Below are 115,343 nucleotides of genomic sequence, written 5' to 3' on the forward strand. Positions count from 1 at the left end.
CCGGCAAGACCGCCCCTGACATGCCATCAGCCCACTACACTCCCGACGATGCCTCTGACCAGGCCAGATAGCGAACCGCTGCTGGAGTACTAGTAATCCAGCCGTAGATCGTGATCTCGATGGTGAGGGGCGCCGAGGCGACAGTCGGACAGCGTCGACCATCTGGCCGAGACCGCCCAAGCCGCCGGCTCCTTCTCCCTCTACCCGAGTTCACCGAGACGGAGGGCGTCCCTTATCTCGCTGAGCTTCGCGGTCGTCGCCGGGGTCTGCTCCTGCGCTTGTTCAGCGAGTCGGAGGGCATCGTCAATCTCGCTGAGCTTCGCCGAGGACAGGACGGCCGCCCGCTCTATCAGGTCGTCCCGTGACACAGTGGTCAGCCACGTGCAAGGGGTGAAGCCTGGACGCGGGAACGCGAGCCGCAGCACGCCTTCGAACGGCACTCCTTCACCGGCGCCCACCATCACTTCGATGCCCAGACCGCTGATGTCGACGCCCGCCGGAGCGACGACCTGCATCACCCGGATCCCGGACGCGTCGTCTCCCGAAAGCAGTACGACCAACCTCCGCTCGTCGAACTGGACCCACCAGACTTCGCCACGTTGCACAAGTCCTCCAGACACAGGACGGCAGACAGACGCTGCGGGAGCCTGACGCGCTGTGGAGACGGTTGCGGACACCGTTGATCATTGGTGTGTGAAGACTGAAGATCCCGCGGTGGCCGCAGGTCACAGCGTAGACCCTGCCCACTGGCAGGAGGCGTTCGAGGGCCTGATGAGCCGGAAGCGGGACGGTTCACGCGGGTCGAATCCCGGTGCCGGGCCCGGAAGTTGGTACTTGGCCTGCTGCCGGACCTGCCGCGCAAGAACTGCTGGACCATCGCCGAGTGGGCCGGGGACAGGACCCCGGACGGCATGCAGCACCTGCTCGGGCGGGCCAAGTGGGACGCCGGCCAGGTCCGCGCGCCACCGGCTACGTCCTAGCGGTGGCCTGCTCGCACGAAGTCACCACAGGCACCGGGAAGTTCCGCGCGGACACGCTGGTCAGGAAGGTGCCCAAGTGGGCCTGGCAGAAGCTGTCCGCAGGGGTCGGAGCCAAGGGCCACCGCTTCTACGACTGGGCCGTCACCGACCTCACCGACCCCCGGCCCGGGAGCCAGCAGTTGCTGATCCGCCGCAACCGCAGCACCGGCGAACTCGCCTACTACCGCTGCTACTCGCCGGCCGCAGTGCCGCTGACCACCCTGGTACGCGTCGCTGGATCAAGGTGGCGGGTCGGGGAGTTTTTCCAGTCCGGCAAGGGCTTGGCGGCCTCGGACGAGCACCAGGTCCGGCGCTACCCGTCCTGGCCCCGCTGGGTCACCCTGGTCCATGCTTGCGCACGCCTTCCTCGCCGTCGTCCGCGCGAACGAACACGCCCGTCATCCCTCACCCGACGAGCTGATACCGCTCACCTGCAACGAGATCCAACGACTGTTCATCACGAGCCGAGCGAGGCGGCGCTGCGTCGGGTCTCCGCAAGGTGGACGTCGATGTACCGGGCGAGCGTCAGCGCGTCCTGGGGGTTGCCGGCTTGGAAGGTGACGCGACGGAACAGGTCCACCCCGCTGAGCGCGACGCCCTCGCGGGCGAGGACGAAGAGGAGGGTGAGGAAGGCGGACCGTGCGTTTCCGTCGTCGAAGGGATGGAAGAAGCAGACGTCGAGACAAGCGCGTGCGGCGCGGGCCGTAAGGGGCAGAGGCCGCCCGCCGTCCGTTGTGCTCTCGGCGAGGCAGGCGTCGAGGCTGGCGCGGGTGTTCGGGCCGATGCCGTAGCGTTCCCGGCCCCTCTTGGCGAAGGCGGGCGAACTGCGGAACGCCGGTGGCTGCGGTGTGTGAAGGACGTGCTGCTGCCAACCGCGGAGCAGTTCGAAATCGAGCCGGGCACCGCGCGCCGCGTCGACCCGCAGCAGCTCCAGGGCAGCGAGCAGTCCCTCCGCGCGGTCGGGATCCACGGCACCGTCGAACAAGCGGATGTCCTCCTCCGCGCCGTCGCGCGAGGGGGTCACCGGCCCCTCCGCGCCGCCGTCCAGGACCTCCTGCCAGGGCACGGTCTCGCGCACCGCGAGCCAGCGCTCCAGGTGGTCCGGTACGGGCTCGGCGGACTGTGTACCGTCGTCCGGCCGCAGCGACCACGCAAGCCGCTCCGCGACGTTGTCGACCAGCACTGTGTCGGGGCCGGTCCAGCTCAGGAACCGCCCGCCGATCGCCTCGCCGACCAGTTCCTCCGCGACGTCGGGTGCGACGTGCCAGCGGCTCAGGAACCAGGTGAGAACTTGACGGCAGTGCCCGTGCCAGCCGCTACCGCACCCGGTGCGGTCGACCACCTGCAGGATCAGGTTCCGGGCGGCACGCTCCCACAGGATCCGCTGATCCTCGACGGCCGCCAGCTCCAGCGGGTACGCCTCGAACCATCCGGCCAGGGTCTCCAGCCACCCGCGCCACTCGCACAGCGCCGCGACGACACGGTCGAGAGTCTCGTCCGGGGTGGTGATCGAATCCCGCGGGCAGCACCAGTTTCCTACCGGCCCTCCGTCGAAGTCTCCCTCGTCGTGCGCCCAGCGCCAGCCCACGGTCCAGCGGCCGTAGCGTTGGACGAGAGCATGCGACATGGCGTTGGCCCAGAGCCTGCCCTCGCCCCCGCTCCAGGCACTCATCGCCGGGTCGGCGAAAGGGACGTCGGGGCGGCGTGGCACTCGGCGGGCCGGCCCGAGTGAGCGCACCACCTGCGACACAGACACATCGTCGAAGGGATGGCGGTCAGGATCCGCCTCGTCCCAGCTCAGATAGCCAGGGGCCAGCTCGGGAATCACCGCCCCAGCCTGCATGCCCACCGGACACTCGTTCAAGCGGATTACCGCGGGCACTGGTAGTCCCGGCTTCGCGGTGGCCACGAGGCCACCTTCCACGGAGGCCGCCGTCTCGTCATGTCGCGCGCGGCGGCCCGCCCGGTGGACGGGCCTGTGCACGTTGTCCCGGACGACGACGGGGGCGCGGGCGAGGGCGTTGAAGACGTCGTCGGTGAGCAGGTGCACGGATGGTCAGCGTGCCACGCGGTAGCGGAGGCGGACGACCCCCGAGCCGAAGGTGCGGGTCTCGATCAGTTCGAGATCCACCTGGCGTCCCTGCTGGGGGAAGAACGGGATGCCGCCGCCGAGCAGCACCGGGTAGACACGGACCCGGTACTCGTCGATCAGACCCGACGCGGCCGCCTCGGCGGCGAGGGTCGCGCCGCCGATCGCGATGTCCCCCTCCCCCGGCGCGGCTCGCAACCGCTCGATCTCCTCCGCCAGGCCGCCGGAGGCCAGGCGGGCATGGCCCCGTACCGACGACAGCGTGGTGGAGAACACCACCTTCGGAAGCGGCTTCCAGAGCGCGGCCCACTCGAGTTTGGAGTCGTCGAGTGACGGATCCTGGTCGGCGGTCTCCCAGTACAGCATCGTCTCGTACAGTCGTCGTCCCAGCAGGTGAACTCCGACATCTCGAATCTCGTCGATCCAGGAGCGAAAGACGTCCTCGTCGGGCGGCGCCCAGTCGAGACCGCCGTCCGGCCCGACGATGTAGCCGTCAAGTGAGACGTTCATCGAATAGGTCACGCTGCGCATCAGAAGTCCTCCTCGGTGACGGATTCGACAGTACGACCGCCGGACGCCGTGATCGAGTCGGTGAAGGCATCCGAGACCGTCGACGAGGACTCCGCCGCTCGGGTCCCCCCGGGGGGTCCGAAAGAGCCACCCGAGCGTGGATCCGGCGCGTGCGGGTTCGGCGGCGGCAACCCGGGCGGGCGTGTCATTCGGCCCTGATGTTGTCCATGTACACGACGCCCTTGGTCGCCGCGCCGTTTGAATGGCCGAGATACAGATTCAACGCCGTCACCTTGGCCAGACGAGCCGGGTCGAGCCCGGCTCCGGCGTGTGCGTCGTCCCCGGTAACGGGCACGAACTCACTGAAGGGCGTTCTGATCTCCTGGCCGTCTGTTCCGGCCAGCGGAAACCGGTACTGGAATGGGACGCCGTCAGCGACGATCTCGAACGCGCCGCCGTTTTCGGAACCGTCGCCCTGCAGCCACAGTGCCAGGGACGTGAAAGCGGACCAGTCCGCGACGAGCGGCTTGCCCATGCCGGTGTACTCGGAGCCGGTGAAGTCGTACGCGTAGGCCAGTCCATAGGAGCCCGAGGACTTGTGGTCGGGCGACAGGGTGACGGTGTGGGAGTTGATATGGGTGTACGTCTCGCTCAGGGCGGCGTCGTCGCCGGCGTATCCCTCGAAGTCGTCGACCCAGCCGGCAGGCAGCGCAGCCGCCTCGCCGAGGAGGATCACGGCCGAGTCGGTGAGCGTCTCGCCGTGCACCCGCGCGCTCACCGTGAGGGTCAGAGCGGTTGTTCCGCAAGGCGGGGTCGATCGACCAGTCGCCCGAGTAGAAGCCGTCGGCGTCGAGGCGTAGCGCTCTGGCGCGTCCGCCGTTCACGCAGTACTCGACCCGGCTCGCCCTCGCCCGCGTGACACGCACCCGGACGCGGATCTTGGAGGATGGCACGCGCTGTCGGTCCGTGGGCGTCACGAGATGCATGAGCGGAACGTTCCTGACCGCGGTGGTGCGGGCGGAGAACACCCCCCAGAGATCGGCGGCGAACAGGGTGTGGGGATCCTGGTGGAATGCGGCAAAGTCCGGCAGCAGGACGTGGCCCGGGTACGGCACATAGGCGCGCTTGGCGCCTCCGAAGTTGGCCCAGGTGAGCATGTAGGTCATCCGACGGGCCAGCGGGTCCGCCTTGACGGCCTGCAACAGCTGTGTGAACCACTGCGGGTTGCGGACCTCGGTGCCGCTCTCCCCGAACTCGGTGAAGGCCGGCACCTTGCCTCGCTCGTTCGCCAGCCGGACCACCATCGCGAGGTCCCGTACCAGACCGTCCAGCCACGCCCCCGGTCCGGCGGCTTCGTCGTAGGAGTCATAGCCGAGGATGTCGACGAAACGGTCGCCCGGGTAGGTCTTCAGGTAGCCGGTCAGGTCGCCTGCGAAACTCGAGTTGGGCGAGTAGGCGTAGAGCAGGTTGTGGACGCCCCTGGTGTCACGCAGGTATTCGACGGTGTAGCGGAACAGCTCGATGAACTCGCCCGACGTGGTGTGGCCCGCGCCCCACCAGAACCAGCCCCCGTTGTTCTCGTGGAAGGGGCGGAAGATGACCGGGATCGCGGTGCCGTCCGGGCGGCGCGCGCCCTTGACCGCCTTCGCGATGCGGTCGAGGAACGCTTTGAAGTCCGCGTGCTTCGCGCCTCCGGGAAGGATCCGGCCGACCACATGGCCCGTTGTGTCGTAGAAGTTCTTGCCGGTGACGAAGTTCGGCATGTGGGCCGTGAGGGTGTTGATACCGCCGCGTGCGTCCCCTTGCCGGATGCACCGGCTGAGTGCGGCGATGTTCTCGGCTTCGGATCCGCCCTGGACGCCGGGGCGTTCGTCGCCGTCGAGGATGAGGGTGTCCCAGCCGAAGACGGCGGGGTAGTCGCCCACCGCTGCCCTGGTGTCGGACGCCTTGCCGTCGGGAGTGGAGAAGGTGAAGCCGTAGGTGAGGTCGTGCTGGTGACCGAACAGGATGCCGTTGCCCTGCTGCCGCTTCAGGTACGCGAACAGCGCGCGGGTCGCGGGGGTTGCCTTGTCGTCGACGATCCGGACCGGCGCCGGCGCGCCGGTGGGCGCCGAGGGGGAGGTCGCCGCGGCGGCCAACGGTGTTCGAGCGCCGGCTGCCGCGGCGACCGTGGCACCGAGAAGAATGAAAGCGCGACGCTTCAGGGGAGAGCTGGGCATGTACGTCTCCTTTGACGTGACGATCTCTCGCAGGGCCCCCCGGGGTCGGCTGCACCGTCCCAGGAGGTGTGAGCCGGTCGGCCCCGTCGGCGGTGCCGCGTCATGGGGCGTGGCGGCGGTCGCCGTTGTCGTGTGTCGTGCCGGGGCGATGCCCAGGAGGTTTTGGACGGGCGGCCTGCCCGGTCGGCGGTCGTACAGTTGCCTGTTGCGGAGGGACCAGCCGTCTTTCACTCGCGCGTCCGCGCCCTCAGAGCTGTCCAACCGGACTGCCACCATGGGCTTCTCGGGCCGGAGGTCCGAGAAGCGGAGTGTCCGAGAAGAGGAGCGAGCGGTCAGTGAAGCCGGACGCCCGGCGTTCAGACCGTCGACGACCCCTTCCACACGCCGCCCGTCAGGCCGCCGTGTTGTTCATCGTGCGGTCCTGCCGGTCGTCTCAGGGCCGAGCTCGGCGTAATCGCTCGTGCCCTTCACGCGCCTCAGCGCTACGGCCTGCGATCCCTCACGGCTCCTGACCGTGGCGTCGCCGGATACGGCCTGCTTCACGGCCTCCTCGCGCTGCGCTTCCCATGTCGGGTCAGCGGGCCTGTCAGGTCGCGACGTGCTCGGCGTGATCCATCGGGTCGTACCCCACCTCGGCAGGAGCGTCCCCGGTCGTCGCTGCCCTGAACTTCCCATGGCATGTCGGTCACTTGTGGGGGTTCCTTCCCGTGACGGGGGCTGCGGAAAGAGGGTCCTGGTCGGGGACATCCGCAACGCACGACGCGTGCGTGTTTCAAGTGACGCTATTTGACTAGAGGTTGAGGAAAAAAGAAAGAGCCCGACTCCGTCTCGGTGTGGAGCCGCAGTGCGCGGTCGGATCCGTCCACTTGCTGACCTTCATGGTCTTGTTGTCGACGGGGGCCGCCGGCTCAGACAAGCCGGGGCAGACGGCTCGGTGAGCAAATTGGGCGCGACAAGCCAGAGGTGGTTCTGGCAGTCTGGGGGGTGAATCAGCCCGGGTGAAGTGAAGTCTTCGCGGGGCCGGCCCCGGCGGTCTTCCGCAAGCAAGGCACGGGGCGGCTGCACTCCCCCGGTCGGGACGCTCCCACATCACGTCGGATCACATCGCATGAGGATCCCCCTTTGACTCCGCATTCCCTGGCGTTCTACGTGGACGTCGTCACCGCCGGCACCGTCATCGGCGTGGGTCCCACGCATTCTCCCGACGACGTCGACGAGGTTCTTGGGACGGACTTCGCCCAGGTCGCCTCCGGCGACCGCAGCATGTGCCGCGACTACGGCCTCGCCGAGTTCTACTGGGAGCGCACCTCCCCGGGCCACCCTTGGTCCGGCCACCACTTCACCCTGCAGGTGCACCGGCTCGCGCACCGGGATCGCACCCTCGTCAACGACACGCTTCGTGCCCGGTACGGGCGATTCACTCCTCGGCTGCGGTTCGACAAGCTCCAACGTCTGCTGGCGCGACGCGGCGTCCCCCTGGTGGAAGTCCCCGAAATCCCGGCGAACGCACCGTACTTCCGTACCTTCTGGCAACCCGGATCCCGGGTGGCCGTCCGCGTCATAGGCACGTACGGCGAGTACAGCACCCCGGACAACCTGCGCGTCGGCGACGTGTACAGCATCCACTCGTCCATGACCGCAGAGGAAGTGGACTGGCGCAGGACAAAGGCCGGGTAGCACGGGCCGGGTACCACAGACCGGGTAGCCCAGGACCGGGTAGCACAGAGACGGGCCGGGGCTCGCCGGTTCGCCCCACCGCCGGTCGGCGATGCAGCTGGCGTGGCCCGGCTTCGCCCCTTCCGCGACGCCGGAGATCCGGTGTCCAGCGTGCAGCGCGGCGGGGGTGATCTTCCGGCGGGAGAACGCGGCGGCCGCCGCCCCGGAGGCCACCCGCGCCCGGCTCTGCGGAGCTACGCCCGTATGAACCCGTGGCTCCGCTCCACTTTCGCCACGTGCAGCGTGTAGCTCTGTACCACTCGGCTTGCCCGCGCTTCTGCGCCGCGCGGTGCTCGGCGTCGGACCGCCACTGCGTGAGGGCGTCGGCGTCGCGGAAGTACCCAACGGTGATGGACAGTCCACCAGGAGTGTGTGCCTGATCCATGCCCAGGAACCCTGGGACGTCCTTCACCAGGTCCTCCATGCGTGCCGCGGTCTCGCTGTAGCCGCCCTGCTCCTGGGTTCTCACCGCAGTGAAGACCGCCACGTAGTAAGGGGGTTCAAAGGCGGCAACCGGCATGACAGGTGCTTCGGAGTGATCGCTCATGGCGCCACACTAGGGCAGGGCACATGGAACGGCCCGGCATCTTTCCTGAACGGGATGCATAAGGGATTTAACTCTTGACCAAAGCCGTCCGAGCTGAGGCCGGCAGGCACCCGACGGCCGGCTCGGCCTGGCGTCCCAGGTCAGCCGGCCGTCAGCCCCGGCTCGAGCGTGGGCGAAACGGTAAGTCCCGCACCGGCTGGGGCGACCGCGCTGCCCGAAGGAGAGGCAGCCGGACCGGATGCCTCTCCCCCGGCAGCAGGGACCTGCCGGACGCCTGACGTCGACGCCCGCCAGGACAGGTTCACGGTGACTCCCCCGTTCAAGTCGCGCACTCACCGCGCCGACGAGCCGCGAAGCCTGAGCTTGGACATCACGCAACGCTTCGACAAGCCGCAGCACCGTGCTGCGCCGCATGGACACCGAGTGGGCGCCCAACAGCTCGAGCAGCGGCTGACCGCGCACGCGGCGCGATCCTGGCGCTCGCAGCCAGTGATCCAGTTACTCACCCGAGAGTTCTCAAAGAGGGGCCACGGGTCAAGAACGCAATCCCAGGGCGCTGTGCTCCACCACACCCGAGGGAAGGTCACTCCTTCCCGCAGCCCGAGCAGTCAGCTCCACAAGTGCGGGCCCGCAGGTCGGCGGCCGGCTCGCCGAGGACGATCGCGCTGATGACCAGCTCCATCATCAGGCGGTCGTACTCGTCGCCCGTGCTCCGATAGCGCTCCTTGTCGGCCTCCACCACCGCGGAGGCGATCCTCATCCCACCACCGGCCGCGGGAGCGAAAGACACTTCGTACACGCCGCGACCGGTCCAACTCCGGTGCATGAAGACGACATCGTCCTCGACGAAGACGTTCCACTTCTCGTCCATGTCCCTCGCCCGGTATCCGCGCCGGATGCGGTCCCAGTCCTCGCCCACCCAGACGCGATCGGGCAACTGGGACACCGGCCTCGGCACGTTGATCGGATGGAGGCGCCGGAACGACTCTCGAGTGAGCGGGGCATCGGAGGCATCGTCCGTCATGACGTGAGTCTACGAACGCGCCACTTCATCGGCACAGCTGATTACCTGCAGGAACAAGCGCACTCGCGGGCGCCGGGTCGGTCTGCTAAGTCGCCAGCCTTCCTCGGCTTCGCCTGCGGAGGCGAGGCGAAAAACGTGCTGCCACTCAACGCCCACCTCGGGGGACGGGGCGGGCGCGCCAAGGGGGCCTCGTGTCGGACGCGTTCGCCGAAGGCGTCCGGGTCGGTTGCTCCGCGGGATGCCGACCGAGGCGCGACTGCTGGGCGAATGCTCAGGTCACGGCTGGCTCGCAAGGTTTCCACAAGATCCGTGGGGCACTGTTCGCTGGGCAGCGCGGAACGCCACTGAGCGGGGCCGAGATGACGATGTGCTTCACACAGCGGGTCTCGGCCTGTCCGGCTCGGCGTCGGCGCCCCACCCGCACAGTCACCCAAAAAAGGAACCCATGTGAAGAAGCCCCGTATGGGCCGTGTGGTCGCGGCCTCTGCTGTGCTGATCAGCAGCGGCGCCATTGTCTTCGTCCCCGCGTCGGTGGCCTCGGCCACCGAGGACGACTGCGACGGCATTGCCGTCATCGGCCGCTTCAGGGCCGTCGAGTCCGGAGCCTCCTTCGACTTCCACGGCCGCCGCGTCGAGCTGCAGAACGAGTCGGCGCTCGACCGCTACAGCCGAGCGGAGATCAAGTCCGGCCGCAGGGCCGGCGACCGGCTGTGGGTCGACCGCAGCTACCGCTCGTTCCCCGACTTCAAGGGCATCGTCAGCGACCAGCAGGCGAAGAGCGAGGGCTGGAAGATGTGCGGCCCCTACACCGGCAGCCGCACACAGTCGGTCTTCAATTCCAACTACGCCGCACGCGCCTGTGCCGAGATCGACGGCACCACCAAGTGCGGCAAGTGGTACGTGGACTGACCTGTCCCGGCGGCGGGGCACCGAAGCGGTGAACCGCCGTGTGACCGCATCCTCCGAGGCCGCCGCCCGTCCCACGTGGACCGGCGGCGGCCTCGCAGGCCGTATCGGAACGGACCCCCGCCCCAGCCCGCCGCCCGCCATGCCCGGCGCATGCCTGCGGCACCACGAGCTGAACGCCGCGCCCGCAGCCCGTGGTTGGCATGTCCCGGTAATCGGCTAGCCTCTCGGTGATCTGCGGAGCGGAGCGGCTCCGCGTGTACCGCGGCGGGTCTCCCGCCGGAGGGGGAATCGATGAACGGACACCTGCGCGCGGGGCCCACCTGGTCGGGGCTGCTTCGGTCCCTGCTGGCTTCCGCGCTGCTCGCTCTCGGTCTGGCCGTCCTGCCGGCGGCGCCGGCGCACGCCGCGGGCGACTGCAGGGCGTACGAGGAGACCAGCGTCCAGGGGGCCCTCGCCGTGAAGGCGGCCTGCGACGAGGTCGCGGCCGGCACCATGTACTCGTGGGGAGGCGGCCACGGCCCCGTGCCCGGCAAGACGCACGGTACCCCGGTCGGCGGCGGTGACGAGGCATGGAACGACGGCAATGTCGTCGGCTTCGACTGCTCGGGGCTGACCCGCTGGGCGTGGTCGGTGGCCACGGGGCGGGACGTCCTCGGGCCCGGAACGACGTCCGATGTCTTCGACCGCTACTGGCCGGTCCGCTTCGGGGGCAGTGACGGCACGGCCCATCTCAAGCCCGGCGACGTGCTGTTCTGGAAGTCCAGCCGGTTGCTTGTGTGGATGAGCACCACGCACACCGCGATCTACCTCGGCAACGGAAAGATCGTGGAGGCGGCGGAGTCCCAGCACCCCCTCCAGGTCGCCGACTTCAGCTCACACGCCAGCAGTATCTTCGTCGGGGCGATCAGGCCGAGCGAGGGCTCGGACTCGGCCTCGCCGGACAACTCCGGCCTTCCCGGCCAGCTTTTCAGTACGTGGGGTGAGTGGGTCCGGGTGGGGAACGAGCCGCGCCGCGGATCAACACTGCAGCACACGTTCCCTGGCCCCACACAGGTGAAGATCTCCTGCCAGACGCGCGGCGAGTCGATCACGGCCGAGGGGATCACCAACGACCTGTGGTCGTACCTGCCCGGGTACGACGCCTGGATCACCAACATCTACGTGCGAGGGCCCGCCGCTCTGCCGGGAGTGCCCGACTGCCTGAGCGGGGGCCCGGTCACCGGGACCGGCGCCGACGGGCGCTTCACCACCTGGGGCGACGGGGTGAACGTGCGCTCACAGCCCACGCTCACCGCCGCCGTCCGGCAGACGATCGGCGGCGAGACGTCAGTGCGTGTCTCCTGCCAGCAGCACGGTGACGCCGTCAACGCGGAGGGCCTGGTCAACACGGTCTGGGCCTACCTGCCCGACTACGGCGGCTGGATCACCAACATCTACCTCAAGGGCCCTGCCGTGCTGCCGGGGGTTCCGGACTGCGCCGGCGGCGCGCTGGGCGGTGGCACCGCCGCGGCGGGCTGCACCGACGGTGGAGCCCCGAACGGCGCGGACGCCCGCTCGCCTCGCTCGGTGTCGATCGCGGGTCGGCTGATCGAACTGCGCTACAGCGACACCACCGAGTGCGCCTGGGGACGGATCACCGGCGGAACATCCGGCGACGAGGTGTGGGTCGACCGCAGCCTCACCGGCGGGCAGTCCTGGGACCAGCTCGGCTTCACCAGGATCACCAGCGGCTCGGACGTGTTCACCACCGAGTGGAACGACCACAACGTGGTGATGCGGGCCTGCGGCAGCCCCGGAGACAGCGACACGGTCGTCTGCACCGACTGGTTCTGACCCACCAGAAACAGACAACGGCGGCGGACCGCCGTCGCGGGGCCCGATAACCGGCCCCGGCCGCGGTCCGCCGCCGTTGCCCTCTGATCCATGCTGTTTCAGGCATAGATGATGCGCTGTCACCTGCTGACGACCCAAGCCAGCCCAGCCGGGGCGGTTCATGGTCCGGCATCGTCCCCATTGCCTCGATCCGGCTCTGGCGTCGCACAGGAGCCGCCGGCGAGGCCCCCTAGAGCATGCTGAGTGCCTGCATCGCGTCGCGTTCGATGCGCGAGAGCTCGTGGAGGATGGAGCCTGCCTGCACGAGGTTGCTCGCATCGCCGGACTCGCCTGCTGTCGCGATCAGCGCGGCCACCTGCGTCCAGAGGGCGGCAGCCTCCGCATACAGGCTGTGGCCGGTGCGCAGGTGACTGCTGTCGATCAACACGGCGCACTCGGCGAGGAAGTCCCGGTAGAGATTGCGGAACAGGGCGCCGCCGGTGCCGGCCCTCTCCATGAGGACGGCGGCCCGTGGCAGGTCCTCCTGCGGATTGCCGCTGCGCTGCAGCCACTTCGGCACTTGGTCGGCGGTCTTTGCGATGCCCCGGTGGCCCAGGTTCGCGATGGGCGGGTTCAGGAAGGCGTTGGCGCAGGTCCTGATCGCGGGGATGATCCGGTCCTGCGGTGGCGTCAGGTTGCTGGGCGCTGTGATGGTGAAGGAGCGGTGCTTGGCGGCCATGGGGCCGCGCTCGGCTCTGGCCCTGGCCAGGCCGGCGAGGCTGGTCGAGACGGCTCCGCCCTGCGGGCTGGTGTCCACCACGTAGGCGTCCTGTTCGTCGTAGCCGTACATGGCCACGACGTGCCCGCCGAAGTGCACCTTGGTGCTGAAGTAGTCCAAGTGGTAACTGTCGAGCTGAAGGCCGACCGGCCGGCCGGCGTCGATGGGTGCTGCCACGTTCTGCCATGCCTTGCGCGGGGAGGTGGTCTCCCCGACCAGCAGCTGAAGTCCGAGTACGGCAGTCAGGTTCCTGGTGAGCTCGAACGGTTTGACCCGGCCTCCCAGGAAGGGAAAGCCCATGCTCTTGCTGTCCCAGTAGATGAAGGACAGCCCCGATCCAAGCCCGAACAGCATGGGCTCGGACAGGTCGAGTCCCTCATGGCGCAGCAGCACACCCAGCGCCGTCGTCTCGCAGTGCTGCATACCGCGGGCATCAACGTCCTTCACCATGGTCATGCCACTGATTCTCCTCTCATGACCGTCCCTGCGAAGGCGGGGGCCAGTCGGCGCACCTGCCGCTGTCCTGCACCCCACGCCACGAGATCTGCTGGGCAGTGTCTAGGCTTCGCCCATGCTGACCAGCGAGGACGCATCGTATGAGGCAGTCAGGCGACTGACTGCCGGAGTCGCCCTGGACCAGTCGCTCGACGTGAGGGACCCGGACACCTGGATCGATCTTGATGTCAAGGTGCGCGAATTGGCCTGGCAGCGGCCGGAGTTGTTCCACTCCAACGCCTCGCCGTCCGGGCGGCGAATGGACTGGGGTCCGGATGCGTCGATGCCCACCGTGACTTGGCCCCACGCGCCCGGTGACGCCGAACTCGCTCTCGCCCTGTGCCACCGGGACGGCCGGATCCGCGAGGCCGCGCTGAGCCACAGCGAGGGGCGGCCCGCGCTGCTTGCGCTGGTTGTCATCCGCTGCGCGGACTGGGTGGAGCCGGTACGCGAACGAGCTCGTGCGCTCCTGACCGAGGCGCCCGCGCACCGGCTGACCGCGCACGCCACGCTGATCCTGCGGGTCGGCCGCCGCTCCCGTGGTGGCTTCGCCAAGGAGCTGCTCACCGGAGCGCTGCGCGCCGGGCCGGCCGCGCAAGCCGAGGCACTGCTCGACAGCGGCGACCCGGCGACAGCCCGCCTCGCGCACCGCGTCGCCGTCGAGCGGCGGCTGCTGCCCGCGGCGCGGCTGGCTCAGAGCGCCGCCCGCCACCGCGACGTCGTCGTGCAGGAATTGTGCGCCGACGCGGCCGTGGCCACCCTCGGCAAGGGCACCCTCGATGAGTTCACCGAGGTCGTGGTACCCCTGCTCGCATCTCGCCAGTCCCGGGTCAGGTCGGCCGGGGTGACCGCGCTGCGTCGGGCCGGGCGGCACGCCGACGCCGAGCCATACCTCACCGACCGCTCCGTCGTGGTGCGGGCGTGCGCCCGCTGGGTGCTGCGGCAAGGCGGCACCGACCCGGCCCCGCTGTACCGCGCGCTGTGCGCCGACCCCGCAGCCCGGCCCGCCGCCGCGGTGGGCCTCGGCGAGTGCGGGGTGCGCGAGGACGCCGACGTGGTGCGGACGCTGCTCGCGCACCCGGCCCCCCGGGTGCGCGCCTGCGCGGTGGCGGGACTGCGAGCGCTGGAGGCGGTGCGCGTCGACGACGTGCGCCCCCTTCTTGACGACCCGTCGGCGGCAGTGGTCCGGCAAGCCACCGCGGCTCTGCTGCCGTACGCCGAGCGTGTACCGCTCGAACTGCTGCGCCGGCTCATGGCCCAGGACCGTCCACGCCACCAGCGTGTCGCGGCGATCCGGCTGCTGCGGACGGCCGGGTGCATGCCCAGGTCTTTCTTTCCGACCATCTGATCGTTGATCGACGTGAGCGACGCGATCTCGTTCAAGTGCCGCACCGGAACGCCATGGACCTGATCGAGCGCTTCGGCTGGTGGGAAGGGGCACCGACAACCGGCCGCGGATGTGTGCCGCCGACGGCACTTGGAAGCGGACCTCACCGCACTTCAGGCCGAAACCCAGGACGTAGAGACCGCACCACGACAGCGGCACGAACACGAACCCACGTCGCGGCAGGGCAACTGCCCGGGAGATGCGTCTGCGTCTGCGTGGCCGTCCTCCGTGCGTCCGGGGGGCGGCCACGCAGACCTGGGCAGGACATGCGTCAACATGAACTACCAGGGATTCTTCCCTGTCTTGCTGCGGTTTGCGGCCAGTAGCACCTCAGGGATCCCGAGGACGGATCCAAGGGAGCGTGAAGCATCCCCCGTCTTCAGCCCTTGGGCAAGACGAAGATGAACACGGGTGAGCCGAACAGAGCTCTTCTCACCGCCGGCCGCACACACGGCCTCGGCAAGAGAGCCGGCGAGCAGGGCAGCTTGAGTCCCCGGGCACGAGAAGCGTCTGTACAGGTCGTGTTGGAACGCTGCTGAGCCAACACCGAGGACGTGCAGGGACGACCACTCTCACGGGCGGGTACGGGCGTCGTCGGCGTGGCATGCTGCTCTGCACCGACAGCGGAAGTCAGCGTCAACTGACGTCCGTTTCAGCGGTTTTGCGGCCAGTCACTCATTTCCTGCAGGTCGTCGTCCTTCCCCGGGGCGGCAGCCCGCCGGCCCCCCAGGGAGGTCCCCGCCATGTCAGAAAACGATCCGTCCCCGCCCGTGTCCGTTCCCGCTCCCGCTGCCGCAAGCGCGCGCCCCGGGCGTACCCCGCTCAACAGCGCACAGGTACTCGGGATCACTGTCTTCCCGCTGCTTGGCGCCGTGCTTGCCCTGACTGGCATGCCACTGCGCGATGTGCTGCTTCTGCTCGCCGGGTGCGGCGCGATCGGCGCAGCCACCATCACGGCGGCCGGCGGCGGACGGCTCCTGCTCGGCGCCCTCGCCGCCGCCCTGCGCGCAGCCGCAGACGCCAAGTAGACGGGCGGTGTGCGATGCGTGCAACCACTCCTGTCCCTGACCGGCTCGGCCCGCACCGCGCCCGGCTGGCAGATCGTCTGACCAGCCTGCGCCTGGCCTCCGGCCTCACTTTCACCGAACTGGCCGCTCGTACGGCCGAGTTCGGCGAGAGCTTCACGGTGTCGGCGGCCACCCTAAAACGGGCTGCCCGCTGCGTTCCGGTACCCAAGGAAGCCACCGTCACCGCCTACGTCCGCGCCTGCCGTGCCGGTTTCGACGCCGAAGTCAGGCTGCTCAGGCTGTGGCGGCGGGCCCGCGCCGAGGAACGCGGCGTCCTCTCCGTGCTTCGAGCGCCCTCGGTCGACAACATCCGCAGCCACGCCGACCTGACGGCGGCGCTCGCAGCCGCCTATGAGCGCGCCGGCGCGCCCCCCCTGCGCACTCTTCAGCAGCGAGCCGGCACCAACTCGGTGAACGGCGCCGCCGTACTGCCCATCAGTACCGCTTGGCGGATCGTCCACCGGCGCAGCCAGCCAGCCGACTGGCGACAGTGCGCAGCGTTCCTACGCGGCTGCGGCATCCCTCAGCGGCGCATGGAACAGTGGCAGCATGCCTGGGACCGCGCCACGGGCCCCGCTTGCCCAGTAGGGTGCGCGGCACACGAGTACAGCCGCTCGGCGCGCTCGCGCAGTTGGCTCCTCAATGAACTGATCAGTGGGCTCCGCGGCGAACGATCCCGCTGGCTCACCGAAGCCGGCTCCGCCGAGGTGCTGGTGTCGTGGCTCAACAACACCGTCGCCCTCGTGTCCTGCGCGGACGGCCGTCCGCTCTCATTCACTTCACCGCTCTCCCAGAAGGAGAGCGACGTGCTCAAGCACCGCTGGGCCGCGTCCCTGTCCCACCTGACGGCCTCGGAGCTCGACGCAGTCCTCGGCGCCGGACTTGCACGCCGCATCGAGGTCGAGGCCCGCCGCAGCAGCACGGCCCCCGTGACCAGGACCGATGTGGTGGCCGTGCACGAGGGCAAGTTCCTCTTCGCTCAGGTCGGGGCCCAAGACGTCCAGTCCGACTCAGGGCGTTCTGCAAGCGCCGAGGCGGCTTTGTCCGTCCTGCCACAAGAGATGGCCGGCCGGTCATTCGGACCGGGACGCCCCTCGCGGGAACTGGTGCCGGTGTAGCCGTTCAGCCGACAGACCACACTCATCCGGAGCCCGGCTCCACAAGCCCACCAACCCAACCCAACCCAACCCGCCGTCCGCTGTCCGCGACCCGACAGACCAGGCCCGCCCGGAGCCGTCCCGGTCCTGCGTGGGCTCGTTCCTGGGGGTTCAGGCCGTGTGCCGGCCGACGACTGTTCTTCCACCGGATCGGTGTCCGGCCAGTGCCACCGGCCTGTCCGGCCCTCACCCCTGGACGTCCCGGTCACAGCCCCTCTCCCGTGCCAAAGCAGCCAAATGTGCGGGAACAGGTATGCCGTCGGCCAGGGCAGGGTCAGGCTCCGGAGCACCCCAAGCCGAACGCAGCGGCACCACACCTGCCCACAGGCCGAGTGCGGCATCGGGCCCGTCCCCGTCCTCCGGGGGCCCGGAACGAAGCTTCACCGAGGCCTCTTCCAGCGACAGCGCGAGGAGGGTCGTGGCAGCCAGCTCTTTGCGGCTGGGCTGCCTCGCGTAGTCCCACTGGCCGGGCGCGATGTGCTCGGTCAGCACTCGTAGGCCAGTGAGCTTCTCCTGGGGATCGGTCACCGCACGCGGTACGCCGTAGATCATCGCGCTGCGGTAGTTGACACCGTGTTCGAACACCGACCTGGCCAGCACCAGGCCGTCGACATGAGTGACCGTCACACAGACGGCATCCTGAGGCGAGGCCACCATGCTCCGGCTGGCGACCGAGCCGTGCAGATACAGGGTGTTCCCGTCGACCCCGTAGACGGTCGGTACGACCATGGGGCTGCCGTCCACCACCACGCCGAGGTGACACACGAAACCCGCAGCCAGGACGGCGTCCAGATCCGCACGGTCGACACTGCCTTGCTCGCGCAGGCGGCGGTGACGGGTGCGGGGGGTGTCGGACAGGGCAGGGGCGGATGTCTGCTCCGTCATGGGTATCAATCCTTCGGTCGGCATGGTCGAGGACTTCCGACGACGAATCTCACCGAAGCAATCGATTCCGTCGGCACCCTTCCTGTGCACCAACCGTATCAACCGCCGGGCAGCAATATATCTACGGATTTCGTTGAATCTCAGATGGCAATCGAGCACCCGACCTGCGCTCATTGCCCGAGGCGAGGAGCCCCCGGTGGCTGCCGGAGCCTGCGTCCACGCTGCCGTCCCGCAGCCCCGCCGGCGCGACCTCGGTTGAGAGCGCCCCAGGGCGCACGGGCTGATGACAGAGGGTCAGATCGTTCTCATGAGAGGGACATCGACCTTGGCTGCATCAAGAGTCGGCCCGCGTGAAGCTGTCAGGCCACGGACGTCCTATGACAGTCAGTCCCGCCCTCGGGATCACTCCCGAGGGCGGGGCGCCTCTCAGCCGTACGCTGCCGTGTCCCACTCCCGACCCGGGGTGGTCCCCGACAGCCAGGACGGGTCGGCCAGGCGGATCTCCAGCACCGCGTACGGAACCCGGTCGGGGTCCTGCCACAGTGCGGCCCAGGCATCCATGAACGCGGCCTGCCAGGCGGTGGCGTCGGCCGGGTCGACGCCGCTTGCACGCAGTTCGGCCTCGACGGCCCGCCGAGCCGCGCCCTCGTCGAAGGGCATACGGCGCCGGTCGGTCACGGAGACCTGCGCGATCACCCGGTCCGCGTACGCGGCGAGGGCGACCGGGTCCCAGTACGCTCCCGGACCGGCTTCGCGGTCCAGCCGTTCGGGGTCGGTGTCGGCCAGCAGCCGCATCGCGAATGCGGCGGACGCGGACGGTTCCCCGGCGTCGGGGTGGATCGCCGACAGGGTCAGCTCGACGGTGTCGTCGCTCACGCGTGTGACACGCACCCGCCACAGACTCGCCAACGAAGGCTCCCTTCCTCGTGAGTGCCGCCGCCCTTCCTGTGCGGGCGGCCGCCCGTCAGGTGGTGATTCTGCCGGTGGCGATCAGGGTGGCCAGGGTGGCCAGCTGCGCATCGCTGTTGATGCGCTCGGCGAACGTTACGGCACCGCGCTGCTGGCCGCGGCCGCCCGGCCGGGTCGGCCGGAACGGCATCTGCGAGAACGTGTGGATCACGGACTCCGTGGCCCCCAGCGCACCCGCCTGGTCCACCAGGGCCCGGAACTCCCCGTTGCGCGCGCCACCCGCGCCGATCGACTGGAGGAAGACGACGTCGTCCGCGTTCCACCCGCGGTTCGCGGTGACCTGAATCAGATCCTGGAGAGTCATGGTGGCCGCGGTCAGCGCCTGGCCGAAGTAGGTCGGCTGAGGGTCCGTGAAGACGAACGGGGCCGCGGCGGCCAGGACCTGCCAGCCCCCGGCCGTGGGGTCGTACCGCTTGAAGTTGATCGTGAGAGACCGGACGAAGTACGGGGCGAACGACTGCTGGTACTGCGTGGTCTGGGGGTCGGCCGCCCCGTAGTTCACGTCGACGCCGAAGTAGACGTAGTGGCGCGCAGCGTTCGCCGCCAGGGCGGCGTTCGCGGCTGCCACGGTGTTCAGTTCCCTCTTCAGCATGCTCTCGACGCTGGCCTCGTACCGGCTGTTGTCGCGCTTGGACGCGGGCACCAGGTTGTTCTGCGTGCCGGGGCCGCCCGCCTGCATGTTGATGAGATGGAAACGGATCCAGAAGTTCGTAAGCCCGAGCTGGCGGATGTAGGTGTAGCCGGTGGGGTCGGCGGCCGGCGGCGAGCCGGTCAGCGAGCCGTCGCTGATCATCTCGATGGACGTCGTGCGGCCCGAGGAGTCCACGACCGGGTACATGAACGAGCTCTGCGGAGCGGCGTTCGTGTTGTAAGCGACGCGCTGGACCTGCCGGCGCCGGCCGGAACCCTCGCCCGTCCGCCCGTGTTCGGAAGCGTGCGCCGCTCCCACTCCGGCGTCGGCGCTCCGCTGCACGGGGGCGGGCCCCGACATCACCCGGACGGCGTTGGCCTCGGCGGCCCGTTCGAAGGAGTCGCCGGGGTCGCTGACCCGCAGTCCGTCGCCGGTGTCGGTGCCCGCGACCGGGCCGCTTCGCTGCTGGATCACATGGGTCAGCTCATGGGCCAGGGTGTGCTTGTCGCCCCCGCCCTCGCCGATGACCACGTGGCTGCCGGAGGTGTAGGCGCGGGCCCCGAGCTGGGCGGCCGACCGGCGGGCGGCGCTGTCGTCGTGCACACGTACGTCGCCGAAGTCGGCGTCGAGCCGGGCCTCCATCTCCTGCCTGAGCGGCGCGTCCAGCGGACGGCCCCCGCTGCGCAGCACCGTGTCGACCTCGGGGGCGCGTTGGACGGCCGTGCCGTCCGCGTGTCCGCAGCCCGGACCGTGTTCATGCCGTTCGTCGGCGACGAGTTGGGCCAGCGCCTGATTGCCCACCGTGCGCTGGAGGACGGCGAGGGCAGCCGGTGACAGCCCGCCGGTACGGCCCGAGGCCGCGGCGGTGTGCGCGGCGGCCGACCGGGCGGCCGCCGGACGCCGGTCCCGTCCCTGCTGCGGGCCCTGAGCCTGCGTGTCCTGCTCCCGCGCCCGCATCGCTGCTCTCCCTCGCCATCGGCCGTGCACAGTCCCCGCCACGCTTCCGTCCGCACGGCACGTACACCAGGGCTGTACGGGCAGACTTGGGGGCAGCGTGTTCCGTCCGGCGGGATGACGCGGCGCAGGAAAACGGGAGGGCTTGCGTGAAAGCGGGCTGTGCCGTCCCCGTGACGTCCGGGCGGTCTCCGGTCGGAACTGTCAAGGCGTACTGGCCTCATGACTCTTCCAGACCTGGACGATCCTTTCGCGGAAGTCGACCGGAGAAACGACTCCGCACATCACCCCAACGGCCTTGAGCAGCCAGGCGGGCTCGCCCTGCTGACCGTTGCCGCAACTCTCAGGCCAACTACAGTCCCTGACAGACGACTTGGACGGGGACTGCGTCGAGCACTGCCGAATGCCCACGGCTCCTCATGGACGGGCATCGGCACCGCCCTGGGAGTGAGTGGCCCGGCAAGCGGTCCAGCAGCGTTTCCACGCCCCGCACAAGCGCTACCGCCCCGAGATGATGACGGACGACCCGAACGGATCGCCTGGATCCCTGCTCCCGGAAGTCGATCGACATCGCGGAGGCGCGATCCCAGCGGGATGGGTCTGATCGCACCGCCTGCGAAGACCTGCCGATCGGGCTCGCGCAGGGCCGCGGAGTGACCGCCGCTGACCTGACCGGCGTCGGCTGCGACCTCGCACTCCTTGACGCGACACCAGCGGAACAAGGCCCAGCACAGCGCGGGTGAGCCACCCCTCGGATCCCTGCCCGGATCCCTTCGTTGGGCGGAACGCATCGGCTCCCCAGGGCAGGGTCCAGAATCGCGGCCTCGGCGACGCGTTCGACGATGCGTGGCCTTCGCCACAATTTACCCATTTATGAACAAGGGCATGTCTATAAGTAGATTCAAGGCCGATTGCGCACCTTCCGCGATCAGCACAGAGACGCAAAGACCAGTGACATGGAGAGGCACTTGATCACGCTCTACAGACGGCGCACCGGGCTGGTGGCTACGGCTGGCGTACTCGGGGGCGTACTCGCAGTCACGGCCCTCGGTGGTACGAGCAACGCTGCCACCAGCGGCAACGGTGCCGGGAACCACCCGACATCGCAGGCGCAGGCAAGCCGGGCGGGCACCCAGGAACCCTCCGACGCCCGAATAGAGATCACGCCGGGGGAAGGCTCCCACAGCGTCGAGGTCGACGGGCCGGTCGGCGTCACCGTCAGCAACGGCACGCTCACCCGGGTGACCATGACCGCCGTCGCGACCGGTACCGAGATCCCGGGCACTCTGTCCGCGGACCGCACCTCCTGGAAGCCAAACGGCCCGCTGGAGCGTGCCACCAAGTACCAGATCGCCGCAGAGGCCGAGGACGCCAAGGGCCGCTCCACCACCGGTAACGCCACGATCACCACCGTCTCCCCGGCCAACGACTTCATCGGGCACCTCTCCCCCGCCGACGGGTCGACCGTCGGCGTGGGCATGCCGGTGTCGGTCAACTTCAATTCGGCGATCAGCGACAAGGCCGCCGTGGAGTCGGAGATCCAGGTCAGCTCCAGCAGCGGCCAGCAGGTCGTCGGTCACTGGCTCAACGACCACCGCCTGGACTTCCGCCCCGAGCACTACTGGAAGCCCGGCTCCACTGTCACCGTCACGCTCAGCCGCGACGGCATCCAGAAGACGGTCACTTTCACGATCGGCCGGAGCCAGATCAGCACCGTGGACGCGAAGACGAAGCAGATGACCATCGTCCGGGACGGCAAGACGATCAAAACCATCCCGATCTCGTCAGGCAGCCGCCAACACCCGACGTACAACGGTCAGATGGTGATCTCCGAGAAGTTCAGGCGGATCCACATGAACGGTGCGAGCGTCGGCCTCACGAAGAAGGACGGCAAGCCCTCGTACGACATCAAGGCCGTACCGCACGCCATGCGCCTGACCGACTCGGGAACCTTCATCCACGGCAACTACTGGGGTACCGACTCGGTCTTCGGCAAGGTCAACACCAGCCACGGCTGCGTAGGCCTGAAGGATGTCAGGGGCGGCGGCGACGACAGCCAGCCCGCTGCGTGGTTCTTCAACCACTCGATGATCGGGGACGTCGTGATCGTCAAGAACTCGGCGGACAAGACCAGGTTGGCCTCGGACAACGGCCTCAGCGACTGGAACATGGCGTGGAGCGAGTGGGTCGCGGGCAGCCCCACCACCTGACACCACCCCGCTCTCCACACAGCCGAACCGGCATCGCACTCCACGTCGAAGTACAGGAAGATCTTCGTGAACTCCCTGGTGCGAACCCACCCGAGCAGGCCGCCGGGAACCTGAGGACCTTCTCCTATTCGAGCGCGGGCAGCAATTCTGAGCACCCAGGGCCTGCGGACTCACCGCCGCGACCGCATGACGCCTCGTCGTAGCGACTGGTCATCGGGGATCGGCGTGGATGGGACTGAGGGCGGCATCGGTGTCGTCCTCCTTCGCAGTCGCCGCGAACTGAGACTGCGGCTGCGGCTGCGGCTGCGGCTGCGGCTGCGGCTGCGGCTGCGGCTGCGGCTGCGGCTGCGGCTGCGGCAGGCTCGGTTCGGGCAGGGTCCGGAAGAGCAGCCAGCTGAGCACGGGCATCAGTACGAGAGGCGCCAGGGCGGTTTGCAGGGACGTGGCGTCGGCGAGGCTGCCGATGGCGGGGCTGGCCAGGCCGCCGATGCTGACGGTCAGGCCTAGCGTGATCCCGCTGGCGGTGCCGACACGGGAGGGCAGGTAATCCTGGCCGAGCGTGACCTGCAGCGAGAAGGGCACATACAGGCCGACCGAGGTCAGTGCCACGAACAGGTGGATGGCCGGGCCGGGCACCCACACCACGCCCGCGATGGCCGCGGCCGTGATCAGGTACGACCAGCGCGAGACCGTCACCCGGTCCCACCGGTTGGCCAGCGACCCGCCGAGCACCGAGCCGATCGCACCGCCGAGGTAGAGCACGGACAGAGCCGCGGTGCCCGCGGCCGTGCTGCCGCCCAGACGCTGCCGGACGTACAGCGAGAGGAACGTGCTCAAGCCGATGAACGCGATCGACCGGAAGACCACGGCCAATGACAGCCTCACGAAGGAGGCGGGGTCGTCGCACCCGGCCGGCGGCGTCGTACGGGATCCGGCGGCCTGACTGTGCTGCAGGGCGCGCACCACGGGCAGGCACATCGCGGCACCGGCGAGGGCCGGCACCACCAGCAGCGGCGTCCAGCGCAGCCCTCCGGTGGCCACCACGGCGGCGACCATGAGCGGGGCCAGCGCGAAGCCGACATTGCCTCCCGTGGAGAACCAGCCCATGGCCCGGTGGCTGCCCCGGCCGGCGATGCGGGCGACGCGCGCTGACTCGGGGTGGTAGGCGGCCACGCCGATCCCCGACATCGCGACGAACACGAGGGTGAGCGTGTAAGAACCGCTCAGGCCGCTCAGCGCGACGCCGCCACCGCCGAGCAGCGTGCTGGCCGGCAGCAGCCAGGGCATGGCCCAGCGGTCGGTGAGGGCCCCGAGCACCGGCTGGGCCACCGAGGACAGCAGCGACGCGGCCAGCACGATGCCCGAGGCGACCGCCAAGGAGTAGGCACGCTCAGCGATGAAGAACGGCACCAGGGCCGCCACGGCTCCTTGGTAAACGTCGACACAGGCATGGCCCATGGACAGCAGAAGGATCGAGGTGTTCCGTCGCATCCCGCCATGTTCCGGGCTAGGCGTCCTGTCGCGCTTCCGATAAACTGCCATGTGATGACGGAAATCCGCCACGATCCCGTGGCCCCGACCCGCACCCAGCGGCTGGCGTCCGGCGGCTCGGTCGATGCCCACCGGCACAACGAGCACCAGATCATCTACGCAGGCCGCGGGGTGCTGGCCGTCACGACCAGCGAGGGGTCCTGGGTCGCCCCGGGCACGCGCGCCATCTGGGTGCCCGCCGGCACCGTGCACGCGCACCGGGCCTACGGCGAACTCGATCTGCATCTGGTGGGGCTGCCCGCCACCGAGAACCCGCTCGGCCTCAGCGCACCGACGGTGCTGGCCGTCAGCCCACTGCTGCGCGAACTGATCATCGCTTACACACGCACGGGGGACGACGACAGTCCCGAACGGGCCCGCCTTCGCGCGGTGCTCCTCGACCAGCTGCGAGCGTCCGCCCAGCAGCCGCTGCACCTGCCCACTCCCACCGCCCCCCTGCTGCGCACCCTGTGCGACCTCCTGCAAGCCAACCCGGGCGACGGCCGCACGCTCGCCGAACTCGGCCGCCAGGTCGGGGCGAGCGACCGCACCCTGTCCCGGCTCTTCCGCAGTGACCTCGGCATGACCTTCCCGCAGTGGCGCACACAGCTTCGTCTCCACCACGCACTGGTCCTACTGGCCGAGCGGACGCCGGTGACCGCGGTGGCGCACCAGTGCGGCTGGTCGTCCACCAGCGCCTTCATCGACGTCTTCCGTCGCACCTTCGGCCACACCCCGGGCTCCCACCCGCCGGGCTGAGGGCACCTACGTGCCTGAACCGAACGCCGTGCTTGTCTCGAACGCCGTTGACATTCGGCCGCGGCCGAATGCGTCGGCGATGCAGCCGAGTTGCGCATCGGAGCATGAGGCGCCCCCACACAGCCTGGTGAGCTCGGGGTGCGCCTCAGCGATGTGCGCCCGCACGGGCAAGAACGGAGATCCATCCCGCCCGCCGTCAGTGCTTTGCAGCAGCCGTCACACACTTGTCATCGCGGCGGCGGCCATGCCGCTCGCCCTGGCCGCCCTCGGTCATGACGTCCGGTGCGTCGCTGACTCCGCGCCCGCGCGCCAGGATCCGCCGACCGGCCTTGACGCTCGGTCGCTCAGCAGTAGACCCACTTCATGGACAGCCCGGAGATGGACTGTCCGGACGGGGCGGTGAGTGTGAAGGACTTGGAAGCTCCCCTCGGACCCACCCATGGGCCGTCGGTGTGCGAGCCGCCCGACAGACTGGCGCGGACGAACGGGCAGCGGCCGTCGGCTTTGTCGTCGGTCACCGTGCCTTTGACCTTGGTGTTGTAGTTGCACCACTGACCGCTTGCGTGCCCTTCGCTGATTCTCATGGTCCAGTTCTGGGTGCAGGAGTCAGCGAGCGGGGCCGCTTGTGCGGTGCCGGCCGGAACCACGACGGCGGCCAGTGCGAGTAAGCCGCCTGCCAAGCCCGCGGTCAACATGCGTACAGATGGCATCTGTTCCCCCTACGTCGGGTATGACGTGAATGCGTCAAATTAACAGAGGCCGTCCAACAAGGACAGTCACGTGCCGCGTTTGGCCAATTTCCTCAGCCCGCCCGCGCCACCGGATCGGCTCCTGCCCTTTGATCTGGTGCGCCCAGGCGGCCAGGCGCGGCCGCCCGCATCGAATGCCGGGCCAGGCGTTGGGCGGGGCCGTACCGGATGCGCGGTGCGCGGCCGCGATGCGCCGCGGCCCTACGGGACACCGGCCCCTCGACTCGCGCACACCTCGCCGTCCGGGTGCGCTCGGATCACCTGACGGTGAAGTCGGCAGCCTCGGTGTTCAGGGTCTCGGTGCCGTTCTTTGCGGTGGCCAGGACGGCGATGTGCCACACCCCCCGTGGCGACGAGGCGACGTCGGACGCGGTGGCCTTCACGGTGTACGTGCAGCTCACCGTGTGCTTCCTGAACGGCTTGCAGACGGCCGACTCCCCCGCGGCCAGGTCCTTCGCGGTCAGCCGGTTCTTTGCGAAGGACGACTTCTGCGGCCACGCCAGCACCTTCACACTCTTGACCCCGGAAGACGCCGTGACATACGTGGCAAACGTCAATGAGCCGGCTCGCTCTCCCTCAGGGGCGGTGTAGCGGGCGCTGCTGTGCGTCAGCGCCGGAGGCTGCTCTCCGGCGTAGGCGAAGGCATAAGCACTGGCGCCACCGAGCACGACGACACCAGCGGCCACACACAGGGCAAGACGACGGGACATGACATTCTCCGCAACTGACTCGGCTGGACCGGGGCCGGCGCTCGTGGTCCGCGCCGCTGCACCGATACTCGCCCCGCGAAGGCGCACCGGACATGAAGGAAGGTACTCAACTCGCCCTGAGTACCTCCTCCCAACGCCGTGGGATTGGCCGGCGCGGCCGGGGGTCGTCGTCCCGCCACCGCAGGGGCCTCCCGCACGGCACGGGATGCCTGATCGCACGCCAGGGCGCGCCCCCTCCCGTCAAGCCGCCAAGCCGGCTTTACCGACCTCAGGCCGCAGGGGCGGGCTGGAATGCGGCCGGCCGAATGGGACGGCGGGCTCGAGCGTGAGCGGTCGGATTGGATTGCGGTGATGCGGTTTCCGCACAGCCCATGCGGTTCGGAATCCGGCGGGCTTCCCGCTGTGTTCGGCTGACAGCCGCCCTTGCGGCCCCGCTTCGTCCAGGAGCCCTCTCCCGTGTCAGAGCTGGAGATCGACGCGGTTGTGTGCGACGTGCTCGGCACGCTCGTCGACGAGCCCACCGGTATCCGCGCCAGCCTCCGTGCACTCGACCCGTCGCTCGACGATCCCGGGATCGAGCAGCCTCTGTCGCTGTGGCAGCAGCACATCGCCCGCGAGCAACGTCGCATCCTCGACAGCGCCCGGCCCTACCTCACCAGCGACGTCCTCGACCTGGAAGCCGCCCGGCTCGTCGCCGATGCCGCCGGAGTCGACGACCCGGCCGCCGTTGCGGCGCTGGCCCTGTCGGGTCGCAGGCTCCCGCCCTGGCCCGACACCGTGGCGGGACTCGCCCGACTCGCCGAACGGTTCCGCTGATCGGACTCTCCAACGCCGGCCGGACGGCGCTGCTGGAACTCAACGCCCACGCCGGACTGCGCTGGCACCAGGCCCTGTCCGCCGACGACGCCCGCGCCTACAAGCCAGAACCAGCGGTCTACCAGCTGGCCGTCACCGTCTCCGGACGCCCGCCGGATCGATTGCTGATGGTCGCCGCCCACGCCTGGGACCTGCGCGGCGCACAGCGCCGCGGCATGCGCATCGCCTACGTCGCCCGCCCCGTCTGCGACCAGCCCACCTCCTCGGACGGCTTCGACCTGCACGCGGACGACCTGGCCGACCTGGCCGACCAACTCGATCATGCCTAGGCAGTTTCGTGATCCTGCAGAGCTTCCGTGGACTCGGTTTCCAGCTCGCCGCCCGAGTCCTGGCGGAGATCGTCGGAGGCGATAAGGCACCGGATATCAGGCCGCGTCCGTACTTCGTCCGCGTCGAAACGCCGACACCTGGAAGTCCGACCGCCCGCACCGGGAACAACCGGTCCGGCCGGGGCGGTTGCATCGACCGAGGGACCGGCGCAGCAGGGACGGGAAGCACGGCGACAGCAGCGGTCGTCCGCCCCACCAGGATCCGGGCCCCAGAGTCGCGGTACGCCCGCCGCGCGCTCGGACCAAGACATATGTGTCCAGGAGGACTTTTTTCATGACTGACCGGCCCTTGACGCTCATGGCAGTACATGCCCACCCCGACGACGAGGCCACCGGCACCGGAGGGGTCCTCGCGCGGTATGCGGCGGAAGGCATCCGCACGGTGCTCGTGACGTGTACCGACGGCGGTTGCGGTGACGGACCGGGGGGTGTCAAACCGGGCGACCCCGGGCACGATCCGGCGGCCGTCGCATTGATGCGCCGCCAAGAACTCAAGGCGAGCTGCGACGTCCTGAAGATCAGCGATCTGCAGATGCTGGACTATGCCGACTCCGGGATGGCGGGCTGGCCGAGCAACGACGCCCCAGGATCCTTCTGGCAGACCCCCGTGCAGGAAGGCGCGGCCCGGCTCGCGGAACTCATGCGGCACTACCGACCTGATGTGGTCGTCACCTACGACGAGAACGGCTTCTACGGCCACCCCGACCACATCCAGGCCCACCGCATCACGATGGCGGCGCTGGAGATGACCGAGCTGACACCGAAGGTGTACTGGACCACGATGCCCCGCTCGATGATGCAGCGGTTCGGTGAGACCATGCGCGAGTTCCATGAGGACATGCCGGAGCCGGATCCTGCCGAGGCCGCCGCGTTGGCCGAGATCGGCCTCCCCGACGACGAGATCACCACGTGGGTGGACACCACCGCGTTCAGCGGGCAGAAGTTCGACGCGTTGGCCGCGCACGCCAGCCAGGGCGAGAACATCTTCTTCCTCAAGATGGGCAAGGAGAGGTTCGGCGAGTTGATGGGCACGGAGACCTTCGTACGTGTCCAGGACGCCACCGGCGCGGCCGTACCCGAGAGCGATCTCTTCGCCGGACTGCGCTGATCCGCCCGTCCGACCGGCCGGGAAGGCTCATCGACCGCTCGGCGCGATCGAGCGGGTCACACCCTGACGGGGACGCTTGCATGTGGCTCTGGCCGCACTTCCGTGACCGCCCCTGTCCTCGTCCTTCTGTCCGGAATTCTCAGCCCTCTGGAGCGGCAGGGTGGGGGTAGGCGGCGAGCCAATGCTGCAGTTCCCGGTGCCGGAACTGGTAGGACGGCCCGCTGTAGCGCATGAGTCCAGTGGTACAGGACCAGTCCAGGCACCGATCGCGGTCCCTACGGCGGCCCCGCCCATGAGCGCGCCCGCCAGACCGGTCGCGAGACGGTAGGCGGCGTCCTCACGGATCAGGCCACGAGGAGTGGCCGCGGCTGGGGGCTCTGCTGTGTGACCGACTCGGTCACGTGAGCCCGGTGCCTGTACGAGCGTGCGACGACGTCGTCTCGCAGTCCCCGTCGGGCACGGGGTCGGCCGGTCCGGGCAGAGGGCTGGGGCCGGCTTCCGCGGCCGGGCGTTCGGGGGACAAGTCGGTGCTCTCGCCGAGGAAGCCGCCCGACTGGTGCTGCCACAGCTTGGCGTAGGCGCCGTTCGCCGCGAGCAACTCCTCATGGGCTCCCTGCTCGACGACGCTTCCGCGGTCGAGGACGACGAGGCGGTCCATGCCGGCAACAGTGCTCAGACGGTGGGCCACCACGAGGGCCGTGCGTCCGTCCATCAAGCGCCACAGGGCGTCCTGGACGAGGAGCTCGCTCTCCGAGTCCAGCGCGCTGGTCGCCTCGTCGAGCAGCAGGATCGGGGCGTCGCGCAGGATGGCCCTGGCGAGGGCGACGCGCTGGCGCTGGCCGCCCGACAGTTTCACTCCCCGCTCCCCCACCAATGTGTGGAAGCCGTTGGGGAGTTGGTCGGCGAACTCCGTGACGTGCGCGGCCGCGGCCGCGGCGTGGATCTCCTCGTCGGTGGCGCCGGGCCGGGCGAAGGCGATGTTGTCCCGCAGGCTGCGGTGGAACATGGCCGGTTCCTGAGGGACGTAGGCGATCAATGAGCGCAGGTCGGTCTGGCGCAGCCGACTGATGTCCTGACCGCCGATCAGGATGCGTCCGTCGTCGATGTCCGACATCCGCAGCAGGAGCCGGGTGAGCGTGGTCTTGCCGCCGCCGGACCTGCCGACCAGGCCGATTCGCGCGCCTGCGGGCACATCCAGGTCGAGCGCCTGGAAGATGGGCTTCGCGCCCGCGTGGGCGAAGGTCACCGCCTCGAAGCGGATACCTGTGTCCCGCGGTGCGAGCGGTTCGGGCTCCGTCGGGTCGAGCACAACCGGCGGGTCCAGCAGCAGCTCCGTGAACTGCGCGGCCTCGGTCATCGAGCTTTCCAGACGCCGATAGATCTGATTGAACTCGAACATGATCTGGGTCGCGTTGGAGTAGTAGGTGAAAGCGACCACCACCTCCTCCACTCCTTGGCCCGGCCCGCCGAAGACGATGGCGACCAACAGGCCCAGCACGTTGGTCAGCACGGACATGGGGGCGATGAGGGTGTCGACGCGCAGGTTGCCGTAGTCCCACGACCTCAGCGTCAGGCGCCGGGAGTCCGCGACACGGCTGCGGTGTTCGTCGGCCTCCCGCCGCTCGGCCGCGAACGCCCGGATGGTCTCCATGTTCATGAGACTGTCGGCGACGTGGCCGGAGACCCGGGCGATCGCCGCTTCACGGTCGTTGACAAGCCTCTGCCGGCGACGGATCAGTGGCGTCGCCGCCACCACGGTCAGCGCGATCATCACAAGAAGGCCGACGACGAGCATCGGTTCGTAGCTCCACAGCACCACTGCGCCGAACACCAGAGGGACGACACTGCCCACGACCCGGTACGTCACCGTGTCGACGAAGTCCTCGAAGCGCTTGCCGAAGCTCAGCACCCGTTTGGTCAGGGAGCCGGCGAAGTTGTCGTGGAAGAACGCCGCGTCCTTGGCGAGCAGTTCGTCCATACCGCTCACGTACAGGTGCTCCATGCCGAGGGCGTCCACGCGGTTGAGGCAGTGCTGCCCGACTCTCCACACGGCCTCGGCGAGCAGTAGCGTCACGCCGAAGCCCAGCACGTACGGCAGCGCCGAGCCGAGGGTGAGACCGCCGTCGTCGGCGGCCTGGCCGGCCAGTTTGGCGATCAGCAGGGGCGCGACGTAGCGGGTGCCGATGTTGCCCACGGCCGGCAGCAGCAGCGCCGGCAGGGCCAGCCGTCGTAGTCGCAGCAGTTCCCGGTTGTAGCGGCGCAGTGCCAGAACGACCGCGCTCCTGCCCGGCGTCGGCCCGCGCATATCTGTTGTACCCATCACACTCCCGGAAGTTCGCAAGTCGGAAGTGTCCCGTTGAGCGGCATCCTCAGTCCAGGCATTTACCGCGGACGGGCTAGAACCGGACATCGCTGCGTTCGGCGCACACAGCGGACCCCTCCAGTGGTGAGCCTGCGGTGGTGGTGCAGCCGTCGTCGTGATTCGGGCCCAGCGCACGGCAGGCTCAGGGTCGAGGACACCAGCCACCCGGCACCAGGTGGCGTCCTTCCGAGCTGCCGGGAAGGCCGCGGGATCGGTGCGGCCACTCGGTTGTCGTGACGGCGGTGGTCAGTTCCGTGAACCAGCCACCACGCAAGGCGTGGCCACCCAACCGGAGTTCTCGGCGGGAGACGGTGGCATCCGTCGCGTCATCGCGGCCGATGAAGAGCCGCGCGGGCATCTGGTCACCGCCACGGCGCAGCACACAGGACGGTCCGCGGAGTCCCTCCGACTGCGGGGCGGGGAGGCAGGCCAGTGGAGGCTCCCCGCAGCCCGGGCCGAAAAATGGCGGGCGGCGCCGCGTCAATGCCGTAGGCTTGTCGGACCGACGCGGGGTGGAGCAGCTCGGTAGCTCGCTGGGCTCATAACCCAGAGGTCGCAGGTTCAAATCCTGTCCCCGCTACCAACGCACCGGCCCCCTCACCATGGTGAGGGGGCCGGTCGCATTCAATAGACGTGTCGATGGGCCGTCTTCCTTGAACATGAGCAGCTTGGCGCCGTGCCATGCGACGTGTGTGTTCGCCGTGGACCGGACCCGGCCCCGGACGGTCGGGTCGGCGGTGAAGACGTTGCGGTAGCGTCCGAACAGCGCGCGGCGGGCGGCACGTTCGAGCCGGGACTTCTCGGTACGAACGAATCGCGACTTGAAGTCGACGTGACCGTTCTGGAAGTGGAACATCGCGGTCATGCCGTCCCCGTTGAGGAGCAGTTCGTCGTCCCCGGCCATCGGAGGGAACGCCCACTCGTAGGCAGCGCGGTAGTAAACGCCCGTTGAGGTCGGCCGGCACCTGACCGTACGACTCCAGTTCGTAGACGTCGGCCTCGATGCGGCTCGGTTCGCTCCAACCCTGGAACAGCGGGCTGTCCGGGTATGAGGTTCCCGGTCGCAGATTGAGTCGAGACTCGGTCATGCTGACTCCTCGGATGTCGTGGCGGGTTGCCGAGATACCAGCCCATTGCGGCCCGAGCGTCTCCCGCTCGTCTTGCGGCCACGCGCCAACATCACCGCACGTTCCTGCCGCCGCCGCGCAGTGCCCTGGCCCACGCCACAGATCCGCCCGCCACCCGGGCAACCCGGGCACGCTCCTCGTCGGACACCGTGATCCCCATACCGCGGGATCCCGGACGCGACGGAGCGGCAGGCCGTAGCACCGGCCGGCCGGTCTGCTCGGCGCGCCCTCCATCGGGACGACCCACGTCGAATCTCGCGCTCGGTCTCGGCGAACGCGCCGAATGGACCGGGTGAGCGAAGCGCGCGGGCCGGTGCAGAGATCGTCGGCGCTTCACGCCTCCTCCTGGATCCAGCCCTCCAGCAGGGCGTAGATGGCACTGGGCAGAGTGGAACCTCGTTGGGAGTGAGTGAATGGGCGCGGGGTGCCGGCCATGGCTGACGACAGGGCTCGCCGGTCGACGAGTACGGCTCGCGATGGCTGACGGACGCGGTTCTGTGACGACGGTCAGGAGTGGCGGACCAGCCACTCGGCCATACGGTCGAGTGCCTCCTGTCCGCCGGAGGTGGTCGGCCGGTCAAGTGAGCCGTGGGCCTCACCCTCGAGCAGGTGCGTCTCCTGCGGGACACCCGCCTCGTCGAGTTGTCGTGCGAAGCGCTCGGCCGACGGACGCACCGTGTCGTTCTCGCAGTTGAGGAAGAGGGTGGGCGGGTGACCGTTCAGGGGATCTCCCTCGCCGGGGAACACGGCCGGATCACGCATGTTCGTCAGGCCCGCGTAGTGGGCGTTCTTGTCCTCGATCCAATCCAGTGCGAAGCACGCTCCGTGCGTGGCCGCCTGCACGGCCGCCAAAGCCGCAGGGTCCCACTCCGCTACACGAGCGTGCACGGTCGCGTACGCCAGCACCAGGGAACGGGGGGCCGGGGCCCCTTTTTCGATCAAGCGTCGCGTGACGGAGGCGGCAAGATTGCCGCCCGCGCTGCCACCGCCCAGATGCAACGCGTCCGGCGCGACGCCGAAGGCCTCGGCGCTGTGCTCGACGGCCCAGCGCCAGCCGGCCGACACGTCGTCACGGGGCACGGGATAGCGCACCCCACGCAGGGCCTTGCGGTAGTCGAGTGCCAGCACCGGGATGCCGCGGGCCGCGAGTGACAAGGCGACCCAGTGTGACTCGTGCATGTCGAGGCTGCCGCTGACGTACGCACCGCCGTGCACCCAGACCAGGGCCGATCCGGCGGAACGGGCCGGGTGCCGGTACACACGCGCGGGGACCTCCGCCGGGCCGAGCCGCAGGGGGCGGACGGCTACCTGGGCCAGCTCCGGGAAACGGCGCACGACGTCGACCTCCTCGGGGTTGGCGAGCATCCGGTCGGCGGCGGGCCCGAGCGCCTCCAGAAAGGCGACGAAGTCCGCGAACGGCGGGGGCGAACCCCCCTTCTCTGCGCCCCGACGGACCATGGAGCGCAGCACTCCGGCGGGGAGTCTGCGCATGACATGCCCGGTGAGCGCGAAACGCAGTCGACGCGAGCGCCGGCTGCCTCCAGGTGTGGGCACGGTGGCCTCCTTGGGCAGGGGAACAGGGGGATGTGGGTCGGAGCGGGGGCGGCGCGAGATTTCTCAGCGGTCCTCGGCACCGGACGTGAGAGCGGCGAACCGCTCCTCCAGGTCGGCGAGGAAGTTCTGGCCGTTGGGCAGCATCGCGGCGATCGACCGGACGGTGGTGCCGGCCGGAGCGCTGCCGGAGCCGCTCTCGATGAAGTCAGCGGCCTCCGGAATGTATGTGATGAGCAGGTCCTTGAACGCGAGGACGGCGTCCTCGTGCCCCATCAACTCGTCCATGGTCATGTCCACGGACAGCGGAGCCCGTGCGGTCGGGCTGTCTGTGTGGGGCACCGTCCAGGTGTGCCGTCCTGATCCGACCTCCACGGCCCCGTCGCTGGACGGCAGGACCACATCGGCCGTCGTGTTGGGCGGGACGAGGGCCTCGACGACGAGTCGGCCACCGGACAGCGTCCAGGACACCTCCGCGCGGCCGTACGGTGTCTCCAGACGGGCTTCGGCGTGGGTGAGTCCGCCGCCCGGACGCGGCTCGATACGCAGTCGGCGGTAGCCGGGCCCGGCGGGAGCGAGTCCGGCGACCGTGCGGTGCAGCCAGTCGGCGACGGCACCCAGCGCGTAGTGGTTGAAGGACGTCATCCCGCTCGGGTTGACCGTCCCGTCGGGCAGCAGACTGTCCCACCGCTCCCAGATCGTGGTCGCGCCCATGGTGACCGGGTAGAGCCAGGACGGGCACTCCTTCTGGAGAAGCAGACGGTACGCCGTGTCGGCGTGACCGGCGCGGGTCAGGGCGTCGCAGATCAGCGGGGTGCCGACGAAGCCGGTGGCAATCTTGTGGCCGCCCGCGCGGACGAGCTGGGCGAGCCGGTCGCCGGCGTGGGCGCGCTGGGGGTTGGAGTCCAGCAGGTCGAAACAGAGGGCGAGGGCGTATCCGGTCGGCGCGTCGGACATCATCCGGCCGGCGCCGGTGACGTACTCGGCCTGGAAAGCGGCGCGGATCTCGTCGGCGAGGGCGCGGTAGTGCTCGGCGTCGCCGGTCCGGCCGAGAATCCCGGCGGATCGGGCGACGATGTCGGCGGAGCGGAAGAAGTAGGCGGTGGCGACCAGTTCGCCGGCGGTCGCGGCGGCGTCCGGGCGGCCGGCGGGTGCCGTCGGGTCGAGCCAGTCACCGAACTGGAAGCCGCGGTCCCAGAGGCGGTCCTTCCCCGCGACCGCGGCCACATGGTCCACCCACCGGCGCATCGAGTCGTACTGCGCGGCAAGGATCCCGGTGTCGCCGTAGCGCTCGAACAGCACCCACGGCACGACCGTGGCGGCGTCGCCCCAGGCCGCGGTGGGTGTGTCGGCGCCCGGGACGACCTTCGGCACGACGAAGGGGACGACACCGTTCTCGCCCTGCTCGGCGGCGAGGTCCGCCAGCCAGGAGCCCAGGAAGCCGGCACTGTCGTAGAGGAAGGACGCGGTGGGTGAGAAGACCTGGATGTCGCCGGTCCACCCGAGGCGCTCGTCACGCTGCGGGCAGTCGGTGGGGACGTCGAGGAAGTTGCCGCGCATGCCCCAGACGACATTCTCGTGCAGGCGGTTGACCAGGTCGTCGGAGCAGGCGAAGTGCCCGGTGCGCGTCAGGTCGGAGTGGAGGACGACGGCCCGCAGGTCGGTCCCCGGATCGAAGCCGTCGGGGGCGCCCGTGATCTCGGCATAGCGGAAGCCGTGGAAGGTGAAGCGAGGTTCGAAGACCTCGGCCCCTTCGCCGCGCAGGGTGTAGGTGTCGGTCGCGGCGGCGGTACGCAGCGGCCTGGTGCACAGCTCGCCGTCCTCCAGGACCTCGGCGTGCCGCAGGGTGACCCGCCGACCGGCCTCACCGGAGACGGTCAGGCGCAACCGGCCGACGAGGTTCTGGCCGAAGTCGACGACCGTCCTGCCCGACGAAGAGGTGGTCACCGCCACCGGGACGAGTTCCTCGACACCGCGCACCGGCGGGCCCTCGGGGGCCACCAGGACGCTCAGGTCCCGTTCCAGGGCACGCACCCCGCGCCAGCCGGAGCTGTCGTGACCGGGCTCGGACCAGCCGGAACGCTCCAGGGGGGCCTCGTACGCCTCGCCGTCGTAGAGGCTGGACGAGACGATCGGGCCGGTGGCCGCCCGCCAGGAGTCGTCGGTGGTGACGCGGTCGGTGGTGCCGTCCTCGTACGTCACTTCCAGCTGAGCGAGGAAGGCCAGCCGGTCGCCGTAGATCGCACGGGTCTTGCCGTCGAAGCCGATGCGGCCGCGGAACCAGCCGTCGGCGAGGATCGCACCGACGGCGTTGCGGCCTGGGCGCAGCAGGGCGGTGACGTCGTAGGTCTGGTACCGCAGGCGCTTGTCGTAGGCCGTCCAGCCTGGGGCGAGCACCTCGTCGCCGACGCGGGTGCCGTTGATCTCCACCTCGTACACGCCGAGCGCGGTGGCGTACAGGCGGGCCGAGCGCACCGGGCCGCGCAGGTCGAACTCGCGGCGCAGGAAGGGGCAGGGCTGGTCGCTCCGCGGGTCCTCGTCCCATTCCGGGGTGACGAAGACGGCCGACCAGTCGTCCGGGGCGAGCAGTCCGGCCTCGGCCGTCGCCGGTTCGCTCCACGGCGAGACCTCACCGTCGGAGCCGGTGACACGGACCCGGACGGCGGCCCTGGCGCGGGCCGGGAGCGGCTCGAACGGCCACACGACGAGGACGGAGTCGGCCGACTCGACCCGCACCGTGACGGCCGGATCACCGCTGTCGGGGACGGCCAGCTCGATCTCGTAGGCCGTCTGGGTCCAGTCCCGGGCTTGCGTGAGCGTGGTCCACGACAGCCGCGGGCGCCCGGTTCCGAGGCCGAGCGCATCACGCACGTGCTCGAACCGGACGTCGGTCACGACACCCGTCCGGTCAAGGGTTTCCTGACTCACCTGAGGTCCTCACTCTCGCGCCTGGCACAGCGACGTGCCTGAATCCATCATGAGTCCCACTGAATTGAATCGATTCAAATTCCGAGTGCGGGAAGACGTGCACACGGAGGGGCGGAGATCCAAGTGGCGACTCAAAAAGTTATGGCTGAAACCCTAGCCACGAATCCCGAACATAGCTAGGTTTCCGTCAGGTGAACTTCCCGTTCACTCTGGGTCCAGCCGATTCAGGGGCCTCCGGGAGTCATGCTCCACACTTTTCGTCCCGCTCGGGCAGCCCAGCCCAATAGCTGGAACAAGACGGGTTGACACACCGGAGTGCGGCTCCCACCATGGCCGCCACGGAATTGAAAGGTTCCAACTCCCGGGCGCAGATGCGATGTTGCCCGTCTCCCCCTCGGATGCGTTGTTCGTCCCGTACGAACCTCCCCCACCGCCCCGACGAGGTCACCTTCTGCAGAACCACCGCTCATTCCTTCTCTCCGAAGAGAGGCCACACCGCCGTGTCTTCTTCCACCACGCCCTCACCGGCGCCCGCGACCGCACCCACCCCGGCGGCGAAAGCCCCTGGAGCCGGTATGGGAGCGCGTTTCGCCCTGATCGCTCTCGCCCTGATGTGGCCCACCCAGCTGCTGTCGCTGGCCGGCCTGCTCGGCGGCAACGCGCAGGCCTCCGTCGCGCTGCACTTCCAGACCACGGAGATCGGCTGGTTCATCCTCGTCAACGCGCTGGTCGCCACCGTGATCACGCCGTTCGTCGTGAAGCTCGCCGACTTCTACGGCAAGCGCAACGTCATGATCGCCATCACCGTGCTGGGTCTTGTCGGTGACATCATCGCCGCGCTGGCCACCAACTACGGCATGCTGCTGGTCGGCCGGGGCATCGCTGGCTGCTACGGCCCCATCGCGGCCCTCGCGTACGCATCCGTCCGCGAACTCTTCCCGCCCAAGCACGTCGGCGCCGCCAGCGGCCTGATCGGCAGCGGCATCGCCTTCGTGGCCCTCGGCGGTCCCTTCCTCACCGGCTGGGTGATCGACAGCTTCGGCTTCCGGGGCGTGATGTGGTCGCTGGCCGCCGCCACGGCGATCGGTCTGCTGCTCCTGCTCACCGTGGTGCCGGAGACCCCGCACCGTGCGGAGCGCACGAAGGTGAACTGGCTCGGGGGCGTCCTCCTCGGCGGCGGCGCGGCGGCCCTCACCTACGGCATCGGCAAGGGCGGCGAGTGGGGCTGGACCGACGCCGGCACCCTGGCCTTCCTGCTCGGCGGTGTCGCGGCCGTCCTGCTCTACGTGGTGAGCGACGTCAAGGCCGCCCATCCGCTCTTCGACCTGACCATGATGTCCCGGCGCTCCGTCTGGGCCGTCATGCTGGCCACGGCACTGATCTCCGCGACCGTCTTCGGAACCGGCGTGATCGGCCAGCTGCTGGCGCTCTTCCCGAAGATCCCCGGCGTCTCCGACGGCCTCGGCATGACCGCCACGCACTACGCGATCATCGGCATCCCCGCCAGCATTCTCATCCTGGCCGTCGGCTTCGGCACCGGCGTCGCCCTGCGCAAGGTCGACGCCCGGCTGCCGCTGTCCCTCGGCGCGGCACTCGCCGGCGTCGGCTTCCTGCTTCAGCGGCAATGGCACTACACCGACACCCAGCTCATGCTGCTGGGCACCGTCTCCGCCATCGCCCTGGGCATGATCGTGTCCTCGGTGCCGGTCCTGATCATCGAAGCGGTGACGCCCGACGAGCAGGCCACCGCCAACGGGCTGCAGGGCATGGTCCAGGGCGTGCTCACGACCGTCATCACCCAGCTCGTCTACGTCATCCTCGCCAAGGACAGCACGGTGTTCCAGGGCACCCGCTTCTACCACGACGCCGCCTTCAAGAACGCGATGCTGTTCGGCGCCGGCCTCGCCCTCCTCGGACTGCTCGCCGCCGTCCTGATCCCCCGGCTCAAGCCCGCCCAGGACGTCGAATCCGAGAAAGCCGTGGCGGCCTCCTGATCGCCCCCCTCATCTCCGGGGCTGCCATCCGACCACCGCCCCTCCGCGGCAGCCCCGGATCCCGGACCCCACCCTCGCACGAAAGGCAGGAACGACCCATGACCCGTCGACAGACGGTGGACGAAGCCGACCTCACCCGGCGCCTCGACGCCATGTCTCTCAAAGAGAAGGTGACCCTGCTCACCGGCGGCGACGCCTGGACCCTGACACCCGTCGTCGCCGCCGGCCTCGCTTCCCTCGCCCTGTCCGACGGGCCCGTGGGCCCACGCGGCACCACCTTCGGCGACACCGCGGCCCCCGCGCTCCTCTTCCCCAGCCCCAGCTCCCTCTCCGCGGCCTGGGACGAGGACACCGCATACGAAGCCGGCCGCCTCATGGGCCTCAAGGCCCGGGAGATGGGCATCCACGTCCTGCTCGCCCCCACCGTCAACCTGCACCGATCCCCCCTGGGCGGACGGCACTTCGAGTGCTACTCCGAAGACCCGCACCTCACCGCCCGCACCACGGTCGGCTTCATCAACGGCGTGCAGTCGACCGGCGTGGCCGCCACCGTCAAGCACTTCGTGGGCAACGACTCCGAGACCGAGAGGATGACCTACGACGCCCGGATCGACGAGAAGACCCTGCGCGAGACGTATCTACCGCCCTTCGAGGCCGCCGTGAAGGAGGCCGGCGCCTGGGTCGTGATGGCGGCCTACAACTCGGTCAACGGCACGCCGATGACCGAGAACGGCGAGCTGCTGAACGGCCTGCTGAAGGAGGAGTGGGGATTCGACGGCGTCGTCGTCTCCGACTGGCAGGCCACCAGGTCCACCGAGGCCTCGGCCCTGGCCGGTCTCGACCTGGTCATGCCGGGCCCCGACGGGCCGTGGGGCGCCGCCCTGCTGGCCGCCGTCGAGGAGGGCCGGGTCGCGGAAGCCGTGATAGACGACAAGGTCCGCCGCATCCTGCGGCTGGCCGCCCGGGTCGGGGCGCTCAACGGCGTGGAAGCCATGCACGGCGTGGACGACACGGACAGCACGGCCGGCGCGGACGCCTCTTTGGTACCGCAAGACGTACGCTCCCGCATACGGGATCTGGCGGTCCGCGGTTCCGTCCTCCTGCGCAACAACGGCCTGCTGCCCCTGCAGACCGACACCCTGCGCAAGGTGGCCCTGATCGGTCCCAACGCCGTCCGCTTCACCGCCCAGGGCGGCGGCAGCGCCCACGTCACCCCCGAGCACGTCGTCACCCCGCTCCAAGGACTGCGCCGGGCGCTCGGCGACGACGTCGAGATCACCGTCCGCCAAGGCGCCTTCCCACACGCGACGCTCCTTCCACTGGACGGGAACACGGCCACCGACCCGGTGACCGGCGAACCCGGCGTGCGGCTGGAATACCGGACGGCCGACGGCACCGTGCTCTCCGAGGAGCACAAGGATCCCGCGACCAACTGGTTCCCGATCCTCCTCGCCGACGAGGTGGCGGAACTGGCCGTCCGGACCCGTCTCACACTCCGGGAACCCGGCCTCCACCGACTGTCGGTCCTCGGCCCCGGCCACATCACACTCCACGTCCCGGGACACGCACCGCAGACCCACGAGCAGCTCCAGGACGACGACGACATCGGCTCACTGGTGCTCTACCCGCCGACTCACACCTTCGCCTTCCCCGCCGACCGCGGCGAGACGGAGATCCTGGTGAGCTTCCGACCGCAGCGTCACCTGCCCTACCCCATCGCCCTGCTGGGCCTCGGGTACGACACCCCGCGCGGAACGGACGACGAGGAGATGGAAGCCGCGGTCGCCGCCGCGAGGGACGCGGACGCCGTCATCCTGGTGGTCGGCAGCGACGCCCACACCGAGGCCGAGAGCGTCGACCGCACGACTCTCGCCCTGCGCGGACGGCAGGACGAACTCGTCGAACGGGTCTGCGCCGCCAACCCGCGCACCGCCGTCGTCGTCAACGCCGGCTCCCCCTTCCTCCTCCCGTGGGCCGACCGGCCCGCTGCCCTGCTCTGGTCGTGGTTCCCCGGCCAGGAGGGCGGGGACGCCATCGCCGACATCCTCACCGGGACCGAGCCGGGCGGCCGCCTGCCCACCACCTTCCCCGCAGCCGAGGCCGATGTCCCGGTCCTGTCCACCCAGCCGGTCGACGGAACGCTGGACTACACGGAAGGCGACCTCATCGGCCACCGCGCCTACACCGCGTCCGGCACCGCTCCCCTCTTCCCCTTCGGCCACGGTCTGTCGTACACCACCTGGGACTACCAGGACTTCATCGTCACCGGCGACCTGGGACGCGGCCTCACGGTCCGGGTCACGATCCGCAACACCGGGGAGCGCCGGGGCCGCGAGGTCGTCCAGGCGTACCTGGATCCGGTCGACAGCGACGAGCCGCAGCGCCTCATCGGCTTCGCCGCGGTCGAGGCGAACGCGAGTGAGTCCGTGACCGCCACGATCACCGTGCCCGCGCAGGCCCTCACTGTCTGGAGCCCGGCCGGCCGGGCTCCGCGATCCGGGCCGTACCGGCTCCGGGTGGGGCGTTCGGCCGCCGATCTCCGGCTGACCGCCGCCGTACCCCGCTCGTCGTGATCGTCAGCAGCGACCCAGCGGCCCTGCCCGTCCATGAGTGAAGTACGGTCGGACCGTGAGCACACCGCGCAAGCCCAGGGGCCCCTACCGCAAGGGGCTGGAGCGCCGCGAACAGATCCTGCGGGCGGCCCTGGACGTCTTCAGCGAGCGCGGCGAGCGCGGCTCGTCCCTCAAGGAGATCGCCGACCGCGTGGGCATGTCCCAGGCGGGTGTGCTGCACTACTTCGAATCCCGGGAGGACCTCCTGCTGGCCGTGCTGGCCGAGCGGGACGCCCTGGACACCGAAGCGAGCGCCGATGTCATGTCCCCGGGCGAGGCAGTGGCCCGGACGGTCGATCACAACGCCCGACAGCCAGGCCTGGTCGACCTGTTCGTGACCCTGTCGGCCGCCGCCTCGGATCCGGCCCATCCCGCCCACGCGTTCTTCAAGCGGCGGTACACGGACCTGGGCGCCCGGATCCAGGAAGGCCTGGACCAGGGCCGGCGGCAGAAGCAGATCCGCGAGGACGTCGACTCCGACCTCATGGCGCGACTGCTGCTCGCGGTGTCCGACGGCATCCAGTTGCAGTGGCTGCTGGATCCGAGCGTCGACATGACCGCGTTGGTCCAGGCGTTCAACCGGATGTGCGCCGCCGCGCCGGTGGGCGACAGCGACGACCCGTCGCCCACCGGCGAAGGCAGCTGACGCGCACAGCCGATCCTCCCGGACGGACCGTCACGACGGCAGCACCGTAAGCGCTGCCGTCAGCTCACACGTCGTGCTTTCCCGACGGCACTCCGCGCCGACGCTCTGCTCGGTGTGCCCTCCCGAGCCGCGCTCCCCCTCCTCAGGCGTGGTCACGCCCACGCCTTCCGCCCCTGGGCCGCCGACGCGGCGCACGCCCCCGCCGACGACCGGGTCGGCCCTTCCTCCACCCGTACACGCACCCCCAACAACAGAGCCAAGGGAGAACTCACGTGGAACGGCTGGCCGACCGAAGGGTTCTCGTCACCGGTGCCGCCTCGGGCATAGGTCGGGCGACGGCACTCAGGCTGCTCGCCGAAGGTGCCCGCGTCGTCGCCACCGACATCGCCGACGACGCCCTGGCGGAGACACTGGCCCTCGCCACCGAGGCCGGTACGGCCGACCGGCTCGTCACAGCGTTGATGGACGTCTCCGACGAGAACGCGGTCAACGAGGGCGTGGCACGGGCCGTCGGCACGCTCGGCGGGCTCGACGCACTGGTCAACGTGGCCGGCATGCTGCGCGGGGCCCATACGCACGAGTGCTCCATGGACTTGTGGAACCGCGTCATCGCCGTGAATCTCACGGGCGCCTTCCGGTCACCAGGGCCGCCCTCCCCGCCCTGCTGGAGACCGGCAAGAGCGTCGTGGTCAACTTCAGTTCCACCTCCGCCCAGTTCGCGCACCTGATGACGGCGGCGCACTCCGCGAGCAAGGGGAGATTTCGGCCTGACCCAGCTGACAGGAGCTCAGGAACCGAAAAGGCACACTGGGCTACATGGCTCCCGAGCGTTTCGACGGAAGGGTGACAACCGCGAACGACGTGTACTCGTTCGCGGTTACCGCAGTCGTTGCGGCATCAGGCACCTGGCAAAACGAACACCGCACTGTGGCCAGCACCGTGAGCAAGGTAGCGCAATATCTCTCCAGCAACGTTCGACGCCGGCCCGACTATGACCCCAGCCTGTTCTCCGAGAAATTCAGCTCCCTGTTGGGAAGGTGCTTCGAAGAGGACCCGTACGACCGCCCCACCATGGACGAAGTGATCGACTGCATTGAACAGGAAATGTCACCAACGGATCGAGAATCCCCCTGATCGTCGACCGCCGGGTCTGCCCTCGCCGATCGGCATCTCCGCCGTGAACCTCCACGGCAGTCAGGCTCTTCCGCTGGTGTGCGGCATCCCGCCCATCCGCTCCCGTCGTGGGCGCCGACGCCGTGGCGGCTCCACGGCCACATCGAGCGCGAACCGGACACCACGCGACCACATGAAGCCCTGGCACCCGGACCAGTGATGACGGGGACCGCGGCTGCGGTGTCAGTGTGCTGAAGTATCCTTCCCGCCACCGCACACCGACCGCTAGGACCAAGAGAATTGACTGGCCTGACTGCTTTCCCGCTGCCGTTTCATGCCTCCCGTTCCATATCGTTCGAGACACCCCGAACGCTGCGGGAACTTCAGATGATGCAGTGCAGCTCGCTCATTCGGGCGAAGCCGGAATGGTTCAACAAGATGAACGATGCCGACATCGTCTCCCGGTGGACGCAAGAAGCGGTCGCCCAGGGCCTCACCGAAGCGCAGGTTCGCTACGTGCTGGCCGAACTCCGGCACTACGCCGCACTGCGGGACGGACGAACCGGCGTCGAGGTGTCCGCCGTCGACGGGGTGTGGCAGTCGGACACACTGGTCGACGACGAGCTCAGAACCCGGCTGCGCGAGGCGGTTCGGGTTCTTGAACGGGTTCCCGAAGCAGAACAGGACTGGCATCCCGGATCCGACGGCCAGGTGCTGGATCTGGTTCATCCCTCGCTCTTCTGCCTGGTGAGAGAAGTGAGCGGTGCACCCGAGAGGGCTTGGCAGAACCCGACGGACCGCTACTCGAAGTACGAATTCTCGGAGAAGTTCCAGTGGCTGCCCACGGACGTGGACGTCAGCGACGACGGCGAGGTCGCCTTCCGTTCGTACGTCAACAACGTTCACCCCGAGACTCATCGCGAACTGGCCTCCCTCCTGCCGGACTTGTTCGCGCGCTTGCGCCCGCTGTTCGAGAACGTGCTCACCGATCTGCGCCATCCGCGGCCCCTGCGGATCGAGGCCGATCCCTTCGGGTGGTACGACTCGGAGCCGGAGTACCCGAACAAATCCGCCTACAGTGACGATGGGACCTACGCAGAAGCCGTCCGTGCATGGGAAGCGGCCCAGGACGACTGGTGGGAAAACCGCCGCCCGGCCGTCCCGGACGCCCCGGCCTTCACGCCGCCCGCGTTGCCCGATGAATCCGCCCGGGTCGACCTGCGCGGCCGCCGTCTCCAGGTCATCGTCAAGCTCGCCACCATTCACCTCACCCCGGACAAGCCCGAGTACCCCGGCGGTTCCTGGCATGTCGAGGGGATGATGAACGAGCGGATCGTCTCGACCGGCATCTACTACTGGGACAGCGAGAACATCACCGAAAGCCGACTGAGCTTCCGGGCGGCACTCGACGATCCGCACTACGAACAGAACGACGACAACGGTCTGCGCGAGGTCTACGGCCTCGAGGACGAAGACCCGCTGAACCAGATGCTGGGATCGACACCGACCCCAGCGGGCCGCTGCCTGGCGTTCCCCAACATCCTGCAACACCGCGTCGGCTCATTCCGCCTCGCAGACCCCACCCGCCCGGGACATCGCAAAATTCTCGCGTTCTTCCTGGTCGACCCGTCGGAAAACATCGTCTCGACATCCGATGTGGCACCGCAACAACCATGGTCCGCCACCTCGACCATGACGCTCGAACAGGCCAAGGACTACCGCGAACAACTCATGCAGGAACGCAAGTTCTTCGTCGACGAACACAACGAGCAACTCTACGAGCGAGAATTCTCCCTCTGCGAGCACTGATCGGCGCATGACGGGCCACCGCGCCGTCCGCCGTCTTCGTTACCGGTCTCGGTGTGCTGCACGGCGGTGCGGGCGGGCCTGCCCGGTGTGAGGTGGCCGTACGGGTTGCCGGTCACGGCGTGCCGGGTGGGCGAGGCGTCGACGGTGAGGATGCGGGCGCGCCGGTGGCGGACGGCCAGGGGGCTGCGTGTCGGGCTGCGCCGGCGCCGAGATTCGGTACACGAACCCGAGGGGGGATGCGTCCGTCCGCACCCGCCGTTGGGGGGTTGAGACACCGGGGCGTCCGACAATCAAGGGCATAGGTGGTGATACGTCGTACGGTGTTGTCACAGTGTCAGAGGCACGTTGCGCTGGTGACCGATCGGGAGCGATGTTGATCCGGGTGCTGCTGGTCGAAGAGACGGACCTGCTGCGCGGGGCACTCGCCGCCTTGCTGGCCCGTGAGGAGGACATCGAGGTGGTGGCCGTCTATCCGGGACATGAGCAGACGGTGGCGCGGGCGCTGTCGTACCAGCCCGACGTGGTGGTCATCGACAGCGACGGAAGTGAGGACGCAGCGCTCGGAACCGCACGAGAGCTGGCCCTGCGGTTGCCGGAGTGCCGGACGTTGCTGGTGACCCACTCGGCGACCACCGGGTTCCTGAGGCAGGCGCTGGCGTCGCGCGTCGCAGGCCTCGTCGGCAAGAACGGCCCCAGCGACATCCTGGCGAACGGGGTGCGCAGGGTTGCCGGAGGTGAGCGGTTCGTCGACCCGGAGCTGGCCCTGCTGGCGCTCTGCTCGGCGGAGAGCCCGTTGACGCCGCGGGAGCTGGAAGTGCTGCGGCTGGCGGCGGACGGCACGCCGACCCGGGAGATCGCCGAGCGGCTGTCGCTGTCGGTGGGGACGGTCCGCAATCATCTGAACGCCGTCTCCAGGAAGACCGAGGCGCGCAACCGCATCGACGCGATCCGGATCGCTCGCGAGGCGGGGTGGTTGTAGGCCCCACGGAACCGTGGAGGCGGAGGACAGGCGGATCAGGACCGGACACCGCTCGTCGCCTCGGCCGTCTCGGCACGCCGGACTAGTCGGCCGTGTCGGGCGCATGGGCCACATGAGCCGCATGGGCGGCATAAGCCACGTCCCGCGTGTCGGTCGTCATGTGGTCCCAGTGGCCGATCAGGTCGCGGTAGAGGACGCAGTCGGCCATCAGACGGTCATGGGTGCCCAGGTGATGGCGTGGGCCGTCCAGCACGAGGACGAGGTCGGCGCGCAGGGCGGAACTGATCCGATGGGCGCAGACGATCAGGGTGGCGGGGCGGGCGGCGAAAGCGTGTTCGGCGACCGCCTCGGCTGCCGGGTCCAGGTGGCAGGTGGCCTCGTCCAGCAGGAACAGCCGGGCGGGGGGCAGCAGGGCGCGGACCAGGGCGATCAGCTGGCGCTCCCCGGCGGACAGCAGGGCCGGCTCCACCGGTGCGTCGTAGCCGCCGAGGCGTTCGGTGAGGGCGGCCGCGCCGATGGCGTCGACGGCCGAGTCGAGGTCGGCCTGTGTGGCCGTGGGGTGGAGGTAGGAGAGGTTCTCGCGCAGCGTGCCGGTGAAGACGTACGCCTCCTGCGGGATCAGCACGCGCGATTTCGACAGTGCGTGCGCATCCGGTGAAGCGTCCGGGGCCGGGGAACGGACGGGGACACCGCCCAGCCGGACAAGGCCCGACTGCGGCTCCAGCACACCGGCGATGAGCGCGGCGAGCGTGGACTTCCCGGCGCCGCTGGGGCCGACCACCGCCAGATGGGTGCCCGGCGTGAGAGTGAGGTCGAGGTCACGGATGACGGGTCCGGCGGACCGGGCGTAACCGAAGGTGACCTCACGGAGCTCGACGCCCGCTCCCCCTGGCGACACCTCCCCCGGCACGGGGGAGGAACGCGGGGCCGAGGGTGACGCCTCGGCGGCGGGGTGCGGGCCGACGGGCGCGCCCTGTGTCCCGGGCTTCGCCGCATCGGCGCCGGTGAACCGTGTGCTGCCGGGCTCGGCGCCGGTGGCGGCGGCTTCTCGCGGGGGCGCCCCCCGAGCCGTTGACGCGGGAGCCGCCGCGGACGCGGTCCCCGTCGTCCCCGAGGTCGCCGGCGCGGCCGTCGTCGTTTCCAGGATGCGGGCGGTGGTGACGAGGAGCCACAGGCCGCTGCCGCCGACTCCGCGGACGAAGTGCTGCAGGGCCGGTTGGAGGCTTTGCGAGAGGTAGGTCAAGGCGCCCAGGATCGCGCCCGTGGTCATCCCCCCGCGGAGCAGCCACGGGGTGCCGGCCAGGATGAGGACGACGGGCAGCCAGCCGCCGATGCCCAGGGCGGCGGTGCGCAGGGCGGTGAGGCGGGCCAGGGCGCGGGCCGCCTCGGCGGCCGTGTCGATGCGGCCGTCGAGCCGATGGCGTACCAGAGGCTCGGCGCCGCAGGCCGTCACGTCCCGCAGGCCGTCGGCCGTGGCGGTCACCTGTTCGGCGATCGCCTCGTCGGCGAGCACGACCCTGCGCTGGCGGGCCGCCAGGGCTCGCAGGGCCAGGAGGAAGAGGGTGAGGCCGACCATGAGCGGTGGCAGGACGAACAGGAGGAGCGCCGGATCGAGTGCCGTCAGACCGATCAGCACGCTCACGGCGGTGACGGCGAAGGTCTGCACGAACATCACGACCGCCCCGTACGATTCGCGGGCGATCTCGACCTGCTCGGTCAAGCGGGCCACCCCGGCCGAGTCGGGGGGACGGCCGAGACGGGCGGAGCGGCGCAGTGTGCCGGTGGTGACGAGAGCGACCAGGTCGTCCCGGAACGGTTCGACGACCTCGGCCAGTTGGAGAGTGGCCTGCCGCGTGCCCCAGGCGCCGACCAGGGTGGCGACGGCCAGCAGCCCGAGCCAGCCGAGGCCCTCGGGGACATGGTCGGCGAGGAAGCCGTCGTCGACGGCCCGGGCGACCAGCAGGCCGGAGAGCAGCGCGGGTACGGCCTGGACCAGTGACCAGCCGGTGAGCCGGACGAACGGACGGCGCCGTGTACGGAGGGTGGAGCGCAGCAGCCGGCGCGCGCCCGTGTTCACCGTCTGCCCCCGCGATGCTGCGACGCCGGGCGTCCGCCGTCGCGGGAACCCGCCGGATGTCGACGGGCTTCCTCGTTGTCCGGTCGGAAGACGGCTCGGTATCCCGGATCGCTCCACAGCGCCCGGTGGGTGGCCTGCCGTCGGACGTGGCCCGCGTCCAGCCAGACGACCAGGTCGGCGCGGGCGGCGGTGGAGGCGCGGTGGGTGACGACGAGCCGGGTGCGGGTGGCGAGGGGGCCGGAGCCGGTGAGGACCTGGGTGATGTGGTGTTCGGTGACGGTGTCGAGGCTGGCGGTGACGTCGTCCAGGACGAGAAGACGGCCGGCCCGGGCGGACTGGGTGAACGCGCGGGCCAGTCCCACCCGTTGGGTCTCTCCGCCGGACAGCGGGGCGGAGGCGACGGCGGTGGTGTAGCCGTCGGGCATGGTGCGCAGGAAGGCGTCCGCGCGGGCGATCGTGGCGGCCTCCCGCACCGCTTCGTCCGGGACCCGCTCCGCCGAAGGCCCGAAGGCGATCGCTTCGGTGAAGGTCTCCCCCAGCAGGGCGGGCCGTTCGAAGCCGTAGGCGACGGCCTGGCGCAGGTCCGTGCGGGTCAGGTCGCGCAGTGGTACGCCGTCGAGCCGTACCTCGCCCTCGTCGGGATCGGTGAGCCGGCCTGCCAGTGCGGCCATCAGGGACTTCCCGGAGCCGGAGCGCCCCACGACGGCGGTCAGGGCGCCTTCCGGGATCTCCAGGTCGACGCCGTCCAGGACCGTGCCGCCCTCGGGAGCGCGAACGGTGACGTGGTGGAACTCCAGTCGGCCGCCGCCTCCGGTGGGCAGCCGGGCGTGACCGTATGCCATCGGGGGCGAGTCCAGTATCTCGGCGACCCGCCCGGCGGTGGCACGGGCGAGAGCCAGTCTGCCGACGGAGGCCACCAGGGAGCTCACACCGGTGGCCAGTACGACGTACTCGGTCGCGGCCAGCAGCTGACCCGGTGTGATGCGATCCCGGGCGAGTTCCAGTCCGGCCACGGCCAGGACGGCGATTTCGAGCAGGGGGACGATCACCGCGTCCCGGGCGGACACGCGGGAGAGGGCACGCCACGTCCCCCGGCCGTGCCGGTGGAGTTCCGGCAGCGGTGCGAGGACGCGGTCGGTCTCGCGGGCCAGGGTCCCGGCGGCGGTGATGGTGCGGATCCCGGTGAGGGCGTCGGCGAGCCGGGTGGCGATACGGCCCTGAGTGGCGAAGTAGCGGTCGTTGACGTCGGAGACGTCGCGGGCGAAGGCGTGGACCATGAGGACGATCAGCGGAAGCCCGCTGAGGAAGGTGAGACACAGCCAGGGGTCGATCAGGGCGAGGGCCACCACGGCCCCGATCGGGGGAATCAGTTCGGTGATCGCCCACACCAGACCGGAGGGGGCGCTGCCTGCCTGGCTCGTGTTGCCCACCAGCCGCGCGGTCAGGTCGCCGGGGGTGTGGCGGCGGGTGGCTCGGGGACCCATGTCGAGGACGTGCCCGAGCAGGGTGTGCCGCAGCCAGGCGGTGGAGCGGGCGTTGGCGACGGCGCCGGCGTAGTCGTCCAGTGCGTCGCACACGATGAGCACGGCGACGGCGACGGTCGAGAGCGTCAGCCACAGGGTGATGTCGTCGGGGCCCAGTACGGCGTCGACGGTACGGCCCATGAGAGCGGGCAGGACGACGTAGATCCCGGAGAGCAGCAGGGACGTGGCGACCAGGACGGCACCCCAGGCTCCGCCTCGCCGGACCGCCGTCAGCAGCAGACGGTCCGCCGCGCGTCGGCCGCCCGGTTGCTCGCGTCGGTCCACGGCCGCTCCCGTCGTCGTGCTGGTCCCTCGGCGGCGCCCTGGCTTCCCGGAGCGCAGGGGTGGGCGGAAGGGGCGGGGGCACCCGAGGTGCCCCCGCCGTCGTGTCAGGAGCCCTGGCCGCTAGCAGAACAGGATGCTGAAGAGGCTTCCTCCTCCGAGGAAACAACCCTTGCTCGCCCGGCTGCCCAGCGGTGGCTTCAGGCCGGTCTCCGACTCGATGGTCAGACCCTGCAGTTCGAGGAGTGACATACGCTCACCTCCTTTCTCGAACGTGGTGGGGGACGGGGAAGTCATGTGCGGACACGCCCGGTGTCAGGAAGGGCAGTCCGGTGGGCGTGGGGTGGCAGGCGGCGCCCAGGGCGAGCACGACGCCCGCTCCGCCGGTGGCCAGGTCCATGGACAGTCGCATCAACTGCTCGCCGGGGAAGGCCAGTCGGCCGTCGAGCACGCAGGCGTGGCGGGCCAGGCGGCGTATGTGGGCCGCGACCACGGGGTCCCGCGCGGCGGCGGTGCCGGGCGGGTGGGCGCGGCTGCGGTGGAGGATCATCCCGGCGACGCCGTCGAAGAGGCCGGGTTCGACGTAGAACGACGCCCGGGAGGCGTTGCGGATCGCGTCGACGGCGATCGCGAACTCGTCGTCCGCGCGTTGGGTCAGGAAGTCTTCGAGGACCATGCCGATGCCCACGCTGCCGTCGGCGAGATAGGGCATGGTACGCCATCCCTCGTTCACCTCCATCGAGCCTTCTTCACGGATGACACAGCGGCGCAGGTCCTGGCGAAGGGCGGTCGCGGCGAGGTCCAGGTGCGCCGGGTCGCCGTCGTACTCGTGCAGGCGCAGGAACAGCAGCGCGGGCCCGGACGAGCCGTACATCAGCCCCGCCCTCGGGTGGTCGCCACCACTGGTCTCCGGTACGGCGTCGGCGGGGCCGAGCCGGTCGGCGACGGTGGCCGCCACGCACCGGGCGGCGTCCCGGAAGGCTGCGTCTCCGGTGGTGGCCGCGAAACGCAGCAGGCTGAGCCCCATGCCGGACAGCCCGCCCTTGAGGTCGAGAGCCAGGTTCTGCCAGCGTTCGCCGAGGCACATGTCGACGATCTTGACGGCCTCCTCGTGGTGACCGAGACGGTCGAGGACGAACGCGACGCCGTGCAGACCGTCATAGAGGCCGAGGCGGGTACCGGGCGGCGGGTGGAGCGCGTGCCGGATCAGCCAGTCCTCGTGGTCGGCGTGGCGTCCTGCGCCCGTCACGTCCAGCGCGTACAACACCCCGGCCGCGCCGTGGGCCAGGCCGAGGCCGCCGCCGGGCGCGGTGAACTGCTCGATGTCGCCCGGGAAGAGCCTGTCGTCGCGCTCGGGCGTGGCGGAGGCGAGGATCGCGGACGTGATGGACTCGCGGGCGCGCAGCCAGCCGTTGTGGTCGGGGTCGAGACGGCGTTCGTCGTCGGCCCCGGTGGTCGGTGCGCCGTCGCCGGTGATCGTGCGCACGGCGTCGTCGAGGAGGCGGTCGGGCACCGGGAACAGCCGGCCGCTCTCCCGGGCCAACTGGCCCGCCTTGCCGCGGTCCAGTTCGATCAGACCCGTCAGCGGCAGGAACAGGGCGATCTCCAGGCAGGCCAGTGCGTATCGGTCGATGTCGAAACCGGTGGCGGTGCTCGGGGCGTGGAAGCCCGGGGCCGCCAGCACCTGGTGCCGGGCGTGGGCCACGTCCGAGGCGCCCTCGAAGTCGATCAGGACCACCGTGTCGTCGGGCCGGACCATGACGTTGAAAGTGTGCACGTCGCCGATGACGACGCCCCGCGCGTGGACCGCCGCGACGGCCTCCCGCACCCGCCGGAGCACGTCCAGGGCCCAGGCGGTGTAGTCGGCGAAGGCGCCCGGAGCCGGGTCCAGCGCGGCGAGCGGACTGCGTTCGACGATCAGTTGGTGCAGGGGCTTTCCCTCGATGAGGTCCTCGACGACGAAGTGGTGACCGCCCAGTTCGAAGTGGTCGCGGAGCACGGGGACGCAATCCAGTCCGCGCAGCCGTTCCAACGCGTCGCGCTCACGCCCCAGTCGGGCGACGGCGTCCGCCCCGTCCGGCGTGAGCCCCGCGTGGGGCCGGGCCTCCTTGAGCACGACACGGCCTTGCGTGCGCCTGTCCACCCCGGCGTACAGTCCGCCGCCGTTGGAGAAGTGCAGTGCCCTGTCGATCCGGTAGGGCAGGTCGGCGACGGTGGTCCGCCGGCTCGCGGCCAGGTGGGGTTCGAGGAATCCGGGCAGGTCCACCCATGCCGGCACCTGGAAGATGGGACCGCGCACGTCGGGCACCAGGCGCCCTGAGGGATCCGCCACCGCCTGCTCCACCGCCCCGTCGGCCGACACGCAGTAGCGGTCGGCGAAGGCGCCGTATCTGACGTGGAGCGGGCCGTCCCGCCAGCGTAGATCGCTGAGGATGTACGGTCCCGGCCGGCCGTCGAGGATGTCGCCCAACTCGGTCAGGACGCGCTCGCACTCGGTCTCGTCCCTCGGATAGACGGTCACGAACTTCCCGCTCGACCCGCGGTGCGCGTACTTGGCGTTGGCGAGGAACAAGGTCTCCAGGTCGGGGAGGAACTTGAACGCGATACGGCGTGGCACGCAGTAGTCCCACACCTCGTCCAGGATGGCCTGGGCGTTGTCCAGGCAGGCCGAGGCATGGATCTTCCAGCCCTGCGGAGGGAGCCGTACGCCGACAGGACGGAGGGCCAGCCACTCGCCGACCTTCTCGCGCTTCCACGATCCGGGGAGCGGGCTCTGCGTCTGGCGGAACCGGGCGTGCGTCCCGCCGGGTGAGGACGGGGCGTCGTAGAAATGCGTGTCGGTGAGGCAGTAGACCTCATACCGCTTGTCCACGACAGCCTCCGGATCAGACGCCTTTCTGAGCGGTTTTCTGGCCTTCCGTTCCACCTTGGCAGAGGGGCGGAGCACGGACATCGTTCGTCTGTCACCGGCCCTCTGTGAGATGCGCACAGTCCGCCCTGCACGGATCACACGCCTGGCCTGTGCACATCGCACACGTGGATCGAGGGCCGCCCCGCAGGCACCCGCCGCGGTACCCCCGCGGGCCCGGCTGCGGCAGCAGAGGGGGCGGACGACCGCGCCCCCACCTCTGTCTCTTCCTCTGCCACTGCCTCCGTGGAGGACCGCATCAGGATCTCCGGGCACTCGATGGTGGTGACCACCGGAAATGGTGTCGTCGGCCGTCATCGCAGTGATCCAAGGTCACGCTGTTCGCGGGAGGGGATGACGCATGGTGCGTGGGGGAAGGGTGGCTGTGCTGTGCATGGCCGCAGTGCTGCTGCTGACGGGGTGCGGGCAGCGGGCGGCCGAGGGCAAGCCCGCGTTCGAGGGAGCGGAGAAGCTGCCGGAGGCACTCGGAGAGGACGGCACCACCATCCTGGTGGGCGATCCGGACGCGAAGACGACCGTGCACCTCTACGAGGATCCGCGGTGTCCGGTCTGCGAGGAGTTCGAGACCGCCGGCGGTTCCTCGAAGTTGCGGGAAGCCATGCTCGACCACCGGGCAAGGACCGAGTACACCTTGGCCTCCTTCCTGGACGACCGGCTTGGCGGCAGTGGGTCGCAGAAGGCGGTCAACGCACTGCGCGCAGCGCTGGAGGAGGGCAAGTTCGTGGAGTACCACGAAGTGCTCTACGCCAACCAGCCCGAGGAGAGCGTCGACGGGTACACCGACGACAGTCTGCTGCAACTGGCCGGCAAGGTCGAAGGCCTGCGCAGCCCCGAGTTCGACGCGGCCGTGAAGAACATGAAGTACCGCTCCTTCGTCACCGCCTCCCAGAAGGCATACGAGCGGGCCGGGGGCGCGAAGGAGCCCGACGGACCGGGGACGCCCACCGCTGTGATCAACGACAAACGCATCCCGACGCAGTACTACGGTCTGCTCTTCGACCCTGACTCCTTCGCGCGACTGCTGCAGCAGATCTTCGACAGTCCCGGGGAGTGGGAGAACACCACCTTGTGACCGGCGCGCGTCGTTCTGTTCGGCGTCGCCGGTCGCATGGGCAGCGAGTCCTCGTCCTGCGGGACGAACATGCGGGGGCGGCCGTCACCGGCATCTCACAAGGGCGAACCCGCCGGGGCTGACCGGCACCTGCGACGCGCTCCCCCACTCTTCACCGGGCATCGGGCATCGGGCATCGGCGCAGGACGCAATGGCCGTCAATGCCACACCCAGCCGTGTCGCCCCTCCCCCTCCAACAGGAAGTGCCCGCCGGGAGTCCTCTCCGGCGATGGATGTGCTGCCACCCGAACAATTCTGCCCACTGGGCGGACGAGATCGCTGTCGAGGCTCGGGGCAGGTGCGGTGGCTGCCTTCGTTTTGCGCTGACCGGTCGGGGCCGACGGTTCCTCTCAGAAACGAGGCTCAAGCACCTCCAAGGCGCCGGTTTCGGTGTCGTAGCTGCGCAAGGTGGTGAGCCGGACCGACAGCGGAGGCGCCGGCAGCAGCTCAGTGACCCGTCGACCGGCGAAAGCACCGGTCCGCCGGGTCCGGCCGAGCGTGACGTGGGGGCTCCAGCGCCCGGGTTCATGGAGCGGGTTGAGGGTGCCGGGCGGACTGTCCGAGGCGACCGCCTCCCACACCCGGCGGTGCAAGCCGGCCAGCGCACTGTCGAGGTCCAGCGCCCACGCCAGCACCGAGGTGGGCCGCTCGAAACGGACCACGCCGGTGAACCTCACCGCCAGTGGCAGAGCGGCCGCCACCTCGGCGAGCTCCCAGCGAATCGGGGCAGTCAACTCCCCGCACGACGCCAGCGTGAGGTGCGGGCTGTTGGTCGGAGAGCGGTGGCGCGCCTGACTGGGCAACCCCGCATCCGCGAGCCGCCGCCAGGCCTCCCGCACGGCCGCATCCGCCGCCTCATCCAGCAAAACCTCGACCGTGCGCACCAGCGCAGCCTACCGACGATCACCCGCGGTCTCGCCGATGGCTGCGCTCAGGCCAAGGACGGTATCGACAGCAGCACGCGGCCAGGGGATTTCCTGATGGTGGGAGAGGAACCCACATGGCAACGGCGCACCTGCCGTGTCACTGCACCGCTGCGGACGACGACGCTGCCCTCCTGGCCGGCGGCCCATCGCCCGAATGGGCTCAGTAGTTCGCCGTCATCGCGCGAGGCACAGAGCATGAGGGAGTGCGCAGGAAGGTAGCGGAAGGTGATGAGCCCCCGTGTCTCGTGCGGGAGGAAGAGGCGAGCCCCCCATGAGGAGACGCGTTCCCCAGGACCGAAGAGGGTCACGGCGTGTCGCTGCCCTGTTGGCCGCGATCGCCTGTGGCTCCGTTCTGGTCGCATGTGACTCGGACAGCGGCGACGACAGCGGTTCCCCCTCGTTCACTCCGAGACCGACGCCGCCCCAGACATCGAATTTCAGCGGGACGCCGCCGTCCGCCGGCGCTTCGGTCGCGTCGTCGATCATCGAGTCGGCGAGCTCGCGGGCGGCCTCAGCAGCGGCCTCCGCCTCCGCGCGGGCGTCGGAGTTCGCCGCGTCGGTTTCCGCCGACACGGCCCGCGCCGCCGCAACCGCCGAGAAGGAGCTCAAGGACGTCAAGGGCAGTGGCAACGCACGGGCCGACGTCACCATGACCGGCCTGCCCACCTCTGCGACCGGCGGGCTTCGTGCCGTGGTCGTCACCATCACCAACAACACGGACGAGAAGGCCTCCTACGCCGTGCAGGTCGACTTCAAGAACCCCGACGGGAAGGTCGTGGAGACCAGGTACGTCGGCAAGGAGAACCTGGAGCCGGGGAAGCGGGTGCAGCCCGTCGCGATCAGCAGACAGCCCCCGGAACCCCAGCTCACCCCGGTGCTGGCCAAGGCCCAGCGCTACTGAGGACTCACAGGCCCGCAGCGCAGCCGGCGACAGCGGCTCCGCCAACCCGATCACCGAGGCCGGACCAGACACACCGACGCCGCCCACTTCGCGAACCTGCGCGGTCAGAGCGCTGGCCAGGTCAGGACGGGGCCTCCGACAGGGCCAACAGCCTTGCGGGACGGCGGCCGACCCGATGGCTGCCGACCGGAGCGGCGCATCCGGCGGACGATCCCACGCAGGCGACGAGCCTGAGAGGTTGTCTCACGTGACAAGTTTCGCGAGCTTCTTGCAGCAGGTGAGGGCGGCGGCCAAGGCCAGGCCTCGGCTCGGTCGGTCGTTGCGGACCACGTAGGGATCTTGAGACCACGAACAGCCCATGGCAGGCTCATGCCGCATGATCGATGAATTCGCGAAAGACAACCTGCACAGGAGACTGTGGCGGGACCGCGAGGCGCTGCTCTGGAAACTCGACGGCTTGTCCGAATACGACGCCCGCAGACCTTTGACGGCGACCGGCACCAACCTCCTCGGCCTGGTCAAACACGTCGCCACCGTCGAGGCCAGGTACTTCGGCGAGGTCTTCGACCGCCCATCCCCGGAACCGCTGTCCCGCTGGCAGGACTCCGACGGCAGCGACCACTGGGCGACCGAGGACGAGACCCGCGATCAGATCATCGGGTTCTACCGGCGCGCATGGGAGCACTCGGACGCGACGATCAACGAGCTTCCCCTCGACGCCCCCGGCCACGTGCCGTGGTGGCCGGAGCCTTATACCCACACGAACCTGTTCGCCGTCATGGTCCATGTACTCGGCGAGACCATCCGGCATGCCGGGCACGCCGATATCCTGCGCGAGGGCCTCGACGGCCGCACCGGCGTGCGCGCCGAACACGAGCAGCAGATCGACGAGGAAGCCCGTGCAGCCCACTGCACGAAGATCGAGCAGGCCGCCAGGTCGGCCGCATCAATCAAGGCTTAGTGGTTGTCTCACGTGAAGTGATGTTCGGACGGCGCGATGCCGGTCGTGGGCGCTGATCCATCGAAGCGTCCGGTTCTTGATGAACTCTGGTCCTGGCCGCCCCGTTGCTGCCGTCGTTCGCGGCTCGTCAGCAAGGTCGTGGGACCGCTCCGTGCAACGAGCGGGCGAACTCGGGCTTCTGACGAACCGCCGCACCGCCCGCGTCCGCGACCGTACCCGGTCCATCCACCGGCTGCGCCACGCAGTGACCGGTATGCTCCCCGCGCATCAGCGTGTCGGCCCGCGAGGAGGTCGACACGGTCGCCGAGGCTGCGCTCGCCGCGGGCGGCTCCGAGGCGGACGGCCCCGAGGACCACGGCTTCATGTACTCACGCGGCTTCTTCGACCTCGACGGCCACGGCTGGCAGGTGTGGATGGATCCGTCGAGCGCCCCGGACAGCTCAAGCTCCTGAACGCCCGTGCGAACGTGATCCTGCTCGGCCCGGCGCCATCCACGACCCGCCACGAGTACCGCGTCGGCCGCGGATCGCACCCTCCACACGTGACCAGTCGTTCTTCCGGCTCCCGCTCCAACGGAGCGATCAGGTTCCGCGGCAGTCCTGACCCAGCCCCCGAAAGCACAGGCGTGTGGTCGTGCGGTCGGGGCTTTTGGGCGATATACAGTCATTTGGGTGTCCGAGCTTGCCGTCAGGCCTGACTGTGTGGAGTTCTCCCGATGACGTCGATGAGCCGCCTGCCATGAGGCCCCACCCGACGCTGGGGCGGATCACGGCGCTGGACGCCCACGACATCCGGTTTCCCACGTCTCGTCGGCTCGAGGGGTCGGACGCGATGAATCCCGATCCGGATTATTCGGCGTCCTATGTGATCATCCGCACCGACGTCGGAGACGGGCTGGAGGGGCATGGGTTCTGCTTCACCATCGGCCGGGGCAATGAGGTCGAGGTGGCGGCGATCAACGCGTTGCGCCCGCATGTGGTGGGACTGCGGCTGGGAGAGGTCCTGTCCGACCTCGGGGGGTTCTGTCGCTCGCTCGTCGGCGACAGCCAGCTGCGATGGCTGGGCCCGGAGAAGGGCGTCGTGCACATGGCCATCGGGGCCGTGGTGAACGCCGTGTGGGATCTGTACGCGAAACGGGAGGGGAAGCCGCTGTGGAAGCTGCTGGCCGACCTTGCGCCCGAGCAGGTGGTCGCGTTGATCGACTTCCGCTATCTCGAGGACGCGCTGACCCCCGACGAGGCATTGGGGATCCTGCAGCGGGCGCGGGACGGGATGGAGGAACGGGAGGCGCGGCTGCTCGCTGACGGGTATCCGGCGTATGCCACGTCTCCTGGCTGGCTCGGGTACCCCGACAGCAAGGTCGCCGGGTTGGCCAGGGAGGCCGTCGACCGTGGGTTCAATCAGATCAAACTCAAGGTCGGCGCCGATCTGGAGGACGACGAGCGGCGGTGCCGGGCCGCGCGGGGGACGATCGGCCCCGGCGTGCGGATGGCGCTGGACGCCAACCAGCGCTGGGGGGTCACCGAGGCGGTCGGGTGGATCCGGCGGCTGGCGGAGTTCGACCCGTACTGGATCGAGGAGCCGACCAGTCCGGACGACGTTCTCGGTCTTGCGGCGATCCGCCGGGAGGTGGCGCCGGTGCGGGTGGCGACGGGCGAACATGTGCACAACCGGGTCATGTTCAAGCAACTGCTCCAGGCGGACGCGATCGACTTCCTGCAGGTGGACGCCTGCCGGGTCGCCGGAGTCAACGAGAACCTGGCGATCCTCCTGCTCGCCGCCAAGTTCGGGGTCCCCGTGTGCCCGCACGCGGGCGGGGTGGGCCTGTGCGAGCTCGTGCAACATCTGGCGATGTTCGACTACCTGGCGGTCTCCGGCACCTTCCAGGACCGGGTCATCGAGTATGTGGATCATCTGCACGAGCACTTCCTCGACCCGGCCGTGATCGTCCGGGGGCGGTACGCAGCCCCGACCGCTCCCGGCTTCAGCTCCGCGATGCGGCCCGAGTCACTCGCCGCGTACGCGTTCCCCGGCGGCGCCGCCTGGCAGGCCCCGTACGACGTGCCTCCGGCCCAGGGCCCCCCGGCATGAACTCCGGGGCGGAATTCCAGGGGCTGACCGCGGTCATCACCGGCGGTGCGTCCGGGATCGGCCTGGCCACGGCCGAGACCCTTGCCGCTCGGGGGTGCCGGGTGGCGGTGCTCGACCGGAGTCCCGGTCCGCTGCCGGCGGGGCTGCACCCGGTACAGGCCGATGTCGCGGACGCCGTATCGGTGGCCGCCGCTGTGAGCCGGGTGGCGGACCTGTTCGGAGGCCTGGACGTGCTGGTCAACAATGCCGGCATCGGCGCGCTGGGCACCGTCGAGGACAACGCGGACGACGAATGGCACCACGTGTTGGACATCAACGTGCTCGGCATCGTCCGCACCAGCCGGGCGGCACTGCCGTATCTGCGCCGGTCTCCCAGCGCGGCCATCGTCAACACCTGCTCCGTCGCGGCGCTGGCCGGCCTGCCGCAGCGGGCGCTGTACGCGGCCAGCAAGGGCGCGGTGCTCGCGCTGACCCTGGCCATGGCCGCCGACCACATCGGTGAGGGCATCCGCGTCAACTGCGTCACCCCAGGCACCGTGGACACCCCCTGGGTGCGCCGGCTGCTCGAACACTCCGACGACCCGGAGGCCGAACGCGCTGCTCTCGTCGCCCGCCAGCCCTCCGGCCGCCTGGTCACCGCTCAGCAGGTCGCGGACGCCATCGCGTATCTCGCCGGGCCGCTGGCCGGTGCCACCACGGGGACGGCACTCGCCGTGGACGGAGGGATACAGGGCATCCGCAGATGTCCTGACGCCTTTCACTGACATGACCGACCACGGACCACCTACTCGGAGCCGAGCACCATGAAGCGACGCATCGCCGCCGTCGGAACAGCCCTCGCACTCGGCTGCGGGCCGGCCGTCACCGCCTGCGACGGGGACACGAGCAACACCACCGACACCGCTTCGGGCAAGGTGGGAGTGGTGCTGCCGCTGCTCACCTCACCGTTCTGGGAGTCGTACGACTCCTACATCCCCAAGCAGGCCGCCGCCCAGGACGTCCGCGTGCTGCAGACGGTGAACTCCGACTCCGATCCGGGCAAACAGATCACCGACATCCAGAATCTGCTCGCCCAGAACGTGAAGGGCCTGGTCGTGTCGCCGCTGGACTCCGCGGCGATCGTCGCCGGGCTGAATGCCGCGGAGCGCAAGCATGTGCCGGTCGTCGCCGTCGACGTGGCGCCGGACAAGGGCAAGGTCGCGATGGTGGTCAGAGCCGACAACCGTGCCTTCGGGGAGAAGGCCTGCCGACAGATCGGCGGCGCGGTGAAGACGGGCAAGGTCGTGCAGATCCAGGGCGATTTGGCGTCGGTCAACGGGCGGGACCGGTCGGAGGCGTTCAGCGCGTGTATCAAGAAGAACTACCCAGGCATCAAAGTGCTGGACGTTCCCGCCGTCTGGAAGGCGGACAGGGCGGCGGCCGGTCTGGAGGCGCTGTACACCGCCAACCCCGATATCAAGGGCATCTACATGCAGTCCGGAGGCGTGTACCTGGCCCCCACGCTGAGCACGCTGCGGCGGCACAACGCGCTGGTGAAGGCCGGTAGTCCAGGACACGTCGTGATCGTCTCCAACGACGGCATCCCGCAGGAGCTGGACGCGATCCGCCAGGGTCTGATCGATGCGACCGTCTCCCAGCCGGCCGACCAGTACGCCAAGTACGGCATCTACTACATCAAGCGGGCGATGGAGGGCCAGACCTTCCACCCGGGCCCGACGGACCACGACAGCACCATCGTCCGGCTGCCCAGCGGAATCCTGGAGGACCAGCTCCCGGCGCCGCTGGTGACCGAGGACAACGTCGACGACGCGTCGCTGTGGGGCAACCAGATCGGCAAGAGCTCCTGATACCCGAGAGACCGCCTCCCCGGGCCCCCAGGAAGCGAGACCGCGATGAACCAGACGCCACCGACCGACCCCCACCCCGATGCCGCCGGCCGCCTCGCGGTGGCCGAGGCCCACGGGATCCACAAGCGCTACGGTCCCACCCTGGCCCTGGACGATGCGCGGATCGTGGTCCGGGCCGGTGAGTCGCACGCCCTGGTCGGCCGTAACGGGGCCGGCAAGTCGACCCTGGTGGCCATCCTGACCGGAGTGCAGCGGGCGGACCGCGGCGTCGTCCTGTTCGACGGCGAACCCGCGCCCGGCCTGGCGGACCGCGAGGCGTGGCAGCGGCGGGTCGCCTGCGTCTACCAGCAGTCGACGATCATTCCTGATCTCACGGTCGCCGAGAACCTGTACGTCAACCGGCAGCCCACGGTTCGCGGCCAGGTGATCAGCTGGCGGCGGACGCGCGCGGCGGCCCGCGAGCTGCTGGACGCATGGGGTGTGGACGTCGACGAGAACGTGCCGGCCGGCCGGCTCACCGTCGAGGACGCCAAGATGGTGGAGATCGCACGGTCGATCTCGCGCGGAACCCGTTTCATCGTTCTGGACGAGCCCACCGCCCAGCTGGACAGCCGGGCGATCGACCGACTGTTCACCCAGGTCCGGCGGTTGCAGCAGGCCGGGATCACCTTTCTCTACATCTCCCACCACCTGGAGGAGGTCTACGCCGTCTGCCAGGTGGTCACCGTCATGCGGGACGGCCGCCGGATCACCACGGCGCCCGTGGGCGAGCTGAGCAGGACCGAACTCGTCGAGGCGATGACCGGAGGGCGGGGCGCGGGCGCCGTCCCCGGCCTCGTCGCGACCCGCCCGCAGCGGGCGGCGGACGCAGCCGCGGCCGTACGGGTGCACCGGCTGAACGGCGCGCACTTCTCGGACGTCAGCTTCGCCATCCGGTCCGGCGAGACGGTGGGGCTGACCGGGCTCGCGGGCTCCGGGAGCCATCAGGTCGCCGAGGCGCTGGCCGGGCTGTACCGGCCCGACAGCGGAAGTGTCGAGGTTCTCGGCCGTCCGACGCGGCCGGGCAGCGTCCCTTCGGCGCTCGCCGCGGGCGTGGGCTGCGTGCCGCGCGACCGGCACCACGAAGGGCTGGTACCGGAACTGTCGGTGGCCGAGAACGCCTCCATGACCATCATGGACCGGCTGGGGCGGCTGGGCGTGATCTCGCGCCGCACCCGGGCCGGCTTCACCCGCCGGACGATCAGCGCTCTCGACATCACGACGGACGGCCCGGACCAGCCGGTGAAGAACCTGTCGGGCGGCAACCAGCAGAAGGTCGTCATGGGCCGGGCGCTGGCCACCGACCCGAAGGTCCTGGTGCTCATCAATCCGACGGCGGGTGTCGACGTGCAGTCCAAACGGGCGCTCCTGTCGGTCGTCGACCGGGCCGGGGCCGCGGGACGCGCGGCGCTCGTCGTCTCGGACGAGCTGGCGGACCTGCGGATCTGCGACCGCGTCCTGGTGATGTTCAACGGCTCTCTCGCCGCCGAGTACACCGCCGGCTGGACCGACGAAGAACTCGTGGCCTCGATCGAAGGGGTCGGCACCGGACATGAATGACACCGCGCCGAACGGCCCGGCGTCCGGTGGCGGGCCGGCCAGAGCGGTCCGCCGCCCCGTCCGCGCGCTCGCCCTGGGCCGGATCCGCGACCTGGCGCTGCTGCCCGCCGTACTCCTGCTGCTGGTCATCGGCGCGGTCAGCAACGAGAACTTCCTCGACCGGGATAACCTGCTGAATGTGCTCAGCGCCTCCTCGGCGCTCGGACTGCTGGTGCTCGCCGAGGCGATGATCCTGATCAGCGGCAAGATGGACCTCTCACTGGAGTCGATCGCGGGGCTCGCGCCGGCCCTCGGCTTCATGGCCGTGATCCCGGCCGCCTCCGCCGGTTTCGGCACCGACTTGCCCACCTGGCTCGGCCTGCTGATCATTCCGCTCACCGGAGCGCTGATCGGGGCCGTGAACGGCCTGCTGATCGTCAGGCTCCAGCTCAACGGATTCATCGTCACCCTGGCGATGAACATCGTGCTGCGCGGAGTCCTGGTCGGCATGGTGTCCGGCAAGACCCTGTTCGACGCCCCCGCCGCGTTCTTGGCCCTCGGGTCCGACAACTGGCTGGGCGTTCCCGTCTCGGTGTGGGTGACCGGCGCCTGTTTCGCCGTCGCCGGGTGGGCGCTGCGCTACCACCGGCTGGGACGCGCGGTGTACGCGGTGGGCGGTAACGCCCCCGCGGCGCGGGCGGCGGGCATCCGGGGCGACCGGGTGGCCTGGGGAGTTCTGGTCATCGGCGGGACCCTGGCCGCGCTGGCCGGTCTGGTGGTGGCGGGACGGGTCGGGGCGATCAACGCCAATCAGGGACAGGGCCTGATCTTCACCGTGTTCGCGGCCGCCGTCATCGGCGGCGTCAGCCTGAACGGCGGCAAGGGGTCACTGGCCGGGGCGTTGCTCGGGGTCCTGCTGCTGGGCATGCTGGAGAATCTGCTCACCCTGGCGCAGGTGTCGTCCTTCTGGATCCAGGCCATCTACGGCGCGATCATCCTGGTGGCGCTGATGATCGCCCGGCTCATCACCGGCGAGGGCCAGGAATAGAGCGAGGCGCGGGAGCGGATCCAGCCCCCGGAGCAGAGCGAGCACCGGAGCAGAGCGAGGCCCCGGAGAGAGCGCGGGACCCCGGAGCGGAGCGAGACCCGGATGCGGCTCGAGGGGAAGCAGCGCTGGTCGATAACTCTTAGAATGACCGATATGCCATCCGCCAGATGGGACGGCTGTCATGATGTTGCCCAAGGAGGTAACGCCGAACGGAACGCGCGGACCGTTCGAGATGGCGAATATGGCCACCGCGATGATCGACGCGAAGGGCAAGGTCATCGGCTGGACGGGGGCCGCTGAGCGGCTCCTGGGATACGGCGCGGTGGAGCTCCTCGACCGCTCCGCCGCCACACTGCTGGCGCAGCCCGAAGACGCGTCACGGGCGGCCGAGGTCGCCGAGGAGTGCGAGACCCGCGAGAGCTGGGTCGGCCTGGTGGGCGCCCGGCACCGTGACGGCCGTCGCCTCGAGGTCGGGCTGCGGGTGACCGCGATGTCCGACACCGCCGACCGCAAGGCCTGGCTCGTATCGGCGATCGACGTGTCGAAGGCTCCGACCTGGGCGGTCAGCGTGGAGGTGCTGGAAGCCTTTCTCACCCGGTCACCGCTAGGCATGGCCGTGCTCAGCCCCGACCTGCGGTACGTGTGGATGAACGACACCCTGGAGCGCTACGGCGGTGTGCCGCGCGAGGAGCGGCTCGGGCGCCGGATGTCGGACTCGTTGCCGGGCCTGAACACCGAGGCGCTCGAAGCACAGATGCGGCGGGTGCTGGAGACCGGCGTGCCGGTCATCGACTACGAGTACCGGGGCTGGACCTGGGCGGATCCGCACCAGGAACACGCCTACTCCACCTCCTTCTTTCGGCTCGACGACCCGGACGGCAGACCGCTGGGCGTGTGCTACATGGGCATGGACGTCACCGACAGATGGCGGGCCCGGGAGCGCCTCGCCCTGCTCAGCGAGGCCAGCGCCTGTATCGGGGGCACCCTGAACGTGATGCGGACCGCCCAGGAGCTGGCCGACTTCTCGGTGCCGAGGCTCGCCGACTTCGTGACCGTCGATCTGCTGGAAGCGGTGCTGCAGGGTGATGAACCCGGTTCGCGGCCGCCCGACGGCACGTATCCGGCGCGGCGCGCCGGACAGCAGTCGATCCACGAGGGCTGTCCGGAATCGGTGATCGCCACCGGCGACCCGATCGCGGCCCCCATGTCCTCGCCGTACATCCAGAGCATGGTCAACGGCACCTCGATCCTGGAACCGTGCCTGGACCCCGACGCCACCCCGTGGGTCGCCGAGGACCCGGCCCGCGCCCAGAGCATCAGGCAGTTCGGGTCGCCCTCGGTGATGTGGGTGCCGCTGGCCGCGCGCGGCACCGTGCTGGGAGTGGCCACCTTCGTGCGTACGGAGCATCCGCAGCCGTTCGAGGAGGACGATCTGCTGCTCGCCGAGGAACTGGTCGGCCGGGCCGCGGTGTGGGTGGAGAACGCGCGCCGCTACACCCGTGAGCACGCCGCGGCGCTGGCGCTGCAGCGCAGTCTGCTCCCGCAGGCGCTGAACGGCGGGACCGCCATGGAGGTGGCCTCGCGCTACCTGCCGGCCGGCGCCCGGGAAGGAGTGAGCGGCGACTGGTTCGACGTGATCCAGCTGTCCGGCGCCCGGGTCGCCCTGGTCGTCGGTGACGTCGTCGGGCACGGCCTCAACGCCGCGGCGACCATGGGCAGGCTGCGTACCGCCGTACAGACCCTGGCTGACATGGACCTGCCGCCAGATGAGCTGCTGGCCCACCTGGACGACCTGGTGATCCGTTTGACGGAGGAGAAGGGCGCGGACGACGAGCCCATCGCCACCGCGGTACTGGGCGCAACCTGCCTCTACGCCGTCTACGATCCGGTCACCCAGCTGTGCACCATGGCCCGGGCCGGGCATCCGCCGCCCGCCGTGGTCACCCCCGCCGGCAAGGTCGTGTTCCCGAACCTTCCGGCGGGCCCTCCGCTGGGCCTCGGCTCCTTGCCCTTCGAGTCCGCAGAGATATCCCTCCCCGAGGGAAGCCTGATCGCCCTCTACACCGACGGCCTCATCGAGAGCAGTGACCAGGACATCGACGTCGGGCTGTCCCGTCTCAGCCATGTGCTCGCGCAGTCCGGCCTGCCGCCGGAGGAGCTGTGCTCGGCGGTCGTGAACAACCTGCTGACCGGCCCGCAGACCGACGACGTCGCGCTGCTCCTGGCCCGGCCGCATGCGCTGGGCGCCGACCGGGTCGCCTCGTGGGACCTGCCGACGGATCCGGCGATCGTCGCGAGCGCCAGGGAACTGGCTGCCCGCCAGCTGCTCGGATGGGGACTGGAGGACCTGGTGATGACCACGGAACTGGTGGTCAGCGAGTTGGTCACCAATGCCATCCGGCACGGAACCGGACCCGTCAGACTGCGGATGATCCGGCATGACAAGCTGATCTGCGAGGTGTCCGACGCCAGCAACACCTCGCCCCGGATGGGCCATGCGCGGACCACCGACGAGGGCGGCCGGGGGCTGTTCCTGGTTGCTCAGCTGACCCGCCGTTGGGGTACGCGTTACACCCGGTCCGGAAAGATCATCTGGGCAGAGCAGGACCTCCCGGCACATCCCGGCGCAGATGGACCCCGGGGCGGGCACTGACGGCCCGGCCGCTTGACGGCCCCTCTGCGGCGGCGGCGCTGTCCACGAGTACCCGTAAGCCGCGTGACCTGAGGCGAGGACTTCTCGAGGAGCAGCAGTCAAGACCTGTGGACCAGACCATGGCGAGCCCTGACCCGATCCTTGGGCCATGGGCCATGGGCCATGGGCCATGGGGACCCTGACTCGATCCATGGGCCACGGTTCAATCGGTCATGGGCCCGACGGCTCTCGGTGGCGTCGGCCATGGCGATCAGCTCCTTGGCGCCGTCCGTGCGCACGCCCATCAGCACGAGCACGCGCACAAATTTCGCCTCGGCGAAGGGACAGGAGCCTGCTGTGCGGTTCCTCCCCCTCTACCGCCCTCGGAACTCTGGAGTGGTCCTGTCGCTCAGGGGGCGGGGCTTGCCGGCGGCCGTGGTGGCGGCCCCAGGATTCGTCGTACCGTCACGACCCCACGTGTCGGCGTACACCTCTCGTGGCTCCACGCAGTGCGAGTACGCGCTCAGGGCCAAATGGGTTGGCCGGGAGGCCGGGTGGGGTCGTACTGCGTGCGGGCGAAGGCGTCGTTTGCACGATGGACGGTGTCGGGTTGCGGCGGTGCCGGCCAGACGCTCAGCAAGTGCTCTTCCACAGGAGTGTCGCCTTCGTGCGCATCGCCTTCATCGCGTCCGCGAGCCTGGACGCGGACGCGGTACCAGCCCGCGCCGGCTGTGGCGAAGTTCCCGGCCTCGTCCTCGACGTCCCCGCCCCATCGGAAGAGCCGCAGGATGCCGCTCGTACTGCAGATGCTCACGTCCACCACGGTCTCCCACTCCTGGCCCGGCAGGAGTGGTTCATCCGCGCAGTGCTGGGTGGTCAGGCGTATCCAGCCGGTGTGCGTGCCCGCGAGCACGGTGAGGTGTTCCGGGCCCCCTGCTGCCAAGCTGTTTCCCTCATGGATCCGCCTGACCGTGTCGCTGTCGTCGTACTCGCTGAGAAAGTCGTCGCCCTGCAGGTAGTACTGCCTGTAAGAGACGAACATGCGGTCTGAAGTCCACGTGGTGTAGCGCATCCACCGGATCATGCCCTGCACCACTGACAGACACGACATGCGGCACTCCCCCGCCTCGCGCGGCCGCCGGCACGAGAGGGAGAGCGCGACCTGCCGTCGGCGCGCCCGTTGCGTTCGAGGCTCGCAGCGCACGCCCAGAGTCGACCGATGGCACCGCTCCAGCGGAACGGCAGGAGCTCGATGTGGACCTCACGGGCCGTGAAGGAATGCCCGTTGGGCATGCCCGTTGCGATGTGTCGGCTCCGACCAGGGCGGCAACGAGAGTGACTGCGTCGCAAGCACTGCGGCGGCCCGCACCGCCGTGCCACGAGTGATTGCGGCACATCTACCAGCCTCCGATACCGGAGCCCACACCCGCCGCCGACGATGTCGAGCCCGGAGTGGTTCACCCGGCAGGGTGCGGCATTCCTCACGAAGCTCCGCCTGCAATCCAGCACCGGAATCAGTCAGAGATCACGTAACATCCAGGTCGATCCGAACAACTGCCGCAGTTGCCCGCCTAGTTGGAGATTTCTCCACACCTCGACCAAGGGTGACTGCGCAAGGGGGAAGGAACAACCAAGATGACGTCATCCACTCTCCGCCGACGCGTCGCCGGAACCGCAGCCACCGTTCTTCTGATCGGTGCCGGCGCCCTGGCGACCGCGCCTTCGGCAACGGCCAAGGCCAACCTGCTGACCATCGACAAGGTGTCGCAGCACACCCCCGGCCTGCAGGTGAAGGTCACCTACTCCTGCGACACCGGCATGGACCACCAACTCGTGGCCAACGCGACGACGCTCAACCACAGTCCCCACGACCAGTCCATCGCTGCGGGCACCATCAAGAAGGACAAGCTGGTCTGCGACTACAACGACCATGTAGCGCTGGTGACCCTGCGCCCGGCCGCGGGCTCACACTTCGACAAGGGGGACAAGGTCAAGGTCACCGTCTTCTACTTCGACAACGACGGGTTCAGGTACGGCGACGCCGAAACGGTGGCCGTCCTGTAGGACGGGGTTTCGTCCCGGCAGGCGACACGCGGCCGGGAGACCTCGCATGTCGTCGGCCGGGCGGCTCCTGGCGCTTGGAGCCGCCGCTAGACCGGTCCGTACGGCAGGACCGCCGGACGGCTGCAGACCGAGGGGGACGCTCGGTGTCGCCGGCCCACACCGACTCGGCCTCGAGGTGTGCTGCCACTCTCGGCCAGGGGCTCGGTACGGGGTCCCGGTAGCGTCACCGGGACCCCGTACATGAAGGAGAGCACCCACTCGTGAACCTGGGCATCATCGGGCAGGCCGCCGGGCTGTTCGCCGTGACCAACGTCGACGACCTCCTGGTCCTGGCACTGTTCTCCGCCCAGGGAGCCGGGCGCCGTGGCTCCACCCGCCGCATCATGCTCGGCCAGTACCTGGGCTTCGCCGCGATCCTCGCCGTGTCGGTGACAGCCGCGTTCGGCGCCACCTTCCTACCCAAGGCCGCCATCCCCTATCTCGGACTACTGCCTCTCGCACTGGGTCTCAAAGCCGCCCGGCAGGCGTGGAAAGACCGTCGAGAGGGCGGTGAGGGTGATGAGGATGCGCAGGGCAGGGAAGGCGGGCCGAGTCCATGGGAGGTCACCGCGGTCACCTTCGCCAACGGTGGCGACAACATCGGCGTCTACGTGCCCGTCTTCGCCACCGCCGGCATCGGCGGGATGAGCGTGTACGCCGTGGTGTTCCTGGTCCTGGTGGCGGTGTGGTGCCTGGCGGGCCGGTACTTCGCCACCCGCCCGGTCATCGCCAAGGGTCTCGCCCGCTGGGGCCACGTCCTGCTTCCGCTGGTCCTGGTCGCCCTCGGCCTGCTCATTCTCGTCGAGGGCGGCGCCTTCGGTCTGTGACGTGACCGGCACCCACCGTTCGATTCCTCGGCGACGTCCGGACGCCTCCCAAACCAGCGCACCAGCGTTGTCATCCTCGTGGCCGAACCGGCCCGCACCGCAGAACGCGGTTGACATAGAGGCGCGGCGTGCGCTTGCGTGGGCACAGAGGTCCTTCGCAGCAGCGAGGGCCCACGCCATCCGGGCAGGAGACGGCATGAACCAGGCCCACCTGACCGTCTCCCAGCACATGACCGCCGACGACGTGCACGTCGTCGCTCTCGCCGGGGAGATCGACCACACCACCGCCGGCGCCTTCCGCCAGGCGCTCGCCGTACAGGGCGGCTTCGCCCGGCATACAGTCATCGACCTGCGCGCCGTCACCTTCATGGACTCCAGCGGCATCAACGTGCTCGTCGCCGCGAACAACGCCGCCCGCGCCGGCCACGGCTGGCTGCGCCTGGCCCACACCCCGAAGCCCCTGTCGGAACTGCTGCACATCGTCGGCCTCGACGACGTCATCGCTCTGTACCCCACCCTCGACGAGGCCCTCGCACCGCAATCCGCCGCCTGACCCCTCCAGCGCACCTGGAACCGTGCGGTTCGCACGCTGGTGCGCGGTCAACGCAGCGTGAGCAGGCTCCTGGCCGGCTCAGGGAAGGCTGCTACCTCCTCGACCAGTTGCGCTCATCCACCGCCCGTCCTGACGGGGCATGCACGTCGCGGACAGCTCGAACAGCCCAAGGTATCCGCGTCGAACAGCGAGAGCGGGTCACGCGCTGCTCACTGCCGACGGGTTCGATCAGTCGACCGCCCCCGGGCCTCGTCACCGGGTGGCGAGGATGCCGCCGTCGACGGGGATGACGGCTCCGGTGATGTAGCTGCTGGCGGGGCTCATGAGAAACACGGCGATTCCCGCCATGTCCTCGGGGCGGCCGATGCGACGAAGGGGGATCTGGCCGGCGACGGCTTCGGCGCCGAGGCTGAGGATGCCTGCGGTCATCCTGGACTCGAACAGGCCTGGGGCGATGGCGTTGACGAGGACTTCAGGAGCGAGCGTGCCAGCCAGTTGCCCGGTGAGCATGTGCACGGCGGCCTTGCTGGCGCCGTAGGAGAAGTTGTTGACGCCGGGGGCTGGGGCACGCAGGCCGTCGATGCTGCCGGTGTTGATGACCCGCGCGGGGTCCTCGGGCGTCGACGCCGCCTTCAGCAACGGCAGCAGAGCCCGGGTGAGGGCGAAGACCCCCTTGACGTTGACCGACAGCACCTTGTCCCAGGCCGAGTCGGGAAATTCCTCCAGGGGCGCGCCCCAGTTGGCGCCCGCGTTGTTGAACAGGCCGTGCACGCGACTTTCGCGTGCACGCAGGTGGGAGGCCAGGGTTTCGACACCGTCGGCCGTGCCGAGGTCGGCGGCCACGGCGTGCACCTCGCCGAGGTGGCTGAGCTCATCGACGGCCGCTTCGAGGTCGGCCTCCTTGCGGCTGGAGATGTAGACCTTGGCACCGGCTTCAAGGAGTCCTCTGGTGATCATTCTGCCGATGCCGCGGCCTCCTCCGCTGACGACGGCGACCTTGCCCGCCAGGGAGGGTGTCAGGGTGCTCACGTGGTGCTCTCCGGGGTTGTCGGTAGGAGTGACATGGGTTCAGGAAGGGGGTGGCGCCCCTGTCCGGGCGCGCGTGCCGCACGAAGGGGCGGCCGGCGCTCCTGACGTCGTGGCCGGCGTCTACCTGATGCGGCGGCCGGAGATGGCGCGGCTGATCGCAAGGCGTTGGATTTCGCTGGTGCCCTCGTAGATGGTGAAGATCTTGGCGTCGCGGGCCCAGCGTTCGACGGGGTAGTCGCGGGTGTAGCCGTTGCCGCCGAGTATCTGCAGAGCGCGTTCGGTGGCGCGGACGGCGACCTCGCTGGCCTTGAGTTTGGCCATGCTTCCCTCGGCGCGGGTGAAGGGCCTGCCGCGCGTCATCATGTGGCTTGCGCGCCAGACCAACAGGCGGGCGGCGTCGATCTCCATCGCCAGGTCGGCGAGCATGAAGGCGACGGCCTGGTTGTCGATGATCGGCCGGCCGAACTGTTCGCGGACGCCGGCGTACTCGAGGGCGTACTCGTAGGCGGCGCGGGCGACGCCGACGGCCATCGCGCCGATGCCGGGCCGGGTCATCTCGAAGGTGGCCATGGCGGCGGGGACGCGAACGCGGGTTCCTTGCCGGGCGGCGGCGAGGCGCTGATCGAGGGCGTCCTTGCCGCCCAGGACGAGGTCGGCGGGGATGCGCACGTTGTCCAGGACGACCTCGGCGGTGTGGGAGGCGCGCAGGCCGTGCTTGGAGAACTTCTGTCCCTGGCTGAGTCCGCGCGTGCCAGGAGGGATGAGGAACAGGGCGTGACCGCGGGCTCCGAGTTCGGGGGCACACACCGCGTTGACGACGTGGATGCGGGCGATGCCGCCGTTGGTGGCCCAGGTCTTGGTCCCGTTGAGGACCCACTCGCCGGCGGCTTCGTCGTAGCGGGCATGGGTGCGGATGGCGGCGGCGTCGCTGCCGGCGTTCGGCTCGCTGGCGCACAGGGCGGCGACGGCCAGATCTCCGGGGGTGCCGAAGAACTCGGGCAGCCAGGTGTCGATCTGCTCCTTGGTGGCTGCGCCGAACAGGGCGGCGACGGGCAGGAAGGTCCCCAGCAGGGCCTGGCCCATGCCGCCGTCGCCCCAGAAGATCTCCTCGGCGACCACGGGCTGGAGGAGACCGGTGGGGTCGGCCGCCATCTGCAGCGCGAACTCGGGGGTGTAGAGGCCGACCTTGGCCGCTTCCTCGATGACCGGCCAGGGCATCTCCTCGCGCTCGTCGTACTCGGCGGCCACGGGACGCACGTACTTCTCGGCGAAGCCGTGCGCCCAGGCACGGGCATCGGCGATTTCGGGCGGCAGGTCGAAGAAGGCAGCGGGCGTCTTGGCGGTGGTCACAACAATTCTCCTGTCAGGGGTGGTGGGGCTGAGAGTCAGCGCCCTGTGAAGACGGCGTCGCGGCGCTCGACGAACGACTGGATTCCCTCGGCACCGTCGGCGGTCGAAAGAAGCCGTGCGATGTCGGGACGCAGCCGCTCGATGGCGGCGCTTTCGCCGAACTCGCGGGCCAGGTGAGCTGAGGTCAGGACGGTGCGCACTCCCAGTGGCGCGGACTTCTCGGCGATGAGGACGGCGATCTCGCGGGCGCGGTCGAGGGCGGCCGGCCCGTCGGACACCAGTTCCTGCACCAGGCCGATGCGGTGGGCCTCCTGGGCGTCGAACTCCTCGCCGGTGAGGATCCAGCGCATGGCGTTGCCCCATCCGGCCTGCTGGGGGAAGCGGAAGGTGGCGCCTCCGAAGGGGTAGATCCCCCGGCGGATCTCGTACTGGGCGAAGCGGGTGTCCCTGGACGCGACGCGGATGTCGGCGGCCAGGAGCAGTTCGATGCCGAGCGTCATCACCCAGCCGTGCGCGGCCGCGACGACTGGCTTCGTCCACGGTCCGTCCAGACGCCACGGGTCGCGCCCGCCCTGGGGGGCGTCCAGCTTGCCCGAGACGAGCTCGGCGCCGACGTCGACCATGTCCAGACCGCCGGTGAAGTGGTCGCCGTGGGCGAACAGCACCCCGCACCACAGATCGTCGTCGGATTCCAGCAGACCGTAGGCGGCCGACAGCTCGCTGATCATCTGCTTGGTGAAGGCGTTGCGCTTGGCGGGGCGGTTCAGGCCCACCAGGAGCACGTGTCCGTCCCGCTCGACGGTGACCGCGGCCGTAGACATGGAATGCACTATTCCTCCCGAGTTGCATGATGAGACTTACTGGACAGTAGTCGTCCACGACGATCCGACACAAGTGCATCTCATGATGAAACTGATAAGGTGGGCCCCATGAGACGGACCTCGTTCGACAACTGGCCCTGCTCGATCGCCCGCACCGTGGACATCCTGGGCGACGGCTGGACACTGCTGGTCATGCGCGAGGTCTTCTACGGCGAGTCACGCTTCGACGGCTTCATCGCCTCGCTCGGCATCGCCCGCAACACCCTCACCGACCGCCTTCGACGCCTCGAGAACGCGGATCTGCTGCAGCGGCGCGCCTATCAGAGCGACCCGCTCCGCCACGAATACCTCCTGACGGAAAAGGGCCGCGACTTCTTCGGCGTGCTCGCCGCGATCAACGCGTGGGGCGACCGATGGCTGGCCGACGACCCTGGCATCCCGGTGGTCATGCACCACACCACCTGCGACCACGACACCCAGGCCAAGGTCGTCTGCTCCTCGTGCGGTGAGCCACTGCACCACGAGGACGTGGCCGTGCGGACCGGACCCGGCTACCCGGCCCCACTACTGGAAAGCCCCGAAGTGCAGGCACGCTTCGCGCCCGGCCAACGCCCGGAACCTGCCGCCAACGACTGAACGCGCGCAGGGGCGCCCTTATCGGCCGCCCTCATCGAAGCCAGGGCGCCGGCGGGCCCGCCTCGCGTGGACCACGCGAAGGTCGCCTACGTCACGGGGCCGCCGGCCCACGAGGACGCCGGCGGCCGCCCGCCTTTCTTGCGGGCGGCCTGGACCTCAATATCGCCCGGCCTAGCTCCCGTTGACGGCCGGACCGTTCATGGCGGGGCCCAGGTCCACCGGGGTGGACGTGGCGTTCGGCGGCGGGGGGAGCACGACCAGCGGCTGACCGGCGGGCGGGACCGGCGGGGTCATGTCCGACTTGGGCAGCTTCGGCGGGGTGGTCTGGGTGAACAGCGTGGTGTCGAAGTCGACCAGGCCGGTCTTCTCCATCACCGTGATGTGGTCCAGGACGGTGTTGTTGGCCTGGTCGGCCAGGGCGCGCACCAGCGTGTTCTTCGTCGTCGAGCGGACCTTCGCCACGGTGTTGAAGATCGAGCCGTGCGTCATGCGCAGGATGTTGGCGAAGTCGACGTCGAACTGCTTGCCCTGGTCCGCCTTGAGGGTGTTGACGAAACCTTCCTGCTGCGGACTGGCGATGTTGGGCAGTGTCACGTTCAGCAGCGGCGCGATCTTGCGGCAGGTCTCGTCCAGCGCCGCGTGACCGTCGACCAGGTGCTGGCTGGCGATGAGGACGCCCTTGCTCTGCCCCTTCTGCAGCCCGATCAGTCCCACCGGATGCTCCCACAGGCCGGCCGCCCGCACCGCCACCACGAAGGCCCGGTCGCTCTCTGTGAACGGACCCCACTGGGTGTTGGCGATGATCCGGTCGCCCGAGGTCGACACGGTGTCAAGTCCGAGCATCGATGGGTAGGCGAGGGCGCTGAGCGTGAGGGCCAGTGCGCCCCCTACAACGACCGTGCCCACCGTGTTGCGCGAAAGTTGCACCATTCCTCCTGCCCGTCAGGAAAAGCCGCTGACCTGCCATCACCCGGTAGGGGACGAAGACAATTACGCGCACGGTGCCGTTCGGGCTCACCAGGATCAGCGAATCTTCACAGTCGACACACAAGATGAAGAGCCTCCGCAGCGTGAACTCCGACAGCTCGCCCAGGAGCTGCGTCACGATCCCGCCTGAATGGACTCAAACCCCAGCGACGCCTGGCAGCCGCACTCCTTCCGGGAGCCGTCCAATCACCGTCACCAACACGGGGTTTGGCCACGCGTCGCCGGCACGCGGAACGCGTCCTGCACGTCATCCAGCCGGTCGGCATCGACGCCCTCGCCACCTGGCACGCCGCCGTCGCGCGTGTCCGAGGCGCCCGACCACCGGTTCGCCATCCACCGGCCGAGGCAGAGCCCCGCCCTGGGTCTCGACCCGCGAAACCGGGCCGCTTCGCCGTCCATTCACACAGCCCGGCCATTCGATCGGCTTGACCTGCGCCTTTCATCCACGAGGTCGGCGAATGTTTCGACGCCACCAACGAATCATGCGAGATGTATTGACCCTGGCCGCCGGATCCCTATCATCCAGATTGCCCGACACTTCGACCTTTGTTCGGCATAGCGAACACAGTGGAGCCGCACCACTCGCACAGCAGAGCACCTCCAGGTCACGCCCACCGCAACGGCGAGCCGCAAGGAGCATGCCGCACGATGCCCAATGTCATGACCTCCTCAATCCTGCTCCCACCGTCGCGCACTGACGACGGGCCGCCGCACCGGGAGAGACATGGGGCGGGCTTGCACCACGGCGGTCAACGTCCGGCACGGGCCGCCCTGTTTGGCGGCAGCCCGAAGACACCGGGCACCACCGGTTCACCGGTCCAACCGGTGCCTCTCGGCAGGTTCATCAGGACCGGAGCCGCAAGGGGTCAGCCCGGGGCCCACGTACCGCAATGAACCGCACCACATCGACAGTCCGGGCAGCCGCTGACGGCCCCACCGGAACCGCTTGCTCAAGGATGACGAGGTCCCCATGCTCAGACGAAGTTTCAGCCGCGGACATCTGTCCGGGGTGCTCGCCGCCGTGGTTGCGGCTCTGGTCGCGTTGGCGGCGCTGCTCGTCGCCGGCCCGGCTCAGGCGGCCACCAGCGGCGCCGTGCGCGGCGTCGGTTCCGGCCGGTGTCTCGACGTGCCGAACTCCAGCCAGACCGACGGCACATCCCTGCAGATCTGGGACTGTTCGGGCGCGGCCAACCAACAGTGGACGTTGACGGACAGCAACCAGCTGACCGTTTACGGCAACAAGTGCCTGGACGTACCGGGCCACGCCACGTCCGCCGGTACCCGGGTGCAGATCTGGGCCTGTAGCGGGGGTGCGAACCAGCAGTGGCGGGTGAACTCCGACGGCACGATCGTCGGAGTGGAGTCCGGGCTGTGCCTGGACGTCACGGCATCCGGTACGGCCAACGGCACGGCGGCGCAGATCTGGACGTGCAACGGCGGCAGCAACCAGAAGTGGACCGGCCCGTCCGGGACGACGACCCCGCCCGGAGGCGGCACGTGTTCTCTTCCGTCGACGTACCGGTGGACGTCGACGGGTGCGTTGGCGCAGCCGGCGAACGGGTGGGCCTCGTTGAAGGACTTCACCAACGTGGTCTACAACGGCAAGCACCTGGTCTACGCGTCGAACGTTTCGGGATCGTCGTACGGCTCGATGGCGTTCGGCCCCTTCACGAACTGGTCGGACATGGGGTCGGCCCGCCAGACCGGGATGAGCCAGTCCGCGGTCGCGCCCACACTGTTCTACTTCGCGCCCAAGAACATCTGGGTGCTGGCCTACCAGTGGGGTGCGTGGCCCTTCATCTACCGCACGTCGAGCGACCCCACCAACCCCAACGGCTGGTCCGCGCCGCAGCCGTTGTTCACCGGCAGCATCTCGGGATCCGGCACCGGCCCGATCGACCAGACCCTGATCGGTGACGGCCAGAACATGTACCTGTTCTTCGCCGGGGACAACGGCAAGATCTACCGGGCGAGCATGCCGATCGGGAACTTCCCGGGCAGCTTCGGCTCGTCCTACACGACGGTCATGAGCGACTCGACGAACAACCTGTTCGAGGCGGTGCAGGTCTACAAGGTCCAGGGCCAGAACCAGTACCTCATGATCGTTGAGGCGATAGGCGCGAATGGGCGTTACTTCCGCTCGTTCACGGCCTCGAGCCTGAACGGTTCATGGACCCCGCAGGCCGGCAGCGAGGGCAACCCCTTCGCGGGCAAAGCCAACAGCGGTGCCACCTGGACCAACGACATCAGCCACGGTGACCTGGTCCGCAACAATCCCGACCAGACCATGACCATCGACCCCTGCAACCTGCAGTTCCTCTACCAGGGCAAGTCCCCCACCGCGAGCGGCCCCTACGACCAACTGCCGTGGCGGCCGGGCGTCCTCACCTTGCAGCGCTGACCTGTCCGATCCACGGTGATCGCGATGTGGTGCCGTCTGTCGGCGCGTAGTCGAGCGGTTCACGGCGTGGGCGACTCCACCTACTGACCGACAGCGCCACCTCAAGGAACCCCAGCCCTGCGCCGGCTGGGGTTCCTGTCTTTCGCGGGCTTTCATCACCCCCGTCCAGCCGACCGCCCTCACTCTCGTCCCGGGCCGGGCCGGGCCGGGCCGGGCGACGGGGGCGTGGCCCGTCGCCGGTATACGTCTCACCCCCGAGCGTTCATCACATGCCAGTGGCGTGCGAGGCCGCGGATCAGACGCACGAACGATCAGGCGCAGCGGTGCCTGTGTGCGCGTCACCGTTCCGGCGACAGGGCCAACGCCGTCCTCGCCGAGCGGGATTGGGCCTCGAAACAACCTGAAGAACGGCGATGCCGCGACCGGCAGCGCGCCATAGCCGACGATCGCCGATGTTGTCCCGAGAACACGGGAACCGGCAGGGAGGAGGCGCGTGGTGTGGGAGACCTGAGGCCATGGGTCGCAGGCCGCCACCGTCCTGCGACCTGCGACCTGCTCGATCAGTTGGATGCGGCAGAGATCGCGCAGGGGCCCGAGTCCTACGCGCCTGCTTCACGCAACCTCCACAATCGAGCTCTGTGGGTATTACAGTTTTCCTCCGCGTGACTCGTCACTTCGTGTCGCGCAAGGGACAGATGGGGCGGGATTATCCGCATGCCCAAGGTGCGCCGTGGGGGGCTTTGTGCAGTCAATGATCAAGGGTTCGAATGTGGCCCTGACGGACCTGAGCGACAACGTCGGTTCAGTGATCGTCAGTCTGGGCTGGGCCAGCCCTTCCGGCGAGGGCGACGCGGATGTGTCGGTCCTGTTGCTGGACGCGAACGGCAAGGTGCGCAACGACGGCGACTTCTACTTCTACAACCATCCCGTGGCCGTGGACGGAAGCGTGCAGCTTCTGGGCAAGACGCCGACGGCGGACGGCAGCGAGGACCGGATCAGCTTCGACTTGACCGCTGTCCCGTCCGAGATCGACCGGATCGTCGTCGCTGCGAGCAGGTACGACGGAGCCCGCTTCGGTGAGCTGGAGGACGTGAGGATCACGCTGGCCGACGCAGCCGGCGAGAGCCTCCTCGGCTTTGCCGTCGATGACGCCGACGCTGTGACGGCCGTCATTTTCGGTGAGCTCTACAGGCGGGGCGAGGAATGGAAGTTCCGTGCCGTCGGGCAAGGCTACGAATCCGGTCTTGCCGGGCTGGCTGCGGACTTCGGGGTCGATATCGAGGATGACGCGGCCGCGGAGGCGGAAAGCGCACTCGACGGCACCGACGGCGACGATCAGACGGACGCGGTGGGTCCCGAGCCGGCCGAGGAACCTGCCCGGCAGGCGACGCTGGAGGCCATCCCTGCTCCTCGTCGCTCTGGAGACGAGGTCGTCGAGCCGAAGAAGCCGGCCTCTCGCCCCCGTACCTCCAAGAAAAAGGTGACCCTCCCCAAGACGGTCAAGAAGGCCCTGGCGGAGAACGACTCCTGGAGGCAGGCCAGGCTCTTCCCGGTCTCGGTGCTCAAGACCGACCGGGACCGGGAGATGCGCGCCACCTCGGTGCTGCTGGCGGTGATGGCGCAGGTGCCGGAGTTCAGCAGAAGGCTCACCGCGGGATTCGGGGCTCCGGCGGGTCGTATGGAGACGTTCACGGAAGTCTCCCTGCCCCACGGCGACACTCCGCGGCGCCCGGACGGGGTGATCCGCGTGGAGCGGGCCGGCAAGTTGTGGACCGCGCTGGTCGAGACGAAGACCAACGGCAACACGCTCAAGGCCGACCAGGTACAGGCGTACATGGACATCGCCGCGCGCCGTGGTTACGAGGCCGTGATCACGCTGACGAACGACGTCGCGCTGGAGGGCAGCCCTCTCGTCGACGTCAAGATCGACAAGCGGCGCAAGCACAAGGTGGCCCTCTGGCACCTGTCCTGGGCCGAAGTCGCCTACCAGGCGCAGATGCTGATCAGACACGAGGGAGTGGGCAACGCGGCGCACGCCTGGCTTCTGCAGGAACTGCTGCACTACCTGCAGCACGAGAACTCCGGCTGCCACGGATTCCAGAACATGGGCCCCGCCTGGGTCCCCGTGCGCAACGGGATCGACGACGAAACCCTCTGCCAGGGCGACGCACGGGCACTGGAAGTGGTCGAAAGCTGGGAGCGGCTCATCCGCCAGGTCTGCCTCAGGCTCGGCGGCGAACTCGGGCAGAAAGCACTGCCTGTTCAGCGCGCCAAGCGCGGAACGGATCCCAAGGAACGCCGAAACCGGCTCGCCGACCAACTCTGCCTCGAGGGACGACTTCAGGCAGAGCTGCGCATCGACGGTACCCCCGGCGTCCTGGCCGTCAGCGCCGACCTGCGCACCGGCAAGCTGCGCACCTCCATCGAGATCCCGGCCCCCGAGCAGGGTTACCCCCTGAGCTGGGCCAAGCGACTCGTCCGGCGCCTGGCCGAGGCGCCGGCGGACCTGCACGTCGAAACCCTCGTCGACAGCGAGACCGGGGGCTCACGCGGGACACTGGAGCGGCTCCGGCCCGAGCCGGCGGACCTGCTCCCCAAGGACAACGGCACCCGGATCACCGGTTTCCGTCTGTCGCTGCTCAAGAGCATGGGAAGCGGCCGCGGTAACGCCGAGTCCGGCTTCATCCGCAGTGTCGACGACGCCGTGCACCGCTTCTACACCAGTGTCGTGGTCCACCTGGAGGCTCCGACGGCACGCCAAGCACCGTCCAGGGAACGCACGACTGCGGGATGACGCTTGGGCATGGGCGGCAGCAACGTCGCCCAAGCCCCACGCGATGAGTCCTCTTGCAGAGGCGCAGGCCAGGGGTCCTGCAAGAGGACGCTCGCACAGGCCCCGGCCCGACGCTGTGCCGCCTGTGACTTCCCGGCCGGTCGGGCCGAGCCGCACTGTTCACAGCGGCATGGGCAAACGCTGCACCCGCCCGGAAGCGGGAGCACCATCGTGGAGGAGTGATCTCGACGAACGGCATCGAGCGCGCCGCGGCCATCAGCCTGACCAAGGTGCAGCAGAGGGCACCCGATCTGGTCGGCCTGTACAAGGCGGCGGGTGCCAGCGTGCGCAGGAATGCGCTGGAGGACGTACGGGCTGCGGTGTATCTCGTGCTGGACCGCTCCGGGTCGATGCGGCCCTACTACCGAAACGGCACCATGCAGCACCTGGCTGAGCAGGTTCTGTCGCTGTCGGCCCACCTCGATGACGACGGCACCGTCCCGGTGGTGTTCTTCTCCACCGACGTCGACGGGGCCACGGACCTGACGCTCGGCGGACACCGCGGCCGCATCAACAAACTGCACGAGAACCTGGGTCACATGGGACGCACCAACTACCACGGGGCCATGGACGAGGTCATCGACCACTACATGGAATCCGGCAGCCGCTGCCCCGCTCTGGTCATCTTCCAGACCGACGGTGGCCCCACGAGCAAGTTCGCTGCCGAGCGCTACCTGTGCAAGGCTGCTCGCCTCCCCTTGTTCTGGCAGTTCGTCGGCTTCGGCGACCCCGACGACAATGAGTTCGCATTCCTGCGCAAGCTGGACACTATCGCCGTCCCTGTCCACCGTGTCGTCGACAACGCGGGCTTCTTCCACGCCGGCCGCAGCCCGCAGGCCATCCCGGACCAGCAGCTCTTCGACCAGCTTCTGCAGGAATTCCCCGACTGGCTGGCGGCCGCCGGCGCGGCCGACATCATGCGGTGAGCCTTTTTCCAACCTCGCGCGCGGGCTGGACAGTTGGCCTGACATACGGGTGAAGCCCCCGGTAGACGGGTTTTCGGACCACGAGAGCCGTCCCCACCAGGGGGTTCGCATGCTGCGTCGTCGGAGTCCTGCGCGACACTGGTCGAGTGATTATCGAGCGCGCGTATGCCCACCTCTCCTCGGACGACGAGGAGGCCTGGCCTTGGTCGGTGCCCTGCGTCCGGCAGCTGATCGAGGAAGGGCTGCGGTTCACCGCGCCGGTGACCTTTCTGGTCGGTGAGAACGGCTCGGGGAAGTCGACCCTGGTCGAGGCGTTGGCGGAGGGGTTCGGACTGGACTCCTATGGCGGTTCCCACGACTGGCGCTACGCCTCCCCGCGTGGCAAGTCGGCGCTCGGCGCGCGGATGAGGTTCGACGCGGCCTCACGCGGGCGCCGCATGGCCACCAGCTGGTCGGCCCGCAAGGGCTTCTTCCTGCGGGCCGAGACCGCGATGGACGCCCTGGACAGGGAGGGATTGTCACCGGACTCGGTCAGCCATGGTGAGGGCTTCCTCTCGGCATTCCGCGGCAAGTTCCTCCACACCGGGCTCTATGTTCTCGACGAGCCGGAGGCGGCGCTCTCCTTCTCCTCGTGCCTCGAACTGATCGGGCACATCGACCGGTTGGCCAAGGAGGGCGGCCAGGTCATCTGCGCCACGCACTCACCCTTGCTCACCGCTCTGCCGGGCGCGGACATCATCGAGGTCGGCGACCACGGCATGCGGAGGGTCGTCTGGCAGGAGCTCGGCATCGTGGATCACTGGCGCCGCTATCTCGCCGACCCGCACGCCTATCTACGGCACATCCTCGAACCGTAGGGGCGGTCCTCCTCAACCGTCACCTGGGCAATGTGCCCAGTTGCACCGGCTCAGAGCGGGATGGGCGAGGGTCGCCAATCGGAAGACGTGCACGGCTGTTCCTGTGCGCGGACAGCGGTGTCCCGGGAGCCGGTCGGGCCGGGGCCGGGACACCGTCCGAAGCAGACGCCGGTCGTGTCCGCCAGGGGCGTCAGCGGACAGGCAGCGGCAGGACGCGCCGATAGGCGACGACGGCGACGGCCGCGACGACCACGTGCATCACCATGAGCGCAACGACGCCCAGCGGCCCGCTGCCGGGCGTGTCGCCGCCGAGCAGGAGCAGGTCGGGCACGAACGACACGACCGCCAGGACGGGTACGAGCCACCGCAGCAGCCCTGCCGGGTTGTTGGCGACGCGACGGACGACCGCCCACCCCATGGCGCCGAGGACGACGCCGAACACGGTCAGCGGCGCGTACGCGGAAGGGTGCAGCGGAGCGAAATCGTCCGACGCCCCCGCCGCGCGGGCGAGCAACGCGACCACCGCGTTTCCGAGGACGGCCACGACGGCCGCCGCGAGAAGTCCCCCGACCACGGTCAGGGCGCTGGGGCGCGGCGTGGACAGGGCGGGCGGGGCGGACGAGGCGGCATCGGGGACGGAACCGGACATGGGGGCCTCCTGCGGAGAGCTCGAGAAGGGACAGGTCAGCGCCAGTTCGACAGGCACTTGATTCTTCAAGCATCGGGGACGCTACGACCGAAGTGTTTGATTAGGCAAACATCTCGACTAGGGTTTCCGCCATGACGCCCACCCGGTGGCTCACTCCCGAGGAGCTGCGAGCCTGGATCAACTTCATCGAATGCTCGACACTGATGAGCGACTACCTCGATCAGCAGCTACGGCGCGACGCGGCCATGACGCACGCGGACTACAACCTCCTGGCCCGCCTGTCCGACGCGCCCGGCCACGCCCTGGGGATGTCCTCCCTCGCCGAGCAGCTGAAGTTCACCCGCAGCCGCCTCACGCGCGCGGTGATCCGCCTGGAGGAGTCCGGCTACGTACGACGCCGGGAGGATCCGGCCGACGGACGCGGGCAGCTGGCCGAACTCACCGAGGCCGGCAGGGAGTTGATGGCCAAGGCCGCCCCCGGCCATGTGGCTGCCGTCCGCCGCGTGGTGTTCGACGCCCTCAGCCCCGAACAAGTGGGGCAGCTCGCCACCATCACCGCCACCATGGTCGCCTCCCTCAAGCAGGCCGGTGAGGAGGACGCCTACCCGTCGGCCCTGCCGTGGCATCGCCGCTGACACCGCGAGGCTCGAGGTCCGAGAACCATCCCGGCATGACAACCGTAGGGTCAGGGGCATGACCGACGATCAGCAGCAGGAGCAGACCGTGGCGGGCGCCTGGGCGAGGACCGAGGAGCGGCTGGGGCAGTCGCTCAGGCACTGGTGTGGGACCGGCCCACGAAGGACGGCGTGTCGTAGCCGGGGCAGTGAGAGGTTGCGGTTGACGCTGTGACTGTGCGGTCGTCGGCCGGACGAACGGCATCGGGAGGTCGAGGCTCATGCTTGTTCTGGGCCGTTCGCAGGTCGAGGCACTGCTCGACATGGACGCCCTGATCCATGCCCTGGCCCCGGCGATGGCAGAGCTCAGCGCGGGCCACGCATCGGTACCCGACCGCGTCGCAGCCCTGGTGCCCGAACGCGATGGATTCCTGGCGGCCATGCCGTGCTTCCTGCCCTCGGCCGGAATGCTCATGACCAAGCTGGTGTCACTCTTCCCGCACAACGACGGGGCACGGCTGCCCACACACCAGGCGCTGATCGTGGCGTTCGACCCGGACACGGGCGAGCCCTCCGCGCTGCTGGACGGCACGGCCATCACCGCAGCGCGGACCGCCGCCTGCTCCGCGCTGTCGGCGCGGCTGCTGGCCCGCGACGACGCCACGGTGCTGGCGGTGCTGGGCACCGGCGTGCAGGCCCGCTCCCATGCCCGCGCGATCTGTCGGGTCCGTCAGATCCGGCAGATCCGCGTCGCCGGCCGGGATCCGGCGAAGGCCGCAGCCCTGGCCGCGGAGCTCTCCGAGGTACTGGAGGGCGAAGTCCAGGCCGTGTCGAGCTACGCCGAGGCGCTCGACGGGGCGGACATCGCCGCCGCGACGACGCATGCCGTCGAACCAGTGATTCGCCGTTCCTGGCTGACGCCCGGGGTGCACATCGCGTCCGTGGGGTACAACCCGGCCGGCCGCGAGATCGACGACGCCACGGTCGCCGAGGCGCTGGTGTGCGTCGAATCACGCAAGGCCGTGCTCGCCCCGTTTCCCGCGGGCAGCAACGACCTGCTCATGCCGATCCGCGACGGCATCATCACGGCCGATCATGTGCACGCCGAACTGGGCGAACTCATCGCCGGCAGCAGACCGGGGCGTACCGCGCGGGACCAGATCACCCTCTACAAGTCGGTCGGCGTGGCGGCGCAGGACGCTGCGGCCACGGCTCTGGTCGTCGCCGCCGCCCGCGAGCAGTCGACCGGCACGGAGACCACGCTGGGGTGACGCCCCCCGGCACGCGATCACAACAAAGGGTGGCAGCCCCGTTGTACGGCGTGAGCGGTGCTCCCCTCACCGCGCTCTTCTCCTCGGCCGGGCCCGCCCACCCGCCGGAGCGGCTCGGCGATGTCGGTCGTGCGCACGAGGGGGGCGGTCAGCGCGGGCCTCGGCCGCGGCGCGTGAGGAACGTCCCGGGACTCGCCGTGAGGGCTTGCCCGTTCCGGATCGCGACGCAGCTCGGGGCGTCGGCCGATGCCGTGCGGGAGCGTCTCGCGCGGGCTGCAGACGCTGAGGGCGGGGATGTCCACTGCGGCAAGGGCCCGAAGATCTTCCCGGTCGTCGGCAACGAGCCGGCGGGCTGGACGGCGACGGTCCAGCCCAGGGACTCAACCTGCGGTCATCCGCGCGAGTTCCGCGGCCGCGGCAACAGGGTGGCCCGCCTTCGCCAGTTCCTCCAGGCGCCCGGACAGCTCGGCCAGTGAGCGGCGCAGGTCGTCGTGGGTCGCTCCGCTGCCCCGTGCCAGGGCCAGGTGCAGGGCGGTGATCCCGATCTGCGTCCACCCTTCGCCGTGCTCCCGCAGCCAGTTTCGCGGATCCCCGACGAGGTGCCGGAAGGCGGTGTCGTACAACAGGTGGCTTTCCAGTGCGAGCCGCCAGGCGGCATCCGGTTCGCCCTCCGACTGCCACAGGCCCGCTGCCAGTTGGCCCAGGCGTCGGGCATACGGCGGGGCCGCCTGCGGATGCGGCAAGCGACCCGTCACCGATGCGGACTCGCCGGAGGCGAGAGCACGGCGCAGGGCTTCGACGGGCTCGCCCAGGGCCGCTCCCGCTCGCAGCATCGCCTCGCTGAGGGTGACCGGTACCCCGTCGTCCAGGATGCGCTCCTGAGCCGGAACGGCGGCCGGATCGAGGGAGGCCGCCCTGGCGAGCAGAGGCGCTGCCTCCGCCGGGCGGCCCGCGGCGCGCAGGTGCACGCCGGTGCGGGCCAGCGCACGTGCGAGGTCGCCCCAGCCCTGCTCGGCGGTGCTCAGTGCGAAGCCGTCCACGGCCAGGGCGTGGTGCCAGTTGGCACGGGCGGCCTCGATCCGGGAGGCGACCGCCGCGGCCATGTCGGTGGCGTAGCCGATGTGCGCGTCGGGGTCGGCGCTCAGAGTGTCGATCGCGTCCCGGTACCGCCCCAGGGCCTGTCCGGCGCAGTACAGGGCCTGGTCCGGGTCACCGTGCTGTGCCTGCACGACCGCGACCAGGCTGAGCAGGCGGGCGAAGTCCAGCGAGAGGGGAGGCCTCGCCGCCGGCAACCCAGCTCCCGCATACGCCTCCACGGCCAGGTCGGCGTCGATGAGCGCGGAAACCGCGTGCCCGGCGGCGGAGTGGACCGTGGCGCGTCGTGCACGGACATCACCGATCCGCATCGCCAGCTCCGGTGACGCGAGCCCCGAACGCTCATAGCGGCTCTCGCTCTCGTCGAGTGACGACAGAGCCTCGTCGATCAGGTCCACGGCGGTCTGCGAGGACCCCATGGAGTAGAGCAGCGACGCGAGCTGTTCGGTCAGCAGAGGTTCGTCCGGGCGGGCGTCCAGCTCCGCGCGCAGGATCCCTGCCGCCCGGCCGTGCTGGTCCAGCGACCGCAGAAGCAGCCGGCGCTGCTCCGCCCCCTCGGCTCGCTGAGCCTGCGCGCGAGCCTCCACCCCTTCCCAGTAGAGCTCGTACACCCGCACCTGCCAGCGGTCGGCCGACGAAGCCATCAAGTCCCCCCTGCCGACTCCCAGGGCGCCCACCCTACTCAAACACACGAGCGGCTCGAGGGTCTTCGGCAGACGGCTCACCGGCCTCGGTGGAGTCCCGCCTGTCCGCGGGGCCGGCTGGACGGGGAAGGGCGCCGGTGCCGCCCCGGCCGCGGCGGGCGCCCTGCGGTGGCGGGCCTGGACCTGGTTCGCGCAGGCGGCTCCAATAGGCTCAAGAACGCCATGAGCCTGGCGCGCCGCCCACTCCCGTGTCCGCGCTCAGCTGTCGACGACAGTGAGGTGGTACGTCGTGTCCACCCAGAAGCCCCCGGTGGTGCGCGCCTTGATCTCAACCACGTAGTAACCGACGGGCAGCGGATCGAACGCGCACCAAAGCCCCCAGGCAACGCGCCGCCGCAGCGCCGCGTGGAAGGGCTTCGACGTGAACTCGTGCATCGGCAGGGGCGCTCCGTTCAGGAACGCCTTGGCCTCGGCGACGTCCATCACCATCGGCTTGCGAGACGCCAGCGTCAGTGGCCGCTGCGTGTTGAACACCGGGAAGAAGACCGGCCGTCCCGAAGGCATGGAGCAGCGCCGCACCACACGACCGCCGTAGGTGCCGGCCAGGAACCAGACGTCCTCCGCCTGGCGCCAGTTCGCGAACTCCCCCGTCTGATCCCTGACGGGACTGCGGTCGTCCGGCGCGGACAGCGCCCACTGCCACCAGCGGGCAGCCAGCTCGCCACCACGTTCGGGACCCAGCTCTTTGAAGTCGTCTTCGACCGGCAAGGACTCGCCCACGACTCTCCCCTACTCGCTCAAACATGCGATCACGCCGACGAGACCCTACACGGCAGGATCGAAGGAGACGCAGTGAGCCCTTTCCGTCTCTGCACGAAGCCGGACAGTCGCCTGGAAGATGGATGAAACCCCTGGTAGACGGGTTTTCCGTCAAGAGAACCGTCGTCACCGGAGACGTCGCGTGCCTGTCCGGCGGCGACGCGTCCGCCTCTGCCCTCCGCTTCCTCGCGGGACGCACGTGGATGCGCCGGGGCGGGCCGGGCGCAGCCCTCACACACCCGGGAATCGGGGACCGTCGATCTTCGGTCCGTCCGGGTCGGGAGAACGAAGGCGAGGGCTCTCGTCCGGTTCGCGCCCCATGGTCGCGGACTCGGTTGGAGTGTCTGGAACGGGCCTGTTCCGGCGAAACGACCGGCCTTTCCGGCGGCGGCCAGGCCTCGGCTCCGGCGCTTCAGCCGCGTGGGCGAGGATTTCCGGTAGCAGTTCCGCGGTGTCCGGGGCGGCCGGCTTGGGCGGGGAGGGCAGGGGGTCCGGGTTGACCCAGAGCGCCAGCCGGGCCATGTCGGCCTTGAGCCTCCTGGCGTTGCAGCCGCGCACTCCCTCACCGACGACCTCGGTGATGTCCTTCACCACCTTCAGGGGAGACGCCCCCAAGGCGTACTGCGCCACCGACCAGACCGTCTTCGTCCTGGCACTGCTGTGGCGGGTCGCCTCGGTGACCGCCTGGCGTGAGACGGCCTCGAGGTCCGAGGGGTCCAGGAGGGCGTACGAGGCGACGTCGAACCCGGCCGACACCATGCGCTCGCCGACGGGCGACTCGTCGTCGGGCGTCCGGGGCCGCACCTCGCCGACGGCGTCCTGAAGGGCGTCGTCGGTGAAGTCCTCGGCGAGCAGGGAGACGGCCACCGTCTCGGCCGCGCGTGCCGTCTGACGCGCGTCGTCGCGCAACGTCCGGGACAGCCAGTCACCCTCGCCGACACCGGGTGCGGGCCCGCCCCGCCCGGCGTCCGCGGTTGCTCCGCCCCCGGGACTCCCGGCGTCTCGCCCGCCCCGCCCGCCTGCGATGAGCGCAGTCATCTCCCGGAAGGAATGCGCCAGTTCACGCACGGGCTGCGTGAGGGCGCCCCGCCCGGCGTCCAGATGCCTTTCCGCCTCCCGGGCCGCAAGGAGGAGCCGGCGAGCGAGCCGGGTCAGCTCCGGCCGGGGGATCCTCCGGCCGTGTTCGGAACCGCTCGCCCCGTGTTCCACGCTCATGGACGTACTCCTCAAGAGCCGCGCCGCCTGTGCCCGTTCGTCCCCTCGACGTTACGTCGACCCGGCGCAACGCCGTGGGGCACCAGAGGCGGACGGTGATCGACCGGACCGGACGGGCGAATGAGCCGAATCCGTCGTCGACACGGCCAGGCCCGTGAACCGGTGCACAGGCGGGGGCAGTCGGCCGTTCGCGGAGCGCACGCGGGGTGCGGCGCGGGCCCCGCACCGGCGGCTCATCGTCCCCTCCCCCGTACCAAGGCCGGTCCCTGTCACGGCTGTTGGGGTCGCCTGTCGTCCCCGGGGGAGGCCGTCGGTCCCCTCCCCCACGACGGTGCCGAGTAGGGCGCACGCCCTCCTTGGACGAACAGCTGTTGTCCCGTGTTCGTCATCGCTGTGGGCAGGAGAACCCCGGTCCGTTCTTCGATCTCGGAGCGCAACAGGACGCCGAGGGTCCCGAACTGTCTCTCCGCCCGGAAATGGATGTCGTCGATGCCTGACGCGTCGGACGGAGACAGCACGACCCTGCGGAGCAGCCAGGTGGTCTCCCACATGGCCTTGACGATCGGCACATCCAGCTCTGCGAGAGTCGGGGGAAGACGATGCAGCGCAACCCCCGGTCGCGCCAAGTCGGTGATCGCCTCGGTCACCGCGTTCATCGCCGCCTCGGTGACCTCGTCGAAGACGCCGAGGTCGATGGCGCGCCCGGCCTGAAGATCTTGGATCGAGCGGTTCATCGCGCGAAACCACGCGTGCCCCGCCTGCCGTGCCCTGGCGACGGCCGCGTGAGCGTCGTCGCTCTGCTGGGTGCGGTTGCGACGCCGATCCAGAAGGACCGGCCCGTAGATCCCGGCAGCGGCTCCTACGGCCGCCCCGCCCAAGCCGCTGATCATGCTGAAGACGACCGTTGCATCCACCACGTCCCAAGTGTGCCCGCGACCGGCGCTCTCGGGTGGAAAAGAGCGAAATGCGGCTCCGGAACGTACGTGGGCTCGTCAGGCCGTCCACGGTCACGGCTTCCTCGCCACCGACACCTACGCGGAGTGACGCGGATGTCCCAGGCCCGCGTCCCGGGCGAGGGCTGCCGCCTCGGTGCGAGACCGGGCGTGCAGTTTCGCCAGCACGTCGCTGACCCGATTGCGGATGGTCTTCTCGGACAGGGACAGGCGGCGGGCGATGGCGGCGTTGTCCAGGCCGCGGGAGATCAGATCGAGGGTCTCGCGTTCGCGGTCGGTGAGATGAGGAAAGGGGAGGGTGGATCGGGCGGTGGGGTGGGTGGCGAAGTGGGACAGGACGCGCTGGGCGATGCGGGGGCCGAAGACCGCTTCGCCACGGGCGACACCGAGCAGGGCGCGGTGGACGTCGGCACCGTCCGATTCCTTGAGCAGGTAGCCACGCGCACCGACGCGCAGGGCGGCGAACACCGAGTCCTCGTCCTCGTCCATGGTCAGGACGAGAACGGCGATCTCCGGATGCGCGGTGGTGATCCGGGCCGTGGCCTCCAGACCGTTGACCTTCGGCATGCGCAGGTCCATGAGCACGATCGCCGGCCGCAACCGGTCGGCGGCGGTGATCGCTTCGGCGCCGTCGGACGCTTCTCCGACGACCGTGACATCGGGAAGATCGGCGAGGACGGTGGCCATCCCGGCCCGGAAGACGGGGTGGTCGTCGACGACGAGGACGGTGACGCTCACCGCGGATCCCCCACCGGGAGGCCGGCTCGCACGAGAGTGCCCTCACCGGGCGCGGTCGTCACCTCCAGGCGGCCTCCGATCTCGGCTGCGCGCTCCCTCATGCTGCGCAGTCCGACACCGGCCCTGTGCTTTGACGGAATGCCGCGTCCGTTGTCACGGATCGACAGAATCAAGACCGTGTCCTCCATACGGGCGGTCAGTTCGAGACGGCCGGCGGCGCTGTGCCTGACGGCGTTGGCGACCGCCTCGGCGGCGATGGCGTACGCGGCGACCTCAACGGCGGCCGGCAGACTGTGACAGGTGCCGTCGATGCTGCTGTGACATGCCGGTGTGTCGTACCCGGACAACAGTTCCCGCAGGGCGCCGGGCAGCCCGAGATGGTCCAGGACCGCGGGCCGGAGCCCTTGGACCACGGTGCGCAGATCGGTGACCGTGGAGCGAAGCCGGTCGCGAAGCGTCCTGACGGTCGCTGCGAGATGGGGGTCGTCGATGCGCCGGGCGAGAGCGTCGAGCTGGTGGGCGGTGCCGGCCAAGGAGGGCCCGATGCCGTCGTGGAGGTCCGCGCGCAGCCGCCGCCGCTCCTCTTCACGCACCGACACGATGCGTGACCGGCTGCGGGCGATGTCCTCGACCAGACCAGCGGCGTAGGCGAGTGTGCCGGCCCGGTCCGCGACCTCTTCGACCGCGGCCTGCTCCTTCGCCGTCCAAAGGTCGTGGACGCTTCGCCGCCCCACGCGCAGTACACCGAGTTCGCGTCCCAGGGCCCGGCAGGGAAAGGCGCGCCAGCCCGCGTCGGTCGCCGGCCTGCCGGAGGCCACCGCGACGGCGGGGCTTTCGAAAGCCGCGTAGGGCAGGCGTAGCGCGGATCGCAGGGCGTCGACGAGATGCTGCATGGCTTCCGTCGGTTCGCCGGCCGGGGCGACACGGCGACCGACGTGGGCGACGACGGCGTAGGGGTCGTGGCGATGCCCGAACAAGACCCGGTCCACGGCCGCCTGTACGGCGCCGCGGCCGTTGGCGGCGAGCAGTGCCGTGGTGGCGATCAGACACGTCCCCGTCAGGGAGCCGGGCGCGATCAGTCCGGCGCCGGCGACGACCGCGGCGTACACCCCCAGGACGAGCGCGCTGAGTACGGCGAAGACGACGGCGCGCCCGAGGACCAGCTCCACGTCGAAGAGTCTGTGCCGCAGCATGGCGACCGCCACGCTCGCCGGGGGGCCGAGCAGCCCCACCAGCATCACGACATCGCCGACCAGGGCCGGCTGCTCCGCGTCGTCCAACAGGAAGGAGAAGAAGGAGAACACCATCAGCAGCCCGCCGAGCATCAGCCACTGGAGTTGAGCCCGCTCGACGCCGGTCGCCGCGCGGGTACGAAGGACGAGGAAGACGGCGGCCGCGAGGGAGCCTCCGAGCATGGTGGCCGCGGCGCACACGAACATCACCGTGTGCAGCCACTCCCAGCCGGCGATCCCGAGTGGATTCGGCACACCGGGTACGGGATCGGTGCCGCTGGGCCGCAGCATCGTGGCCAGCGTTCCGGTCGTGGCGACCATGACGACGGCCCAGGCGCACGCCCGGCGCGGCGCCGTCTCCAGGCGACCGTGCGGAAAGAGCAGGGGCACCAAGGGCGTGGCGAACCAGTAGCCGACAAAACCCCAGCATCCGACCCAGGCCCCCGCCTCCCACCCGGGAAGGGGGTCCGCGGCGACGAAACGGCTGTAACCGGCGTAGTAGGCCAGGAGATGGTACGGCCCGATCATCGCGGGCAGCAGCATGAGCCAGCAGACGGGATTACGCGGCCGGCCCCGGGCGACGAGCGCGCCCACCAGGGGCCAGACCGAGCCGAGGACGAGGTCGGACCAGTACAGGGGTGTGACGGCAACGCGTTCCGCCAGCCAGTCCCGCACAGGCACCGTGGCCACGCAGCTCGCCGTGCCCAGGCCCGCCAAACCGTACGCGGTGCGACGCAGCACCCGATCCCCCCGACTCACACCCTCATGTTCCCGTAATGCGTGCCCTTATCGGGCGCGATCCGGCAAAACCGTCCCGGCTGTCCGGGACCCGGGTCCCTGGGCGGCGGGACACGTCCCCCGCGACAGTCGAAGGGTCCGACGGACGGACCTGCACTCCAAGGGAGTTGATGCGCATGACCACCATCGATCCGGATGCCCGCGCGGGGCGCATGGAGCCACGGAACGGCGAGCCCAGGGCGAAGTGGCCCCTGTACGGGGTCGCGGCAGGCGTGTGCGGAGCGCTCGCGACGCTCCTGGCGGATGTCCGGGCCGGAACGGTCGAGCGGACGCCCGTCGACGCGTCGGTCCTCGACGACGTGGATCGCTCGATGGCGCATCTCGGTCTCGTCGCAGGGTTCCTGACGGTTGTCCTGCTCCTCGTCCTGGCCGCGGCATGGCGGCGCCAGGTGGAGCCGCGAGTACCTTCCAGCACCGCCGCCTACGTGGTCAGCGGCGCCTTGACGGCCTCGGCTGCGGGACTGACCTACGGCTACGGCTGGAAGGGCGCCCTGGCGATCTATCTGCCGACCGGTATGGACGAAGGGTCCTTCGGCGAGGACGGCCTGTTCGTCTACTTCATGCTCAACGACTTCGGCGGGTACATCGGCTGGCTCGGCGTCGTGGTCGCGGCGGGAGCGGTGGCCTGGATGGCGTTGCGCGAACGCACGATCTCACGGTGGATCGGCTGGTTCAGCATCGTGCCCGTACTGGCGGTGGTCCTGTTCGCGGGCCTCACCGGTCTTCCCGGCTTCCAGGGCATCGTCGGACCGGCATGGATGCTGGTCGCCTTCCTTGGGCTGGCCCGGGGACGCAGCACGATCGTTCGCTGACACGGCCGAGCGGGGCGGCGCGCCGGCCGGCGCGCCGCCCGACGCAAGCGCCCGCTTCATCGGAACCACAGTCCTGTCCGGCCTTGCACACCATGAGGTCCCCATGCCGTTCACCACGCATGCCATCCGCCGCGGCGCCGCGGCATCCGCGCTTGCCCTGGCCGCGCTGCTCACCGCGAGCGCCTGCGGACCAGGTACCTCGCCGAACCACTCCAGTGACACGACCTACGAGTACACGGAGGAGCCGACCGAGGAACCCACGGAGGTACCGAGCGAGGAACCCGCCGAGGAACCGACGGAGGAGCCGACCGAGGAACCCATCGAGGAACCGACGGATGACCCGGCCGATGAACCGACCGACGAACCCGCTGGGGAGGCGACCGAACGACTCACGCAGAGCAGCGGGCTCGTCGAGGGGTCGGTCCCCGAGAGCGTCGTCGGTGTCTGGTGCGGCGGCAGCAACGCCGAAGGACACTGGACGTATGAGTTCTCCGGTACCGGAGAGTTCGTCGCGAGCAGGGGCAACGCGGGCTTCTCGGGTGTCGTCGTCAGCGACTCCCGATCCATGACGTTCCACGTGCCGGGTGAGTCACCTTTCGCATCCTCCTGGAAAGTGGTCCAGGATCCCGTCCTGGGGCCTGTCCTCTTCCTCGACGACTACAGCTACCTGCCCGGCAGATGTGCCTCTTGACTCGCCTCTGACCTCCCGGACCGGCCGTACGTGGCCAGGGGAGAGAGCAGCCGTCTCCCCTGCCCGAGTGGCCGCTCCAGGAGGCGCGGCGCATGTCGCTCCCCTGCCCTGGGCCCCGGACAGGCTGCGGCGCCGGTGCGGTGTTCCCCCGAGGGCCGGTACCGCTCGGCTCAGGCGGGCTTTCCGCGAGTGAGTATGTCGACCCCCGGCACCGTGGACACCGACATGCTCCGCGCCCTGCACGACGATCGGTCCCGGCGGGCCCTCGCGACGGTGACCCCCTGCGGCGTCTCGGCGAGGGAGCCGACGTCGCCGGCGTCGTGGCCTTCCTGGCCGGTCCGGACTCGGCGTTCGTCACCGGGCAGGTCATCCCTGTCAACGGAGGCTCGCGCTGAGCCGCTCCTCCGGCGTCGGCCCGGGCGCCGAGGGATCGCCCGCCGAGGTGATCGACGCGATCGCCTCCCCGTGCGGTCGGCCCGGCCGCTTTCGGCGAACCGCCTTGTCAGTCGGCCGTCCTGTCGGCTGTGACCAGCAGGTACTCCCACTCCATCGCCCCGTCCGCGAGGTGCCGGGCGGCCAGGTCCGTGAGCGCAGCGTCGAGGGCGGCGACCTTGTCGGGGTCATCGGCGATGGCCCGGTACACCGCGACGGTCGGGCCGTAGCAGATCTTGAAGAACTCCCGGAACTCGTCGGCCCGGGAGAACCGGTCGACGCGTAGCATCCGGCGACGGGCGGTGACGCTGTTCACGCGATCGCCGAGCAGAGTACGCACGTGCCCCTCGTCGCCCCACAACGGAGGCGGCTGCGCTCCGGGCGGGGGCGCGGGCGCGTAGGGGCGCATGACGGCGAACATCTGCCCGATGAACCCTTCCGGGGTCCAGTTGACGAGGCCGATCCTCCCGCCCGGCCGACACACCCGGACCAGTTCGTCGGCCGCCCGCTGGTGGTGCGGGGCGAACATGACGCCGACGCAGGAGATCACGGTGTCGAAGTCGGCGTCCGCGAACGGCAACGCCTCCGCGTCGCCCTCGCGCCATTCCAGCTCGACGCCGCGCTCGGCGGCCAACCGCCGTCCAGCCTCCAGAAGCTCCGGCGTCAGGTCCAGGGCCACCACCTCGGCTCCCGCGAGGACGGCCGGAATGGCGGCGTTGCCCGAGCCGGCCGCGACGTCGAGCACGCGGTCACCCGGCTGCACGCGGCTTGCTCGCACGAGCTCCGGCCCCAGGTCCGGAATGAGGTCCGCGGCCACGACGGGATAGTCGCCCAGCGCCCACATGGCCCGGTGCTTGGCTTTCAGCGCTTGGTCTGCGCGGGTCTCTGCGCTCGCCTCGGTCATGACGGATCCCTCCGCTGCCGCACCGTATGCGTTCGGATCCGGGCGGTGGCCGCCGCCGCGGACCGGTGCGCCCGAGCCACGCCGACTCCAGCGCCTCATACGACTGTCTCACGGTTCAACGCTCTGCGCCGGGCCATGGGACGGGGCTTCCGCGCCGAGACTCCGGCGCCCTGCGGGCAGCCGCGGACGGCGCTGTCCTCGTTCCACACTTGTCCTCAGCGGCGTACTGGCCCGTCAGCACGAGCACCGCACCGCCGCCCGAACTCGCGACAGCGCGACGGGGCTTGAACCCCTCTCTCAGGATGCTCAGGCAGTCCCGCCTCGGACTGTGGGACAGTCCGCGTGCGACGGCGTCAGTCGATCGTCGGCCGGGACGCCGTCGTGCTCGCGGACGCGACCTGCGCCGAGCTCTCCCATCGAGCGCGGCCCGGTCGTTTCCCGATGAGCCGGTCGGGCCTCCCTCACGGGCCGGAAGACCGCGACCGAACGACGTCGAACGCCACAGCCGTCCGCGCGATCGAGCGTCACATGTGAAAAGCCCGGATTGCCGTCGAAAGGAAGTGCCGCTGCTGATCGGCCACCGACGGGATCGGCCGCACTGAATATGACACACGAGGCGTCACCCCATTCGGGCGCGCGCGAAAGAGGTGACGGGTTTGCCAATTCATCATCGTCCGGGCGACCTCACATTGCCGATTCCGCTGGTATTCATTTCGTGGGGTGACGGGGTTGGCGGGGCAGGCCCCACGGTGCTGTCCGCCGGGCCTGCCCCCGTGGAGGCCTCCGCCGAGGCCTCCGCCGCTGGGAGGCCTCCCCCACAACCCGGTCGTGGGGCCCGGCACATTGGTGTCGTGGGCACTGTGTGCCAGGTGAAGGTTCTTCCAAGGGAGGGGGGCCGTCGGCAGGCTCGGAGTGTCGACCGCTGCGGGTCGTCTCCGTCGAGTCCCTCCGGGAGAGACCAAAATGGACATCCGGCAACTTCGAACCTTTCACCGTGTTGCGGCGCTGGGGAGCTTCACCCGGGCCGCGGCCGAGCTGAACTACGCGCAGTCCTCGGTGACAGCGCAGATCCAGAGTCTTGAAGTGTCCCTGGGGGGCGAGCTGTTCGAGCGGTTCGGGGGCAAGGTGAAGCTGACCCCGGCGGGGACGCGGCTGCTGCCCTACGCGGGGCAGATGCTGGCCCTGGCGGACGAGGCGCGTGGAGCCGCGTCCCCGGACGCACAGCCCGAGGGTGTGCTGACCATCGGCACGATGGAGAGCATCACCTCGTACCGGATGCCGCCGGTGCTGGAGTACTTCCACCACCGCTACCCCCGGCTGCAGATCGCGCTGCGCCCGAGCCTGTGCGCAGAGACCCTGCACTCGCTGCGTCAGGGGCTGTTCGACGCCGGCTTCCTGATGGAGGCCGAGACGCAGCACTCCGGAGTGCACAGCGAGGTCCTCGGCGTGGAGCCGCTCGTCGTGGTGGCATCCCCCGGGCATCGGCTCGCCGGGGCGTCGAAGGTGGAGACCGACCATCTGCGGCAGGAGTCGGTACTGGCCCCGGAGGCGGGCTGCGCCTACCGGGAGCTGTTGGAGGCGGAACTCAACGACGGCACGGGCGAGCCGGTGCCGTTCCTGGAGTTCGGCAACATCGAGGCCATCAAGCGTGGAGTCGGCGCCGGCCTCGGGATCAGCCTCCTGCCGCGGATGGCGGTCGGCCAGGAGCTGTCGGCCGGGACGCTGGTGCCCCTGGCCTGGGAGCCGCCCTTCGAGCTGTTCACGCAGCTGGCCTGGCGCAAGGGGGCGCAGCTGTCGCGCGAGCGGCGCGTGTTCGTGGAGCAGGTCATCGACTTCCTGAGCCGGGAGTACCAGGAGTCCTGACGGCATCCGCGAACGGGGAAGTCCCTGAATTTCATGAGCGGCCCGCATGCTGCATATGAATGTATTTGCTTCATCGATCGATGAAGTCGATAAAGGTCATCTGCAAAGCCGAATGGGATTTGTGGACTTCCAGGTCGGACGGCATAAAGAATGTTTTGCAGTCCCAGTAATACGGCAAGGAGAGGTTCCTATGTCACAGGTCATGCTCCCGGCTAAACGGTTTGTCGTGTCGAGCGTGTCGTCCGACGCCCACATGTGGAATCTGGTTTTCCTCCAGCTGATGCTGGAGGAGCAGGGTGCCCAGGTCACCAATCTCGGCGCGTGCGTGCCCGACGACCTCATCATCGAAGAGTGCCGAAGGTCGCGGCCGGACGCGCTCATCATCAGCACGGTCAACGGACATGGCCACCTCGACGGCCTCCGGCTCATCCGCCGTATCCGCAGTGAGCCGGACCTGATGGACCTGCACGTGGTGATCGGCGGGAAGCTCGGGGTGCGGGGAGCGGAGAACATCGTGTTCGCCGAGGAGCTGGCGCTCAGCGGCTTCGACGCGGTGTTCGAGGCGGACGGCGGGATCGAGGCCTTCCAGGAGTTCCTGGGGTCTCTCGACAGCGCCGAGCGGCCCGCGCTGGAGTCGGCGAGGGCAGCCGCATGAGCAGTCTCGCGAGGGTTCCCGAGCGGATCGCGCCGCAGGTCGCCCCCAGAGGACGTTTCTCGCGTCACGTCCGAGGGGCGCACGCCGGGGGCCGGCTGGTGGTGCAGCCTCGGATGGGGTTCGCGGATCTGGCCACCATGCGTGAAGGGCTGCTGGGCGTGCGGGGCGCCGACGCCACCGCCATCGGCACGATCACCCTGGACAGCTATACACGTGTCAACGACCACGACTCCGCCCGTCAGGCCCTGCGTACGGGGGCCGAGCTGAACGGGTTCCCGTTGGTCGCCCATGGCCCCGAGGCCACCCGGCAGCTGTTGGGTTCGGTGTCGGGGCCGGACTTCCCGGTGCAGGTGCGGCATGGTTCGGCGTTGCCGTACCCGCTGTTCCGGGCCATGGTCGAGGCCGGCGTGGACGCGACCGAGGGCGGGCCGGTGTCGTACTGCCTGCCGTACAGCCGGGCGCCGATCAGCGAGGCGGTCAAGGCCTGGGCGCAGTGCTGCGAGCTGATCGCGGCGCAGCCCGATCCGATGCACCTGGAGAGCTTCGGCGGTTGCATGCTGGGGCAGTTGTGCCCGCCCAGCCTGCTGGTGGCCCTCAGTGTGCTGGAGGCGTTGTTCTTCCGGGAGCACGGACTGAGCGACATCTCGTTGAGCTACGCGCAGCAGACCCATCCGGGGCAGGACATGGAGGCGATCGCCGCGCTGCGGCGGTTGGCCGGCGAGCGGCTGGCCCAGGCCGACTGGCATGTCGTGCTCTACACCTTCATGGGCGTCTTCCCCCGTACGCCGGTGGGGTCGTACCGGATTCTCGAGGAGAGTGTGCGGCTTGCCGTGCGCACCGGCAGCGAGCGGCTGATCGTGAAGACGCCGGCGGAGGCGCACCGCATCCCGACCATCACCGAGAACGTGGACGCGCTGGAGTTCGCGGCGTCCATCGCCCGGGACGAGGCGGAGCGTCCGCCGGAGGTCGTGGCGACCGACTCCGGGATCTACGAGGAGGCGCGGCTGCTGGTGGACAGCACGCTGGAGATGGCGCCGACGGTCGGCGAGGCGCTGGTGCGGGCCTTCGGCCGAGGTCACCTGGACGTGCCGTACTGCCTGCACCAGGACAACGCCAACAAGTCCCGGGCCTACGTCGATCCGGCGGGCATGCTGCAGTGGGCGGAGCCGGGGCGGATGCCGCTGCGGGTGGAACGTGGCGCCTCGACGCGGCCGGTCAGCGCGAAGGGGCTGCTGACCATGCTCGGCTTCAACGAGCGGCGGTTCGACCGGGAGCAGTTGACCCACGGTCATCTGCGGGGGCTGCAGTACGCGGCGGCCGATGGGCGAAGGAGCCTGTCGTGACGCCCCGCACCAATGATCCTTCCCGGCTCGGTCTGCCCACTCTGACCCTGCGCCGCGTCCGCCGTCTGCGGATCCGCGCCTTCGACAGTCTCACCCGGAGTGTCCGTTCTCATCCCAGGAGCGTCCTGTGACCATCACTCCCACTCTCGATGCGGTACGGGAGCGCGGTGCGCTGCGTGCCGTGGTGAGCCGCGGCATTCGCGGATTGTCGCTGTGCGGTGACGACGGCCGCTGGCGCGGGCTCGACACCGACGTCGCCCGGGCCGTGGCGGCCGCCGCCGTGGGTGACGGCGAGGCGGTCGAATGGGTTCCCTCCGATCCCGCGGACCGGTTAACGCGGCTCGTCGCGGGCGATGCCGAACTGACCGTCTCCAACGTGAGCTGGACCCTGGGCCGCGAGGCGTCCCTGCCCGTGCTGTTCACCGGGGTCACCTGCTACGACGGTGAAGGTTTCCTCGTCCGCGCCGACAGTGGCGTGACCCGCCCCGAGCAGTTGGCGGGACGTCGGGTGGCCGTGCAGGCGGGTACCACCAGTGCGGCCAACCTGGCAGCCTGGTTCGGCGGTCGGGGCCTGGCCGTCGAGCCGGTCGCCCATGCGACGCCGGCCGAGACGCTCGCGGCGTACGCGGCCGGTGAGTGTGCCGCGTACGTCCTGGACCGGGTCGCCCTGGCCGGAGAACGGGCCGCGCTCGACGACCCGGCCGCGCACCGGATCCTCGACGAGGCGATCTCCCGCGAGCCGATGGCGGCTGCCGTGCGCGACGGCGATCCGGCGTGGTTCCGGCTGTGCCGGTGGGTGCTACAGCTGCTGGTCTCCGCCGAGCAGCACGTCGTCGAGGTGGGCGAGCGGGACAAGGCGCTCGCGCAGGCCGCCGAGACGGCGGGCGTCCACGGGCCGGCCGTCGGTCTCGACCAGGACTGGGCCGCCCGTGTCCTGGCCGCCGTCGGCACCTACGCAGACGTCTACGACCGCAACCTCGGGCCGGCCACGGGTCTGGCCGTGCCTCGAGGACTCAACGAACTGTTCACGCGAGGCGGTCTGCAGTACGCCGTCCCCCTCCACTGACCCACCCTCCCCTCCCCCTTGGAAAGGCATCTCACCATGAGTACTGACACCCGGCCGGCGGGCACGGAGACGAAGGGAGCGATCGAGCTGACCCTCGCCATGGTGCTCTCCGGCACCCTCGGCGTCTTCGTCATCGAGTCCGGCGCGTCCCCCTTCAACGTGGTCTTCTTCCGCTGCCTGTTCGGCACGGCCACGCTCGGCCTCTACTGCCTGGTGCGCGGCTTCTTCAAGAACCACGGCTTCACCCCGAAGAAGCTCGGCCTGGCCGCCCTGGGCGGTGTCTTCATCGTCTTCAACTGGGCGTTCCTCTTCGAGTCCTACGAGGACACGTCGATCTCGGTGGCGACCGTCGTCTACCACACGCAGCCGTTCTACGTGATGCTGCTGGGCGCCGTGCTCTTCCGTGACAAGCTCACGGCTGCGAAGTTCGGCTGGCTGGGCGTCGCGTTCGTCGGTCTGATCCTGGTGGCCGGGGTGTCCGCGGCCGACCTGACCGGCAGCGGCGACAGCGCCTACCTGGCCGGGCTCGGGTACGCGCTGCTGGCGGCGGTGTTCTACGGGATCTCGACGGTCATCACCAAGCGGGTCACCGGGGTGCGGCCGCACCTGGTCGCGCTGGTGCAGCTGGTGCTGGGCATCTTCCTGCTGCTGCCGTTCACCCAGCTCGGCGAGATGAAGGGACTCGGCGGCGACTGGGGCTGGCTGGTGGGCCTCGGCGTCATCCACACCTGCGTGATGTACGTCCTGATGTACTCCGCGTACCAGAAGCTGCCGACCCCGAAGATCGCCGTCCTTGCGTTCGTGTACCCGGCGGTCGCGATGCTCATGGACTGGGCCGTGTACGGGCACAGTGTGAGTCTGCTGCAGGCCCTGGGCATTCCCCTGATCGTGGCGGCGAGCCTGGGCATCAACCTCGGCTGGTCCTTCGGCGGGCGCCGGGCGCCCGCCGTTGCCCCCGAGGAGCCCGCACCGGTCGCCGGTGCGGCGGCCGCGTCCAAGACCGAGATCAAGACCGGAGGCACTCGATGACCCTCGTGACCGACCCAGCAGCCCCGCGGATCGCGATCGTCGGCGCCACCGGCGCCGTGGGCAACACGCTGATCGAGCTGATCGAAAAGCGGGGTCTGCGCTACCGCGACATCCAGCTGGTGGCGTCGGCGCGCTCGGCCGGCACGGAGCTGAGCGTGGACGGCGTGGCCCATCAGGTGCACGCGGTGGAGGAGTTCGACTTCAGCGGTGTCGACCTGGCGTTCTTCTCCGCCGGCACCGAGGCCAGCGAGCGGTGGGTGCCCAAGGCCACCGCGGCCGGCGCCGTCGTCATCGACAACACGATCGCCTTCCGCATGGACCCGGACACCCCGCTGGTGGTGCCGCAGGTCAACGCCCACGAGCTGGACGCCCGTCCGAGGTCCGGTGTGATCGCCAATCCCAACTGCTCGACGATTCCGCTGGTGCGGCTGCTGCAGGGCGTCGAGCGCCGTTACGGCGTACGCCAGGCCGTCGTCAGCACCTACCAGGCGGCTTCGGGGCTGGGGCATCCCGGTGTCGAGGAACTGATGGACGCCAGCCGCGCGAGCCTGGAGCACCCCGAGCAGAAGTACCCGAGCAAGGAGTTCTCGCCCTCGCTCGCCTTCAACGTCATTCCCAAGATCGACCGTTTCCTGGACTCCGGCTTCACGCTGGAGGAGCAGAAGATGCTCCAGGAGTCCCGCAAGATCCTCGGCATCCCGCATCTGGACGTCACCACCACGTGTGTGCGGGTGCCGGTCGTCAACGGCCATTCGGAGGCCGTGTGGATCGAGACCCAAGGCGTCGTGGATCGGGCCGAGCTGGTCGAGGTGCTCGCCGCGCTGCCCGAGGTGACGGTGCACGACCGTCAGTCACCGCAGGAGTTCCCCACGCCCGCCACGATCGACGACCCCTACCGGGTGCACGTCGGCCGGGTCCGGGTCAACCCGAACAACCCGCGTGCCTTCTGGCTGTGGCTGGTCGCCGACAACCTCACCATCGGCGCGGCGCTCAACGCGATCCAGATCGCCGAGGAGCTCATAGCCCGGGGGACGCTGTGACGCGAGAGCCGCTGGAGTCCTCGCAGCGGCCGCCGGCGGTGGTGAAGTTCGGGGGTTCCAGTTTCCGGACCCTGGCGGCGTACGGGCAGCTTGCCGAGGCGCTGTCCCGACGGGTCGAGGAGGAGAACACCCGCCTGGTGGTCGTGGTGAGCGGCCAGCCCGGGGAGACGGAGCAGTTCCGGGACCGTCTGAGCAAGGTGAATCCGCATCCCGAGGACGAGACCGTCGCGGGTCTGCTGACCCTGGCCGACACGGTGGGCGCGCAGTTGCTGGCGACGGCCCTGCACCGGGAGGGCCGTACCTCCACGGTGCTGGCGGGGCATCAGCTGGGGCTCACCACGGACTCGTCGTTCATGTGGGCGCGGTTGGAGCACACCGATCCGGAGCCGCTGCGCGCGGCCGTGCGTGACCACGACGTGGTGGTGGTGCCGGGTGGCCAGGCCGCCGACAAGGAGGGCCGGCCGACCTGGCTGGGCAAGAACAGTTCCGACCTGTCGGCGGTGGCCGTCGCCGCGGCCGTCGGGTCCCCGCGCTGTGAGATCCATTCGGACGTCGACGGCATCTACAGTTCCGACCCGCATCTGATCACCGGCGCGCGGCTGCTGAGCGAGGTCTCGTACAACACGGCGGCACTGATGTCGTTGTACGGCGCGAAGGTGCTGCACCGCCGGGCCGTGCGGTTGGCGCAGCGCAACCGGATCGAGATCGTCTGCCGTTACAACAGGCCCCCGTTCCCCGCGGGGTCGGTCATCGGCAGCGCCGGTTCCTCGGTGGCGGCGGTGGTGCTCAACCAGCGTTCGGCAGCCCTGCGCTACGAGACGGAGGAGCTCGCCGACCGCGCCTACACCGCCTTCCACGGCGCCAACATCGACGTCGTCCGTCTGACCGCGGGTCCGCTGGTCGCGGTCACCGGAGGGTTCGTGGACCTTCCCGAGTTCCAGCGGCGCAACGGTCTGACGCCCGGCGAGTACGCGGGCGTCCCGGTGACCGCGGTGCGCGGCAGCCAGGTGATGACCCAGCTGGCGGCCGACGAGGAGGACGCGCTGCATCTGACGCAGCGTCTGCATGATCACGTGAACCGTCCCGGCGCGGGCGCCGATCCGAACGCGCCGCTGCTCGAGCTGCAAGGAGTGTGAACCCCATGACCGCCACCACCGACCACGGTGCGCCCGCCGCGGCCGCCGTCGCCATGCCGACCTTCAGTGAGATCGCCCTGCCCGACGCAGTGCGCGACGCACTCGGCGAACAGCTGCGCGGCCTGCCGGATCCGAACATCGACATCGACCGCTCGTCCGCCCGGCTGCTGCAGATCTTCGCGACGTTGCCGACGGACCTGCTGCAACAGGTCCTGGACTTCGGCCGGCACATCGACACGCCGGGCGTCAGCCTCGTCAGCAACCTGCCGGTGGATCCGGTGATGCCGGACACGCCGTCCGACGGCGGGCCCAGCACCGAGAAACGGTCGTTCGTCGCCGAGGGGGTGCTGCTCGGGCTGAGCGGTCTGCTCGGGGAGCCGATGGGCGTGCTGACCGAGAAGGCGGGGCAGCTGATCCACGACGTCATTCCCGTCGCGGGGGGTTCACGGACCCAGACGAACCAGGGTTCGGAGGTCTTCCTCAATTTCCACAGCGACATCATGCACGACGTGATCGGCCGCTACGACGTCGCCAACCCCGACTTCCTGGTGCTGTCCTGCCTGCGTGCCGACCACGAGGGCATCGCGGGCACCTACTACGCCGACGCCCGCGACGTGTCGGCCGCGCTCGCCCCCGAGGTCCTGGAGACGCTGCGCAGTCCGCTGTTCCGGCTCAACGCGCCGGGCAGTTACGTCCGTGACGTGGCCGGCGGCCTGGAAGTGCTGTCGGAACCGGTGCCGCTGATCAGCGGTCACACCGACTATCCCGAGATCGCCGTCTCCGCCAACGGGGTGCACCCGCTGACCAGCGGCGCCCGTGCGGCGATGGAAACCCTGCAGACGGTGTGCGGCGAGGTCGCACACCAGGTCCGGCTGCGTCCCGGTCAGGCCCTGCTGATCAACAACCGCAAGGGGGTGCACGCGCGGTCCACGTTCACCGCCCGCTACGACGGCAGGGACCGCTGGCTGCAGCGCACCTATGTGCGCCGCAGCCTCTGGAACGTGCGCTACCGGGTCACCGAGGACAACCGCCGGGTGCACTACTGACCGGCCGCCCCGGCCCCCGCCGCCCCGCGCCACCGCACGGATCCGGTGGCGCGCCGGGCATCGGAAAGCCCCGTGTCACGCCGAGCGACCCTCGGCGCGGCACGGGGCTTTCGTGTGCCCGGCTCCGCGGCCGGCCGGCGGGCCGGGCTCCCCGCGCGGACACCGGATGGCCCGGACCGGTCAGGCCCCTCATGGCCAACCGCCGACCGGTGCCTGCGGGCTCCACGCGTCCGATGATCGAGGTGTCGGCAGCAACGCACAGCGACGTGAGGGAGACCATGGGCAGGACACTGGCGCAGAAGACGTGGGACGCCCATGTCGTGCGGCGCTCCAGTGGCGGCGACGATCTGATGTACATCGATCTGCAGCTGCTGCACGAGGTGAACACGCCCCAGGCGTTCGACCGGCTGCGCGCGGCGGGCCGTACCGTGCGCCGGCCGGACCTGACGGTCGGCACCGAGGACCACAACACGCCGACGCTGGCGCTGGACCGGGTCATCAAGGACCGTGAGGGCCGCCGCCAGGCGGAGCTGATGCGCTCCAACTGTGCCGAGTTCGGGATTCCGCTGCACCGCTTCGGGGACCGGGACCAGGGCATCGTGCATGTCATCGCGCCCGAGCTGGGTCTGGTGCGGCCGGGGATGACGATCGTGTGCTGCGACTCTCACACCACCACTCTCGGCGCCTTCGGTGCTCTGGCGTTCGGCATCGGGTCCAGTCAGGTCGAGCACGTGCTGGCCACCCAGACGCTGCCGATGCGCCCGCCGAAGCAGATGTCCGTGACCGTGGACGGCGTCCTTCCGGCGGGGGTGAGCGCCAAGGACCTGGTCCTCGCGCTGATCGCCGAGGTGGGCACGGCCGGCGGGCAGGGGCACGTCATCGAGTACCGCGGTGAGGGTGTGCGGGCGCTGTCGATGGAAGCGCGGATGACGCTGTGCAACATGTCGGTGGAGGCCGGGTCGCGTGCCGGGATGGTCGCCCCGGACGAGACGACCTTCGCCTACCTCGCCCGCTGCCCGGGAATGCCGAGCGGCGCCGACTGGGAGCGCGAGGTCGCCCACTGGCGGAGCCTGGCCGGTGACGACGACGCCGTCTTCGACAAGGCCGTCACCCTGGACGCGCGCGCCCTGAGTCCGCATGTGTCGTGGGGCACCAATCCCGCGCAGAGCGTCCCGCTGGACGGACGGGTGCCCGCGCCCGCCGACTTCGCCCCGGGCGCGCAGCGCGACGCGGCGGAACGCGCGCTGGCCTACATGGATCTGACGCCGGGGACGGCACTGCGGGACGTCGCGGTGGACACCGTCTTCCTCGGTTCGTGCACCAACGGCCGCATCGAGGACCTGCGGGCGGCCGCGGACGTGCTGCGGGGCCGCAAGGTCGCCGACGGCCTGCACATGATGATCGTGCCCGGGTCGGCGCGGGTGCGGCGACAGGCCGTCGAAGAGGGCCTGGACCGGGTGTTCGCCGAGGCGGGCGCCGACTTCCGGGCGGGCGCGGGCTGTTCGATGTGCGCGGCCCTCAACGAGGACCGGCTGCTGCCGGGGCAGCGCGCCGCCTCGACCAACAACCGCAACTTCGAGGGCCGGCAGGGCCGCGGATCGCGCACCCACATCGTGTCGCCGGCGGTGGCCGCGGCCACCGCGGTCACCGGACGCCTGTCCTCGCCCGCCGACCTGTGAGACGAAAGGCCCGCCATGGAGAAGTTCACCGTGCACACCGGTACGGCCGTCCCGTTGCGCCGCACCGACGTCGACACCGACCAGATCATTCCCGTGCGGTTCTGTGCGAGCACCCGCCGCACCGGGCACGCGGACGCGTTGTTCGCCGACTGGCGGGCCGAGCCCGGCTTCGTCCTGGACCGGCCCGAGCGGGCGGGCGCCAGCGTGCTGGTGGCCGGTCAGGACTTCGGGACGGGTTCGTCGCGCGAGTACGCGGTATGGGCTTTGCAGGACTTCGGATTCCGGGCCGTCCTCGCCCCTCGCTTCGGTGACATCTTCCGCGGCAACGCGCTGATGAACGGCCTGCTCGCGATCGTCGTCCCGGCCGAGGTCGTGGAGCGGCTGTGGGAGCTGACGGAGGATGATCCGCGGGTCGCGGTCACGGTCGACCTCGAGCGCCGGGAAGTGCGGTGCGCCGGTCTCGTCCAGGCCTTCGACATCGACCCGGACGTCCGGTCCAGGCTGCTGGGCGGCCTCGACGGCATCGCCGACACCCTGCGGTACGAGGCGGACATCGCCCGCTACGAGGCCGGGCGCCGGCCCGCGCTGCCGGTGACGCGCGCCCCTGTGACGGTGGCGTCGTGAAGCTCAACCAGTGCGCTGCGTTCGTCGCGATCGCCGACACCGGCACCTTCACCAACGCCGCCCGTGCGCTGGGCGTCAGCCAGTCCGCCATCAGCCACGCCATCGCCGGTCTGGAGACCGAGCTGGGGGTCACCCTGATGGTGCGGGACCGCTCCGGTGTGGAGCTCACCGACGCCGGGCGCCGTGCCCTGGAGCCCGCGCGGGGCGTGGTGGCGCAGGCGGACCGGGTGCGGCGGGCGGTGCGCGGTACGGACGCCGAACCCGAGGGCACCCTGCGGATCGGCACCAGCCAGAGCTTCGCGGCCCGGCTGCTTCCGGCGTTGATGTCGGAGCTGCATGTGCGCTATCCGCGGCTGCGGATCGAGTTGCGGGAGGGCGGCGACGCGCAGATCGCCCAGTGGCTGCGCGTACGCGGCGTCGATCTGGGCATCGTGTCGCTGCCCAAGCGCGGGCTGGTCACGGCGCCGCTGTTGCAGGACGAGATGTTCGCGGTGCTTCCTGAGCACCATCCGCTGGCTTCACAGCGGGAGTTGCGCATCGCCGAACTGGCCGGGGAGCCGTTCCTGATGCCGGTCGGCGGGGTCGAGACGATGGTGCGTGCCGCGTTCCGTACGGCCGGCCTCGAGCCCGAGGTCAGCCATCAGGTGCGGGACATCAACGCGCTGCTCGCGATGGTCGCCGCCGGGCTCGGCACGACGGTCATTCCGTGGCTGGCCCTGCCGCCGGCCCTGCCGGGGGTGCGGCTGGTGCCGCTGTCCCCGGCGGTGGTGCGGCATCTGGGCATCGGCACGCGTCCGGGAGCCGAGGAGTCCCCCGTGGTGGGCGCCTTCGTGCACGCGGCCCGGTCCCTGGCGCTGCGCAGTGACTGGAGGAGGCTTCCCGTTGCTGTGTAGCCGGGGTGCCAGTGGGCCCCGGCGTCCGGGGCCCACTGGCGGGCGGTCAGGTCACGAGACGGGTCGGCGCGTGCCGCACGCCGAGCACGGTGCAGCCGGTCTCGGTGCTGACCTGGTGGACGCTGCCGGGCTGCTCGATGACGAGGTCGCCGGGGCGGTAGCAGTCGCCGTTGTCGTTGAGGAGCTCCCCCTCCAGAACGAGAATCAGCTCATGGCCGAGGTGTTCGTGCAGGTCGCCGTGGGCGCCGGGGGCCATGCGGGTGATCATCGCGGCTCCCGGGTCGGCGCCGTCGGTCAGGTAGAGGCGGTGCAGGTCGACGCCGACGCGACCGGGTTCCTCCCAGCGCTCCCAGGGCAGGGCGTCCAGCCCGACGGGGTCGAAGATGTCGCGCAGGACGGTCACTCGGCGTTGCTGGGGCGAGGCGGTGGGGGCGGCGGGACGGGTGACGACGGACATCGGTGTGCTCGCTTTCCGGAGGCGGGGGCGGGACGTGGGACGGGGGCGCGTTCGTCGTGCGGGTCAGCCGGTTCGGGCCGGGAGCGGGGGCGCGGGAGTCATGGCCGGGGCGGTGACGTCCGCGGCGATGGCGTCCGCGTTGTGGACGAAGTCCGTCCAGAAACCGGGTCTGCTGCTGCCGCCCTGCATGAACCAGCGGGTGTGCTCGGTCGGGATGCCCAGGACGTACAGGCCGCGGTCGGGCCGGCCTGTGCGGTCCACGGGGTGGAAGGGGGCGCCCGTCACGGCCACGCCGCCGGTGTCGAAGCGGTCTCCGTCCGTGCCGTGGTTGACGTACGACGTCCAGACGCCCCTGTCGCGCAGGCTGCGCGTGAGGGGGTGGGGGTCGAGACGTATGTCGGGCGTGGGGACGCGGGCGTCGACGACGGTGTCCACGAGGACCTCGGATCCGCCCACGTAGGGCGAGTGGACCGCGAAGCGTCCCGAGGGGTGCGGGCGGATGCGGGTGTCGGGGCCGGCCACGCGCAGGACGCCGCAGCGCAGCAGGGCGTCGACCTGCCGCAGCCGCCGGCGCGGTGGCCCCGCGGCGAGGAAGGAGCTGCGCGGGACGTACCAGCCGAGGAACTCCTCGCGGTGCGAGACGGGAGTCAGACCCGCGAAGTCGACGAGCGAGCGGATCACGGCACGGGAGTCGCGGATGACGTCGAGGGCGGCCTTGAGCGGGTCGTCGACGTTGCCGGCCTCGGCGTGCGCCAGGTCCTCGGCCACCGCGTCGGTCAGGGCCCGGGTGAACTCCTCGGGTCCGGCGAAGTGCCGGCCGGCGAAAGGTCGGGCCTGGGCGTCCAGGTCGATACGGGGGACGTCGGCGAGGCCGTATCCGGCGGCGACGGCAGGGACGTCGGGTACGCCGCTCTCGGCGGCGGCGACGACCTCCGCCTCGAACGCGGCGGCCTTCCCCGGCTCCCCGCGGGCGGTCAGGGTCGTGGCGTAGTAGACGAGTTCGACCTCGGCGAGCAGCCACGGCAGGGCGTGCTCGGCGAAGGAGAGCGCACCGTGGCGGCCGCGGGCCAGGATGCGTTCGGTGGTGAACAGCACGTGGTGGTGACGGTGGTCGTGGTGTTTCTGGTTGCGGCCGCGGGCGGGCAGTGGCATCCCGCTGCGGGAGCCGGCCACGATGACGGGTTCGCTGCCGCTGGGCCGGTAGACGAGCCGGTCGGCGTCCTCGTCGTAGTGTCCGCCGCGGCCCTCGGTGAGCGCGGCCATCACGTCGTAGAAGGACAGGCCGAGTCCGAGGACGCCGACCGCCGACCCGGCGGGTATCTCGTCCAGGGGCATGTCGGCGGCGCTGTCCCCCGCGATGTGGCGCAGGCCGGGATGGCGGGCGGCATGGGCGGCGAGTCGGCGCTGATTGCCGGTGAGTTCGGGGCGGGTGTGTCCGGTGGTCAGCACGACGCGGTCGGCGGTGAGGTGGGTGCCGCCCCGCAGGGTGAGCCGGTATCCGTCGCCGGTGCGCTGGAGCGCGTCCACCGTCGCGTGCACGGGAATCAGCCGCACGCTTTCGGGGAGATTCTTTTCGATCGCGTCGAGAAGAAACTGCATATAGCGTCCGTGGAGGGCGCGCGGCGCATAACTGTTGGGCCCTGGGTATTCCGGGTCGACGGAACTCCACCACTGGGCGAGCGAAGGGCCGGCGCCGGGTCTGGCGGGGCCGCCGTCGGGAGGGCCGGAGAACGCGGAGACCTCGTCGGCGACGGTGTTCATCAGGAACCACCGTGGCTGGTCGGTGCGCCAGATGCGGCCGGTGCCGACCCGGTGGGAGTCGATGAGATAGATCTCCACGGCCTCGTGGACCGGACCGTCGGCGAGGCGCGCCGCCATGCGTTCGAGGACGGAGACTCCACGCGGACCACTGCCGACGATTGCCACCTTCATGTGTACCCCTTCCGGGAATCGGATTTCCGTCCTTTTGCATTTCGAAGGTAGGAGTTTCGACATCCGGGTTCAACACTGATTCATTGATTCATTGCATGAGTGTTTCTCATGCAATTCACGAGCGGAAGGAAAGAGAAGAAATGGACTGGGCTGGGACACCTCAGCAGGGCCCGGGCGAGCGCCCGGCGCTGCTCGTACTGGACCTCATCAACGAGATCGTCCATCCGAACGGCAAGTACGCGGCCGACGGTTACGGCGCGCAGGCACGTGAGCGGGGCGTCCTGGACAGGGCCGCCGACGCGATCCGGCGGGCCCGCGCCGCGGACATACCGGTGATCTACGTCGTCGTCGGCTTCTCCCCGGGGTACCCGGAGTGGCCGGCCGGGTCCCCGATCTTCGAGAAGGCGAAGGACGACGGCCGTCTGGTCCTGGATTCCTGGGCGACGCGGGTGCACGACGCCCTCGCGCCGCGCCCGGGGGAACCGGTGGTCGTCAAGCACCGCATCAGCCCGTTCCACGGCACGAACCTGGAGGTGCTGTTGCGTACGGCGGGCATCGACACGCTGCTGCTCACCGGCGTCTCCACGGAGCTGGTGGTGCTCACCACCGCGCAGGCCGCCCATGACCGGGACTACCGCGTGCGGGTTCTCGAGGACGCGACGCTGGCGGGCGACGCCGAGATCCACGAGGCCGCGCTCAAGATCCTGTCCCGGATCTCGACGGTCACCACGGTCGCCGAGGCGCTGCCCGCCGCCCCGCCGGTCGCCGCGGTCGCCGCCGCCGAGCCGCAGGGCGCCCGGTCATGAGGGCCCGATCCGCGGCCCGTTTCCACGCAGTCGAGGAGTCGGCTACGTACGCGGTCTTCGACATGGTGGCGCGGATGCGCGCGCAGGGCCTTGAAGTGGTGGACCTGGGCGGCGGCGAGCCGGACTTCGACACCGCCGGCCATGTCGTGGACGAGGCGGTCGACGCGCTGCGCGACGGTTTCACGCACTACACGCCGAGCCGTGGGCTGCCCGCGCTGCTGCGAGCGGTCTCGGCCAAACTCGCCGAGGACAACGGGGTCGTGGCGGACGCGGCCACCGACATCGTCGTCACGCCGTCGGCGAAGCACGCCCTGTTCGCCGCGCTGGTGACGGTGCTCGATCCCGGCGACGAGCTGCTCGTGCCGACGCCGAGCTGGGTCAGCTACACGCAGATGGCGCGGCTGATCGGGGCACGTCCCGTGCAGGTCGCCCTCGACGGCTCCGACGGCTTCCGGATCACGGCGGAGCTGCTGGAGCGGCACGTCTCCCCGCGAACGAAGGCGCTGCTGGTCAACTCGCCCAACAATCCCACGGGCCGCTCGCTGACCGCCGAGGAGGCGGCCGTGATCGCCCGGTTCGCGCAGGAGCACGACGTCCTGCTGATCTCGGACGAGATCTACGAGAAGATCCTCTACGACGGCCGCCGCCACCTCAGTCTGGCCGCGCAGCCGGGCTGCGCCGACCGCACGATCACGGTGAACGGCTTCTCCAAGGGCTACGCGATGACCGGCTGGCGCCTCGGCTACGCGGCCGGGCCCACCGATCTGATGGCGCAACTGCTGAAGGTTCAGCAGCACACGGTGGGCTGCACGGCGTCGTTCGTGCAGCGGGGCGGGATCGCCGCGCTCACCGGCTCGCAGGAGCCGGTCGAGTGGATGTGCGCGCAGTACGCCGCCCGCCGGGATCTCATCGTGCAGGGGCTGAACTCGCTGCCGGGGGTGTCCTGTTCGCCGCCCGACGGGGCTTTCTACGCCTTCGCCGACATGCGCGGCACGGGGTTCGCGGACTCGGCGTCGTTCGCGCGGTGGCTGCTGCGGGAGGCGGGAGTGGCGGTGATGCCTGGTTCGGCGTTCGGGCCGGGCGGTGAGGGCTTCGTCCGGCTGTCGTTCGCGACGTCGCCGAAGGTGCTGCAGGCGGCGCTGGACGGCATGGCGCGGGCGCTGGCAGGCCGGGGCTGACGGCCTGCGCGCAGGTTGCGGGTCACGTGGTGCGTCCGGAAGCACGACGCCGGACGCCCACGGCCAGCACGGCGCCGACGGCGAACGCCGCCGCCGCGATGCCCGCCGACAGACGCAGCCCCGAGGTGAAGTCCCCCGCCGCGGCGGCGAGGGTGCCGAACAGGGCCACCCCGACGGCGCTGCCGACCTGCCGGGCGACGTTGAAGACGGCGGAGGCGACGCCCGCGCCGGATACGGGGGCGGTCTCGATGATGGCGGCGGTGGCGGCGAGGGCGGTCATGGTCTGCCCGAGCCCGGTGGCGATCAGGGCGAACAGCAGCACCGGGTACGGGGTGTCGGGCCGGGCGGTCAGCCAGCCGAGGAAGCCCACGGCGCCCAGGGCCAGCCCGCCGGCCATCGGGACATAGGGGCCGGTGCGGGCGGCCAGGCGGCTGAAGAGCGGGGCCGCGACCAGTCCCATGCACACCGACGGCAGCAGGGCCAGGCCGGTGGCCAAGACCGAGAAGCCGCGCTCCTGCTGGAAGTAGAGCGTGGTCAGGAACAGCATGCCGTAGTAGCCGAGGCTGATCAGCAGGCCGATCGCGGCGGTCGCGGTGAAGGCTCCCGAGCGGAACAGGGACGGCGGCAGCAGCGGCGCACGGCGGCCGCGTCCGGCCCGTTCGCGTGCTTCCAGGCTGCGTTCGACCAGCGCGAAGGCGGTCAGGCAGGCCGCGCCCGTCCCGAACGCCGCCAGGACCAGCGGGGAGGTCCAGCCGTGTGAGCCGGCCTCGTTGAGGCCGCCGGCCAGGGCGACGAGGCCGACGATGCCGAGCACCTGGCCGGCCGGGTCCATACGGCGGGCGGGCGTCTTGCGGGCGGTGGCCGGGACGTGACGGAGGGTCAGGGCGACGGCGAGCGCGGCGACCGGCAGGTTCAGCCAGAACACCGAGCGCCAGTCGAGACCGGAGACGAGAAGGCCGCCCACCGCGGGCCCGGCGCCGAACGCGATCGACGCGACGGCCCCCCACACCGCGATGGCCCGGGCCCGCACGGCGCGGTCGGGGTAGGTGGCCTGGAGCAGCGCGAGCGAGGCGGGCACGAGCAGGGCGGCGCCGGCGCCCTGGGCGAGGCGCCCGGCGATCAGGGTGCCGGAGGCGCCGGCCAGGCCGCAGACCAGGGAGGCCGCGGTGAAGACGCCGAGCCCGGTGAGGAACATGCGGCGGTGGCCGAGCCGGTCGGCGAGCCCGCCGCCCAGGAGCAGCAGCCCGGCGAAGACGGTGCTGTAGCCGTCGACGATCCACTGGAGGGCCGAGGGCCCGGTGTCGAGGGCGGTGCGGATCTCGGGGACGGCGACGTTGACGACGGTGACGTCCAGCATCACCAGGAAGTAGCCGAGGCTGAGGGCGATCAGCGGGGGCAGGAAGAGGGCGGGCCGGCCGGCCGGGGCCGGCGAGGAGACGGCGGCGGCGCGCGGTGCGACGGCCCGCCCGTCTTCGGGGGTGAGGTCGGTGGTGGTCATGTCATCAGCTTCGACGCCGGATACTTCGCCACACGACGAAGTGTCGTTGTCGTACGGTGGTGTCATGCCGAACACCAGCCGTACCACGGGGGCCACGGGGGCATCCGCCCGCGGCGCGGGCGCGTCACGGCGCCCGGGCCCCGCATCCGATGAACACCCCGGGGCACCGCTCAAGCACCAGACCGACATCGCCCGTGCCGCGGCCCTCATCGCCGACCCCTCGCGCGCCCGCATCCTGAAGTGCCTGGCCGACGGCCGCGCCCTGCCGGCGAGCGCGCTGGCCGGTGAGGCGGGGATCACCGCCGCCACGGCCAGCGCACACCTCGCCAAGCTGGTCGAGGGAGAGTTCGTCACCGTCGAGGCGCGGGGCCGGCACCGCTACTACCGGCTGTTCGGGCCGGACGTGAGCGCCGCGCTGGAGGCCCTCGCCCTGATCGCCCCGCCGCTGGCCATCACGTCCCTGAAGCAGAGCAGTCGCACCAACGCCCTGCACCGCTCCCGCACCTGCTACGACCATCTGGCCGGACGGCTCGGCGTCGCCCTGATGCAGTCGCTGCTCGACCTCGGGGTGCTCACCGGCCACGACGGCATCCACCGGCCCGCCGAGGCCGTACGGGACCGGCCGTCGTCGTACGGCCGCGACATCGTCTACGAACTCACCGACGAAGGCCCGCCGATCCTCGCCGAACTGGGCGTGGACACGCGCCGGTTGCCGCCGCGCCGCCCCGCGGTCCGCTACTGCGTCGACTGGAGCGAGCACCAGCACCACCTCGCGGGCGGGCTCGGCGCGGCCCTCACGGCGCGCCTGTTCGACCTCGGCTGGGTGCGCTGGGGCGCCGCGCCGCGCGTGGTGCACCTGACGGACGAGGGCGCCGCCGGCCTGGAGCGGACCCTGGGGCTCGTGGTCGGGTGAGCGGGCCGGCCTCCACTTCGGTGGAGACGCCGTACGACATCGGCGGACGCGGTGGGCGCAGCCTCCTCCGAAGGCCGATGTGCGGCGGCGGCGCGACGGCGAGGCTCGGGGCATGGAACCCATCTACGTACTGTCCCGGCCCGAACGCGAGCAACTGACCGCGGTGCTGCGCTCCGTGGCCAAGAACCCGTACGAGGACTACGAGGGCTTCTCGCGTGCCGTCGGCGACCTGGTCGCGCGGGGCGAGGTGCCCGCCTTCTTCGCCGACGTCTGTGCCCGCATCCACCACGACCGGGCGACGGGCGCCTCCGACGCGCACGTGCTGCGCAACTGCCCGCTGGACGAGGACATCCCGCTGCTGGACCTGGACGACCCGGTCGCGGACAAGCACGCGCGGAAGAAGACGTTCGTGGGCGAGGCGTTCCTGGAACTCTTCGCCCAGCTGGTGAAGACTCCGCTGCTGTCCTACGCCACCCGTTTCAACGGGGACTTCTTCACCGACGTCGTCGCCATCAACCGCTACAGCGGGATGCAGACGGGGTTCAGCGACAGCGAACTCGTCTACCACAACGACCGCACGGCCCATCCCGTGCGGGCGGACTTCATCTCGCTGCTCGGCATGCACTGCCCTGAGGGCGAGTTCATCTACACCGGCTTCGTCGACGGGCGTGACCTGCTCGCGCAGCTGACGGACGAGGAACAGCGACAGCTCAGGACGGCCCAGTTCGTCACGCCGTTCGACGTGTTCTCGCGGGACAACAACAAGGAACTGACCGTCTCCGAGGTCCACCCGATCCTGGAGAACCACCACAGCTTCCGCTACCTGGACACGTGCACGACGGCCGCGCCGGGCGCTCCCGAGTCCGCCAAGGACGCGCTGCTGGCACTCAAGGACGCGCTGGTGCGCGCGGACAAGACCCGTCACCGCATCCGGACCGGCGACCTGTTCGTCTTCGCCAACCAGGACGGTCTGCACAGCCGCGACAAGATGGAGATCAACGACGCGGCGCGGGCGCGGCAGCGCTGGCTGTTGAAGACGTACGCCTTCCGCGACGAGGCCGCCGCCGAGCGGCACGCGGACCGCTGGCTGGACGGGGTGCGCGGACGCGTGGGCGACTGACGTCCCGGGCGCGCCGGTCCACGTCGCGCCGTCATGACCAGGGTGGGCGGTCCTCGTCGAGCGCTTGGCGCATCAGCAGGACCGCCTCCAGGCGGTTGCGCACGGACAGTTTCGTCAGCGCGTGAGACACATGGCTCTTGACGGTCGCCGGCGTGACCTGCAGCCGCCGGGCCGCCTCGCGCGTGGACATGCCCTCCGCCAGCACTGTGAGCACCTCGCGCTCACGTTCGGTCAGAGAGCGCAGACGCAGGCGGACCGAGCGGTCGCCGCGCGGGCGCGCGGGAGCGGTGGTGGTCGCGCGACCCGTCGGCGGGCACAGGCCCATCAACTCCGGCGACACCACGACGTATCCGACGGCCACCGCCCGCACCGCGGCCGCGAGCCGGCCGATCGCGGCGTCCTTGACCAGTACTCCCGCGCAGCCCGCGGCCAGCGCGTCCCCGACGGTGCGCGCCGTCCACCGCGTGTCGAGGAGCACGACACGCACCCCCTTGTGCACCAGGCCCGGTACGAGGGAGGCCGGCCGGGGCCGGAAGGCGTCGGCGAGCACGACGACGTCCACGCCGTCCAGAGGCCAGCGATGCAGCGGCCGGCCGCTGTCGGCGGTGCCCAGCACCCTGATCCGGTCGGCCCCGTCCAAGGCCCCCGCCAGGACGTGCCGGGACACCGGATCGGCGTCGGCGAGCAGGACGCTGACGTCGGCTGCCTCCGGCTCGTACAGCAGGACGCGGCCGTTCTCGGTGCCGCGCACGGTCATCTCCACGCGCTGTCTCCTTTCTCACTGGGCGGCCCTGCGCCTCGGAGGCGGACCGGGGCCGGCGCGCGGCCGGCCCCGGTCCGTGGGTCGCTCAGGCGGCGGCCGGCTGCCGTGCCGTCAGTTCGCGGGCCAGTCGGGCCTTGACGACGGAGATGTCCTCGCAGTCGCCGCCGGTGCGCTCGGCGATGTGCGTCCGGTAGAGCCCGGCCAGGTCCTCCTCGCTCACGGCGATCCCCAGCTCGTCGAGGATGTGCCGCAGCACGGCCCGGCCCGAGTGCCGTCCGATCAGCAGGGAACGCTCACGGCCGAAGCGGGCGGGCTCCACGTACTCGTACGTCGCCGGGTTGCGCAGCATGCCCTGCTGGTGGATGCCGGCCGCCGTGCCGAAGGCGTAGGTTCCGAAGATCGCCTTGTTGCGGGGCTCCTCCAGTCCGATCGCCGCCCGCAGCGCGGTGTAGGCCTCGTACATGCCGGCCACGTCGATGTCGGTGTGCAGGCCGAGCAGATCGCCCTTGTAGGTCAGCAGCGCGGCCACCTCCTCGAGCGGGGTGTTGCCCGCGCGTTCACCGATGCCGCCGAGCGTGACCTGCACCTCGTCGGCGCCGGCCGTCAGTCCCGCGACGGCGTTGGCGAGGGAGAGTCCGAAGTCGTT

92 protein-coding genes, 1 tRNA gene and 6 pseudogenes (1 of these 99 running past the window's edge) are annotated in these 115,343 nt (G+C 70.1%); 58 read left to right on the plus strand and 41 right to left on the minus strand.

Annotated elements, in window-relative coordinates; genetic code table 11:
* Positions 1-200: 200 nt before the first annotated feature.
* On the minus strand, positions 201-605 hold the full coding sequence (locus ACZ7DE_RS32840; RefSeq protein WP_283968348.1) for a type II toxin-antitoxin system PemK/MazF family toxin: 405 nt from the start codon (positions 603-605) through the stop codon (positions 201-203).
* A 109-nt stretch (positions 606-714) separates the two neighbouring features.
* On the opposite strand from ACZ7DE_RS32840, the pseudogene ACZ7DE_RS32845 reads away from it, so the two are divergent.
* Positions 715-1,481: pseudogene (locus ACZ7DE_RS32845) on the plus strand (IS701 family transposase); the annotation flags it as partial.
* Here ACZ7DE_RS32845 and ACZ7DE_RS32850 read toward each other — a convergent pair.
* The 4 genes and pseudogenes from ACZ7DE_RS32850 to ACZ7DE_RS32865 form a co-directional block, all read right to left on the minus strand.
* The gene (locus ACZ7DE_RS32850; RefSeq protein WP_470767601.1) at positions 1,477-3,069 is read right to left on the minus strand and encodes a Fic family protein; all 1,593 of its coding nucleotides are present in this window, start codon (positions 3,067-3,069) and stop codon (positions 1,477-1,479) included. The pseudogene ACZ7DE_RS32845 and the gene ACZ7DE_RS32850 sit on opposite strands and share 5 nt — an antisense overlap.
* Positions 3,070-3,075: 6 nt before the next feature.
* Positions 3,076-3,639, minus strand: coding sequence for a dihydrofolate reductase family protein (locus ACZ7DE_RS32855; RefSeq protein WP_470767603.1), 564 nt, complete (start codon positions 3,637-3,639; stop codon positions 3,076-3,078).
* Between the two features lie 184 nt (positions 3,640-3,823).
* The gene (locus ACZ7DE_RS32860; protein WP_470767605.1) at positions 3,824-4,396 is read right to left on the minus strand and encodes a carbohydrate binding domain-containing protein; all 573 of its coding nucleotides are present in this window, start codon (positions 4,394-4,396) and stop codon (positions 3,824-3,826) included.
* A 541-nt stretch (positions 4,397-4,937) separates the two neighbouring features.
* Positions 4,938-6,113, minus strand: a pseudogene (locus ACZ7DE_RS32865) (glycosyl hydrolase); the annotation flags it as partial.
* 846 nt (positions 6,114-6,959) lie between these two features.
* Between ACZ7DE_RS32865 and ACZ7DE_RS32870 the strand changes: the two are divergent.
* On the plus strand, positions 6,960-7,514 hold the full coding sequence (locus tag ACZ7DE_RS32870) for a hypothetical protein (protein ID WP_470767607.1): 555 nt from the start codon (positions 6,960-6,962) through the stop codon (positions 7,512-7,514).
* Positions 7,515-7,747: 233 nt separating this feature from the next.
* On the opposite strand, the pseudogene ACZ7DE_RS32875 reads toward ACZ7DE_RS32870, so the two are convergent.
* Positions 7,748-8,100 (minus strand): annotated as a pseudogene (locus ACZ7DE_RS32875) (antibiotic biosynthesis monooxygenase family protein).
* A 583-nt stretch (positions 8,101-8,683) separates the two neighbouring features.
* A complete protein-coding gene (locus tag ACZ7DE_RS32880) occupies positions 8,684-9,124 on the minus strand; it encodes a hypothetical protein (protein ID WP_470767609.1) in 441 nt (146 codons plus the stop codon).
* Positions 9,125-9,571: 447 nt separating this feature from the next.
* Here ACZ7DE_RS32880 and ACZ7DE_RS32885 point away from each other — a divergent pair, with 447 nt between their 5' ends.
* Entirely contained in the window at positions 9,572-10,033 is a 462-nt protein-coding gene (locus ACZ7DE_RS32885) for a hypothetical protein (RefSeq protein ID WP_470767611.1), read from the plus strand.
* Positions 10,034-10,324: 291 nt separating this feature from the next.
* Positions 10,325-11,866, plus strand: a complete 1,542-nt coding sequence (locus ACZ7DE_RS32890; RefSeq protein ID WP_470767612.1) for an NlpC/P60 family protein — start codon at positions 10,325-10,327, stop codon at positions 11,864-11,866.
* 229 nt (positions 11,867-12,095) lie between these two features.
* Here the strand turns inward: ACZ7DE_RS32890 and ACZ7DE_RS32895 are convergent, their stop codons facing one another.
* The gene (locus ACZ7DE_RS32895; protein ID WP_470767614.1) at positions 12,096-13,079 is read right to left on the minus strand and encodes a BtrH N-terminal domain-containing protein; all 984 of its coding nucleotides are present in this window, start codon (positions 13,077-13,079) and stop codon (positions 12,096-12,098) included.
* A gap of 115 nt (positions 13,080-13,194) precedes the next feature.
* On the opposite strand from ACZ7DE_RS32895, the gene ACZ7DE_RS32900 reads away from it, so the two are divergent.
* The 3 genes from ACZ7DE_RS32900 (at position 13,195) to ACZ7DE_RS32910 (ending at position 16,690) form a co-directional block, all read left to right on the plus strand.
* Positions 13,195-14,466, plus strand: coding sequence for a hypothetical protein (locus ACZ7DE_RS32900; protein ID WP_470767616.1), 1,272 nt, complete (start codon positions 13,195-13,197; stop codon positions 14,464-14,466).
* 929 nt (positions 14,467-15,395) lie between these two features.
* A complete protein-coding gene (locus tag ACZ7DE_RS32905; protein ID WP_470767618.1) occupies positions 15,396-15,533 on the plus strand; it encodes a hypothetical protein in 138 nt (45 codons plus the stop codon).
* Between the two features lie 14 nt (positions 15,534-15,547).
* Positions 15,548-16,690 (plus strand): hypothetical protein, encoded by a 1,143-nt coding sequence (locus ACZ7DE_RS32910; RefSeq protein WP_470767619.1) that lies wholly within the window; start codon positions 15,548-15,550, stop codon positions 16,688-16,690.
* 225 nt (positions 16,691-16,915) lie between these two features.
* Here ACZ7DE_RS32910 and ACZ7DE_RS32915 read toward each other — a convergent pair whose 3' ends face one another.
* The 3 genes from ACZ7DE_RS32915 to ACZ7DE_RS32925 form a co-directional block, all read right to left on the minus strand.
* Positions 16,916-17,614 (minus strand): pyridoxamine 5'-phosphate oxidase family protein, encoded by a 699-nt coding sequence (locus tag ACZ7DE_RS32915; protein WP_470767621.1) that lies wholly within the window; start codon positions 17,612-17,614, stop codon positions 16,916-16,918.
* Positions 17,615-18,040: 426 nt separating this feature from the next.
* Positions 18,041-18,490, minus strand: a complete 450-nt coding sequence (locus ACZ7DE_RS32920; protein WP_470767623.1) for a hypothetical protein — start codon at positions 18,488-18,490, stop codon at positions 18,041-18,043.
* A gap of 88 nt (positions 18,491-18,578) precedes the next feature.
* Positions 18,579-20,171, minus strand: coding sequence for an eCIS core domain-containing protein (locus ACZ7DE_RS32925; protein ID WP_470767625.1), 1,593 nt, complete (start codon positions 20,169-20,171; stop codon positions 18,579-18,581).
* Positions 20,172-21,124: 953 nt separating this feature from the next.
* On the opposite strand from ACZ7DE_RS32925, the gene ACZ7DE_RS32930 reads away from it, so the two are divergent.
* On the plus strand, positions 21,125-22,378 hold the full coding sequence (locus tag ACZ7DE_RS32930) for a L,D-transpeptidase (protein WP_470767627.1): 1,254 nt from the start codon (positions 21,125-21,127) through the stop codon (positions 22,376-22,378).
* 210 nt (positions 22,379-22,588) lie between these two features.
* Here ACZ7DE_RS32930 and ACZ7DE_RS32935 read toward each other — a convergent pair whose 3' ends face one another.
* A complete protein-coding gene (locus ACZ7DE_RS32935; RefSeq protein WP_470767628.1) occupies positions 22,589-23,869 on the minus strand; it encodes an MFS transporter in 1,281 nt (426 codons plus the stop codon).
* Positions 23,870-23,923: 54 nt separating this feature from the next.
* On the opposite strand from ACZ7DE_RS32935, the gene ACZ7DE_RS32940 reads away from it, so the two are divergent.
* Complete coding sequence (locus ACZ7DE_RS32940) at positions 23,924-24,667, plus strand: AraC family transcriptional regulator (RefSeq protein WP_470767630.1); 744 nt, start codon at positions 23,924-23,926, stop codon at positions 24,665-24,667.
* Between the two features lie 344 nt (positions 24,668-25,011).
* Here the strand turns inward: ACZ7DE_RS32940 and ACZ7DE_RS32945 are convergent, their stop codons facing one another.
* Entirely contained in the window at positions 25,012-25,251 is a 240-nt protein-coding gene (locus ACZ7DE_RS32945; protein ID WP_470767632.1) for a hypothetical protein, read from the minus strand.
* Positions 25,252-25,673: 422 nt separating this feature from the next.
* Positions 25,674-26,126 (minus strand): DUF5707 domain-containing protein, encoded by a 453-nt coding sequence (locus ACZ7DE_RS32950; protein WP_470767634.1) that lies wholly within the window; start codon positions 26,124-26,126, stop codon positions 25,674-25,676.
* A 456-nt stretch (positions 26,127-26,582) separates the two neighbouring features.
* Between ACZ7DE_RS32950 and ACZ7DE_RS32955 the strand changes: the two are divergent.
* Positions 26,583-27,271 (plus strand): annotated as a pseudogene (locus ACZ7DE_RS32955) (haloacid dehalogenase type II).
* A 334-nt stretch (positions 27,272-27,605) separates the two neighbouring features.
* Complete coding sequence (locus tag ACZ7DE_RS32960) at positions 27,606-28,439, plus strand: PIG-L family deacetylase (RefSeq protein WP_470767636.1); 834 nt, start codon at positions 27,606-27,608, stop codon at positions 28,437-28,439.
* A gap of 397 nt (positions 28,440-28,836) precedes the next feature.
* Here ACZ7DE_RS32960 and ACZ7DE_RS32965 read toward each other — a convergent pair whose 3' ends face one another.
* Positions 28,837-30,759 (minus strand): ABC transporter ATP-binding protein, encoded by a 1,923-nt coding sequence (locus ACZ7DE_RS32965; protein ID WP_470767638.1) that lies wholly within the window; start codon positions 30,757-30,759, stop codon positions 28,837-28,839.
* 548 nt (positions 30,760-31,307) lie between these two features.
* Here ACZ7DE_RS32965 and ACZ7DE_RS32970 point away from each other — a divergent pair.
* Positions 31,308-31,384, plus strand: a tRNA-Met gene (locus ACZ7DE_RS32970).
* Here the strand turns inward: ACZ7DE_RS32970 and ACZ7DE_RS32975 are convergent.
* The 3 genes from ACZ7DE_RS32975 to ACZ7DE_RS32985 all read right to left on the minus strand — a co-directional run bounded on the left by ACZ7DE_RS32975 (position 31,379) and on the right by ACZ7DE_RS32985 (position 36,407).
* On the minus strand, positions 31,379-31,870 hold the full coding sequence (locus ACZ7DE_RS32975; RefSeq protein ID WP_470767997.1) for a carotenoid oxygenase family protein: 492 nt from the start codon (positions 31,868-31,870) through the stop codon (positions 31,379-31,381). The genes ACZ7DE_RS32970 and ACZ7DE_RS32975 overlap by 6 nt on opposite strands.
* 565 nt (positions 31,871-32,435) lie before the next feature.
* Positions 32,436-33,482, minus strand: a complete 1,047-nt coding sequence (locus tag ACZ7DE_RS32980) for an alpha/beta hydrolase (protein ID WP_470767640.1) — start codon at positions 33,480-33,482, stop codon at positions 32,436-32,438.
* A 63-nt stretch (positions 33,483-33,545) separates the two neighbouring features.
* Positions 33,546-36,407: a glycoside hydrolase family 78 protein gene (locus ACZ7DE_RS32985; RefSeq protein WP_470767642.1), complete on the minus strand. Its 2,862-nt coding sequence runs from the start codon at positions 36,405-36,407 to the stop codon at positions 33,546-33,548.
* A 575-nt stretch (positions 36,408-36,982) separates the two neighbouring features.
* On the opposite strand from ACZ7DE_RS32985, the gene ACZ7DE_RS32990 reads away from it, so the two are divergent.
* The 8 genes and pseudogenes from ACZ7DE_RS32990 to ACZ7DE_RS33025 all read left to right on the plus strand — a co-directional run bounded on the left by ACZ7DE_RS32990 (position 36,983) and on the right by ACZ7DE_RS33025 (position 45,560).
* Positions 36,983-38,401, plus strand: coding sequence for an MFS transporter (locus ACZ7DE_RS32990; RefSeq protein ID WP_470767644.1), 1,419 nt, complete (start codon positions 36,983-36,985; stop codon positions 38,399-38,401).
* A gap of 98 nt (positions 38,402-38,499) precedes the next feature.
* Positions 38,500-40,974, plus strand: coding sequence for a beta-glucosidase (locus ACZ7DE_RS32995; protein ID WP_470767645.1), 2,475 nt, complete (start codon positions 38,500-38,502; stop codon positions 40,972-40,974).
* Between the two features lie 55 nt (positions 40,975-41,029).
* Positions 41,030-41,659, plus strand: a complete 630-nt coding sequence (locus ACZ7DE_RS33000; protein ID WP_470767646.1) for a TetR/AcrR family transcriptional regulator — start codon at positions 41,030-41,032, stop codon at positions 41,657-41,659.
* A gap of 272 nt (positions 41,660-41,931) precedes the next feature.
* A complete protein-coding gene (locus ACZ7DE_RS33005) occupies positions 41,932-42,387 on the plus strand; it encodes an SDR family NAD(P)-dependent oxidoreductase (RefSeq protein WP_470767648.1) in 456 nt (151 codons plus the stop codon).
* A 70-nt stretch (positions 42,388-42,457) separates the two neighbouring features.
* Positions 42,458-42,793: pseudogene (locus ACZ7DE_RS33010) on the plus strand (protein kinase domain-containing protein); the annotation flags it as partial.
* Positions 42,775-42,917, plus strand: a pseudogene (locus ACZ7DE_RS33015) (IS5/IS1182 family transposase); the annotation flags it as partial. The pseudogenes ACZ7DE_RS33010 and ACZ7DE_RS33015, both read left to right, overlap by 19 nt.
* A gap of 155 nt (positions 42,918-43,072) precedes the next feature.
* Positions 43,073-44,581 (plus strand): DUF4246 domain-containing protein, encoded by a 1,509-nt coding sequence (locus tag ACZ7DE_RS33020; protein ID WP_470767650.1) that lies wholly within the window; start codon positions 43,073-43,075, stop codon positions 44,579-44,581.
* A 370-nt stretch (positions 44,582-44,951) separates the two neighbouring features.
* Positions 44,952-45,560: a response regulator transcription factor gene (locus ACZ7DE_RS33025; RefSeq protein WP_470767652.1), complete on the plus strand. Its 609-nt coding sequence runs from the start codon at positions 44,952-44,954 to the stop codon at positions 45,558-45,560.
* Between the two features lie 82 nt (positions 45,561-45,642).
* On the opposite strand, the gene ACZ7DE_RS33030 is transcribed toward ACZ7DE_RS33025, so the two are convergent.
* The 4 genes from ACZ7DE_RS33030 to lanKC form a co-directional block, all read right to left on the minus strand.
* Positions 45,643-47,637, minus strand: coding sequence for an ATP-binding cassette domain-containing protein (locus tag ACZ7DE_RS33030; protein ID WP_470767655.1), 1,995 nt, complete (start codon positions 47,635-47,637; stop codon positions 45,643-45,645).
* Positions 47,634-49,445 (minus strand): ABC transporter ATP-binding protein, encoded by a 1,812-nt coding sequence (locus tag ACZ7DE_RS33035; protein ID WP_470767657.1) that lies wholly within the window; start codon positions 49,443-49,445, stop codon positions 47,634-47,636. The genes ACZ7DE_RS33030 and ACZ7DE_RS33035 overlap by 4 nt, the downstream gene beginning before the upstream one ends.
* A gap of 120 nt (positions 49,446-49,565) precedes the next feature.
* A complete protein-coding gene (locus ACZ7DE_RS33040) occupies positions 49,566-49,694 on the minus strand; it encodes a SapB/AmfS family lanthipeptide (protein ID WP_470767658.1) in 129 nt (42 codons plus the stop codon).
* A 4-nt stretch (positions 49,695-49,698) separates the two neighbouring features.
* A complete protein-coding gene (gene lanKC, locus ACZ7DE_RS33045; RefSeq protein WP_470767660.1) occupies positions 49,699-52,314 on the minus strand; it encodes a class III lanthionine synthetase LanKC in 2,616 nt (871 codons plus the stop codon).
* 430 nt (positions 52,315-52,744) lie between these two features.
* Between lanKC and ACZ7DE_RS33050 the strand changes: the two genes are divergently transcribed.
* On the plus strand, positions 52,745-53,443 hold the full coding sequence (locus ACZ7DE_RS33050) for a DsbA family protein (protein ID WP_470767662.1): 699 nt from the start codon (positions 52,745-52,747) through the stop codon (positions 53,441-53,443).
* 389 nt (positions 53,444-53,832) lie between these two features.
* Here ACZ7DE_RS33050 and ACZ7DE_RS33055 read toward each other — a convergent pair whose 3' ends face one another.
* On the minus strand, positions 53,833-54,366 hold the full coding sequence (locus ACZ7DE_RS33055; protein ID WP_470767664.1) for a 2'-5' RNA ligase family protein: 534 nt from the start codon (positions 54,364-54,366) through the stop codon (positions 53,833-53,835).
* Positions 54,367-54,679: 313 nt separating this feature from the next.
* Here ACZ7DE_RS33055 and ACZ7DE_RS33060 point away from each other — a divergent pair, with 313 nt between their 5' ends.
* The 9 genes from ACZ7DE_RS33060 (at position 54,680) to ACZ7DE_RS33100 (ending at position 65,487) form a co-directional block, all read left to right on the plus strand.
* Complete coding sequence (locus tag ACZ7DE_RS33060) at positions 54,680-55,309, plus strand: hypothetical protein (protein WP_470767666.1); 630 nt, start codon at positions 54,680-54,682, stop codon at positions 55,307-55,309.
* Positions 55,310-55,685: 376 nt separating this feature from the next.
* Positions 55,686-56,270 carry a DinB family protein gene (locus ACZ7DE_RS33065; protein ID WP_470767668.1) on the plus strand — a complete coding sequence of 195 codons (585 nt, stop codon included), beginning with the start codon at positions 55,686-55,688 and terminating at the stop codon, positions 56,268-56,270.
* Between the two features lie 272 nt (positions 56,271-56,542).
* Positions 56,543-56,722 (plus strand): VOC family protein, encoded by a 180-nt coding sequence (locus tag ACZ7DE_RS33070; RefSeq protein WP_470767669.1) that lies wholly within the window; start codon positions 56,543-56,545, stop codon positions 56,720-56,722.
* A gap of 286 nt (positions 56,723-57,008) precedes the next feature.
* The gene (locus ACZ7DE_RS33075; protein WP_470767671.1) at positions 57,009-58,361 is read left to right on the plus strand and encodes an L-fuconate dehydratase; all 1,353 of its coding nucleotides are present in this window, start codon (positions 57,009-57,011) and stop codon (positions 58,359-58,361) included.
* Complete coding sequence (locus ACZ7DE_RS33080) at positions 58,358-59,125, plus strand: SDR family NAD(P)-dependent oxidoreductase (RefSeq protein ID WP_470767673.1); 768 nt, start codon at positions 58,358-58,360, stop codon at positions 59,123-59,125. The genes ACZ7DE_RS33075 and ACZ7DE_RS33080 overlap by 4 nt, the downstream gene beginning before the upstream one ends.
* A 39-nt stretch (positions 59,126-59,164) precedes the next feature.
* Positions 59,165-60,208, plus strand: coding sequence for a sugar ABC transporter substrate-binding protein (locus ACZ7DE_RS33085; RefSeq protein ID WP_470767675.1), 1,044 nt, complete (start codon positions 59,165-59,167; stop codon positions 60,206-60,208).
* A gap of 45 nt (positions 60,209-60,253) precedes the next feature.
* On the plus strand, positions 60,254-61,807 hold the full coding sequence (locus ACZ7DE_RS33090) for a sugar ABC transporter ATP-binding protein (RefSeq protein WP_470767677.1): 1,554 nt from the start codon (positions 60,254-60,256) through the stop codon (positions 61,805-61,807).
* Positions 61,800-62,834 carry an ABC transporter permease gene (locus tag ACZ7DE_RS33095; RefSeq protein ID WP_470767679.1) on the plus strand — a complete coding sequence of 345 codons (1,035 nt, stop codon included), beginning with the start codon at positions 61,800-61,802 and terminating at the stop codon, positions 62,832-62,834. The genes ACZ7DE_RS33090 and ACZ7DE_RS33095 overlap by 8 nt, the downstream gene beginning before the upstream one ends.
* A 181-nt stretch (positions 62,835-63,015) precedes the next feature.
* The gene (locus tag ACZ7DE_RS33100; protein ID WP_470767681.1) at positions 63,016-65,487 is read left to right on the plus strand and encodes a SpoIIE family protein phosphatase; all 2,472 of its coding nucleotides are present in this window, start codon (positions 63,016-63,018) and stop codon (positions 65,485-65,487) included.
* Between the two features lie 502 nt (positions 65,488-65,989).
* On the opposite strand, the gene ACZ7DE_RS33105 is transcribed toward ACZ7DE_RS33100, so the two are convergent.
* Positions 65,990-66,538 carry a hypothetical protein gene (locus ACZ7DE_RS33105; protein ID WP_470767683.1) on the minus strand — a complete coding sequence of 183 codons (549 nt, stop codon included), beginning with the start codon at positions 66,536-66,538 and terminating at the stop codon, positions 65,990-65,992.
* Positions 66,539-67,101: 563 nt separating this feature from the next.
* On the opposite strand from ACZ7DE_RS33105, the gene ACZ7DE_RS33110 reads away from it, so the two are divergent.
* The 3 genes from ACZ7DE_RS33110 (at position 67,102) to ACZ7DE_RS33120 (ending at position 68,949) form a co-directional block, all read left to right on the plus strand.
* Positions 67,102-67,530, plus strand: coding sequence for a hypothetical protein (locus ACZ7DE_RS33110; protein ID WP_470767685.1), 429 nt, complete (start codon positions 67,102-67,104; stop codon positions 67,528-67,530).
* A 260-nt stretch (positions 67,531-67,790) separates the two neighbouring features.
* A complete protein-coding gene (locus tag ACZ7DE_RS33115; protein ID WP_470767687.1) occupies positions 67,791-68,396 on the plus strand; it encodes a cadmium resistance transporter in 606 nt (201 codons plus the stop codon).
* 196 nt (positions 68,397-68,592) lie between these two features.
* Complete coding sequence (locus ACZ7DE_RS33120) at positions 68,593-68,949, plus strand: STAS domain-containing protein (RefSeq protein ID WP_470767689.1); 357 nt, start codon at positions 68,593-68,595, stop codon at positions 68,947-68,949.
* 252 nt (positions 68,950-69,201) lie between these two features.
* On the opposite strand, the gene ACZ7DE_RS33125 is transcribed toward ACZ7DE_RS33120, so the two are convergent.
* The 3 genes from ACZ7DE_RS33125 to ACZ7DE_RS33135 all read right to left on the minus strand — a co-directional run bounded on the left by ACZ7DE_RS33125 (position 69,202) and on the right by ACZ7DE_RS33135 (position 72,149).
* On the minus strand, positions 69,202-69,978 hold the full coding sequence (locus tag ACZ7DE_RS33125; protein WP_470767691.1) for an SDR family oxidoreductase: 777 nt from the start codon (positions 69,976-69,978) through the stop codon (positions 69,202-69,204).
* A gap of 120 nt (positions 69,979-70,098) precedes the next feature.
* Positions 70,099-71,328: an acyl-CoA dehydrogenase family protein gene (locus ACZ7DE_RS33130; protein WP_470767693.1), complete on the minus strand. Its 1,230-nt coding sequence runs from the start codon at positions 71,326-71,328 to the stop codon at positions 70,099-70,101.
* Between the two features lie 35 nt (positions 71,329-71,363).
* Positions 71,364-72,149, minus strand: a complete 786-nt coding sequence (locus ACZ7DE_RS33135; protein ID WP_470767695.1) for a crotonase/enoyl-CoA hydratase family protein — start codon at positions 72,147-72,149, stop codon at positions 71,364-71,366.
* A gap of 108 nt (positions 72,150-72,257) precedes the next feature.
* On the opposite strand from ACZ7DE_RS33135, the gene ACZ7DE_RS33140 reads away from it, so the two are divergent.
* Entirely contained in the window at positions 72,258-72,785 is a 528-nt protein-coding gene (locus ACZ7DE_RS33140) for a winged helix-turn-helix transcriptional regulator (RefSeq protein WP_470767696.1), read from the plus strand.
* Between the two features lie 171 nt (positions 72,786-72,956).
* Here the strand turns inward: ACZ7DE_RS33140 and ACZ7DE_RS33145 are convergent, their stop codons facing one another.
* Complete coding sequence (locus ACZ7DE_RS33145; protein WP_470767698.1) at positions 72,957-73,715, minus strand: DUF4142 domain-containing protein; 759 nt, start codon at positions 73,713-73,715, stop codon at positions 72,957-72,959.
* Positions 73,716-74,742: 1,027 nt separating this feature from the next.
* Between ACZ7DE_RS33145 and ACZ7DE_RS33150 the strand changes: the two genes are divergently transcribed.
* From ACZ7DE_RS33150 to ACZ7DE_RS33165, 4 genes are all read left to right on the plus strand, one after another.
* Positions 74,743-76,173, plus strand: a complete 1,431-nt coding sequence (locus ACZ7DE_RS33150; RefSeq protein ID WP_470767700.1) for a non-reducing end alpha-L-arabinofuranosidase family hydrolase — start codon at positions 74,743-74,745, stop codon at positions 76,171-76,173.
* A 751-nt stretch (positions 76,174-76,924) separates the two neighbouring features.
* Entirely contained in the window at positions 76,925-78,967 is a 2,043-nt protein-coding gene (locus ACZ7DE_RS33155; protein WP_470767702.1) for a TerD family protein, read from the plus strand.
* A gap of 218 nt (positions 78,968-79,185) precedes the next feature.
* Positions 79,186-79,932: a vWA domain-containing protein gene (locus tag ACZ7DE_RS33160; protein ID WP_470767704.1), complete on the plus strand. Its 747-nt coding sequence runs from the start codon at positions 79,186-79,188 to the stop codon at positions 79,930-79,932.
* Positions 79,933-80,078: 146 nt separating this feature from the next.
* On the plus strand, positions 80,079-80,789 hold the full coding sequence (locus ACZ7DE_RS33165; RefSeq protein ID WP_470767706.1) for an AAA family ATPase: 711 nt from the start codon (positions 80,079-80,081) through the stop codon (positions 80,787-80,789).
* Positions 80,790-80,979: 190 nt separating this feature from the next.
* On the opposite strand, the gene ACZ7DE_RS33170 is transcribed toward ACZ7DE_RS33165, so the two are convergent.
* On the minus strand, positions 80,980-81,438 hold the full coding sequence (locus ACZ7DE_RS33170; RefSeq protein ID WP_470767708.1) for a DUF6069 family protein: 459 nt from the start codon (positions 81,436-81,438) through the stop codon (positions 80,980-80,982).
* Positions 81,439-81,569: 131 nt separating this feature from the next.
* On the opposite strand from ACZ7DE_RS33170, the gene ACZ7DE_RS33175 reads away from it, so the two are divergent.
* Both ACZ7DE_RS33175 and ACZ7DE_RS33180 read left to right on the plus strand, forming a co-directional pair.
* Positions 81,570-82,073, plus strand: a complete 504-nt coding sequence (locus tag ACZ7DE_RS33175; protein ID WP_470767710.1) for a MarR family winged helix-turn-helix transcriptional regulator — start codon at positions 81,570-81,572, stop codon at positions 82,071-82,073.
* A 260-nt stretch (positions 82,074-82,333) separates the two neighbouring features.
* Complete coding sequence (locus ACZ7DE_RS33180) at positions 82,334-83,323, plus strand: ornithine cyclodeaminase family protein (protein WP_470767712.1); 990 nt, start codon at positions 82,334-82,336, stop codon at positions 83,321-83,323.
* 380 nt (positions 83,324-83,703) lie between these two features.
* Here the strand turns inward: ACZ7DE_RS33180 and ACZ7DE_RS33185 are convergent, their stop codons facing one another.
* The 6 genes from ACZ7DE_RS33185 to ACZ7DE_RS33210 all read right to left on the minus strand — a co-directional run bounded on the left by ACZ7DE_RS33185 (position 83,704) and on the right by ACZ7DE_RS33210 (position 90,709).
* On the minus strand, positions 83,704-85,062 hold the full coding sequence (locus ACZ7DE_RS33185) for a hypothetical protein (RefSeq protein WP_470767714.1): 1,359 nt from the start codon (positions 85,060-85,062) through the stop codon (positions 83,704-83,706).
* Positions 85,063-85,320: 258 nt separating this feature from the next.
* Positions 85,321-85,842: a hypothetical protein gene (locus ACZ7DE_RS33190; RefSeq protein WP_470767716.1), complete on the minus strand. Its 522-nt coding sequence runs from the start codon at positions 85,840-85,842 to the stop codon at positions 85,321-85,323.
* A 270-nt stretch (positions 85,843-86,112) separates the two neighbouring features.
* A complete protein-coding gene (locus tag ACZ7DE_RS33195) occupies positions 86,113-87,096 on the minus strand; it encodes a hypothetical protein (RefSeq protein ID WP_470767718.1) in 984 nt (327 codons plus the stop codon).
* Positions 87,097-87,365: 269 nt separating this feature from the next.
* Entirely contained in the window at positions 87,366-88,013 is a 648-nt protein-coding gene (locus tag ACZ7DE_RS33200) for a hypothetical protein (RefSeq protein WP_470767720.1), read from the minus strand.
* Between the two features lie 114 nt (positions 88,014-88,127).
* Positions 88,128-88,787 carry a response regulator gene (locus tag ACZ7DE_RS33205; RefSeq protein WP_470767722.1) on the minus strand — a complete coding sequence of 220 codons (660 nt, stop codon included), beginning with the start codon at positions 88,785-88,787 and terminating at the stop codon, positions 88,128-88,130.
* A complete protein-coding gene (locus tag ACZ7DE_RS33210; RefSeq protein WP_470767724.1) occupies positions 88,784-90,709 on the minus strand; it encodes a sensor histidine kinase in 1,926 nt (641 codons plus the stop codon). Before ACZ7DE_RS33210 ends, ACZ7DE_RS33205 begins: the two co-directional genes overlap by 4 nt.
* Before the next feature lie 224 nt (positions 90,710-90,933).
* On the opposite strand from ACZ7DE_RS33210, the gene ACZ7DE_RS33215 reads away from it, so the two are divergent.
* The 3 genes from ACZ7DE_RS33215 (at position 90,934) to ACZ7DE_RS33225 (ending at position 92,715) form a co-directional block, all read left to right on the plus strand.
* Positions 90,934-91,629, plus strand: coding sequence for a hypothetical protein (locus tag ACZ7DE_RS33215; protein ID WP_470767726.1), 696 nt, complete (start codon positions 90,934-90,936; stop codon positions 91,627-91,629).
* Between the two features lie 103 nt (positions 91,630-91,732).
* Complete coding sequence (locus ACZ7DE_RS33220) at positions 91,733-92,320, plus strand: hypothetical protein (RefSeq protein WP_470767727.1); 588 nt, start codon at positions 91,733-91,735, stop codon at positions 92,318-92,320.
* 92 nt (positions 92,321-92,412) lie between these two features.
* Entirely contained in the window at positions 92,413-92,715 is a 303-nt protein-coding gene (locus tag ACZ7DE_RS33225; protein ID WP_470767728.1) for an SDR family oxidoreductase, read from the plus strand.
* A gap of 107 nt (positions 92,716-92,822) precedes the next feature.
* Here the strand turns inward: ACZ7DE_RS33225 and ACZ7DE_RS33230 are convergent, their stop codons facing one another.
* Complete coding sequence (locus ACZ7DE_RS33230) at positions 92,823-93,656, minus strand: class I SAM-dependent methyltransferase (RefSeq protein WP_470767730.1); 834 nt, start codon at positions 93,654-93,656, stop codon at positions 92,823-92,825.
* Between the two features lie 963 nt (positions 93,657-94,619).
* Between ACZ7DE_RS33230 and ACZ7DE_RS33235 the strand changes: the two genes are divergently transcribed.
* The 11 genes from ACZ7DE_RS33235 (at position 94,620) to ACZ7DE_RS33285 (ending at position 106,030) form a co-directional block, all read left to right on the plus strand.
* Positions 94,620-95,519, plus strand: a complete 900-nt coding sequence (locus tag ACZ7DE_RS33235; RefSeq protein ID WP_470767732.1) for a LysR family transcriptional regulator — start codon at positions 94,620-94,622, stop codon at positions 95,517-95,519.
* A 202-nt stretch (positions 95,520-95,721) separates the two neighbouring features.
* Complete coding sequence (locus tag ACZ7DE_RS33240; protein WP_451284337.1) at positions 95,722-96,174, plus strand: cobalamin B12-binding domain-containing protein; 453 nt, start codon at positions 95,722-95,724, stop codon at positions 96,172-96,174.
* Positions 96,171-97,517 carry a methylaspartate mutase gene (locus ACZ7DE_RS33245; protein ID WP_470767734.1) on the plus strand — a complete coding sequence of 449 codons (1,347 nt, stop codon included), beginning with the start codon at positions 96,171-96,173 and terminating at the stop codon, positions 97,515-97,517. Before ACZ7DE_RS33240 ends, ACZ7DE_RS33245 begins: the two co-directional genes overlap by 4 nt.
* Before the next feature lie 127 nt (positions 97,518-97,644).
* Positions 97,645-98,583, plus strand: coding sequence for a transporter substrate-binding domain-containing protein (locus tag ACZ7DE_RS33250; RefSeq protein WP_470767736.1), 939 nt, complete (start codon positions 97,645-97,647; stop codon positions 98,581-98,583).
* Between the two features lie 36 nt (positions 98,584-98,619).
* On the plus strand, positions 98,620-99,612 hold the full coding sequence (locus ACZ7DE_RS33255) for a DMT family transporter (protein WP_470767738.1): 993 nt from the start codon (positions 98,620-98,622) through the stop codon (positions 99,610-99,612).
* Positions 99,609-100,652, plus strand: a complete 1,044-nt coding sequence (locus ACZ7DE_RS33260; protein WP_470767740.1) for an aspartate-semialdehyde dehydrogenase — start codon at positions 99,609-99,611, stop codon at positions 100,650-100,652. Before ACZ7DE_RS33255 ends, ACZ7DE_RS33260 begins: the two co-directional genes overlap by 4 nt.
* Positions 100,649-101,788: an amino acid kinase family protein gene (locus ACZ7DE_RS33265; protein ID WP_470767742.1), complete on the plus strand. Its 1,140-nt coding sequence runs from the start codon at positions 100,649-100,651 to the stop codon at positions 101,786-101,788. Before ACZ7DE_RS33260 ends, ACZ7DE_RS33265 begins: the two co-directional genes overlap by 4 nt.
* Positions 101,789-101,793: 5 nt before the next feature.
* A complete protein-coding gene (locus ACZ7DE_RS33270) occupies positions 101,794-102,834 on the plus strand; it encodes a TauD/TfdA family dioxygenase (protein ID WP_470767744.1) in 1,041 nt (346 codons plus the stop codon).
* A gap of 278 nt (positions 102,835-103,112) precedes the next feature.
* Entirely contained in the window at positions 103,113-104,513 is a 1,401-nt protein-coding gene (gene leuC / locus ACZ7DE_RS33275; RefSeq protein WP_470767746.1) for a 3-isopropylmalate dehydratase large subunit, read from the plus strand.
* Positions 104,514-104,528: 15 nt separating this feature from the next.
* Positions 104,529-105,137, plus strand: coding sequence for a 3-isopropylmalate dehydratase small subunit (gene leuD, locus ACZ7DE_RS33280; protein WP_470767748.1), 609 nt, complete (start codon positions 104,529-104,531; stop codon positions 105,135-105,137).
* The gene (locus ACZ7DE_RS33285) at positions 105,134-106,030 is read left to right on the plus strand and encodes a LysR family transcriptional regulator (RefSeq protein ID WP_470767750.1); all 897 of its coding nucleotides are present in this window, start codon (positions 105,134-105,136) and stop codon (positions 106,028-106,030) included. The genes leuD and ACZ7DE_RS33285 overlap by 4 nt, the downstream gene beginning before the upstream one ends.
* 46 nt (positions 106,031-106,076) lie before the next feature.
* On the opposite strand, the gene ACZ7DE_RS33290 is transcribed toward ACZ7DE_RS33285, so the two are convergent.
* Together ACZ7DE_RS33290 and ACZ7DE_RS33295 are read right to left on the minus strand one after the other, a co-directional pair.
* Entirely contained in the window at positions 106,077-106,487 is a 411-nt protein-coding gene (locus ACZ7DE_RS33290; protein ID WP_470767752.1) for a cupin domain-containing protein, read from the minus strand.
* A 63-nt stretch (positions 106,488-106,550) separates the two neighbouring features.
* On the minus strand, positions 106,551-108,419 hold the full coding sequence (locus ACZ7DE_RS33295; protein ID WP_470767754.1) for an FAD/NAD(P)-binding protein: 1,869 nt from the start codon (positions 108,417-108,419) through the stop codon (positions 106,551-106,553).
* 140 nt (positions 108,420-108,559) lie between these two features.
* Here ACZ7DE_RS33295 and ACZ7DE_RS33300 point away from each other — a divergent pair, with 140 nt between their 5' ends.
* Positions 108,560-109,225, plus strand: coding sequence for a cysteine hydrolase family protein (locus ACZ7DE_RS33300; RefSeq protein WP_470767756.1), 666 nt, complete (start codon positions 108,560-108,562; stop codon positions 109,223-109,225).
* The gene (locus ACZ7DE_RS33305; RefSeq protein WP_470767757.1) at positions 109,222-110,403 is read left to right on the plus strand and encodes a pyridoxal phosphate-dependent aminotransferase; all 1,182 of its coding nucleotides are present in this window, start codon (positions 109,222-109,224) and stop codon (positions 110,401-110,403) included. Before ACZ7DE_RS33300 ends, ACZ7DE_RS33305 begins: the two co-directional genes overlap by 4 nt.
* A gap of 22 nt (positions 110,404-110,425) precedes the next feature.
* On the opposite strand, the gene ACZ7DE_RS33310 is transcribed toward ACZ7DE_RS33305, so the two are convergent.
* A complete protein-coding gene (locus ACZ7DE_RS33310) occupies positions 110,426-111,901 on the minus strand; it encodes an MFS transporter (RefSeq protein WP_470767759.1) in 1,476 nt (491 codons plus the stop codon).
* 64 nt (positions 111,902-111,965) lie between these two features.
* Between ACZ7DE_RS33310 and ACZ7DE_RS33315 the strand changes: the two genes are divergently transcribed.
* Both ACZ7DE_RS33315 and ACZ7DE_RS33320 read left to right on the plus strand, forming a co-directional pair.
* The gene (locus ACZ7DE_RS33315; protein ID WP_470767761.1) at positions 111,966-112,814 is read left to right on the plus strand and encodes an ArsR/SmtB family transcription factor; all 849 of its coding nucleotides are present in this window, start codon (positions 111,966-111,968) and stop codon (positions 112,812-112,814) included.
* A gap of 112 nt (positions 112,815-112,926) precedes the next feature.
* On the plus strand, positions 112,927-113,934 hold the full coding sequence (locus ACZ7DE_RS33320; protein ID WP_470767763.1) for a TauD/TfdA family dioxygenase: 1,008 nt from the start codon (positions 112,927-112,929) through the stop codon (positions 113,932-113,934).
* A 31-nt stretch (positions 113,935-113,965) separates the two neighbouring features.
* On the opposite strand, the gene ACZ7DE_RS33325 is transcribed toward ACZ7DE_RS33320, so the two are convergent.
* Both ACZ7DE_RS33325 and ACZ7DE_RS33330 read right to left on the minus strand, forming a co-directional pair.
* On the minus strand, positions 113,966-114,691 hold the full coding sequence (locus ACZ7DE_RS33325; RefSeq protein ID WP_470768000.1) for a response regulator transcription factor: 726 nt from the start codon (positions 114,689-114,691) through the stop codon (positions 113,966-113,968).
* Positions 114,692-114,782: 91 nt separating this feature from the next.
* On the minus strand, positions 114,783-115,343 hold the final stretch of the coding sequence (locus ACZ7DE_RS33330) for a LeuA family protein (protein WP_470767765.1). 594 nt of this gene lie beyond the right edge of the window; 561 of the gene's 1,155 nt are visible here — the last part of the coding sequence; the start codon falls outside the window, past its right edge; it ends in the stop codon at positions 114,783-114,785.

The organism is Streptomyces sp. NPDC037083 (assembly GCF_055606485.1).

Bases quoted from the DNA above. Each gene is read 5' to 3' on its own strand.
- ACZ7DE_RS32855 (WP_470767603.1), bottom strand. From the start codon at position 3,639: ATGCGCAGCGTGACCTATTCGATGAACGTCTCACTTGACGGCTACATC.
- ACZ7DE_RS32880 (WP_470767609.1), bottom strand. From the start codon at position 9,124: ATGACGGACGATGCCTCCGATGCCCCGCTCACTCGAGAGTCGTTCCGG.
- ACZ7DE_RS32890 (WP_470767612.1), top strand. From the start codon at position 10,325: ATGAACGGACACCTGCGCGCGGGGCCCACCTGGTCGGGGCTGCTTCGG.
- ACZ7DE_RS32895 (WP_470767614.1), bottom strand. From the start codon at position 13,079: ATGACCATGGTGAAGGACGTTGATGCCCGCGGTATGCAGCACTGCGAG.
- ACZ7DE_RS32900 (WP_470767616.1), top strand. From the start codon at position 13,195: ATGCTGACCAGCGAGGACGCATCGTATGAGGCAGTCAGGCGACTGACT.
- ACZ7DE_RS32905 (WP_470767618.1), top strand. From the start codon at position 15,396: ATGCCACTGCGCGATGTGCTGCTTCTGCTCGCCGGGTGCGGCGCGATC.
- ACZ7DE_RS32910 (WP_470767619.1), top strand. From the start codon at position 15,548: ATGCGTGCAACCACTCCTGTCCCTGACCGGCTCGGCCCGCACCGCGCC.
- ACZ7DE_RS32915 (WP_470767621.1), bottom strand. From the start codon at position 17,614: ATGACGGAGCAGACATCCGCCCCTGCCCTGTCCGACACCCCCCGCACC.
- ACZ7DE_RS32925 (WP_470767625.1), bottom strand. From the start codon at position 20,171: ATGCGGGCGCGGGAGCAGGACACGCAGGCTCAGGGCCCGCAGCAGGGA.
- ACZ7DE_RS32930 (WP_470767627.1), top strand. From the start codon at position 21,125: ATGGAGAGGCACTTGATCACGCTCTACAGACGGCGCACCGGGCTGGTG.
- ACZ7DE_RS32935 (WP_470767628.1), bottom strand. From the start codon at position 23,869: ATGCGACGGAACACCTCGATCCTTCTGCTGTCCATGGGCCATGCCTGT.
- ACZ7DE_RS32940 (WP_470767630.1), top strand. From the start codon at position 23,924: ATGACGGAAATCCGCCACGATCCCGTGGCCCCGACCCGCACCCAGCGG.
- ACZ7DE_RS32945 (WP_470767632.1), bottom strand. From the start codon at position 25,251: ATGAGAATCAGCGAAGGGCACGCAAGCGGTCAGTGGTGCAACTACAAC.
- ACZ7DE_RS32950 (WP_470767634.1), bottom strand. From the start codon at position 26,126: ATGTCCCGTCGTCTTGCCCTGTGTGTGGCCGCTGGTGTCGTCGTGCTC.
- ACZ7DE_RS32960 (WP_470767636.1), top strand. From the start codon at position 27,606: ATGACTGACCGGCCCTTGACGCTCATGGCAGTACATGCCCACCCCGAC.
- ACZ7DE_RS32965 (WP_470767638.1), bottom strand. From the start codon at position 30,759: ATGGGTACAACAGATATGCGCGGGCCGACGCCGGGCAGGAGCGCGGTC.
- ACZ7DE_RS32990 (WP_470767644.1), top strand. From the start codon at position 36,983: ATGGGAGCGCGTTTCGCCCTGATCGCTCTCGCCCTGATGTGGCCCACC.
- ACZ7DE_RS32995 (WP_470767645.1), top strand. From the start codon at position 38,500: ATGACCCGTCGACAGACGGTGGACGAAGCCGACCTCACCCGGCGCCTC.
- ACZ7DE_RS33025 (WP_470767652.1), top strand. From the start codon at position 44,952: ATGTTGATCCGGGTGCTGCTGGTCGAAGAGACGGACCTGCTGCGCGGG.
- ACZ7DE_RS33040 (WP_470767658.1), bottom strand. From the start codon at position 49,694: ATGTCACTCCTCGAACTGCAGGGTCTGACCATCGAGTCGGAGACCGGC.
- ACZ7DE_RS33050 (WP_470767662.1), top strand. From the start codon at position 52,745: ATGGCCGCAGTGCTGCTGCTGACGGGGTGCGGGCAGCGGGCGGCCGAG.
- ACZ7DE_RS33060 (WP_470767666.1), top strand. From the start codon at position 54,680: ATGAGGAGACGCGTTCCCCAGGACCGAAGAGGGTCACGGCGTGTCGCT.
- ACZ7DE_RS33065 (WP_470767668.1), top strand. From the start codon at position 55,686: ATGATCGATGAATTCGCGAAAGACAACCTGCACAGGAGACTGTGGCGG.
- ACZ7DE_RS33075 (WP_470767671.1), top strand. From the start codon at position 57,009: ATGAGGCCCCACCCGACGCTGGGGCGGATCACGGCGCTGGACGCCCAC.
- ACZ7DE_RS33080 (WP_470767673.1), top strand. From the start codon at position 58,358: ATGAACTCCGGGGCGGAATTCCAGGGGCTGACCGCGGTCATCACCGGC.
- ACZ7DE_RS33085 (WP_470767675.1), top strand. From the start codon at position 59,165: ATGAAGCGACGCATCGCCGCCGTCGGAACAGCCCTCGCACTCGGCTGC.
- ACZ7DE_RS33090 (WP_470767677.1), top strand. From the start codon at position 60,254: ATGAACCAGACGCCACCGACCGACCCCCACCCCGATGCCGCCGGCCGC.
- ACZ7DE_RS33095 (WP_470767679.1), top strand. From the start codon at position 61,800: ATGAATGACACCGCGCCGAACGGCCCGGCGTCCGGTGGCGGGCCGGCC.
- ACZ7DE_RS33100 (WP_470767681.1), top strand. From the start codon at position 63,016: ATGATGTTGCCCAAGGAGGTAACGCCGAACGGAACGCGCGGACCGTTC.
- ACZ7DE_RS33105 (WP_470767683.1), bottom strand. From the start codon at position 66,538: ATGCGCTACACCACGTGGACTTCAGACCGCATGTTCGTCTCTTACAGG.
- ACZ7DE_RS33110 (WP_470767685.1), top strand. From the start codon at position 67,102: ATGACGTCATCCACTCTCCGCCGACGCGTCGCCGGAACCGCAGCCACC.
- ACZ7DE_RS33120 (WP_470767689.1), top strand. From the start codon at position 68,593: ATGAACCAGGCCCACCTGACCGTCTCCCAGCACATGACCGCCGACGAC.
- ACZ7DE_RS33135 (WP_470767695.1), bottom strand. From the start codon at position 72,149: ATGTCTACGGCCGCGGTCACCGTCGAGCGGGACGGACACGTGCTCCTG.
- ACZ7DE_RS33140 (WP_470767696.1), top strand. From the start codon at position 72,258: ATGAGACGGACCTCGTTCGACAACTGGCCCTGCTCGATCGCCCGCACC.
- ACZ7DE_RS33145 (WP_470767698.1), bottom strand. From the start codon at position 73,715: ATGGTGCAACTTTCGCGCAACACGGTGGGCACGGTCGTTGTAGGGGGC.
- ACZ7DE_RS33150 (WP_470767700.1), top strand. From the start codon at position 74,743: ATGCTCAGACGAAGTTTCAGCCGCGGACATCTGTCCGGGGTGCTCGCC.
- ACZ7DE_RS33155 (WP_470767702.1), top strand. From the start codon at position 76,925: ATGATCAAGGGTTCGAATGTGGCCCTGACGGACCTGAGCGACAACGTC.
- ACZ7DE_RS33170 (WP_470767708.1), bottom strand. From the start codon at position 81,438: ATGTCCGGTTCCGTCCCCGATGCCGCCTCGTCCGCCCCGCCCGCCCTG.
- ACZ7DE_RS33175 (WP_470767710.1), top strand. From the start codon at position 81,570: ATGACGCCCACCCGGTGGCTCACTCCCGAGGAGCTGCGAGCCTGGATC.
- ACZ7DE_RS33180 (WP_470767712.1), top strand. From the start codon at position 82,334: ATGCTTGTTCTGGGCCGTTCGCAGGTCGAGGCACTGCTCGACATGGAC.
- ACZ7DE_RS33185 (WP_470767714.1), bottom strand. From the start codon at position 85,062: ATGGCTTCGTCGGCCGACCGCTGGCAGGTGCGGGTGTACGAGCTCTAC.
- ACZ7DE_RS33195 (WP_470767718.1), bottom strand. From the start codon at position 87,096: ATGAGCGTGGAACACGGGGCGAGCGGTTCCGAACACGGCCGGAGGATC.
- ACZ7DE_RS33215 (WP_470767726.1), top strand. From the start codon at position 90,934: ATGACCACCATCGATCCGGATGCCCGCGCGGGGCGCATGGAGCCACGG.
- ACZ7DE_RS33220 (WP_470767727.1), top strand. From the start codon at position 91,733: ATGCCGTTCACCACGCATGCCATCCGCCGCGGCGCCGCGGCATCCGCG.
- ACZ7DE_RS33225 (WP_470767728.1), top strand. From the start codon at position 92,413: ATGTCGCTCCCCTGCCCTGGGCCCCGGACAGGCTGCGGCGCCGGTGCG.
- ACZ7DE_RS33230 (WP_470767730.1), bottom strand. From the start codon at position 93,656: ATGACCGAGGCGAGCGCAGAGACCCGCGCAGACCAAGCGCTGAAAGCC.
- ACZ7DE_RS33235 (WP_470767732.1), top strand. From the start codon at position 94,620: ATGGACATCCGGCAACTTCGAACCTTTCACCGTGTTGCGGCGCTGGGG.
- ACZ7DE_RS33240 (WP_451284337.1), top strand. From the start codon at position 95,722: ATGCTCCCGGCTAAACGGTTTGTCGTGTCGAGCGTGTCGTCCGACGCC.
- ACZ7DE_RS33245 (WP_470767734.1), top strand. From the start codon at position 96,171: ATGAGCAGTCTCGCGAGGGTTCCCGAGCGGATCGCGCCGCAGGTCGCC.
- ACZ7DE_RS33255 (WP_470767738.1), top strand. From the start codon at position 98,620: ATGAGTACTGACACCCGGCCGGCGGGCACGGAGACGAAGGGAGCGATC.
- ACZ7DE_RS33260 (WP_470767740.1), top strand. From the start codon at position 99,609: ATGACCCTCGTGACCGACCCAGCAGCCCCGCGGATCGCGATCGTCGGC.
- ACZ7DE_RS33270 (WP_470767744.1), top strand. From the start codon at position 101,794: ATGACCGCCACCACCGACCACGGTGCGCCCGCCGCGGCCGCCGTCGCC.
- leuC (WP_470767746.1), top strand. From the start codon at position 103,113: ATGGGCAGGACACTGGCGCAGAAGACGTGGGACGCCCATGTCGTGCGG.
- leuD (WP_470767748.1), top strand. From the start codon at position 104,529: ATGGAGAAGTTCACCGTGCACACCGGTACGGCCGTCCCGTTGCGCCGC.
- ACZ7DE_RS33290 (WP_470767752.1), bottom strand. From the start codon at position 106,487: ATGTCCGTCGTCACCCGTCCCGCCGCCCCCACCGCCTCGCCCCAGCAA.
- ACZ7DE_RS33295 (WP_470767754.1), bottom strand. From the start codon at position 108,419: ATGAAGGTGGCAATCGTCGGCAGTGGTCCGCGTGGAGTCTCCGTCCTC.
- ACZ7DE_RS33300 (WP_470767756.1), top strand. From the start codon at position 108,560: ATGGACTGGGCTGGGACACCTCAGCAGGGCCCGGGCGAGCGCCCGGCG.
- ACZ7DE_RS33305 (WP_470767757.1), top strand. From the start codon at position 109,222: ATGAGGGCCCGATCCGCGGCCCGTTTCCACGCAGTCGAGGAGTCGGCT.
- ACZ7DE_RS33310 (WP_470767759.1), bottom strand. From the start codon at position 111,901: ATGACCACCACCGACCTCACCCCCGAAGACGGGCGGGCCGTCGCACCG.
- ACZ7DE_RS33315 (WP_470767761.1), top strand. From the start codon at position 111,966: ATGCCGAACACCAGCCGTACCACGGGGGCCACGGGGGCATCCGCCCGC.
- ACZ7DE_RS33320 (WP_470767763.1), top strand. From the start codon at position 112,927: ATGGAACCCATCTACGTACTGTCCCGGCCCGAACGCGAGCAACTGACC.
- ACZ7DE_RS33325 (WP_470768000.1), bottom strand. From the start codon at position 114,691: ATGACCGTGCGCGGCACCGAGAACGGCCGCGTCCTGCTGTACGAGCCG.